Source organism: Gemmobacter aquaticus (assembly GCF_007859075.1).
GTDB lineage: Bacteria > Pseudomonadota > Alphaproteobacteria > Rhodobacterales > Rhodobacteraceae > Gemmobacter > Gemmobacter aquaticus.
Window position 1 is genome coordinate 994,199 of record NZ_VOAK01000011.1, and the last position, 113,973, is coordinate 1,108,171.

The window sequence follows — 113,973 nt, forward strand, 5'->3', positions numbered from 1 at the left end:
AAGGGGTCGCTGCGATAGCCAAAGCCCGAGGTCAGGCGGTAGGCGCCTGACGGGATCGGGTTCGAGAAGGGCGATTTCACTGCGGCCAGCCGGTACATGTTCATCCGGTCAAAGCCCTCGAGAATGGCATTGGCGCGAATCTCGTCCGGGGTCGGGGCTGTGCCTTTGGTCGAGATGATCGGCGTCAGCGGGCCACCTTGGCCGGAATAGCCGCGCCGGACCTGTTTCAACAGATCATCGGGCGACATGCCGGCCTCGCGGAACATCTTGTCCAGCGGCTCCATCGACACGGTGACGGCCTCTTCAAGGCGGGCAAAGATCGCGTCGTTGCGCAGTTCCAGCTCTTCCTTGGATCGGAGCACTTCGGCCATGTCCTCACGGGTTTCGTCGGCGAGCTTGACCATCTCGTCGCGTTCGCGGGCAGCCTGACCCAGGGCCGAGGACATGATTTCCAGCGTGGCGACGGTATCTTTCACGCGGCTGACCTCGGTCGCGGCGGTCGTCGTATTGGCATTTGCGGCCAGCGCGCGCGCCTCGTCGCGTTCCTTGATCGTGCGGCGCAGCGTGTTCTGAATCACGTCGATGCCGGTCTCCAGCTCCTTGCGACGATCTTCCGAGGCCAAAAGCCGTGTCTGCATCCGGCTGACCTCGTCCAGAGCGAGATTGAAGCGCTCCTGCGCGCGCACGGCTTCATCCGCGCGGAGGTCGCGGTCGCTGGAGAGCGAGATCAGACGCTCTTCGAACAGCGCCTGCTGCACGCGGGCCTGATCGCGGTCCGAGCCTGCGGAAAGCCCTGCCATCAGCAGGATCGACGACGCAAGGAAGGTCCAGGTGATCAGGGCCCCGCCACCGACGAGCAGAAGAAGCTGGGTTGCCGGACGCAGCCTGACAAAGCGCGTGGCATGTTCCGACTTCAGGAACAGGCGCTGTTCCGGCAGATAGCGTTCCAGCGTCGTGTGGATCCGATAGGCGAGGCGTGTGAGCAAGAGGCGGTCTTCCCTTCTGTCTGCCGCATCCGGCGGACGTCAGTCGACCGCCCCGGCATCGCGGCCTGCACATGGCAGAAGCCTGATGGGGACGTGATTAATGGCCACGGCGGGGCGGCTGCAACTGTTTTGGGCACAACCGGTGTGCGAATGGGCGGTTCCCATGCGGCATTCGGCAACATCCTGCCGATCAGGCGTCGGCCTGGGCCTCTTGTCCATCGGCGAGCGGCCAATAGAAATCGGGGGGAATCCCGGCCTCGGCACGCTTCTCCTCGTTGAACGGAGGCTTCAGGGCGCCGTGGAAGTAGCGGCGGACCAGATCATGGAACACGTCCTTGGGATCCAGCCCGTCGCGCCCGCAGAGCCAGTTGAACCACTTTGAGCCATAGGCGACATGGCCCACTTCCTCGGCATAGATCACCTCAAGCGCCTTAACCGCGCCATCCTCGCCCGCTTTGCGGAAGATCTCGATCATGCCGGGCGTCACATCCAGGCCGCGCGCCTCAAGCACCATGGGCACGACGGCAAGCCTGCCGAACAGATCGTCCACGGTGTCGGATGCGGCCCGCCACATGCCAGCATGCGCGGGCAGGGCGCCGTAGTGGCTGCCCATGGATTCGAGGCAATCGCAGATCAGGTTGAAGTGGCGCGACTCTTCGGCCGCGGCCTTGACCCAGTCGTCATAGAAGCCGGGTGGCATGGGAATATGCCCAAAGCGCGCGATGATGTCCCAGTGAAGATCTACGGCATTCAGTTCGATATGGGCCACCGCGTGCAGAAGTGCTGCGCGCCCGGCCGGGCTGCCGGGGCGGCGACGCGGCACATCGCGGGGCGGCAAGAGTTCGGGCTTTGCGGGGCGCGCTGGATGGTCGGGCGGGAAGGCGGTTCCCACAGGAAGCGCTGCACCCGACGCGCGTGCGGCAAACCACGTTTCGGCATGCTGGCGCGAGATTTCGCACTTCGCGCGCCCATCGGCGGTGGACAGCACCTCCACCGCCATGTCTGTGAGGGTCCGTGCCGTCATGCGGACTTCGCGGCCTCAAGCACTTCGGCTGCGTGATCGGCCACCTTGACCTTGCGCCAGATACGCGCGATCCGGCCCTCGGCGTCGATCAGAAAGGTCGAGCGGTCGATCCCCATGTAGGTCTTGCCGTACATGCTTTTCTCGACCCACACCCCATAGTCCTCGCAAGTGGTGCCGTGCTCGTCCGAGGCAAGCATGATGCCAAGCGCATGCTTCTTCACGAACTTGTCGTGCTTTGCGACGCTATCCTTGGAAATGCCGATCACGACGGCGCCTGCTGCATCAAATTCCTGCGCGCGGGCAGTGAAATCCAGCGCCTCGGTCGTGCAGCCGGGTGTATCATCCTTGGGGTAGAAATAGAGCACCACCTTTTGGCCGCGAAGTGCAGAGAGGCTGACCTCGCCGCCGCCATCGCGGGGCAGGGTAAAGTCGGGGGCGGGTTGTCCTTCGCCGATCATGCGCGGCTCCTTGCCAAAAGTGTGAATGTCCTTTGGGTTTTAGTTGCCTTCATGGACAGTTAAAGGCAAGGCGGGAAAAAAGGTCGCAGGGCAAATGGACGGGACTTCGGAGGATAGGCTGCTGGCCGACGGGCAGGGCGACAACGCCCCGGCCCCGGCACAGGATAGTCCTGCCTCCGCTCGCCGTCCGAAGCGCCGGGTTCGGCACCATGTGGTGCGGGTCTCGATCTGGATGTTCGCAGCACTCGCGGTGCTGGCGCTTGCGGCCGGCTTCACGATTCTGGCTCTGACGGGAAAACCCGTTGCATTACCCGCCTGGGCGGTGAATGAGGCTGAGCAGCGCCTGAATGCCCGCATCACGGTGCCCGAGATGCGCCTGTCGCTGGGCAAGGTCGAGGTGATGGTCGACCGCGACTGGATTCCGCGCCTTCGGCTTGAGGATATCCGCATCACGCGCGGCCTCGGTACCACTGTATTGCGGCTGCCCGAAGCGCGGGTTGCCTTCGATGCGGGCTCGATGCTGCGCGGAGCGATCCGGCCATCATCGGTGGTGCTGTCGGGGGCGGCTGTCCGGTTGCGGCGCGATACCGACGGGCGTTTCGATCTGGATTTCGGCGCCGGTGCGCCAATGCGTGACCTTGGCGCCTTTCCCGAGGTGCTGGACCGGCTGGACCAAGTCTTTGAAGCGCCGGTTCTGGCCGCGCTGCGCGAGGTTCAGGTCGAGGCGCTGTCGCTGACGCTGGATGATCGTCGTGCCGGACGCCAGTGGCAGATCGGGGACGGGCAGTTGACGGTGCTGAACACCACCGACGAGGTCAGGTCGCAACTGACCTTTACCCTTGCCAGCCCTGAGCGTGCCCCGGCACATGCACTGCTCTCGATTGCCACACGTAAGGATTCGTCCGGCGCCCGCCTGCGCGCGACGGTCGAGGCGGTTGAGGCGCGCGATCTGGCCGCGCAGGCTCCAACGCTTGGGTTCCTTAGCGCGGTTGATGCGCCGATTTCGGGCAAGGTGATCACCGGGCTCGCCCCTGACGGACGTCTTGTCACATTGGAAGGTGAACTGGCGGTGGCTGCCGGTGCGCTTCATCCCTCGCCAGAGGCACGGCCCATCGCCTTCCAAGGTGCGCGTCTTTCCTTTGTGTCGGACCCCAAGGCCGAGCGGGTCCGGCTGGACGCATTTGAGGTGGAAAGCAGCACGCTGCGTCTGCGCGCCACGGGACATATCGATGTGCCCGGGGTGACGGGCGGCCGGCCCGAGGCCTATCTGGCGCAGATCGCGATTTCCGAGGTGATGGTTGATCCCGAAGGCCTGTTCACCCAGCCGGTGACGTTTGGCGAAGGGGCCATCGACCTGCGGCTGCGACTTGATCCGTTCCGGCTGGATTTGGGTCAGTTCACGCTGATCGACGACGGTCGGGTGCTCTCGGCAAGCGGCAGCGCCACCGCCGATGCACGCGGTTGGCGCGTCGCGGGCGATATCGCGCTGGACGCGATCCGGCATGACCGGCTGATGGCGCTTTGGCCGGTGTCGGCGGTCGCCAAGACCCGGAAATGGCTGGTCGAGAACGTGCAGGAAGGTCTGCTGCGTAATGTGCGCATGGCGATCCGCGCCGAACAGGGGCAAGAGCCGCAGCTTTCGCTCGGCTATGACTTTGTGCAGGGCGATGTGCGGTTCCTCAAGACCCTGCCGCCGATCCGCAAGGGATCAGGCTATGCGACGCTTGAGGATTTCACCTATACCATGGTGCTGGACGAGGGGCAGATCACGCCCCCGCTTGGCGGCACGATCGACATGGCGGGTTCTGTGTTCTCGGTGCTGGATATCCGCCACAAACCTGCGCAGGCCGAGATCCGACTGCATACGGATTCAACGCTGACGGCGGCGCTGTCCCTACTCGATGAAGAGCCCTTCCGCTTTCTGACCAAAGCGGGTCGCCCGGTCGAGATCGGTGAGGGCAAGGCCAGGCTCAACGCGCTGTTGCGGCTGCCGCTTGTCAAGAAGGTCAAGCCCGAGGATGTCAGCTTTGATGTTCAGGGCAGGCTTCAGGATGTTCGATCCGATGTTCTGGTTGAAGGGCGCACACTGACATCCGACGCGCTTGCGATTTCCGCCACGCCGCGCGGGCTGGAGCTGAGAGGGGCCGGCAAGATCGGGGAAGTTCCGTTCGACGCGACTTATCGTTTGCCCTTTGGCAAGGAAGCCGGTGGTAAATCGGAGGTCGAGGGACAAGTGGAGATTTCACCCCGAACGATTGAAGAGTTCCGCATCGGTTTGCCAAAGGGCGCGGTGTCGGGCAGCGGATGGGGTGATTTCCGGATCGACATGCAGAAAGGCAGCCCCGCGCGGCTGTCGCTTACATCGAAACTGACGGGCATTGCGCTGTCGCTGCCCGAGATCGGCTGGTCAAAACCGGCCGGCGGAAGTGGCACGCTTGACGTCAAGGCCACGCTGGGCAAACCCGCTTCGGTCGAGGCGCTACGGCTGTCTGGTGCGGGGCTTGATGCCGAGGGGAAGGTGTCGCTGAACGGAGGCGGCGATCTGGATCGGTTGACGCTGTCCCAAGTGCGGATCGGCAAGTGGTTCGACGGACCCGTCACGCTGGTCGGGCGCGGGAAGGGCAGTTCCCCGGCGATCGAGGTGACGGGCGGCAGGCTGGACCTGCGCAACCTGCCCGAGTTCGGATCGGGCAAGGGCGGCAAGGACGGAGGCACACCGATCACGGCGCGGCTCGACCGGGTACAGGTGACCGAAACCATCGCGCTGCATGGACTGACGGGTGAGTTCTCGACGGCGGGCGGGTTCAAGGGCAGCTTTTCTGCGCGACTGAACGGGGCGGCGGCCTTGCGCGGTGGCGTGGCGCCGGTCAAGACCGGAACGGCAATCCGCATCACATCCGACGACGCGGGCGGTGTGCTGGCGGCCTCTGGCATCTTCAGCACTGCGCGCGGCGGCGCACTTGATCTGCAACTGATGCCGCAGGGCCCGAAGGGCGTCTACGAGGGGATCGCAACCGCCCGCAACTTCCGTGTGCGCGATGCCCCGGTGCTTGCGGAGCTGCTCTCGGCCATTTCGGTCGTGGGCATCCTTGAGCAGCTGAACGGCGAGGGGCTCGTCTTCAGTTCGGGCGAGGCCGCCTTCCGGCTCAGCCCGGCGGGCGTCGAGGTCAGGCGCGGCTCGGCCGTGGGGCTGTCGATGGGCGTGTCGATGGCGGGAACCTTCGATTCCCGCACGAAGGCACTGAATATGCAGGGCGTCATCTCGCCCATCTATCTGCTGAACGGGATCGGGGCGATCCTGACCCGGCAGGGGGAGGGCGTGTTCGGTTTCAACTATCGCATCACCGGGACCTCGACAAAGCCTTCGGTTTCGGTCAATCCGCTCTCGCTTTTGACGCCGGGCATGTTCCGCGAAATCTTCCGCCGCCCGATTCCGCAACTGGAGAGCCAACCTTGAAGCTGTCGGACTTTGACTTCCACCTGCCCGAAGAGCTGATCGCGACGCGGCCCGCGCGCCCGCGGTCGGCGGCGCGGCTGTTGGTCGCCGAAGGTGCTGCGATCCGCGACCGCCGCGTCACCGACCTTGTCGATGAGTTGCGCCCCGGTGACCGGCTGGTGCTGAACAACACCAAGGTCATCCCGGCCCGTCTGACGGGCGAGCGCTGGCGCGACAGCGGGCAGGGCAGGGTGTCGGCCCGGATCGAGGTGACGTTGCTTGAGCCTACGCCGGCCGGTGACTGGAGGGCACTGGCCAAGCCCTTGCGCAAGGTAGCGGCCGGCGAGGTCATCCGCTTTTCTGACACGCTTTCGGCCGAAGCGGTGGGCAAATCCGAAGCTGAGCTTGTCTTGCGCTTCAACCTTGGGGGCGACGATTTCGACGCGGCCCTTGCGGCTGCAGGGCAAATGCCGCTGCCGCCCTATATCGCCGCAAAGCGCGCGCCCGATGCGCAGGACCTTGATGACTACCAAACCGTCTTTGCGCGGCATTCTGGCGCCGTGGCCGCGCCGACCGCCAGCCTGCATTTCGACGCCCCCCTGCTAGAGGCCCTGCGTGCGCGGGGTGTTCAGTTTACCGAAGTTACGCTGCATGTGGGCGCGGGTACCTTCCTGCCAGTGAAGGTCGAGGACGTCACGACCCACCGGATGCACGCCGAATGGGGCGAGGTGACCGCAGCGGCGGCTGATGCGATCAATGCGACCAAGGCCGCAGGTGGACGGGTCATTCCGGTTGGCACCACGGCCCTGCGTTTGCTGGAAAGTGCCGCGCGCGACGGGCAATTGCACCCGTGGCGCGGCACGACCGACATCTTCATCTATCCCGGCTTCCGCTTTCAGATCGCGGATGCGCTGATGACCAATTTTCACCTGCCGAAATCCACGCTGCTGATGCTGGTATCGGCGCTGATGGGGCGGGACCGGATGCTGAAGGTCTATGATCACGCGATCCGGCAGGGCTACCGGTTCTTTTCTTACGGCGACGCCTCGCTTCTGGTTCCTTGATCGCCGCCAGATGTCGCTTTCGCCCAAGCAGGCGAGGCGACCCCTGCTAAATTGTCCTAGTTTGTCGGAGTTCGCGCGTGCTGAAGGTCATCGCCTCTACCTGGCCCCTGTTGATGGGGGTGATGCTGCTGATGGTCGGCAACGGCATGCAGGGCTCGCTTCTGGGTATCCGGGGCGCGATAGAGGGCTTCCGCACGGTCGAGATCTCCATCGTGATCTCGTCCTACTTCGTGGGGTTCCTTGCGGGCTCGCTGATGGTGCCGGGCATGATCCGCAGGGTGGGGCATGTGCGGGTGTTCTCGGCGCTCGGCTCGGTGATCTCGGCCGGGCTTGTGCTTTATCCGGTCGCGCCGGAGTGGTTTCTGTGGTCGGTCCTGCGCGTGGTGATCGGGTTTAGCTTTTGCGGCGTCTACATCACGGCGGAAAGCTGGCTAAACCAGTTGTCGACGAACGAGACACGCGGGCAGGCGCTGTCAGCCTATATGATCGTGCAGATGATCGGCATCATCACGGCGCAGTTCCTGCTGAACGTGGCCAATCCCGACGGCTTCGTTCTGTTCGTGATCCCGTCGGTGCTGGTGAGCCTCGCGTTTATCCCGATCCTTCTGACCGACATCCCCACGCCGAAGTTCGAATCCACGAAACGGCTGGGGTTCCGGGCGCTGTGGCGCATCTCACCGTTGGGCTGCGTGGGCATGCTGCTGACCGGTGGCGTTTTCGCGGCGATGTTCGGCATGGCCTCGGTCTGGGGGGCACAGGTCGGCCTGTCAGTGCGGCAGATCTCGATCTTCGTTGGCGCGATGTATGTGGGGGGCTTGCTTCTGCAGTACCCGATCGGCTGGCTGTCTGACCGCAATGACCGGCGCCGGCTGATCCTGTGGCTTTCGGCCTTTGCAGGGGTGGTGATGCTGCTGGCGGGGCTGGTAGACCTGCCCTTTGCGCTGAATCTGGCTGTGGCCATGGTGCTGGGTGGCATCACGAACCCGCTCTACTCGCTGTTGATTGCCTATACCAACGACTTTCTGGCGCGGGACGAGATGGCGGCGGCATCGTCGGGCATGCTGTTCCTGAACGGGCTCGGCGCCATCGTGGGGCCGCTTGTGACAGGCTGGATCATGACCCAGATCGGGCCAGGCGGTTTCTTTCTGTTCATCGCCGCGAATTTCGCGGGGCTTGCGGCTTATGCCCTGTGGCGGATGTCACGGCGTGCGGCACCGGGCGTCAGCGGCAATTTCGCGACCGTGGCCCCCACGGCATCGGCCGTTGCCGTCGGTGCTGTGATGGAGGAGGCCGATACCGGCGCGCCGATCCCGCCTGCCGCGAAACCGCAGAGCGCCTCGCACTGAACGCAGGCTTGCGGGGCGGCGGAAACCCTGCCACCCTTGCCTGGTCTGCAGGGGGGTAGCGCATGTCAGATCCGGTCGAGGTGCTTGACTACTGGCTTGATGCTGTTGGGCCAGAGGGCTGGTACGCTGGCGGCGTAGAACTGGACGATGAAATCCGAACGCTGTGGGCCGATCTATGGAATGCGGCGCGCGAGGGCGGCTTGGACCATTGGGTCGATGGGGCCGCCGGAACGCTGGCCTATATCATTCTCTGCGATCAGTTCCCGCGCAACATGTGGCGGGGCGAGGCAAAGGCCTTTGCGACTGATCCGCTTGCGCTTGCGGCGGCCCGCAAGGCACTGGCGCATGGCTGGGACCTGCGCGCGCCCGAACCCGAGCGACAGTTCTTTTACATGCCCTTTGAACACAGCGAGGACCCTGAGGATCAGGTCCTCGCGGTAGAGTTGATGGAAGACCGTCTTCCGGCAGACCCGGAACTGGCGCTGCACGCCCGCGCGCATCAGGCGATCATCGCGCGGTTTGGCCGCTTTCCCTATCGCAATGATGCCCTTGGTCGGCACTCGACCACCGAGGAGACATTGTTCATGCGCGAGGGTGGATATGCTTCAATAGTGAAGGACCTTCGAGCGGCGGCGACGAAATAGCTATGCATTGAATGCATGGGCCCATGATTTTCGCTGCATTGCTTGGGCTTTTCAATTAGTTTAATGGCAAACTACTTTTCCAGAGGAGGGGAAACATGGCTGCCAGAAACTTCGACGTGATCGTGATCGGTGCCGGCCCGGGTGGCTATGTGGCGGCGATACGCGCCGCGCAACTGGGCAAGAACGTCGCGATTGTCGAGCGGGAACATCTGGGCGGCATCTGCCTGAACTGGGGCTGCATCCCGACCAAGGCGCTGCTGCGTTCGGCCGAAGTGTTTCACCTGATGCACCGCGCCAAGGAATTCGGCCTGAAGGCTGACGGCATCGGCTACGATCTCGATGCGGTCGTCGCCCGGTCGCGTGGGGTCGCCAAGCAGCTTTCGGGTGGCATCGGCCATCTGATGAAGAAGAACAAGGTGACTGTGTTCATGGGGGCGGCGACGCTTCCCGCCAAGGGCAAGGTCTCGGTCAAGACCGACAAGGGTGTGGAAGAGCTGACCGCGCCGGCGATCATCCTGGCAACCGGCGCCCGTGCGCGGGAACTGCCGGGGCTTGAAGCCGACGGCGACCTGGTCTGGACCTACAAGCATGCGCTGCAGCCCAAACGCATGCCGAAGAAACTGCTGGTCATCGGATCGGGCGCTATCGGAATCGAGTTTGCCAGCTTCTTCAATACGCTGGGTGCCGATGTCACCGTCTGCGAGGTGATGGACCGCGTCCTGCCGGTGGAAGATGCCGAGATCAGCGCCTTTGCGAAGAAGGCCTTCGTCAAGCAGGGCATGAAGATTCTTGAAAAGACCACGGTCAAGAAGCTGGACCGTAAACCGGGTGTTGGCGTCACCGCGCATCTGGAATCGAACGGCAAGACCGAAACAGCCGAGTTTGACACCGTGATTTCGGCCGTTGGTATCGTCGGCAATGTCGAGAACCTTGGGCTTGAGGCGCTTGGCGTGAAGATCGACCGCACCCATGTGGTGACGGACGAATACTGCCGCACCGGAATTGAGGGGCTCTATGCGATCGGCGACATCGCGGGTGCTCCGTGGCTTGCCCACAAGGCCAGCCATGAAGGCGTCATGGTGGCTGAGCTGATCGCGGGCCTCCATCCCCATGCCATCAAACCGAACTCGATCGCCGGCTGCACCTATTGCCATCCCCAGGTTGCAAGCGTCGGTCTGACCGAAGCCAAGGCGAAAGAGTCCGGCTATACCATCAAGGTCGGCCGCTTCCCGTTCATCGGTAATGGCAAGGCCATCGCCCTGGGCGAGCCCGAGGGCTTGATCAAGACGGTCTTCGACGCAAAGACCGGAGAGCTTTTAGGCGCACATATGGTGGGTGCCGAGGTGACGGAGCTGATCCAGGGCTATGTCGTTGGCCGCAGCCTCGAGACGACCGAGGAAGACCTGATGAACACCGTCTTCCCGCACCCCACGCTGAGCGAGATGATGCACGAGGCCGTGCTCGACGCCTATGGCCGCGCGCTGCATTTCTGACCGGGCAGGGGGCTGCCGCCCCGTCTTGGCGTCCGTCGTTTCAGATATCTGAGACAGGAAAGAGGCTCGCACTTGCGGGCCTCTTTTCGTTTGTCAGATCTTTTCGGTCTTGCCGCCGCCAGCAAGCCAGTCGCCAAAGCCGCCGAGGTTATAGACCTCGGTATAACCCAACCCCAGAAGGACCTCGGCCGCGCGCCCGGATCTGCCACCCGCTGCGCAGTAGAGGCAGATGGGACGGTCGAGCGTCACGCCCTCTGGCACCTCACCCATGCCCGGCTTCATGCGTATCGGCACTGTGGCCAGCGGGACATGCACCGCACCGCGCGCCTTGCCGCTTGTTTTCAACTCGGACAGCTCACGCACATCGAGGATCGTCAACTCGCCACGCTCGGCGCGGGCGACAGCCTCGGCCGGGGCAATGCGCTTTACCTTGGGACTGGCAGGACGGAGGAAAGAGAACATCGGGCACCTCATTTGATTTATATATTCAGATAGATGAATGTAGCTAATTTGCAAGCGCATTGTCGGTTTTGGGCCGGACCCGGCAAAAAACCGCGGGATGCATCATGTTGTTCATCTAATGTTCACGTTTTTGGATTGGAGACTCGGTCCGGATGCCCTACATCTTGGCCGACCTGCAGGTTAGTCGGCTGGGGGCCCTTGATGGCAGAACAGAAGTTCATCGAAGTACGTGGCGCGCGTGAGCACAACCTCAAGGGTGTGGATCTCGACATTCCGCGTGACCAACTGGTGGTCATCACTGGGCTTTCGGGGTCGGGCAAGTCGAGCCTCGCCTTCGATACGATCTATGCCGAGGGTCAGCGCCGCTACGTTGAAAGCCTGTCCGCCTATGCGCGCCAGTTCCTCGACATGATGGGCAAACCCGATGTCGATCATATCTCGGGCCTGAGCCCGGCGATCTCTATCGAGCAGAAAACCACGTCAAAGAACCCGCGTTCGACCGTCGGCACGGTGACCGAGATCTATGACTATCTGCGCCTCTTGTTCGCGCGGGTGGGTACGCCCTACAGCCCTGCCACCGGCCTGCCGATCGAGGCGATGCAAGTTCAGGACATGGTCGATGCCGTCCTCGCGATGGAAGAGGGGACCCGCGCTTATCTGCTGGCCCCGATCGTGCGCGACCGCAAAGGGGAATACCGCAAGGAGTTTCTTGAACTGCGCAAGCAGGGCTTCCAGCGCGTAAAGGTCGACGGTCAGTTCTACGACCTCGACGAGCCGCCGACGCTGGACAAGAAGTTCCGGCACGATATCGACGTCGTTGTGGACCGCCTTGTCGTGCGCGGCGATATCGCCACCCGGCTGGCCGACAGCTTCCGCACGGCGCTGGATTTGGCCAGCGGCATCGCGGTAATCGAGACTGCCCCGGCCGAGGGGGAGCCCGAACGCAAGACGTTCTCGGAAAATTTTGCCTGCCCGGTTTCCGGGTTCACCATACCCGAAATCGAACCGCGCCTATTTTCCTTCAACGCGCCCTTGGGGGCCTGTCCCGCTTGTGACGGTCTTGGGGTGGAGCTGTTCTTTGACGAGCGGCTGGTGGTGCCAGACCAGAATCTGACGTTGGCGCAGGGGGCCATCGCGCCGTGGTCAAAGTCGAAAAGCCCTTACTTCCTGCAGACGATCGAGGCCATCGCCACCCATTACGGCTTTGATAAACGCAAGAAGTGGAAGGACTTGCCCGACAAGGCGCGTGAAGTCTTTCTGCGCGGATCAGGCGGTGAGGAGATCCAGTTCCGCTATGACGAGGGTGGGCGAGTCTACCAGGTTAGCCGTGTCTTTGAAGGCGTCATTCCGAACATGGAACGGCGATACCGCGAGACCGACAGCGCCTGGAGCCGCGAAGAGATGGAGCGGTATCAGAACAACCGCCCGTGCCATGTCTGCTCGGGCTATAGGTTGAAACCCGAGGCGCTGGCCGTCAAGATTGCGGGACTGCATGTCGGCCAGGTGGTCGAGATGTCGATCAAAGAGGCCTTCGCCTGGATCGAGACAGTGCCGGCCAGCCTGACGAACCAGAAGAACGAGATTGCGCGCGCGATCCTTAAGGAAATCCGCGAACGTCTTGGTTTTCTTGTGAATGTCGGCCTGGACTACCTGACTCTCTCGCGCAGTGCGGGCACACTTTCCGGGGGCGAGAGCCAGCGAATCCGTCTGGCAAGCCAGATCGGATCTGGCCTGACCGGCGTTCTTTATGTGCTGGATGAACCCAGCATCGGCCTTCACCAGCGCGACAACGACCGGTTGTTGGGTACGCTCAAAGGGCTACGCGATCAGGGCAACACAGTGCTTGTGGTCGAGCATGACGAAGATGCAATTCGCGAGGCGGACTACGTCTTTGACATGGGCCCCGGCGCAGGGGTCCATGGCGGGCAGGTCGTCGCACGCGGAACGCCCCAAGAGATCGCCACCGACCCGGCAAGTCTGACGGGACAGTATCTGTCAGGGAAGCGCGAGATCGCGGTGCCGAAGACCCGCCGCGAGGGGAGCGGAAAAAAGCTTACTGTCGTAAAGGCTTCTGGCAACAACCTGAAAGACGTGACCGCCGATTTCCCGCTGGGCAAATTCGTCTGCGTGACCGGAGTTTCCGGCGGTGGAAAATCAACCCTGACCATCGAGACCCTGTTCAAGACGGCGGCCAGCCGCCTGAATGGCGCGCATGAAACGCCGGCACCCTGCGAAACGATCAAGGGGTTTGAGCATCTCGACAAGGTGATCGATATCGACCAGCGCCCGATCGGGCGCACGCCGCGCTCCAATCCGGCGACTTACACCGGCGCCTTCACCCCGATCCGCGACTGGTTTGCGGGTCTGCCCGAAGCAAAAGCGCGCGGCTATCAGCCCGGACGTTTCAGCTTTAACGTCAAGGGTGGTCGGTGCGAGGCCTGTCAGGGGGACGGTGTCATCAAGATCGAGATGCACTTCCTGCCCGACGTCTATGTCACCTGCGAGACCTGCAAGGGGCATCGCTACAATCGTGAAACACTGGAAATAAAATTCAAGAACAAGAGCATAGCTGATGTTCTTGAGATGACCTGCGAAGATGCGCGCGAGTTCTTTGCGGCGGTCCCGGCCATCCGCGACAAGATGGAGGCGCTGTGCCAGGTGGGCCTTGGCTATATCAAGGTCGGTCAACAAGCGACGACCCTGTCCGGTGGCGAGGCGCAGCGGGTGAAGCTGTCAAAAGAGCTAAGCCGCCGCGCCACGGGTCGCACGCTCTATATCCTCGATGAGCCGACCACGGGCCTGCACTTCGAAGATGTGCGCAAGCTTCTGGAAGTGCTGCATGAACTGGTCGATCAGGGCAACACGGTCGTCGTGATCGAGCACAACCTCGACGTCATCAAGACCGCCGACTGGATCATCGATATCGGGCCAGAGGGCGGCGACGGTGGAGGCCGGATCGTGGCCACCGGCACGCCCGAGGACGTCGCGGATATCGAGGCGAGCCACACCGGCCGCTATCTGCGCCCGATGCTGAAGTCGCGCCGCGTGGCCGCTGAATGAGCGAAGGCTAGTTCAGCAGCCGGTCAAGCAGGCCCACAAGCGCCATGACTTCCAGCGTTTGTGGGTCAACCCGATAGACGAAGCCGTTGTCGACGTAGTAGGTGCCATCGGGCAGGCGATAGCGCCACGGGTCACGCAGATAATCCGCATCACGCGGCAGATACTCGCCCCGCCGATAGCGATAGTAGTCATGATCGTCGTAGTCGGCGTAATTGACCTGCTTCTTGGCCTGACCTGGCGGTACACATGGCGGGTTCTTCTTGGCAAGTCCGGGCGGGCAACCGCGCAGGTTGTACGGCTGTGACCAATCACGGTTCTTCCAGTCGTTTCCCTTGTTCTTTCCGTGGCCTTTGCCCTTGCCGTCGGCAAGCACAGGTGCGGCCGCAAACGCCAAGGCGAGGGCCAGCACCGCTATGTTTCTGGAGCGAGGCATCGTTTTCCCCCTGAAGCTGCTACCCGGTCATTTTACCAGATGCAGCGGCAGCCGCACGGGCAAAGCCTTTTCACCGGCGGTGGTTCGCCGATCAGATCACCCTTTGCGCGGGCAGGTGCTCATCCCGATGATCGAATAGAGCGGGCACGTAGAAAACAGCCCGGTCAGCAGCGGCACAACGCCAATCAGCTTGGCCCAGTGCCAGAATCCGGTTCCCTGATCGATGAAAAACCAGAGCAAAAGAGCTGCGCCGATGGCGATGCGCAGGATGCGGTCAATACCGCCGACATTTGTGGTCATGGCAATCTCCGATGTTACATATTCGCATTATTATATGTTTTTGTGATGGTGTCACGCGATGCCTTGTCGCAGTGTCCTGCGGCTGTCAGAAGGTCAGCTCATCCGACCCAAGCGGGGCGAGCAGCGCCTCAACCTCGGCGTTGGTCACGGCTGATGCGTCCGCGTGGCGCCAGCGCGGGTGGCGGTCCTTGTCGATGACCATCGCGCGGATGCCCTCCAGAAGGTCGGTCGATTGCTGTGCGCGGTAAGTGACGCGGTACTCTTGCCCGAGTGCCTCTCGCAGGGTCGGATCTGGGCCGAGCCGGTGCAGCAGCTCAAGCGTGGTTGCCGCGCCGAGAGGCGACACTTTCGCCAAAGCGGCGATCGAAGATTGCGAGAATGCGCCCGGATCCGACTGAAGGCTTGCGACAACAAGGGAAAGATCCCGGCTGGCGAAGTGACGGTCGACGAGGGGTTGCAAGGCTGGCAGCGTGGCAGGCAGCGGGCAGGGGCGCGCGGCGGAAAGGATGGGGTCAGTCACGCCGGAAGAGCAGAGAGCATCCATCAGGGCTGGCCATTCTGCCTCGGGCACGAAATGGTCAGCGAAGCCCGCATAGATCGCATCCGCCGGTGCCATCCGTGTACCGGTCGTGCCAAGCCATGCCCCCATGCGCCCCGGCGCACGCGCAAGCAGCGCCGAGCCGCCGACGTCCGGCACCATGCCGATCGCGCATTCGGGCATGGCGACCTGGGCGCTTTCTCCGACTATCCGGTGCGACGCATGGCAGGCCACGCCCACACCACCCCCCATGCAGAAACCATGGATCAGGGATACAACGGGTTTTGGATAGGCGCCGATCCGGGCATTCATCCGGTACTCTTCGGCCCAAAATCGTTGCGCAAATGCGAAATTGTCCGCGCATGCGGCTGCGTAAACCTCGGCAATATCCCCGCCCGCGCAGAAGGCACGCGGGCCTTCGGCATCGATGATGACAACGCGAACGCCAGGATCATTGGCCCATGCGATCAGCGCATCGTCAAGCGCGCGCATCATGCCGTAGCTGAGCGCATTGAGCGCCTTTGGGCGTGTCAGTGTGATGCGCCCGGCATTTCGGTCGATCCTGATATGAATGTCCTGAGGCATCTGTCTTATGCGCGAGCGATCCATCTTCAAGGGAAGGCCACGCCCTTTTCTGGCTGAAATGAACAGATGTTTATTTTTGGCATGTCGCGGCCAAAGGCAAGCCTTGGCCGCGAATGGGTGTCAGATGCGGAAGGGAAAGTCCCGCCGCCTTGAATTAATCCAGCGCTTTGAAGTTGAGCGCCGCACCGTCCTTGATGCCCGAGAACCAGCGGGCGGTCACGGTCTTGGTCTTGGTGTAGAAGCGGAAGGCGTCGGGGCCATACTGGTTCAGGTCGCCAAAGGCCGACTTCTTCCAGCCGCCGAAGGTGTAATAGGACAGCGGCACCGGGATCGGGAAGTTGATGCCCACCATGCCGACATTGACCCGGCTGGCAAAGTCGCGGGCGGTATCGCCATCGGCGGTAAAGATCGCCGTGCCGTTGCCGTATTCGTTGTCGATCACTAGCTTCAGCGCCTCTTCGTAGCTGTCGGCACGCACGGTCGAGAGAACCGGGCCGAAGATCTCTTGCTTGTAGATTTCCATGTCGGGGGTCACGTTGTCAAACAGCGTGGCGCCCACGAAGAAGCCGTTCTCGTAACCCTGGATCTTCAGGTTCCGACCATCCACAACCAGCTTCGCGCCCTGTTGGATCCCTGAGTCGATCAGGCCCAGGATGCGCTGCTGCGAGGCCTTGGTGATCACGGGCCCGAAGTCGACGTCATTGCCCGCAGTGTAGGGGCCAACTTTCAGTTTCTCGATCCGCGGCACCAGCTTTTCGATCAGTGCATCGGCGGTTTTCTGGCCGACCGGCACTGCCACCGAAATCGCCATGCAGCGCTCGCCCGCAGCCCCATAGCCCGCACCGATCAGCGCGTCGGCCGCCTTGTCGAGGTCGGCGTCGGGCATGATCAGCATGTGGTTCTTGGCGCCGCCAAAGCACTGGGCGCGCTTGCCGTTGGTTGCCGCGCGGCCATAGATGTACTGCGCGATCGGGGTTGACCCGACGAAGCCCACAGCCTGGATGGTCGGGTTGTCGAGAATGCCGTCCACAACCTCTTTGTCGCCGTTGACCACCTGCAGCACGCCGTCCGGCAGGCCAGCCTCTTGCGCCAGTTGAGCCAGCATGATCGAGGTGGAGGGGCAGCGTTCCGACGGCTTCAGTATCATGGCATTGCCAGCCGACAGCGCCGGGCCCATTTTCCACAGCGGAATCATCGCCGGGAAGTTGAAGGGCGTAATGCCTGCAACCACGCCAAGCGGCTGGCGCATCGAGTAAAGGTCGATGCCCGGACCTGCGCTGTCGGTATATTCACCTTTCAGCTGCGAGGGCAGCCCCATGCAAACCTCGATCACCTCAAGCCCACGCTGCACATCGCCGCGCGCGTCGGGCAGGGTCTTGCCGTGCTCCACGCTGACCAGTTCGGCCAGCTTGTCCATATTGGCGTTGATCAGCGCGCCAAAGGCCATCATCACGCGGGCGCGGCGCTGCGGGTTGGTGGCGCCCCAGACGAGCTGTGCCTTTTCAGCTTCGGCAATCGCATAAGCCAGCTCGTCCTGGTTGGCGAGCGCGACATGCGCCTGCACTTCGCCGGTGGCCGGGTTGTACACTTCGGCAAAGCGGCCCGATTTCCCGGGAACCAGCTTGCCGTTGATCCAGTGACCGATCTCTTTCATGGAATCCTCCCGAATTGACTGGCCGGACAATAGCCTTGCAATTTCGCCAGAAACAGCGGCAAGATTCCAAAATCGTTTTGCATTTTTGCATGGCCGCATGGACTGGGATGATCTGAAGCTGTTCCTCGCCGTCGCTCGCGCCGAGAGCCTTTCCGGCGCCGGCAAAGCGTTGCGGCTTGACCCTGCGACAATCGGGCGCAGGATCGCCCGGTTGGAGCACGACCTTGGCGCGCGGCTCTTTGCCAAAAGCCCGCAAGGCTATGCACTGACCGAAGAGGGCGCGCGCATCCTGGCCCATGCCGAGCGCGCGGAGCTTGCCGTGACCGGTGCCGCCGAAGAGCTGCGAGGCCGCGATCAGGGGCTGACAGGGCAGATCCGTATCGGTGCGCCGGATGGCTGTGCGAACTATCTTCTGCCGCAGGTTCTCGCCCGGATATGTGACGCCAATCCGGGCTTGGAGGTTCAGATCGTCGCGCTGCCGCGGGTTTTCAACCTGTCCAAGCGCGAGGCCGATATGGCGATTGCCGTCTCACGGCCTGTCACGGGGCGGATGACCGTGCAAAAGCTGGTGGATTATCACCTGAGCCTTGCCGCATCTGCCAATTATCTGGCGCGCAGCCCGGCGATCGGCAGCCTTGCCGACCTCTCGCAGCACCGGATCGTCGGGTATATCCCCGACATGATCTTCGACAAGGAACTGGATTACCTGAGCCAGCTTGGGGTGGACCATGCGGCCCTCGCGTCAAACTCGGTTTCCGTGCAGTTGAACTGGCTTCGGCACGGGGCCGGCGTGGGGGTTGTGCACGATTTCGCACGTCCCGCCGCGCCCGAGCTTCGACGCATCCTGCCAGAGGTCCGGCTGGAGCGCGCTTTCTGGTTGATCCGCCATGCCGATGACGGCCGGGTTCTGCGTCTCAATCGTTTTGCGGATATTCTGGGGCAGGAGCTTCGCAAAGAAGTGGGGCGACTGGAAGCTGCCGCTTGACAGAAAATTGCGCAGGCGCAAGGCTTTCCACATCGAACTGAGGAGGAACCCATGCACGTTGCGCAGATTCTGAAGGTCAAACCCGAAACGACGGTCATTACCGTTGTACCCGGGACCAGCGTGGCAGAGGTGGCACATGTCCTCTCGATGCGCCGCATCGGTGCGGTCATCGTCTCCCCAGATGGCAAGCGCGTGTCCGGCATCGTGTCTGAACGCGATATCGTGCGCGAACTGGGCAAGCGCGGGCCGACCTGCCTTGGTGACGCCGTCGATACGCTGATGACCGAAAAGATCATCAGCTGCACCGTCTCGGACAGCACCCATGACGTGCTGCAGAAGATGACCGATGGTCGCTTCCGCCACATGCCCGTGATGGAGGGCGACACGATGATCGGCCTTATCTCTATCGGTGACGTCGTGAAGGCCCGCCTGATGGAGCTTTCGGCCGAGAAGGACGCGCTTGAGGGCATGATCAAGGGCTTCTGATCCGCCATGCTGCAGCGCGGCGCTTTGCACTTGCAAAACGCCGCGCAATATTGTTGCGTGCGCGCAGGGCTTATTGGGGGGCGGCATGCGTATCGGACTCTATCCGGGAACGTTCGATCCAATCACATTGGGTCACGTTGATATCATCGAACGCGCCTTGCCCCTGGTTGATCGCCTGGTGATCGGCGTGGCGATCAACCGTGACAAGGGCCCGCTGTTCTCACTGGAAGAGCGGGTGGCTATGGTGCAGGCGGAGTGCGATGTCATCAGCGCCAAGAACGGCGGTGCCGAGATTGTCGTTCATCCGTTCGAAAACCTGCTGATCGATTGTGCCCGCGATGTCGGAGCAGGGGTGATTATCCGCGGTCTGCGTGCGGTTGCGGACTTTGAATACGAATTCCAGATGGTCGGCATGAACCGCGCGCTGGACTCCAGTATCGAGACCGTCTTCCTGATGGCAGACGCGCGGCGTCAGGCCATTGCATCGAAGCTGGTGAAAGAGATCGCGCGGCTTGGCGGCGATGTGTCGAAGTTCGTCAAGCCTTCGGTGCAGGACGCCCTTCTCAAGAAGTATCGTTGAAGGGCGGCCGCCCGGGTCGGGCCGCCCCTCGTGCCCCTGCTGCTTCCCCTTGATCGCCGCGGGCTATTGCGGCGCTCAGGCGCGGCCGTAGACCGCGTCAAAGGCGATGCGCTCGGCGTCGCCACGATAGATATCCAGATCCAGCGCCACATCGAGCGGCATGCGCGCGATCTCGTCCCGCGTCTTCAGGTACTGCGCACGCTTGCTGCGCGCTTCCTTGATGCGATTGAACAGGCTCGTCATTTTCTTTCCTTCCACATTCCGTGGTCATCTTGGACGGACCGTATGCCCGTCACCCGACAAACATGGGGCGGGGTGATTGCGCTAACAACCCAGTGTCTGGAAAGCCTGATATGCACCTGTTGCATGTCTTAGAGCCAAGAAGAAAGGGCGCCAGATGGCGCCCCTTGCTGATTTCAAACGGAAATCTGTGGATTAGATCAACTTGCCCATCGCAACAGCCGTATCAGCCATGCGGTTTGAGAAGCCCCATTCATTGTCATACCAGGACAGGATCGACACGAATGTACCGTCCATGACCTTGGTCTGGTCCATGTGGAAGACGCTGGAATGCGGGTCGTGGTTGAAGTCAGAAGAGACGTTCTTGAACTTGGTAAAGCCCAGAATACCCTTCAACGGACCATTGGCTGCAGCCTCGATGGCGCCGTTCACCTCTTCGACCGAGGTGGCGCGCTTGGCGATGAACTTGAGATCGACGACAGACACGTTGGGCGTGGGCACGCGGATGGCGAAACCATCGAGCTTGCCCTTCAGCTCCGGCAGAACCAGACCCACAGCCTTGGCCGCACCGGTCGAGGTCGGGATCATCGACAGTGCCGCAGCGCGGGCGCGGTAAAGGTCCTTGTGCATCGTATCCAGCGTCGGCTGGTCGCCGGTGTACGAGTGGATGGTCGTCATCATCCCTTTCTCGATGCCGATGGCGTCATGGAGCACCTTGGCCACCGGGCTCAGGCAGTTGGTCGTGCAGGACGCGTTTGACACAACCAGATCGTCCTTGGTCAGCGTGTGGTGGTTCACGCCGTAAACGATGGTCTTGTCAGCGCCGTCACCGGGGGCAGAGATCAGGACGCGCTTCGAGCCGTTCTCAAGATGCGCGGCGCATTTTTCCTTGCTGGTGAAGATGCCGGTGCATTCCATCACCACATCCACATCGCCCCAAGGCAGTTCCGCAGGATTACGCAGCGCAGTCACGCGGATCGGCCCACGGCCGACATCAATCCAGTCGGCACCGGTCGTTACCTCTACCGGAAAGCGGCCATGCACCGAATCGAAGCGCAGCAGATGCGCGTTGGTCTCCACTGGTCCAAGGTCGTTGATGGCGACCACCTCGATATCGGTCCGGCCCGATTCAATGATCCCGCGCAGCACGTTGCGCCCGATCCGACCGAAGCCGTTGATTGCCACTTTTACCGTCATATCCGCCTCCTGTGCCATGCACCTGTGCCGCCGGCGACTCGTGCCGCCGATGCTAGCGCTAACATCAATGCTGCGACGCAAGATGCAACTGATTTCCGCGCCGTCAACGCCAGAATATCAGATATTCGGTCAGATCGATGATTCGGCGAGACAAAAACACAAGGACCTCTCCGCCGTTGGCAAAGAGGTCCAGCGCGACAAGCGCGCAAATGAACAGCCCGAGAGCTATCAGAAAGCGGTCGGCCACGACCCCTCCCGTTACTGGAGGAGCCGCCCCATCGCGCCAGCCACATCAGCCATGCGGCAAGAGAAGCCCCATTCGTTATCGTACCAGGCCAGCACGCGGACGGTGCGGCCACCGACCACCTTGGTCTGGTCAGGGGCGAAGATAGACGAATGATTGGTATGATTGAAGTCGATCGACACCTTGGGTTCGGGATCATAGGCCAGAACCATGCCCATGTAGCCGGCGGCGGCCTCGCGCACGATCTCGTTCACGTCGTGAACGGTCACGTCCTTCGATGCCACAAAGGTCAGGTCCACGGCCGAGACATTGGGGGTGGGAACGCGGATGGCCGAACCGTCAAGCTTGCCCTTCAGTTCCGGCAGAACCTCGCCAATCGCTTTGGCCGCACCGGTCGAGGTGGGGATCATCGCCATGGCCGCGGCACGTGCGCGGTACAGGTCCTTGTGGCGGCGGTCGAGCGTGGGCTGGTCGCCGGTATAGCTGTGGATCGTCGTCATGATGCCGGATTCGATGCCGATCGCATCGTTCAGTACCTTTGCCAGCGGGGCGAGGCAGTTGGTGGTGCAGGAGCCGTTCGAGACGACCAGATGATCAAGCTGCAACTGGCGGTGGTTCACACCGTACACCACGGTCTTGTCAGCGTTCTTGGCGGGTGCCGACACCAGCACGCGCTTGGCCCCGCGACCGAGGTGAACAGCGGCCTTGTCGCGATCATTGAACTTGCCGGTGCATTCCAGCACGACGTCCACGCCTTCCCAGTCAAGCTCATCGGGGTTGTAGGTCGACATCACCCGGATCGGGCCGCGACCCAGATCCAGCGAGTTGCCGTCAACCTTGACCACGCCGGGGAAGCGACCATGCACGCTGTCGTACTTCAGCAGATGGGCGTTCGTTTCAATCGGGCCGGTCGCGTTGATCGCCACCACCTGCACATCATTGCGCGCCGATTCCGCGATATGGGCCAGCGTGCAGCGGCCGATCCGGCCAAAGCCATTGATGCCGACGGTGATGGTCATGTGTATCCCTTCCGTTGATTCAGCCCGCGTTTGGGGGGCTATAGACCGGCGCTTCGCGGCGGCAAAGTAGAAAATGGTTATATTTTCAGTATGTTAGCGCAAACTTGCAGTGTTTTCGCTAACAGGGCGGCTGCATTGTGCATCTTTCCGCCGCAGCGCAGCTTCGCTAGTCTCTTCACGAACGCGAAACGGGAGAGATGGTATGAGCGGTTTGCTCGCGCTGCTGGATGATGTGGCTGCAATTGCAAAGGTTGCGGCAGCCTCGATTGACGACGTGGCGGCGGCGGCTGCCAAGGCCGGTTCCAAGGCCGCAGGCGTCGTGATCGACGATGCGGCGGTGACGCCCAAATATGTCCATGGCTTTTCGGCAGAGCGGGAGCTGCCGATCATCGGACGCATCGCGCTTGGCTCGCTCAAGAACAAGTTGCTGGTGCTTCTGCCCGGCCTTCTGGCGCTCAGCTACTTTGCGCCATGGGTGATCACGCCACTTCTGATGCTGGGCGGTGCCTATCTGTGTTTTGAGGGGGCAGAGAAGGTCGTCCATGCGCTGGCGCCGCATGCAGATCACGCCGTCGAAGAGGATTTTGACACCAAGGACCCTGCGCATCTGGAAGAGGAAAAGATCGCCGGCGCCATCAAGACCGACTTCATCCTGTCGGCCGAGATCATGACCATCGCGCTGGCCGCCATTCCCGAAAGCTCACTGTGGATGGAGGCGATCACCCTTGCCGTCGTCGGCGCGCTGATCACTGGCGCGGTCTATGGCGCGGTCGCGCTGATCGTAAAGATGGATGACGTGGGCCTGCACATGGCCAAGGGCCGGACGGGTGCAGGGCGGGCCATCGGGCGCGGTCTGGTGATCGGGATGCCGAAACTGATGTCGTTCCTCTCAACCGTCGGGACGCTGGCCATGCTGTGGGTCGGCGGCAACATCGTGGTGCACGGGATGCATGTGCTGGGCGCGCATGAGCCCTACAATACCATCCATCACCTGGCCGAGCTTGCCGCCCATGCCGTGCCCGAGGGGGTAGCGGGTATCGTGGGCTGGCTGGTCACGGCAATCTGCGACGGCATCCTTGGCCTGATCCTGGGCGTGATCCTGATCCCGGTCGCCACGCGCGTGATTGGCCCGCTGATCGCTGCTGTGACCGGCAAGAAGGGCGAGGCGCATTGAGGGCGCGCGCAAGGTTTTGTGCAAGCCATAGCGCGCCACCTGCTGCGCGCCTTTTGAGTGCATAGAACGTTAGCTTGGCAATAGACTGAGGGGAGGTCGCTCTGACCTGCCCTTAGTGTTCCTCGTTACAGCCAAGAACTCTATCAATGCGAAGAAGTACAGGAATGCCACGGTTCCTATTCATTGCACCTGGTTCGACAAAGTCCTGAAACTTGTACCGCCCGCCACGGTAGGTGATTGCGTATCTGCACCCCTCAACCAAGGCATCCACAATTGCTTCGCGCTTTCCGTCTGTATTTGACCAGGAACTTTCCGGAAATTTGAACGGGCCATAGTCGGTCAACACAACTCCGCAGAAACCGTCTGTTAGAGTAGCGGGAGCGGCGCTTCGCCCCTTAAACAACCCCGTGCGGCAGGATCTTGGCACATCCAGTTTATCTAAAACCGTGACCTCGAGGGATCTTGCTGGCAGGCATGTTCCACTTGAAGCACATTTCATACCGATATTGGTCGCACTGAAAATTACCAATCCAATAAGGAAAGTTGATTTCTTGATTCCGGCCATACTTGTACTCTTCGTCGATCGACAATCAGGTTTGGGACTGCACAATGTCTAAGACAAATTGAGGGCGCATCAACGAAAAAAAGCCGCGCTTTTGCGCGGCTTTTTTATTCAACCATAGGTAGTTCTTACAGCAGCGCTTTTGCGCGCTCCACAGTGGCCTCGGCGGTGATGCCGAACTCTTTGTAGAGCCGATCCGCCGGGGCCGAGGCGCCGAAGCTGGTCATGCCGACAAAGGCGGCCTTCTGCTCTTTGCCGCGTTCACCCAGAAGCCAGCGATCCCAGCCCTGACGCACGCCCGCCTCGATGCCGATGCGGACCGTGCCTGCCGGCAGCACTTTCTTGCGATAGGCCTCGTCCTGCGCCGCGAACAGCTCCATGCAGGGCATGGAGACGACGCGGGTGCCGATGCCCTCGGCCTCCAGCATCTCGCGTGCCTTCATGGCGATCTCCACCTCCGACCCGGTCGCGATCAGGATGACCTGACGCTTGCCCGTTGCCTCGGCCAGAACATAGGCGCCGCGGGCGCTGAGGTTCTGGTTGGAATGCGTGGTGCGCACCGGGGCAAGGTTCTGACGGCTGAGCGCCAGCACCGAAGGCGTGGTCTTGGTGGACAGGGCCAGTTCCCAGGCCTCGGCCACTTCGACCAGATCGGCTGGGCGGAAGACCCAGGTGTTGGGGGTAGCGCGGCTGATCGCCAGATGTTCGACCGGCTGGTGGGTCGGGCCGTCCTCGCCCAGGCCGATCGAGTCATGCGTCATCACATAGACGACCGGCACCTGCATCAGGGCCGACAGGCGCATCGAAGGGCGGGCATAGTCGGTGAAGCACATGAAGGTGCCGCCATAGGGGCGCACGCCGCCATGCAGCACCATGCCGTTCATCGCCGCCGCCATGCCATGCTCACGGATCCCGTAATAGACGTAGCGCCCCTTGCGGTTTGCCGGGTCAAAGGTACCCAGATCGGCGGTCTTGGTGTTGTTCGACCCGGTAAGGTCGGCCGAGCCGCCAATGGTTTCCTGCACCACCGGGTTCAGCGCGGCCAGCACCAGCTCTGATGCCGAGCGCGTTGCGAGCTTTTTGGGTGTCTCGACGGCGGCCTTCTTCACGTTGCGCACGGCGCTGGTGATCTTGGGCGAGGGGTCGCCTGCAAAGATGCGCTTGAACTCGGCCTGTTTGCCGGCGGGCAGGGTGGCCAGACGGCTTTCCCACTCGCGACGCGTGGCGATGCCGCGGGCGCCGATGGCCTCCCACGCGGCTTTCACATCGGCGGGGATCTCGAACGGGCCGTGATCCCAGCCATACACGGCGCGGGTGTCGGCGATCAGCTGTTTGTCGGTCAGCGCGCCATGGCCCTTGGAGGTGTCCTGCGCCGACGACCCAAGCGCGATATGGGTCTTGCAGGCGATCATTGCCGGGCGGGGCGATGCCTTGGCCGCAGTGATCGCCGCGTCGATTGCAACGGGGTCATGGCCGTCGCATTCGAACACGTCCCAACCGCTGGCCGCGAAGCGGGCCTTCTGGTCGGTGACATCCGAGAGTTCAACCTTGCCGTCGATGGTGATGCCGTTGTTGTCCCACATCACGATCAGGCGCGACAGTTGGTGTTTGCCGGCAAGCGCGATCGCTTCCTGGCTTACGCCCTCCATCAGGCAGCCGTCACCGGCGATGACATAGGTGTAATGGTCCATCACCTTGGCGCCCCAACGGGCGCGCAGCGATTCCTCGGCCATGGCAAAGCCCACGGAATTGGCGATGCCCTGACCCAGCGGTCCCGTGGTGGTCTCAACGCCTTCCAGATGGCCGTATTCCGGGTGGCCTGCGGTGCGTGCGCCCCATTGGCGGAAGTTCTTCAGCTCGTCCAGCGTGGCCTGTTTGTAGCCCGTCAGGTGCAGCAGGCTGTAGATCAGCATCGAGCCGTGGCCTGCTGACAGGATGAACCGGTCGCGGTTCGGCCACAGCGGCGCCGAGGGGTCAAAGTTCAGGTGCTTTTCAAACAGGACCGTTGCCACATCGGCCATGCCCATCGGCATGCCGGAATGGCCGGAGTTTGCGGCAGCCACCGCATCAAGCGTAAGCACGCGGATGGCGCAGGCTTTCTTCCAGTGGTCGGGGTGCTGGGCGCGCAGGCTGGCGATATCCAAGTGGGCATTCCTTTGACAAGTCGGGCTCTCGGCACGTCTCCTAGCAGCACGACGGACAATATCCAAGCATGCCGGGCCGGTTCGGGGGGTGAAAAACCGCTCCAGGGGGCGCAATCCCGCAGCAGTTTGGGCTAAGATCGGAAAAACCGGCTAAGGCACGATTCGACAGGCGCGTGCCGGCACCGGTTCGGAATGGAAGTCAGAAGGCAGGACGCATGAGCGAATTGGCAGAGCTGGAGCGCAGGATCACCGAGGCATTGGCCCGGATCGATGCGGGAATCACCCGCCTTGCAGAGGGGGCCACGCAGCCCGCATCCGCAGCGCTGCAAGAGGCGCTCGAGGCCGAGCGCGCGACGAACGCACAGCTGGCAGAGCGACTGAAGGCCCTGCGCGCCCGTGAGACTCGCGGCGAGATCCCGGCGCTGGAGGCCAAGATCGCCGATCTGACGCGGCAGCTTGACGAGCAGGGGCTGGAGCTTCACCGCATGCGCAAGTCAACCATCCAGCTGCGCGAGGCGCTGCGCGCGATCACCGAACAGACCGCAGGCAGTGTCGAGGGTAATGTGATCAACAAGGCCATGCTCGCCGAGCTTGAGGCGCTGCGCGCGGAACGGTCGTCCGAAGCGCAGGAAATGGCCGAGTTGCTGGCCGAGCTTCTGCCGATCATCGAAGGGGAAAAGACCGATGCCTGAGATCGATATCACCATTGGCGGGCGGTCATTCGCCGTGGCCTGCCAGCCGGGCGAAGAGCATTTCCTGCGCACGGCCGCCCAGATGCTGGATGCCGAGGCCGCGCCCATCGTCACGCAGATGGGGCGTCTGCCAGAGGCGCGTCTGTTGCTGATGGCAGGGCTGATGCTGGCCGATCGCACCGCCGGGATCGAGGACGAACTGCGGGTCCTCAAGGCGCGGCTGGCGGAACTCGATGCCCAAGGCCAGCCCGCGCCCGTCCGCATCGAGGTGCCGGTGATCCCGCCGCAGGTTGAAGAGACAATGGCCGCCCTTGCAGCGCGGGCCGAGGCGCTGGCGGCGCGGCTCGACGGCGAGGCGTGATTGCCGCTGCCTGAAACGTCAAAGGCCGGGCAGGGTGCCCGGCCTTTTCGTTTTCAGCGCGACCCGTCTCAGGCGTTGGCTTCGCGGATCTTGTCGGCGGCTTCCTTGTTATAGGCGATCCCGCTCTTCTCCAGAAGCTGATCCAGCTCACCCGAAAGCGTCATCTCGGTCACGATGTCGCAACCGCCGATGAACTCGCCCTTTACATAAAGCTGCGGAATCGTCGGCCAGTCGGAATAGTCTTTGATCCCCTGACGGATGTCGGCATCGGCCAGAACATTCACATCGGCATATTCAATGCCCATGTAGTTCAGGATGCCCGCAACGCGCGAGGAAAACCCGCACTGCGGCATCATCTTGGTGCCTTTCATGAAAAGCACAACGTCATTGGTGGTTACTGTTTCGCGGATCTGATCCTGCGCGCTCATTGCTTCTGGTCCTTCCTGCCATGTGCGGCATGGAACCTCGCCGCATAGGTTTCATCGTCCTTGACAGGGGCTACATGGGTCTGAAGCCCGTCTCTGTCCCAAATTTCGGTCACGGGCCGTTCGCCCAAGGCCGCGTTGCGCTTCATATCGCCCTTGAAGGCGTCGATATCAATGGCCTCTGTTCCGATCGCGCGCGCATTGGGCCGGGCTGCCGCAAAACGCGCGGCCAAGGGGCGCGACTTTCCGCGCCCAAACACCTGCCCCAGCCAGATCAAGACGACGATGCCGACCAGAACAACCAGAAGCCACAGTTTCGGCGTCACCCCTTACTCCGGTGCCTTGGTGGTCAGTGCCAGCGCATGCAACTCGCCATGCGCCCCGTCCATCTTGCCTTTCAGGCTGGCATAGACGGCGCGCTGTTGCTGCACCCGGTTCATACCCTTGAAGCTTGCGTCAATCACCTCGGCCGCCCAGTGATTGCCGTCTCCGGCAAGGTCGGTAATGGTGATCTTCGCGTTCGGGAAGCTCTCCCGGATCAGCGCCTCGATATCCTTGCCTTCCATGGGCATCGGTTGTCTCCTGTCTTGTCACCCAAATCTAGGACGACGACAGACCAGCCGCAAGGCAGCGCGACAGGTTCTGCCCACAGTTGTCATGCAATCCCTGGCGGACAGGCCAATGGCCGGTGGGGGAATACCCCCCACCGAGAGCACCCTCAGCCTTCGATCGCCGCAGCGAAGGCACCGCGATAGAGCGTCGAGAGCGCCTCAAGCGGCGCCGTAGCCGAGCCGAGCGTCACGCTGCTGCCACCGAAACGGCCGACGCGGGTGATTGCGACGCCTGCAGCGATTGCCGCCGCTTCCAGCGCGCGGGCACCGTCTTCGGATGCAGCAACCAGATAGCGGGCCTGATCCTCGCCAAACAGCGTCGGGATGTCGCCGGCATCAAGCGCGACGCCCAGACCGGCACCTTCGGCCATCTCGAACGCCGCAAGCGCCAGACCACCGTCCCCGAGGTCCGTCGCGGCACGCACAGATTTGCGATTGGCGCGCAGGAAGTCGCCGTTGCGCTTTTCGGCTTCAAGATCAACCTGCGGGGCATCGCCCGCCTCGATCCCGAAGGCCTCGGCCAGCAGGGCCGATTGGCCAAGGTGCCCGAAGGTCTCACCGATGACCAGCGCCACATCACCATCCACGGGCTGACCCGCGATCAGGTCATCAAAGCTGGCAAGGATGCCCACCGCGCCGATGGTCGGCGTCGGCAGGATGGCCGAGCCATCGGTCTCGTTGTAGAGCGAGACGTTGCCCGAAACGATCGGCATGTCCAGCGCGGCAACGGCTGCGCCGATGCCTTTGATCGCGCCGACGAACTGGCCCATGATCTCGGGCTTTTCGGGGTTGCCGAAGTTCAGGTTGTCGGTCGTGGCAAGCGGCAGCGCGCCAACGGCCGTCAGGTTGCGATAGGCTTCGGCCACGGCCTGCTTACCGCCCTCAAACGGGTTCGCCTTTACATAGCGCGGAGTTACGTCGCTGGTGAAGGCCAGCGCTTTGCCGGTGCCATGCACGCGGACGACACCCGCTGCCATGCCGGGGCGAACGACCGTATCGGCGCCGACCTGGCTGTCATACTGTTCCCACACCCAAGACTTGTGCGCATAGGACGGGCTGCCGATCAGGGCGCGCAGCGCATCGATTGCGCCGATGGCGGGAACCTCGCCCAGTTGTGCCGGGGCAGGAGTTTCCATCCAGGGGCGGTCGTATTCCGGAGCGTTCGACGACAGCTTCGATAGTGGCAGATCGGCTTTCACCTCATTGCCAAGCAGGATCAGAAAGCGATCCTCGGGGATCGTTTCGCCGACGATGGCGAAATCCAGATCCCATTTCTCAAAGATCGCCCGCGCCTCAGCCTCTTTTTCGGGCTTCAGCACCATGAGCATCCGCTCCTGGCTTTCCGAGAGCATCATCTCGTAGGCCGTCATATGCGCCTCGCGCTGTGGCACGGCATCGAGGTTGAGCCGGATACCCAGACCGCCCTTGTCGCCCATTTCCACGGCCGAGCAGGTCAGACCCGCAGCGCCCATGTCCTGGATCGAGATCACGGCGCCCGATCCCATTAGCTCGAGGCTGGCTTCCAGCAGGCGCTTTTCGGTGAAGGGGTCGCCGACTTGCACGGTAGGGCGTTTTTCCTCGATCGAGTCGTCGAACTCGGCCGAGGCCATGGTCGCGCCGCCGACGCCATCGCGCCCGGTTTTCGCGCCCAGATAGACGACCGGCATGCCGACGCCGCTGGCGACCGAATAGAAGATCTTGTCGCTGTCGGCGATGCCCGCCGCGAAGGCGTTCACCAGACAGTTGCCGTTATAGCTGCGATGAAAGCGTACCTCGCCGCCGACGGTCGGCACGCCAAAGGCGTTGCCATAGGCGCCGATCCCCTCGACCACACCTTTGACCAGATGCGCGGTTTTGGGGTGAGACGGCACGCCGAAAGACAGCGCATTCATCGCCGCGATGGGGCGCGCGCCCATGGTGAAAACGTCACGCAGGATACCGCCCACGCCGGTTGCCGCACCCTGATGGGGCTCGATGTACGAGGGGTGGTTGTGGCTTTCCATCTTGAAGATGACGGCCTGACCATCGCCGATATCGACCACGCCCGCATTCTCGCCCGGGCCGCAAATCACCTGCGGGCCGGTGGTCGGCAGTGTGCGCAGCCATTTCTTCGACGACTTGTACGAGCAGTGCTCGTTCCACATGGCCGAAAAGATGCCAAGCTCGGTAAATGTGGGTTCACGCCCGATGATGTCGAGGATGCGCTGATACTCGTCGGGCTTGAGGCCATGCGATGCGATCAGCTCGGGGGTGATTGCGGGTTCGGTCATGGCTTCCCTCGTCTCTCTGGCCAGCATGCCGCCTCATATGGCAATCGGCGGGGCCATGAAAGATGTGGCGCGGCCTTTGTGGGCAGTTTTTCTTGTGGGTATGCGCGGATTTCGGGCTTTGCCCGTCGGTCTATGCCACCAGCTTGCTTAGGTGCCTGAGTCGCGCAGCTGTGCTGCAAGCTGCGCCTCGATTGCGGGCAAAGTGGTTTCTGCGCTGCCGCATCGCTAGGCGCGAAAAGAAAATTCGATCAAAACCAAAAAAAAGGCCGAGCAGAAGCTCGGCCCAAGTCCAACAGGGAGGTATAAAGGAAGCAGGAGAATTCTCAACCACCGCCTTCGAGGACGGATGTAGGCGCGTGGGCGATTCAGTGCAAGGGAATACCTGCTGCACCTGCAGCATGCCCGCCATGCGTGCGGCGCATGGCTATTTCGCTGCGAAGTTTTCCTCCCGCCCAATTGGTGTGCGGCAACGAAAAAAGGTGGCGCTTTGGCCACCTTCTTCGTCAGTGCTTCCCATCGTTCAGATGAGGTCAGGTCGTATGGGTCTTGCGGAACTCAGAGATCTCTTCCGTCACGAAATCGCGGAAGGCGGCAACGCGTTTTGAATGCCGCAACTCCTCGGGGTAGGCCAGAAACACCGGAACCTCGTTCGATTCGACTTCCGGAAGCACGCGGACGAGGTGCGGAAAGTCTTCGGTGATGTAGTCGGGCATGACGCCGATGCCGACATGGTTCAGCACACCTTGCAACACGCCGAAATAGTTGTTCACGGTCAGCGTCGAGGGGATGTCGTGGCTCAGAAGCTGCGCGACAAGCAGCGCGCCGGCCGCGACCTGCGGTGTGCCCGCATGCTGGCAGATCAGGCGATGGGCGCTGAAATCCTCCATCGTCTCGGGCGTGCCATGTTCTGCGAGGTATTCGGGTGACGCATAGAGCCGCATCTTGATGTTCATCAGGCGGCGACGGATCAGATCGGCCTGGCTCGGCTCTTTCATCCGGATTGCGACATCGGCCTCGCGCATGGGCAGGTCAAGCACGCGCTCTTCCAGCATCATGTCGATCTTCAGGGCCGGATACTTGCGGTAAAGCTTGGCCAGTCGCGGTGCGAGCCAGAGCGTGCCGAAGCCCGTCGTCGTCGTGACGCGAAGCTCGCCGAACACTTCATCCTCACTGTCGCGGATGCGCGCTGCAGTGGCGTCCAGCCGTTTGACCATCGCGGTTGTCGCATCAAACAGCAACTCACCCTGCTCTGTCAGAATCAGCCCGCGTGCATGCCGGTGAAACAGCGTGACGTTCAGGCTTTCTTCAAGCGCGCGGATCTGTCGCGATACGGCAGACTGGCTCAGATGCAGGGTGTCGCCTGCATGGGTCAGGCTGCCCGCATCCGCCACCGCGTGAAATATTCTGAGCTTGTCCCAATCCATCCCGCAACTCTCGACCTTTTTTCTACCGCTAACATTTCCGACCCTACATAGTAACGAGAATGCGCGAGTAAATGCCCAAGTGTCGCAAATTTCCCGCTTTGTAGGTCAGCAATTTTGACCTAATATGGACATATGTTCGTTTTGCAAGGGGAGGTGCACGATGAGCAGGCAAGATGTGATCCGTCAGGGCGTTTCGCTGGCGGACAGATATGACCTGAACAAATCGCCGGTCCTGCTGAACGGAACTCAGGCTCTGGTGCGTCTGATGCTGATGCAAAAGGCGCGTGATCGGGCGGCAGGGCTGAACACGGCAGGCTATTGCTCGGGCTATCGCGGTTCTCCGCTTGGCAATGTGGACATGACGATGGCGCGGGCGCAAACCGCGCTTCAGGCCGCCGATATCCTGTTCCAGCCGGGATTGAACGAGGATCTGGCCGCCACGGCTATCTGGGGCACTCAGCAGGCAGAGTTGCGGGGCGAGGGGCGCTTTGATGGCGTATTCGCGCTCTGGTATGGCAAGGGGCCGGGCGTAGACCGGTCGGGCGATGTGATGCGCCATGCCAATATGGCGGGAACCAGCCGTTTCGGCGGGGTCCTGATGGCCATGGGCGATGACCATACCGGCGAAAGCTCATCAGTGCTGCACCAGTCGGACTGGGCGATGGTCGACGCCTACATGCCGGTTGTCAGCCCGGCAGGCGTGCAAGAGGTGCTGGATTACGGCCTCTATGGCTGGGCCATGAGCCGCTATTCAGGCCTCTGGGTTGGTCTCAAGACGATGAAGGACACGGTCGAGGCCACAGCGGTGGTGGACGGCAACCCGCACCGACTGTCGTTTGTGACGCCGGATTTTGTCATGCCGCCGGGCGGGCTGAACATCCGTCTGGGTGACACCCCGGTCGCGCAGGAAGCGCGCATGATCGACTACAAACGGTTCGCGGCCGAGGCGTTTTCGCATGCGAACAAGATGGACAAGCGGATCTGGGGCAGACCAGGGGCCAAGATCGGCTTTGTTGCGGCGGGCAAGAACTGGCTCGACCTCACCCACGCGCTCAGCCTGCTTGGCATCGACGCGCGCGAGGCGGATCGACTGGGACTGACAACCTACAAGGTGGGCCAGACCTTCCCGCTGGACATGAAGGGGTTTCATGATTGGGCCGAAGGGCTGGAGGCCATCGTCGTCGTCGAGGAAAAGCGAAAGCTGATCGAGGTGCAGGTCAAGGAGGCGATCTTTGACGATCGCCGTGGCCGGCGTGTTCTGGGCTGGCACCACGACCGTACACATGCAGAACTGTTCCCCACCCGTCATGCGTTGGACCCGCTGCATATCGCCGAAAAGATCGGCGGAATCCTCATCGAAGAAGGGCGCGGAACCGAGGCGGTAAAAGCCGGTCTCGCCCGCATCTCTGATGCACTGCGCGCCGATAACGCCCGCGATCTTGCGGCGCGGCTGCCCTATTTCTGCTCGGGTTGCCCGCACAACACCTCGACCCGGCTGCCCGAAGGTGCGCGCGCTTATGCCGGGATCGGCTGTCACTATATGGTGCAGTGGATGGACCGCGAGACCAGCGGCTTTACCCAGATGGGGGGCGAGGGCGCGAACTGGATGGGCGAGGCGCCATTTTCGAAACGTCCCCATGTGTTTCAGAACCTGGGCGATGGCACCTATAACCACTCGGGCGTTCAGGCGATCCGTGCGGCTTTGGCAGCGGGCACCAACATCACCTACAAGATCCTGTTCAACGATGCCGTCGCCATGACCGGAGGGCAGACGAACGAAGGTGGACTGACTGCCGACCGCATCGCGCGCGAGGTGCTCGCCATGGGTGTTCCACGGGTTGCCCTTGTCCACGACCCGAAAGAGGGGCTGGACCTGTCGAAGTTCCCTGCCGAGGTCACGCGCCATACGCGGGATGAGCTTCAGACCGTTCAGCAGGATCTGAGCCGCAGCAAGGGCGTCTCTGTCCTGATTTACGTGCAGACTTGTGCGGCAGAAAAGCGTCGTCGGCGCAAAAAGGGTGCGTTCCCCGACATCGACCGCCGTGTCTTCATCAATACCGATGTCTGCGAAGGATGCGGCGATTGCGGGGTGCAGTCGAACTGCGTCTCGATCGTGCCGGTGGAAACGGAACTTGGCCGCAAGCGTGCGATCGACCAATCGTCCTGCAACAAGGATTTCAGTTGTCTCAAGGGCTTCTGCCCGTCTTTTGTCACGCTCGAAGGTGCAAAGCCCCGCAAGGCCGAGGGGCTGGCACTCGACTTGCCAGCGTTGCCTGATCCGGTTTTGCCGATGATCCGGGGGACACATAACACTGTCATCACCGGTGTCGGCGGAACGGGTGTCGTGACCATCGGTGCGGTATTGGCGATGGCAGCCCATCTCGACGGCAAGGGCGTCGGCATGATGGAGATGGCGGGCCTTGCGCAAAAAGGGGGCGCGGTTCATATTCACTGCAGGATTGCCGAGCAACCATCTGATATATCAGCCATTCGTGTCGCGGTTGGAGAGGCCGATGCCGTGATCGGCGGAGATCTCGTGGTGACGGCCGGGGCGAAGACCATTGGCCTCATGACCTCGGGCCGCACGCAGGCTGTGGTGAACGACCACGAAATCGTCACCGGAGAGTTCACGCGGAATACCGAATTTCGTATCCCGTCCAGTGATTTGCGGATCGCGCTTCAAGCACGTCTGCGTGATGGGGTGCATTTCCTAGATGCGTCGGAATTCGCAAGGGTCGCGCTTGGGGACTCGATCTTCTCCAACATGGTGCTTCTGGGCATGGCGTGGCAGGCTGGTCTTGTTCCACTGTCGGAAGCCGCGATCCGCGAGGCGGTGCGCCTGAACGGGGCCGGGGTCGAGGCGAACCTGCGCGCCTTTGATCTGGGACGTTGGGCGCAGCATGATCCGGCCGCTGCACGGGCGCTGATGGTGCCCAAGGTTGCAGCACCGGTTGATCCCATCGCGTTCCGGGTCGACCATCTGCGGAAGTGGCAGGACGATGCGCTGGCAGAGCGTTACTTGCAGCGTGTGAAATCGGTGCCCGAGGCGCTGCGTCTGCCGGTCGCCAAAGGGTACCACAAGCTGCTGGCCTACAAGGATGAATACGAGGTCGCGAGGTTGCACCTGCAAACCGTTGAAAAAGCGCAGGAACAGCTTTCTGGCGAATTTCGCCCCGTCTTCCACCTCGCGCCCCCCATCCTCGGTGGTACCGGCCCCGATGGTCGGCCGAAGAAGCGAGAGTTCGGGCCGTGGATGTTGCCTATCTTCCGACTGCTGGCCCGGATGAAATGGCTGCGCGGCACCGCGCTCGATCCCTTCGCGCGGCATCCGGAACGCAAGATGGAGCGGGCGTTGATCGCGCAGTATGAGGCCGACCTTGAGACGCTGCTGCCGCTGCTTTCGCCCGCAACCGAAAGCGCGTTGAAGGAACTGGCCGAGCTTCCCTTGACGATCCGTGGCTATGGCCCGGTGAAAGAGGCCAATGCGGCCAAGGCTGCGAAACGTCGGGATGAGCTGATTGCCATCATCCGGGCTGGCGGTGCGGCCCCGCGACTGGCCGCTTGACGCGCGAATGGCCGGTGGATTTCCCCGGCCATTGCCCTTAAGTGCATTGGGTAAGTTGGCCCGTGGCAAACGACTCGGGCCCGACACCCGAAAACAGGGGGCAGGCATGGCGGTTGGCGTTTTCGATTCTGGTCTGGGCGGTCTGACCGTGCTGGATGCCGTGGCGCGCAGGTTGCCGGATGTGCCCTTTGTCTATTTCGGGGACAATGCCCATGCGCCTTACGGTGTGCGCACGCATGACGACATCTTCAACCTGACTTGTGCTGCGACCGAACGGTTGTGGGCGGAGGGCTGTGATCTGGTGATCCTGGCCTGCAATACCGCCAGTGCCGCGGCGCTTAAACGCATGCAGGAATCCTGGGTACCCCGGGACAAGCGGGTGCTTGGCGTCTTTGTCCCGTTGATCGAGGCATTGACCGAGCGGCAATGGGGAGACAACAGCCCGCCGCGCGAAGTGGCGGTCAAGCATGTGGCGCTGTTTGCAACGCCCGCGACCGTGGCGAGCCGTGCATTCCAGCGGGAACTTGCGTTCCGGGCGATCGGAGTTGACGTCGAGGCGCAGCCCTGTGGCGGGGTGGTTGATGCGATCGAGCAGGGGGACGAGATCCTCGCCGAGGCCCTGGTGAAGTCGCATGTAGAGGCGCTGAAGCGGCGGATGCCGCATCCGCAGGCCGCAATCCTTGGCTGCACGCACTATCCGCTGATGCAGGATGCCTTCCAGCAGGCGCTTGGGGCTGAGGTCAAGGTCTTCAGCCAGGCCAATCTCGTGGCCGAAAGCCTTGCCGACTATCTGACGCGCCATCCCGAGTTCATCGGGCCCGGCAAGACCTCAAAGTTCCTGACGACGGGTGATCCGGCCAGCGTTTCATCCAAAGCCACGCAGTTCTTGCGACGCAAGATCGCATTCGAAGCTGCCTGATACGTCAATTCCATCTCGGAACATGCTGAAATGAAGAAGAAAATCGCAATCCTTGGCGCGTCTGGTTACACCGGTGCCGAACTCGTCCGCTTGATCGCTACCCACCCGCACATGGAGATCGTGGCCCTGTCAGGAGATCGCAAGGCGGGCATGGAGATGGCATCGGTCTTTCCGTTCCTGCGTCATCTGAACCTGCCCAAGCTTTGCAAGATCGAAGAGATCGATTTTGCCCGCGTTGATCTGGCGTTTTGCGCACTGCCGCATGCAACCTCGCAAGCGGTGATCAAGGAACTGCCGCGTGATCTGCGGATCGTGGACCTCTCGGCGGACTTCCGGCTGCGTGACGTGGCCGAGTATGAAAAGTGGTATGGGCAACCCCATGCTGCGCCAGAGTTGCAGGCAGAGGCGGTTTATGGCCTCACCGAATTCTACCGTGAGGATATCCGCGTCGCACGTCTGGTCGCCGGAACCGGGTGCAATGCGGCAACAGGCCAGTTCGCCTTGCGCCCGCTGATAGAGGCGGGCGTCATCGACCTCGACGATATTATGATGGACCTCAAATGCGGGGTTTCGGGGGCCGGGCGGTCGCTGAAAGAGAATCTTCTGCATGCCGAATTATCCGAGGGCACGCACGCCTATTCGGCCGGCGGCAAGCATCGCCACCTTGGCGAGTTCGATCAGGAATTCTCCAAGATCGCCGGTCGCCCGGTGCTTGTGCAGTTCACCCCGCATCTGGCACCGATGAACCGCGGCATCCTGGCGTCGATCTATGTCAAGGGCGATGCGGAAACAGTCTGGTCGACGCTGGAAAGCCGCTATGCGCTTGAGCCGTTCATCGAGGTGCTACCTTTCGGCGCACTCCCCTCGACAAGGGATGTGCGCGGGTCCAACTTCTGTCATATCGGCGTCGTCGGGGACCGTATTCCGGGCCGGACGCTTGTGGTGGCGACGCTGGACAACCTGTGCAAGGGAAGCTCCGGTCAGGCGATCCAGAACGCCAACCTCATGCTGGGACTTGAGGAGACGGACGGCCTGATGCTGGCGCCCGTTTTCCCGTAACAATCTGGTTGCCAGTGGCGCCGATGCGCCACCAGCCAGCCGGAGGGGATGATGAAGGGACTGAAAAAGACACGCCGCATCCAGATCATCGCTCTCGCCTTTGTGGCGCTGGCGGGTGCCACGGCGCTGATCGGCTATGCGATGCGCGACGGGATCAACTTTTTCCGGGCGCCCGCACAGGTCGTCAGCGAACCTCCGGCCGAGGGTGAGGTGTTCCGTCTGGGCGGGCTTGTCGAAGAGGGCTCGATCGTGCGCGGGCAGGGTGAGACGATCACCTTCCGCGTGACCGATGGCGCGGAAAGCATCCCGGTCGCCTTCACCGGTGTCTTGCCCGACCTCTTCTCCGAGGGGCAGGGCATGGTCGGCACCGGCCAGATGGTCGGCGGCACCTTCCAGGCGACGGAAATCCTCGCCAAGCATGACGAGACCTATATGCCGAAAGAGGTGATGGACGCGCTGAAAGAGCAGGGCGTCTATCAGGACCCGAAGGCGCCGTCAGACTCGTGACCGCGCGCTGGTTTTCCGGCTGATTAACCGCCCTCGCACAGCCTGTTCCCGCAACTTGGGGACAGGCCATGCAGAACATCCGCGACATCGCAGCCGAAATCGTCGCCCGTGAGGGCGGCTATGTGAATGACCCGGACGATCCGGGTGGCGCCACCAAATACGGCGTGACCATCGGTACGCTCCGACGTCTGGGAATGGATCTGGACGGCGACCGGCAGATCACATCCGCCGATGTGCGGCGCCTAAGCAAGGCGCAGGCGATAGAGATATTCTTGCGCGACTATTACCATGCACCGGGGATCGACTGCCTGCCGGCCATCCTGCAACCGTCTGTTTTTGACATGCAGGTGAACGCGGGCGCCAATGCGGTGAAAATCCTGCAGCGACTTCTGACACAGCTCGGTTGGCCACTGACCGATGACGGGGCGATCGGCCCGAAAACCCTGGCAGTGGCGCATGCGGCGGCTGCGGCGATGCCGGATGGTCTGGCGGATGCCTATGGGATGGCGCGCCGTGGCTATTACTACGCCCTTGGCGATACCCATCCCCGCCTGCGCAAGTTCTGCCGCAGGCAGGACGGTGGAAAGGGTGGCTGGATCACGCGGGCCGAGGCTTTCATTGCCCCTGACCTTCATCTGTCTGCGGCAGAGCACCGCGAAAGGACCGCCAAATGGGCATGAACCTTCTGGGGCTGTCGCATGACGCCGCGCGACTTCGGCGCATCGCCGCGATCCTGAGAGACGGCATGGGCGAGGGCGACGCCCCGATCCCTGCGGTGGTTGAGCTGCTGAACCGCGCGTTGCGACCTGTCACCGTCCTCTCGGTGTTGGCGCTGGTGGCGCTGGCTTTTGTTGACCCTGCTCGTTACGCGGCCGGGGTTGCCGCGTTGACTGCGACACCCCCGGCAATCTGGGCGCTGTGTGTGCTGGTTCTTGCTTTGCATTTCCTTGTCCCTGCCGTTCACAGGCCCGCCCGAACTTGACCCGCCTTCCGGCCTCTGGCATGTGCGGAGGCAATGGAAGGACGGACGAGATGAACCTTTTCACCGAACTGCGCAGCCTTGTGATCGCAGAGCTTGAGGCCATGACCGCGGCAGGCGCCTTGCCTGCCGGTCTGGACATGTCTGCCGTCGCGGTTGAGCCGCCGCGCGATCCGGCGCATGGCGATATGGCGACCAATGCGGCCATGGTACTGGCCAAGCCCGCCGGCAAGCAGCCGCGCGCTATTGCCGAGGACCTGGCCGCGCGTCTGTCCGGTGATCCGCGTATTGCGAGCGCCGAGGTGGCAGGGCCGGGGTTCCTGAACCTGCGTCTGCAACCCGTCGTCTGGCAGGGCCTGGTCAAGGCCATCCTGACCACCGGTACCAGCTATGGCAGTTCGGCCATCGGCATGGGCCATAAGGTCAACGTGGAGTTCGTCTCGGCCAACCCCACCGGCCCGATGCATGTGGGCCATGTGCGCGGGGCCGTGGTTGGGGATGCGCTGTCCAACCTGCTTGCCTTTGCAGGCTGGGACGTGACGCGCGAGTATTACATCAACGACGGCGGCGCGCAGGTTGACGTGCTCGCCCGCTCGGCCTTTGAACGCTATCGCGAGGCCAACGGGCTTGAGCCCGAAATTCGCGAAGGGCTTTACCCCGGCGATTACCTGATCCCGGTGGGCGAGGCGCTGAAAGAGAAATATGGCACCAGCCTGCTCGATCAGCCCGAGTCCGTCTGGCTGACCGATGTGCGCGACTTTGCCACCGCCCGGATGATGGAGATGATCCGCGAGGATCTGGCTGCGCTTGGCGTTCGGATGGACGTCTATTCCAGCGAAAAGGCGCTCTACGGCACTGGTGAGATCGAGGCCGCGATCGACACCCTGCGGGGCATGGACCTGATTTACGAAGGCGTGCTGGAGCCGCCAAAAGGCAAGACGCCCGAGGATTGGGAGCCGCGTGAGCAGACGTTGTTCCGCTCGACCGCGCATGGCGATGATGTGGACCGTCCGGTGAAGAAATCCGACGGATCCTGGACCTATTTCGCGCCGGATATCGCCTATCACTACAACAAGGTGCGGCGTGGGTTCGATCAGCTGATCGATATCTTCGGCGCCGATCACGGCGGCTATGTCAAGCGGATGAAGGCTGCGGTTTCGGCGCTGTCGGGGGGGCGTGTGCCGCTCGACATCAAGCTGATCCAGCTGGTGAAGCTTTACAAGAACGGCGAGCCCTTCAAGATGTCCAAGCGGGCTGGCACCTTTGTCACGCTGCGCGACGTGGTCGAAGAGGTGGGCGCCGACGTGACCCGCTTTGTGATGCTGACCCGCAAGAACGACATGGCGCTGGACTTCGACTTCGACAAGGTGCTCGAACAGTCGAAGGACAACCCGGTCTTCTACGTGCAATACGCCAATGCCCGGATCAATTCTGTCCTGCGCAAGGCGCGCGAGGCCGGGGTTGCGGTGGACGACGCCACACTTTCCGCCGCCAATCTTGCCCTTCTGGCGCATCCGGCAGAGCTGGCGCTGATCGCAAAGCTCGCCGAATGGCCGCGACTGGTGGAGATTGCCGCGCGCGGGAACGAGCCGCATCGCGTGGCTTTCTACCTTTATGAACTGGCATCAGACCTGCATGGACTGTGGAATCGCGGCAACGATGAGCCCGGCCTGCGCTTCATTCAGGACGATCCTGCTGTTTCTCAGGCGAAAATCGCCCTAGCACGTGCCGCCGGCGTTGTGATTTGCGCCGGTCTTGCTATCTTGGGCGTGACCCCGGTCGAGGAAATGCGCTGAACGATGGCGCCCCGCCGGGAGATGCAGGCAGATCGGGCGGATGCCACGGCACCCGTTTCCGGGGGGCAGGATATGGCAGATGTGAATTTTGATGAATTCACCCGTGCGCGGCAGTCCGGGCAGCGACCCGGCCAGCGACAAGCCGCACCCGCGCGCGGGCGAAGCATGACCAACCTTGTCGGCGCGATTGCTTCAGTCGCGCTACTGGGCGGGGCTGTGTTCTGGGGCTATCAGATAGCTGAACGCAAGGTGAATGGCATCCCGGTCCTGAAGGCCGAGGCCGGGCCGATGCGCGTTGCCCCAGACAATCCGGGCGGCGAAGTGACGGAGCATCAGGGGCTTTCGGTCAATGATGTGGCGGCGATTGGTATCGCGACTCCGCTGCCGGATGAGATTGTGCTCGCGCCGCGTCCTGCCGAGCTTGCTGTCGAGGATTTGCCCGGCCTTGCCCCGGACCCCCCCGCGGCCCTTGTTCCGCCGCAGGTTGACACGCCGCCCGCGCAGCCCTTGACCGTCGGGCGCGCGGCCGCTGATCCGGCGCAGGGCGCAATTGCACCCGCGGCACCGGTTGCCACCGTCACGGCTCAGGCCATAGCGATGGCAGAAGAATTGGCCCAAGGCGCCGCGCCGCTGAGTGACCTCGGCATCGAGGGCGCCCTGAGCGAGGCTATGGCGGATGCGCCGGTTGTGCCCGGTGGCCTTGGCAAGTCGCTGGTCCCGCAGCGTCGCCCGGCAGCGATTGCCGCGCGTGCGCCGCAAGTCCCAGTGATTTCCCAACCTGCCGCCCAGCTTGCGCCAGAGGCCTTGCCGACGGGTGCCCGCGTCGTTCAATTCGGGGTTTTCGATTCCGCCGAGGCAGCGGACGCCCGTTGGAATGCCCTGTCCTCGAACTATGGCGAGTTGATGGTGGGCAAACTGCGCGTCATTCAAACCGCCGAAAGCGGTGGGCGCACCTTCTATCGCCTGCGCGCCGCGGGTTTTGCCGATGAAGCCGATGCCCGCCGGTTCTGCTCGGCCCTCTCCGCAGAAGGGACCGAGTGCATTCCGGTTGAGATCCGCTGATGGGGGCGCGGGGAGCAACGATCCTCGGATGCGCGGGGCTGACGCTTGGCGCCGACGAGGCCCAGTTCTATCGTGAGGCCGATCCCTTCGGCTTCATCCTGTTCGCCCGCAACATCGAGACACCTGAACAGGTCAGGCGCCTGACCGGCGATCTGCGCGCGGCCGTAGGTTGGGATGCGCCGATCTTCATCGACCAGGAAGGGGGGCGTGTTCAACGGATGCGCGCCCCTCATTGGTCCGAATGGATGCCGCCGCTTGACGCCGTTCGTCAGGCAGGCGGGCAGGCAGCACGGATGATGTGGATCAGGGCACGCCTGATTGCGGCAGAACTGCGCGATGTCGGGATCGATGGCAACTGCGCGCCGTGTCTCGACATTGCGACCGCCGAGACGCATCCCTTCCTGCTGAACCGCTGCTACGGTGAGGACGTGGAGACGGTCGTCGCCATGGGCCGGGCGACTGCCCAGGGGCATCTTGCCGGTGGTGTCCTGCCGGTGATGAAGCATATGCCCGGGCATGGGCGTGCCAGCGCCGACACCCATCACGATCTTCCGACGGTCAAGGTTGATGCGGCGACGCTGCAAGCGACGGATTTCGCAGCGTTTCGTGCGCTGAATGACCTGCCGCTGGCCATGACGGCGCATATCGTCTTTGCGGCCTATGACAGTGAACCGGCAACCTGTTCCGCCCGGATGATGCAAGTCATGCGCCAGGACATCGGCTTTGGTGGTCTGATCATGTCGGACGACCTGAACATGCAGGCGCTCGCCGGAACCTTGGCTGAGCGGACTGCCCGCGCGATTGCAGCGGGGTGTGACGTGGCGCTGCACTGCAAGGGGGATCTGGCCGAGATGATGGCCGTTGTACCTGCGGCAGGGCGCATGACCCCTTCGGCTGAGAGGCGGGCCGAGGCCGCGCTTGCGGCACGACAAGAGCCTGAGGCAGCCGACCTCGGGGCGCTGCGCGCCGAGCATGATGCATTGCTGGGGATGGTGAATGTCTGATCGGGACTGGGTCTCAGATCAGAAGGATCAAAGCGTCAGCGAACGCATCGCCGCCGAAGCCCTGATTGTCGATGTTGACGGGTTTGAGGGGCCGCTTGATCTTCTGTTGACCCTGTCGCGCACGCAGAAGGTTGACCTGCGCCGGATCTCGGTGCTGCAACTGGCCGAGCAGTATCTGCTTTTCGTGAACAAGGCCAAGGCCTTGCGCATCGAACTTGCCGCAGATTATCTGGTGATGGCCGCATGGCTTGCCTATCTCAAATCGCGCCTGCTGCTGCCCCCGGATCCCTCTGACGAAGGTCCCTCGGCCGAGGATCTCGCCGCGCACCTTGCGTTCCAGCTGGAGCGCCTTCAGGCCATGCGAGAGGCGGCGGCTCGCCTGATGGCCCGCGACCAGAAGGGGCGCGATTTCTTTGCCCGCGGTTTGCCCGAAGAGGTGCAGCGCTCGCGCAAGGTGGTCTACTCGGCCTCGCTGATAGACCTGATGCGCGCCTATGCCCGTATCCGGACCAAGGACGAATTCCGTCCCTTCGTGATGGATCGGCATGACGTCTACACCATGGAGCAGGCGCTTGACCGGATGCGCGGCCTGCTCGGCTATGCGGGCGAATGGTCTGACCTTGAAAGCTGGATGCCCGAGGGGTGGGACCGGGCGCCAATGCGTCGGCGGTCATCAATGGCAGCCCATTTCGCCGCAATCCTTGAAATGGCCAAGCGGGGCCAGATCCAGATCCGGCAGGGCGAGACCTTCGCCCCGATCCAGATCCGCCGGAAGGAGGGGGAATGACCGAGCCGCAAGAGCAAAGCCTGTTCGACGCCCCGCCGATTGCGGAACAGGAGCGCATGGTTGAGGCGATTCTCTTTGCATCAACGGAACCGCTGAGCGTGGCCGATCTGGCCCGCCGCATGCCCCATGGCTGTGATCCGGCCGAGGCCATCGCCTATTTGCGCCGCCGCTATGAGGGGCGCGGGGTCCGTCTGGTGCGGGTGGGTGACGCCTGGGCCTTTCGCACCGCGCCCGATCTGGGCCACCTGATGCAGAAAGAGGTGGTCGAGAACCGCAAACTCTCGCGCGCGGCGATCGAGACCCTAGCAATCATCGCCTATCATCAGCCGGTAACCCGCGCCGAGATCGAAGAGATCAGGGGCGTCGCCGTCAGCCGCGGTACGATCGATCAGTTGATCGAGATGGAGTGGATCCGTTTCGGCCGTCGTCGCATGACGCCAGGACGCCCGGTTACCTTCGTCGTCACCGAGATCTTCCTTGACCACTTCGGTCTGGAATCCGCCCGCGATCTTCCCGGCCTTAAAGACCTGCGCGCTGCCGGTCTGCTGGACAATCGACCGCTTCCGGGTGCCGCGCTCTCGTCTGACGAGGACGAGGACCAAACCGGCCAGTCTGAACTGTTTGAAGACTAGACGCTGTCAGCTGCGGAAATGTTTGGCCAGCTTCAAGCCCTGACCCTGATAGTTGGAGGCAATCCCGGCGCCGTAAAGTGTCTCGGGGCGTTCGGCCATGTGTTCATAGACCAGACGGCCCACGACCTGTCCATGTTCCAGCACAAAGGGCGCCTCGTGGCATCGCACCTCAAGCACACCGCGTGAGCCATTGCCGCCTGCGGCCGAATGGCCGAATCCCGGATCGAAGAATCCCGCGTAATGCACACGAAACTCGCCGACCATCGCCAGATAGGGCGCCATCTCGGCGGCATAGTCGGGCGGGATCGTGACCGATTCCCGGCTGACAAGGATGTAGAAGGCGCCGGGGTCGAGGATGATGCGGCCCTCGCGGGTGCGGATCTCTTCCCAGAAGTCAGCCGCCGGGTAGTATCCGATGCGATCCAGATCGATCACCCCGGTATGCGGCTTGGCGCGATAGCCGACAAGATCGCCGGCCTCAGGGCGCAGATCGACCGAGAAGCCCAAGCCCTCGGAAATCACGGCCTCACCATCCACCAGATGTTCGGCGGCATGCAGGCGCGCCAGGGCCGCATCGTCAAGCACGGCCTGGCCATTGCGGAAGCGGATCTGGTTCAGCCGCTGGCCGGCGCGGGCCAGAACCGAGAAGCTGCGAGGGCAGACCTCGGCGTAGAGCGGCCCCTCATAACCCTCGGCGATGCGGTCAAACTCAACCCCGCCGTCGGTGATCGTGCGCGTCAACAGATCGAGCCGCCCGGTGGAGCTTTTGGCATTGGCCACCGCTGTGACACCCTTGGGCAGGCGAAGCCGCTCCATCAGCGGAATCACATAGACGCAGCCTTTTTCGAGAACGGCGCCCTCGGTCAGGTCCATGCGATGCATTTCGAATTCTGCGATGCGGTCGGCGACGCTGCGCCCGGCGCCAGCAAGGAAGGATGCCCGAACCCGGTAAGCCACTGTTCCCAGACGCAGATCAAGGCTTGCGGGTTGAATCTGACCCGGCTGAAGTGCCGGATCGGCGGCAATCATACCATCGGCGATCAAACGGCGCAGGGCCTGTGCGGGCAGAACTCCGGTCGTCATCTCGCGCCTCTCAGCTGAAAAGAAAAGGGCCCGCGCCTTGTTGCCAAGGGCGGGCCTTTTCGGTTGGTCGGGCCGGTGAGATTCGAACTCACGACCTTCCGCCCCCCAGACGGACGCGCTAACCAGGCTGCGCCACGGCCCGACTGCGCGGATACATAACGATAATTCCGGCGGGGGCAAGCGGCAAAACGCATCTTCGCGAATTATCCGCGCCGCGACGATTGCGTGGCTGCCAGACGATCGTGCAGGGCCATGATCCGGGGTTTCAGTGCGCGCAGTCGCTGCAGGTCGGCGTCAGAGAATTCCTTCAGCGGCGCGCGGAACAGCGTGGGCAACCAGGGTGCAGCAGGCTCGACCGAAGGTGCCGGCGCCTCAGTCTGTTCGGGCGCAACTGGCGTTGCTTCGGTCGAGGACGGGTCATCTTCCAGTAGGACCACGTCCTCGGCGGTCGACCATCCGAAGTCAAAACTCGTTTGGTGCGCCGCCGTATCGATGCGCGATTCCGTCGTCAAAATGATGGCCTCAGAGGTTTCCTCCGGTGAAACGTCCGGCGCCGCCTCGTTTTCGTCGCCATCATCTGGGACATCAGTCACAAGCTCTGCGCGCTCGGGCTGGGCCAACCAGTCGGTCAGTGCAACCACATTGTCAGGGATGGTGGGATGGGGCGTCTCTATAACCACCTCAGTTGCGGGCTCAGCAAGCTCATCCGCCGGCGCCAGCGTCGCGGACGCCATGCCCGAAACGGCCTTGATCCCCTGATCGCGCAGAATCTGTTGCACGCCGCGGATCGTCATGCCGTCATCATGCAGCAGCTTTCGTATGCCACCCAGCAGGGCCACATCCGAAGGCCGGTAATACCGGCGCCCGCCAGCACGTTTGACCGGCTTGATCTGCGAAAAGCGCGTCTCCCAGAACCGCAGCACATGTGCCGGTGTCTCCAAAAGCTCAGCGACTTCGCTGATCGTTCGGAAGGCCTCGGGAGATTTGTCCATCTGTCAGCGTCCGTTCAGCGGTGCGCCCCGTTGGCCACGCGATCCTTCATCAGATGCGACGGCCGGAAGGTCAGCACCCGGCGCGGGCTGATTGGAACCTCATCGCCGGTTTTCGGGTTTCGGCCGATGCGGGCCGATTTGTCACGCACCGAAAAGGTGCCAAAGGACGAGATCTTGACCATCTCGCCAGACACCAGCGCGTCTGAAATATGCTGCAGCACGGACTCGACCAGATCGGCCGATTCATTGCGCGAAAGCCCAACCTCTCGGAAGACGGCTTCGCTCAGGTCCATGCGCGTTAGGGTCTTGTCGCTCATCATTCCCCCCCGGGTTTTCCAGAAGATTGATGGCTTTGGGTTTTCGAGTCAATATCAACCACTTGCGCGCAGCAGTTCAGACGCGATCAAGGCGACAAATTGCGCAAGTTAAAGGCCTACCAGCGCAGAACGACTGATCCCCAGGCAAGACCGCCGCCAATCGCCTCGGTGACCAAAAGATCGCCGGGCTTGATCTGACCGCGTTCGACACCAACAGACAGCGCGAGCGGAATCGAGGCGGCGGAGGTATTGCCATGGTCCTGAACGGTTACGATCACCCGATCCATTGGCACCTGCATACGCTTCGCAGTTCCCTCGATGATGCGGATATTGGCCTGATGGGGCACAATCCAGTCCACATCCTCACCCGAGAGACCGATCTTGTCGAGCGCGGCATGCGCGGTTTGGGCCAGCTTCTCGACGGCATGGCGGAACACTTCCTTGCCTTGCATCCGTAGATAGCCGGTTGTCCCTGTCGAGACGCCGCCATCGACATAGAGGATGTCCTTGTGGCGCCCGTCCGAATTGAGATCACAAGACAGGATGCCACGGTCCTGTGCGCTGCCGTCGCCTTCCTGCGCCTCAAGGATCACTGCGCCCGCGCCGTCACCAAAGAGAACGCAAGTGGATCGGTCAGACCAGTCCATAAGGCGTGAGAACGTTTCCGCACCGATCACCAGAACCCGCTTTGCCTGACCCGAGACGATCAGCGCATTTGCATTTGTCAGGGCGAAAACAAAGCCCGCGCACACGGCCTGCACGTCATAGGCAAAACCACGTGTCATGCCTAGACGGGCCTGAACCATGGTCGCGGCAGAAGGAAATGTCAGATCGGCAGTCGACGTTGCCAGCACGATCGCGTCGATATCATCGGGCGACAAACCCGCTGCAGATATCGCCGCCTCGGCGGCACGGGTCGCCATATCGGACGTCGTCTGTCCCTCGGCCGCAAAATGCCTGCGTTCGATTCCGGACCGGCTTTTGATCCATTCATCCGAGGTCTCGATGGTCTGCTCGAACTCGGCGTTCGGCACCACACGCTCGGGCAGATAATGCCCCACACCTACGACGACGGCGCGAATTGTCATTTTTGTTCACCGCTCTCCTGCTCCGGCGCATCCTGCCCCGCGGCTTCGGCGGATGCAAGCCGGGCGGCGAGCCGATCATTGAAGCCCGAGCGCGCAAGCTGTGCTGCAAGGCGAATTGCCGCTGAAACGCCGGTCTCGTCTGCCGATCCGTGAGATTTCACGACGGTTCCGTTCAACCCGAGGAACACACCGCCATTAACGCGCCGCGGGTCGATCCGCTTTTGCAACCGCTTCAGCGAGCCGAGTGCCAGAAGTGCCGCGAACCTGGACAAAAGGCTTGCCGAGAACGCCTCGCGCAGCAGCTCAGAGACAAGCTTTGCCGTGCCTTCGCCGGTCTTCAGGGCGATATTGCCGGTGAAGCCGTCGGTGACAATCACATCAACGCGGCTGGAAGGAATGTCGCCACCTTCGACAAAGCCCACAAATTCGAAACCAGCCGCGTCTTGCGCGGCGGTCATGCGGTCATGGGCGATCTTCAGCTCGGCCCGGCCCTTGTGCTCTTCCGTGCCCACGTTCAGCAGGCCGACGCGCGGGCGGGCGAGATCGAGACCATTGCGGGCATAGGCCGCGCCCATGGTCGCGTATTGGAGCAGGTCTTCGGGCTCTGCCTTGATGTCGGCGCCCACGTCCAGCATGACGTTGAAACCACCCGGATTACGCGAGGGCCAGAGGCAGGCAATGGCAGGGCGGTTCACGCCCGGCAGCTTGCGCAGGCGGATCATCGCGACGGCCATCAGCGCGCCGGTATTGCCGCAGCTGACCGCGACCTTCGCCTCACCTTGCTTGACGCTTTCGATCGCTGACCACATCGACGTTCCGTCGCCATGGCGCATGACCTGGCTTGGTTTGTCAGACATCGTCACGACGCGGGGGGCGTGGCGGATCTGGACGCGCGCAGCGACCTCCCCGTGGCGATCAACCATCGGGCGTAGCACGGTTTCGTCGCCGTGCAGGATAAAGTCGATATTCGGGTCGCGCCGGGCAGAGGCGACAAGACCGGCAACTACTGCTGCCGGCCCACGATCCCCGCCCATGGCGTCAACTGAAACGACGGTGCGCGCAGCGCCCTGGTCCGGAATTGAGGTTCCGTTCGACATCTCTTGTCAACAGGGCAGGGATGCGGCTTACGCCGCGTCCTCGTCCACGTCGACTTCTTTGCTGACCGCGACGACTTCGCGCGAGTCGTAGTGGCCGCAGGCGCCGCAAACGTGGTGCGGGCGCTTCAGCTCGCCGCAGTTCGGGCATTCTGCCGGGTTGCCGGCCACAAGGGCGTCATGCGAACGACGCATGTTGCGACGCGAACGGGTGACTCGGTTCTGAGGGACAGCCATGTCTCAACCTCGGGTAAGTTGGGGGGCAAGCCCCTGTTATTTCTTTGGTAACCGCCGATTCCGCATATGCGGCGACCGCTGGTTCCACGGTGTTTGCGAGGCGCGGAACATACTGGGATTCTGGCCGGGCGCAAGTGTTTTCTGCACGTTGCGGGCCATCCGGGGGATTCCGTTACTCGCCGTCCTTATGGGGTAGGCCGAGCTTTTCCGCAAGGCTTGCCAGACCGGAAAACGGCCGAAGGTCCTCGTCCCGCAATGGCTGAACGCCGGGCGCGGCATGGACGGTCTCGCCAAGTTCCACACCTTCGGCACGCGGATAAGGCGGAAGCGCAAGCGCCAGAGCCTCGGTCGCGACGAATCCGGCGTCGATCACATCGGGCAGGGGTTCGATCCGGTCATCCTCGGGGATTTCGGATTCGTCGGCCTCGGGCAATTCCATGTCGGCGATATATCGCCGCTCGACCCGTTCTTCGATGCGGGTCCGAACTGGAGCCAGCGTCACGATGCAGGGCTGCTCTACAACCGCCGTCAGGGTGCCATCGAGATCCCAATCGTGGCGCCCATGCGGGCGCAGCTCGCCCTTGAAACGCAGGTCCGTGACCGCAGTGATTCCCAGAACGGTCGCCAGCGCCGAAAGCGCGGTCGCATCGGGTTTCAGGTCAAATCGTGTGGGTTTTCGCGCGGCCAGTGCAGCGACGCGCAGAGGGTGGGAAAGGGGTAGGTCGGGGCCGGTCATCTGCATCTCTCCGCTTGGGCGGCAAGGCCGGGATGCGTTCCTTCGCTTGAACAGCGGCCCGTCCTTCTGTAAGCCGGTGCCTGTGCTTGGCCGCAAGGCCCGGGCATGTCTGGTATTCGGATTAGGTTGGGGCGGCCGCAAAGGCAAGACCCGCCGGTCGCAAGCGGGGAAGAACATGGCGGCAGCAGGGTTCGGGCGGTTCGGGCGGCGCATGGCGACCTGGCTCGCAGGGGCAGTTTGTGCCGTTGCGATCGCGGCATGCTCGCCGGTCTATCGCGACCATGGCTACGCGCCCAGCGATAAGGACCTTGCCCAGATCACCGTCGGCGTCGATACCCGCGAAACCGTGGCTGAAAAGCTGGGACGCCCCACTGCCTCGGGCCTGTTGAACGATCAGGGCTGGTATTTCGTTCAAAGCCGCTGGCGCCATTACGGCGCGCGCGCACCGCAAGAGATCGACCGCCAGGTCGTCGCGATCAGCTTCACGGAGGCTGGCAAGGTCAGCAACGTCGAACGGTTCGGGCTTGAAGAGGGGCGCGTCGTCACGTTGTCGCGGCGTGTGACCGAGACGAACGTGCATGGCGTGGGCTTCCTGCAGCAGCTGTTCGGCAACGTCGGTCGCCTGCGCGCCAGCGACATCGTCGACTGACGGTCACGCAGGCGTCGCAGCCGGCTGCTACAATGGACATAGGGCGCGTGAGCTGTTGTCGCGCCCGATCCGTGGACAGGAGGCCGAGGTGGAATCGCTGCATCGTGGACGCTACCGCGCCAGACTTGCCGGATCGGCCGAGGATGTTGCGCGCGCCCAAGCCCTGCGCCACCTGTGTTTTCATCGACGCGCCGGATCCGATGCCGATGACTTCGACAGCACTTGCCTGCATGTGCTGGTCGAAGATCGGGAAAGCGGCGATCTGGTCTGTTGCTACCGTCTGATGGTTCTGGCCGAGGGGGAGGCGATCGGGCGCAGCTATTCAGCACAGTACTATGATCTGTCTCAGCTTGTGCAGTTTCGCGGCCCGCTGGTCGAAATGGGACGCTTTTGCGTGGCCCCGGGCCAGCCGGATCCCGACATCCTGCGCCTTGCCTGGGGGATGATGACCCGCATTGTTGACGGCCATGGCGCGCGCCTTCTTTTCGGCTGTGCATCCTTTGCCGGAACCGACGCTGACGCCCATGCCGAGGCGTTCAGCCTTCTGCGCCAGTCACACCTCGCGCCGCGCAGGTGGCTTCCCAGGGTCAAGGCACCGCGCGTCTTTCGCTTTGCGCAGGCGCTTGCCGCACGCCCGGCCGATGCGCGGCGGGGGTTTCTGGCGATGCCCCCTTTGCTGCGGACCTATCTGGGCATGGGCGGTTGGGTTTCGGACCATGCGGTGATCGATGAGGCGATGAACACGCTTCACGTCTTCACCGGGGTTGAGGTCAGCGCCATCCCCGAAGCCCGCGCGCGGGCGCTGCGCAACGTGGCGCAAGGCGCGTAGGCGCCCTCTGCGGCTTGACCTTGGTCGCGCGCCTCGGTAGCTGCGGACCATGGCACGCGCACCCCTTCTCCAGCTCTCTGGCATCTCGCTCACTTTCGGTGGAAACCCCTTGTTCGAGGGGTTGGATCTGGTCGTCCAGCCGGGCGACCGGGTGGCCCTTGTGGGGCGCAACGGCTCGGGTAAATCCACGCTGATGAAGATCATGGCGGGGTTGGTCGAGCCTGACGCCGGCAGCCGTGTCGTGCCGCCGGGGGTGACTGTCGGCTATATGGAGCAGGACCCCGACATTTCAGGATTCGCCACGCTTGGCGACTATGCTGCCTCGGCGCTGCCGGTGGATGAGGCCTATAAGGTCGATGTCGTGGCCGAAGGGCTGAAGTTCGACCCGACCACCCCCGTGACCTCGGCCTCGGGCGGTGAGCGCCGCCGCGCGGCGCTTGCCAAGCTGATGGCAGAGGCGCCCGAGCTCATGCTGCTCGACGAGCCGACCAACCACCTCGATATCCAGGCGATCCAGTGGCTGGAGTGCGAGCTTTCGGAAACCCGCACCGCCTTTGTCCTGATCAGCCACGACCGCGCATTCCTACGGGCGCTGTCGCGTGCAACGCTATGGGTGGACCGGGGCGAGGTGCGGCGGCGCGAGGCTGGTTTCGACGGGTTTGAAGAGTGGCGCGAGCAAATCTGGGCCGAAGAGGACGACGCCCGCCACAAGCTGGAACGCAAGATCAAGCACGAGGCGAAATGGGCGGTCGAGGGTATCAGCGCCCGCCGCAAGCGCAACATGGGCCGTGTCCGTGCCTTGCAGGACCTGCGCGCGCAACGCGCCGCGATGATCCGTCGCCAGGGCACCGCCGCGATGGAGATCGACAGCGGCCAGACCTCGGGCAAGAAGGTGATCGAAGCACAGGGCCTGACCAAGGCCTATGGCGACAAGGAGATCATCCGGAACTTTGACCTGCGCGTGCTGCGCGGCGACCGGGTGGCCTTTGTCGGGCCGAACGGAATCGGCAAGACCACGCTTCTGAAGATGCTGACCGGGCAGGAAACACCCGACGCAGGCACCGTAACGCTTGGCACGAATCTGCAAATCGCGGTCTTTGACCAGACGCGCGCACGGCTCGACCCGGAGGCGAGCCTGTGGGAAAATCTGACGGGCGATCCGCTGATGGCGGTATCCGGTGCGTCGGATCAGGTGATGGTGCGTGGCACGCCCAAGCATGTGGTGGCCTACCTCAAGGACTTTCTATTCAATGAGGCGCAGGCGCGCGCGCCTGTCAAATCGCTCTCAGGGGGCGAGAAGGCGCGGCTGTTGCTGGCCAAGCTGATGGCTCAGGAATCAAACCTGCTGATCCTCGACGAGCCGACAAACGATCTGGATGTGGAAACGCTGGATCTGTTGCAAGATCTTCTGGGCGAATATGACGGCACGGTTCTTCTGGTCAGCCACGACCGGGATTTCATCGACCGGGTCGCCACGACGACAATTGCGCTTGAGGGGCAGGGGCGTGCCACGGTCTATGCCGGGGGATGGACGGACTATCTGGCGCAGCGCCCACAGGAAGTCGAAGCGCCTGCCGCAAAGCCGGCCACAAGCAAGACCCCAGTTGAGCCGAAGAAACCAGAGCCCAAAAAGGCCAATGGCCTGTCGTTTACAGAACGCAAGCGACTGGATGCGCTGCCCGATGTCATCGACAAGCTGGAGCGTGAGATTGCCAAGCTTGGCGAATTGCTGGCCACGCCCGATCTGTTCACGACTGAACCCGTCAAGTTCCGCAAGGCAACTGAGATGATGGCCGAGCGCCAGACCTCACTGGCCGAAGCCGAAGAGGAATGGCTGCTGCTTTCAGAACGCGACGCGTGAAGGAACGGCCACGATCAGTGGCCGAACTCTTCGATGGAGCCGTCCTCGTAGACGACATGGGCAATCTTCAGCTCGGCGCTGGATTTGCGCTCGGCGATGGCGTGGAGCGTCTTGATGGTGGCCCGGTCATTCACCTCGAGTACGATCGAACGATGCTGGCCCGGCGCGATGGCCAGAATGCATGAGACCGGCAGCGAAACGTGCTGACGCACGCCAGGCCCCCGAAGGGTGATCCGCCCTGCCAATTCGACAATACGGTCGAGGGCAAATGAGGCGACCTTCAGCACAACCATGACCGGTGCGGTTTGGTCGGCAAGGGTGCCGCGGTCGAGCGCATCAATGCGCCAGTCGACAAGATCAATAACAGGGTCATCAAATGCCGACGCAGGCAGCGACGACAACAGGGAAACAAGTCGTACGGGTACACGATCGGAACGCATTGGCTATCTCGCAAATTCATGGGGTGGCAGCCCCGTTTCTTCAATCACGACTTCCGGGTTTTGCGTGCGGTGAACTCTACTTCTGGGCTGGTGACGGGGGCTGAGACGGACTCGACCTGCGCAATTCCGAAGGTTTCGGTGCAGCAGCTGCAGCGGAACCACTCCTGGCCGTCCAGATCACCGTCTTCCGGCAGATAGGCGTCGATGCGCTGCTGCCCGCGACCATGCAAGAAGCACACCGGACACAGCGCATGCGCGACGCCGTTGGTGTAGGCCAGCGGCACAAAACGCAGGGCATGACGCAGACCGACCAACTCGCACAGCTGCTCTTGTAGATGGGCTGCAATGAACTCGGCGCGCGAGTTCCAGTTCGCAGCCTTGCGTGCAAGAACTGCTTCTGCCCTGAAGGCATCGTGTTGAATGACGCAGGTCGCCCCACGCAACCGGCTGATGTTTCCCATGATCCGAACCCCCAGATTCTGCGTTAATCTGGCGGGCAAAAGGGGCGTGACCGTGGCAGAGACGGGGCAGGGATCTGACCCTTCTGTGCACTCTCTGGTCTTTTTTCAACGTGGCTTTGGCCAATCCCTCCCGGGGTCGGCCAATTGTTTGGCAGGGGGAAACGAACGCGGCGCCCGCCATGATCAGGCCGATGTTCGCGCGCCCGACCTTTGCCACGATTCGAGACGGGCGCCCCCCTTGCAGCGACGCGGCGCATGCGATAGGCAGTCGCACAGGGGCCGTTAGCTCAGTTGGTAGAGCGTCTCGTTTACACCGAGAATGTCGGCGGTTCGAGTCCGTCACGGCCCACCATTCTCCATAGCAGACCGCATCCAACGGGATCAGCCGCCGGTGACCACGGCGTCAGGGATCTCGAATCTTTCCGCCCCAATGCGCACGAACCACAGGTCTGCTTCGCGCCGAACCTTGAGCTCCTTATTCGAATCGGCAGCACTGGGCTTTCCTTCGGCAAAGGAGATCAGCCGCTGCCCACCATCCGGGAAGGCGACAAAGACATCAGCCGAACCCAACCCGCGCCGTTGCACGCCAAAGGCGCAGGGCATCGCGGGCTGACCCTGATGATGGGCGCAGGGAACGAGCCCCGTCGCATCGAAGGGTTTGCCGTTGGGCGCAACAGGGGTGGCGACGCCGGGGAAGGGCTGGGCGGTGTCCGAGGGCGGGGCTGCCTCGCGCAGGTAGTTGCCGCGCACCCAGCCAACCAGACCGCGCGCATCGGAAGCGACTTTGCACCAGCGCTGTTCGTCAACGCGGGCGCAGCCCTGATTGCGCACCACCTCGCCCATCGCAAGATGCCCGCGAATCCGCTCGCTGGTACCTGGACCGTTCCGCACGTTCAACGTGTCGCCGGGTGTCAGGTTGGTGACCTCCCAGAAGTCCGGCCCTCCGGCCAGTCCGTCGGCAAAGTCGTTCACGGCCTTGGGAACGGGGGTGACAGCATGATCGGCCGGGACCGAAATCTTGAGCTTGAACTTGGCAACCTCGTCGCGTCTGGCGGCGCTGCGCATCATGTAGACGTCAATCCGGTAATCGCCGCTGACCGGAAGCGTGCCTTCGAACCGTTCGCCGCTGATCGAGCCTATGAACATCGCCTCGTTCGCGCCGGGCGCGGTCACGTTGAAATAGGCCGCACCGTTGGGCGAGCTCATCTCGACCTTCAGGGTCTGACCGGCACTCGCACCAACCAGAAAGCTTGCGCCGTCATAGCCTTTGATCTTGTCCGACACTTCAGCATGGTCCGATCCGCCCGCAAACTGGATGCGGCGGGTGGTGTCGGCGTTGGCCATGCCGGCCAGCCCAAGGGCGAGGGCCATGACAGCCAGGGCCCTGGCAGGGCGTTGAATTAGGGCGTGAAACATGCTGGCTCTCCGCGGTAGCGTGATTTGCACGAGTGGCCCCGCGCCGCGCGTGGCTCGCGGCGTCGGGGAGATTCGTGTCGAAGCATACATTTGCCTGGTGTAGCCCGGCTATCCGATGTGCGCAGAACTGCGTTCAGCCCGCAAACAAAAGGGCAGACTCGTGCCGCTTGAGGCTGGGACGCGCAGCGGGATAGGCCGAGGGGATCTGATCTTCGGCAAGCCCCGGAAACAGCGACAGAAGTTCCGCGCGTGCTTCTTCGGCTAGACCGGCCAGCGATTGATCGCCCGGTTGGAAGCTTTCCGACCAGCACCCGTCAACCATGACGATCTGATGCGTGGCGCACATGAAGTGGATGTAGGTGACAGGGCCACGCTCCTCCACCGTGATGCCCGGACGGCCGACCAGATGCAGCGCCGGCACCAGGACTTCGGTTTCACCGAAAAGCACATCGGCGCGCGGGCCGCTGAAAAGCACCCGGTGCTGTGGAGAGACCACCATGTCGCGCGCAGGAACGCCGTGCCCCAGTGCGCCGGCTGAGATGCGCACGGGGCGGAAGCGCGGCTCGACCAGAAGGGCCAATTCGTTCAGCGTTTGTCTGCCGGTCCAGACGATCGGTTGAAAGCCTGAGTCGCGGGTCAGCACGCGGTCACCCACGCACAGATCCTCGACCGCGACCAGACCGCGGTCGGTTGTTGCCAATGATCCGGGCGTAAAACAGGTTATGATCCGCTCGATATCGGTGAACGTCATTGTGCCGATGACGTTCCCGTTGCTGTCGAGGAACTGGATCGTTCCCGACTTGGGATCGTTCGGGTCGTAGATGACGTTCGTGCCGGAGAACCCCCAAGCCGTCAGGTCCAGCGTATCGGTCTCGCTGCTACCGCCATCGATGTTGCCACCGATGGTGAAACCGGGTACCGCGCTGTTGTTGGCGATGATGATTGTATCGTTGCCCGCGCCGCCCTGAACATTGTCAGAGCCATAGCCGGTGGTCAGGGTGTCGTTGCCATCGCCACCCGACAATGTGTCGTTGCCGGCATCCCCGATAAGCGCGTCATTCCCCGTGCCACCGGCAAGCGAGTCGTTGCCGGCGCCGCCATAAAGAACGTCGTCATTGGCATCGCCATTCAAGGTGTCGCTGTCGGCGCCACCATAGAGCGTATCGTTGCCATCGCCCCCTGAGAGGACGTCGTTGCCAGCGTCACCGCTGATCGAGTCCGCCCCCGTACCTCCGCTGACCGAGTCGTTGCCCGTGCCACCCTGTATGGTGTCGTCCCCGGCATCACCGGTGATGGTGTCTGCAGCAGCGCCACCGTAGATCGCGTCGTTGCCATCACCACCCGCAATGGTGTCATTGTCGGTGCCAGTAAACGTATCGCCCGGCCGGTCGCCATAGATGGTGTCGTTGCCCGTGCCGCCATACAGAACGTCACCACCGCCGCGGCCTTCCACGTAGTCGTCGCCGGCTCCGGCGTCGATGATGTTGGTATAGACGTCGCTGCCGGTTGTGGACGAGTCGTCAAAGCCGACCAGCGTGTCGTTGAAGGCAGATCCGAGGATTGCATCGATGCCGCCTGCGTTGACGTCACCATTCGCGTCACCGCCGGAAAATGAGTTTGTCGTCAGGTTGACTGACACCGCAGCAGAGGAATCGCGATAGTCGAGGTAGTCCAGACCTGCGCCACCGGCGAGCGTGTCGCTGCCAGCGCCGCCATTCAGCGTATCGCTACCGTCACCGCCTTCAAGTCTGTCATTGCCAGTGCCGCCGCTGAGATAGTCGTTACCGGCCCCACCATAGAGCGAGTCGTCGCCGCCCCCACCAAAGGCAAAGTCGTCTCCGGCTTCAGCATTGATGACATCGGCGTTGTTGTTGGTGTTGTTGGTGAGATAGGGGGCGCCGTAGAGAACGTCGTTACCTGCGGTGCCGTCTACGGTGCTGGGGCCGTTACCGCCGAAGGTTGCATCAAATACGCTGCTTGATATCCCCGTCGTCACGGAGGGCGAGCCAGTTAGCGTCGAAGACGTGACGAAATATATGCGGCCGTCGCTCGCCAGAACGAAATTCCCGGTGATACCGCCGGTGACAGTGCCAGGGCCGATGGTCTTTACGTCTGTAAAGCTGGTCAGCGAAGTTCCGACCGAGTTACCACTGTTGATGACGCCCGAAGTCGATATCGTAACAAAATAACCGCTCGGCATACGACAAACACTCCCTGAGCCTGAGGCAGGCAAACACGCACAACCACAAGGCTTTGTGATCTCGATTCGCGAATGTGCTACATCCGGAATCTTTGACCAACCATTTAACAGTGTCCTCTTAACGTGTCTTTGCCGGGAACCTCCAGACGCATTCATTCAGCGAAAGGTGTGGTTGCAATTCATCGCTTTTGCGCGCAGGTGCGGCATTGCGGGGCGTTACCGGTATCTCATGTGCCTTGGTGCGCACATGCAGGCTGCGCTGGCGCAGGATGCGCCGAATCTCCAACTCGCCTATGTTCGATCCAACGAACAGGAGGCCGTGATGAGCTGGAACCCCATTCTTGACCCCTCGATACCCATCGGGGACGCCGTTGATGCCATCGATACCGTGATCGTCGCGCGGGCGCGTGATCTGGGTGGGTTCGAGGTGCGGCGTGCCTTGCCCTCGGCCCGGCGGCAGATGGTGGGGCCCTTCATCTTCTTCGATCAGATGGGGCCGGCAGAGTTTCTGACGGGGCAGGGCATTGACGTGCGCCCGCACCCGCACATCGGGCTTGCGACCGTGACCTATCTGGTCAAGGGCCGCATGCATCATCGCGACAGCCTCGGAACCGACCGCTGGATCGAACCCGGCGCCGTGAACCTGATGACGGCCGGAATCGGAATCACCCACTCTGAACGCACCGATGGTGAAATGCGCGCGATGCCCCATGCCCTCTTCGGGCTGCAAAGCTGGCTGGCGCTGCCAAAGTCGCATGAGGACACGCCCGCCGATTTTCGCCATGTGCCAAAAGACGATTTGCCCGAACTGGAAGGCGAGGGAAAACAACTGCGCCTGATCCTCGGCAAGGCCTGGGGGGCGGAAGCGCCGGTGCCGCTGGCATCCGAGGCATTCTATGCCGACGCGGTTCTGGCGCCCGGCGCAGCACTTCCCTTGCCGGACAACCATGAGGATCGTGGCGTGTATGTGCTGGAGGGCGAGGTGTCGCAGGCCGGAACAAGCTATGAGGCGGGACAGATGCTGATCTTCCGACCCGGCGATTCCGTCAGCGTCAAGGCAGGCCCTGCGGGCGCGCGCATCATGATTCTGGGCGGGGCCACCATGGATGGGCCACGCTTTATCTGGTGGAATTTCGTAGCATCGTCGCGTGAAAGGATTGAGGCCGCAAAGGAGGCGTGGCGGGCCGGTGACTGGGCGCATGGCCGGTTCAGCCTGCCGCCGGGCGATGACAAGGAATTCATCCCTGCGCCTGAAAAGTGAGGTTTTTCATATCTTTGACGGTTTTTGCAAAAATCGTCACCGATCCGCTTGACGCCGCACGCGCGGCCCCGTAATAACCGCCCCACATCCGGGCACTGGCCCGGGCGGCATGCGGTGGTAGCTCAGTCGGTTAGAGTACCGGCCTGTCACGCCGGGGGTCGCGGGTTCGAGCCCCGTCCACCGCGCCACCGCCCGCCAGTGCCCCGGATGTGTGATCGCGCGGTGGTAGCTCAGTCGGTTAGAGTACCGGCCTGTCACGCCGGGGGTCGCGGGTTCGAGCCCCGTCCACCGCGCCAGTCACACCAGCGAAAACGCCGGGCCCTCGGGTCCGGCGTTTTGCTTTTGCGGGCGCGTTGTCCCGCGGCATACGAGGAGATTTCGCGCATGTTGCAGGCGTGGGTGATGCTGGCTCTGTCCGGCGCGCTGATGGCCACCGCCGCCAGCGCCGAAGTCCGACGCGAATCCGTCACATTGGCCGGGCGGCAAGTGACCTTGCACCTGCACAGCTTCCTGACAGAAGATGAACGCACCACGTTGCAACTGGTGATGACGAACGCGCAGGCCTTGGCCGTTCTTGCGCCCGCAGGGGCCTCTGCCAAAGATTACACTGCGCTGGCGCTCTCTCCTGACGAAGGGTTCATCCGTGAAGGTGCCCCCGTAAACTCGGCACAGGCGCTGTCGGGTTTGGCTGACCCCACCACTGCGCGCAGCGCGGCCGAGGCCGAATGCAACCGCCGGCGTGCAAAAGGGGCTGCGGCTTGTGTTACAGTACTGGAAGTGGGGCCCGCAGGCTGACCGCTCGTTGTCCCAAAGAAGGGGGCGGCAAAATGGCCTCTTTTCGATATACGATTTGACCAATATCAAGGCCGCCGCAGGAGCCACCTTATATCCGGTGGCCACCACGGCACCCCGCCGAAAGCCAGGGAGACGGAAGATGGACTACGACAAGGCCCTCGACAGCGCGATCCAGCGGCTGCACGAGGAAGGGCGGTACCGCACCTTCATCGATATCGAGCGCCGCAAGGGCCACTTCCCCAACGCGGTCTGGCGCAAGCCCGACGGGACCGAAAAGAACATCGCCGTCTGGTGCGGAAACGACTACCTTGGCATGGGGCAGCACCCGGTCGTTCTTGCCGCGATGCATGAAGCGCTGGATGCGACCGGCGCCGGATCGGGCGGCACGCGCAACATCTCGGGTACCACGCTTTACCACAAGCGGCTTGAGGCCGAGATTGCCGACCTGCACGGAAAAGAGGCGGCACTGGTCTTCAGCAGCGCCTATGTGGCGAATGATGCAACGCTCTCGACCCTGCCGAAGTTGTTTCCCGGCCTGATCATCTATTCCGACGAGCTGAACCACGCCTCGATGATCGAGGGGATCCGCCGCAACGGCGGGGCGAAGCGCGTGTTCCGCCACAATGACGTGGCGCATCTGCGCGAGTTGATTGCCGCTGACGATCCCGCCGCGCCCAAGTTGATCGCGTTTGAATCGATCTATTCGATGGACGGCGACTTTGGCCCGATCAAGGAACTGTGTGATCTGGCTGAAGAAGTGGGCGCACTGACCTACCTCGACGAGGTTCATGCGGTGGGCATGTATGGCCCGCGCGGCGCCGGTGTGGCCGAGCGCGACGGGCAGATGGCGCGTGTCGACATCATCAACGCCACACTCGGCAAGGCGTTCGGCGTGTTCGGTGGCTATATCGCGGCCTCGGCCCGGATGGTTGACGCGATCCGGTCCTATGCGCCGGGATTCATCTTCACGACCTCGCTTCCGCCAGTCGTTGCAGCGGGTGCTGCGGCCTCTATCGCCTTCCTGAAGACTGCCGAAGGGCAGAAACTGCGCGACGCACAGCAGTTGCACGCCCGCATCCTGAAAATGCGCCTGCGCGGGCTGGGATTGCCGATCATCGATCACGGCAGCCACATCGTTCCGGTGCATGTGGGCAACCCGATTCACTGCAAGATGCTGTCCGACATGCTGCTGGAACAGTTCGGGATCTACGTGCAGCCGATCAATTTCCCCACGGTTCCGCGCGGAACCGAACGTTTGCGCTTCACCCCGTCGCCCGTACACGATTCACTACAAATTGAGGCAGTTGTGAAGGCGATGGACCAATTGTGGCGTCACTGTGCGCTGAATCGCGCCGAACTGACCGCGTAACGCGCTTCTGCGTGTGCAAAAGCCACTTGCCCTATGTTAGGTTAAGCGCAATTAGGGCGTGGTGAGTCGTGAAAATTTCGACTCACAAACGCGCGATCGGGACGGGCAAGCAGGACGGGGCAGGGCGCATGATCTGGCGCAGGACGCAACCTTCTACGGTTGAGGTCGATAAACCAAAGGGCTTTGATGGCTTCGAGCTTCGCCTCGGGGATGTCATGCGCGGCGAGCGTGCCACGCTTGGCAAGTCGCTGCTTGACGTCCAGCGCGAGCTGAAGATCAAGGCGACCTACATTGCCGCCATCGAGAACTGTGACGTTTCAGCCTTTGAAAGTCAGGGATTCGTGGCCGGGTACGTCCGGTCCTATGCGCGTTATCTGGGCATGGACCCTGACGAATCGTTCCGTCGGTTCTGCAAAGAGGCAAACTTCGAGGTCGCGCACGGCATGTCCGCTGCTGCAGCCCCGGCGACGATTACCGCTGCACGCGCCCGTGCGGGCGCACAGGATCTGCGCGATCCGCTGGCCAATCCGAATGCGCTGTTTCTGCCGCGCAGTGAAAGCTGGATCAGTCGGGTCGAACCCGGAGCAATCGGTTCGGTTCTGGTGCTGGTCGCCCTGATCGGCGCACTGGGCTACGGTGGCTGGTCTGTTCTGCGTGAAGTGCAGCGCGTGCAGCTTGCCCCCGTTGACGAGGCGCCGACCGTGGTTGCCGATATTGACCCGCTCGACGGCGTGCAGACGCTGGCGCCGGTCAACCGCATAAGCCCGCCCGATCCGCAGAAGCTTGCCGCGCATGATCCGGCACCGCAGCCGGGCAGCCCGGAACTTCTGAACCGCATGCGCCGCCCAGAGGCGCTTGAAGTGCCGGTGATGGTTTCGCGCGATGGACCGATCGCCTCGATCGATCCGCGCCAGACCGGCGCGCTTGCCAGTGCCGCCTCGGCGGCGACACTCGCCGCGACGCCGGCCGTAGCTGAAGGCGCCGCAACGCCGAGCGATCAGGTGCAGGTCGTGGCGGATGCCAAGCCGGGGGTCGAACTGCTGGCGGTGCGTCCGTCCTGGGTGCGCGTGTCCTCGGCCGATGGAACGGTGCTGTTTGAAAAGATCCTCGATGCCGGCGAGCGTTATGTCGTGCCGCCGCTTCAAGAGGCGCCGCTGCTGCGTTCGGGTAATTCTGGCTCGGTTTACTTCCTGGTCAATGGCCAGACCTATGGCCCTGCGGCACCCGGTCCGCAGGTCGTGAAGAACATCGCCCTGACGGAAGAGGCGCTGACCCAGAAATACGCCGTTGCAAAGATCGACGATGATGCCGATCTTGCGCGCATCGTGAATGTGGCCGAGGCGTCGGTTCCGGAAGCACCGGTCGAAGGTCAGTAAACGCGGCGAAGTGATGTGAAACGGCCCCGGCGGCATTGCCCCGGGGCCGTTCCGCTTTTATGTAGTCGCGCAAGGCCAGCACCGAAAGGTTGATCCCATGTCGCACAATCCCATCCGTCCGTGGCGCAACATCGACCGTCGGAAGTCGCGTCAGATCCGCGTGGGCAAGGTTCTGGTGGGCGGGGACGCGCCGATCTCGGTTCAGACGATGACGAACACGATCACGTCTGACGCCAAGGCAACCATCGAGCAGATCCAGCGCTGCGCCGTCGCCGGCGCCGATATCGTCCGGGTTTCGACCCCGGATGTGGAAAGCACCCGCGCGTTGCGCGAGATTGTCGCCGAAAGCCCGGTTCCGATCGTGGCCGATATCCATTTCCACTACAAACGTGCCATCGAGGCGGCCGAAGCGGGCGCGGCCTGTCTGCGCATCAATCCCGGCAATATCGGTGATGCCAAGCGCGTGGCCGAGGTGGTACGCGCAGCCAAGGATCACGGCTGCTCGATCCGGATCGGGGTGAACGCAGGCAGCCTCGAAAAGCACCTGCTGGAGAAGTACGGCGAGCCGTGCCCCGAAGCGATGGTGGAGTCGGGCCTTGATCACATCAAGCTGTTGCAGGACAACGACTTTCACGAATTCAAGATCAGCGTGAAGGCAAGCGACGTCTTTCTGGCCGCCGCAGCCTATCAGCAGCTTGCCGATGCGACGGATGCGCCGATCCACCTAGGCATCACCGAGGCGGGCGGCCTGGTGTCCGGCACAGTGAAATCCGCCATCGGGCTCGGCAACCTGTTGTGGATGGGCATTGGTGACACGATCCGTGTCTCACTTTCCGCCGATCCGGTGGAAGAGGTGAAGGTTGGGTATGAAATCCTCAAGTCGCTTGGCCTGCGCCATCGTGGCGTGACGATCATCTCATGCCCCTCCTGCGCGCGTCAGGGCTTCGATGTGATCAAGACCGTCTCCGCGCTTGAGGAACGGCTGGCGCATGTCACCACCTCCATGAGCCTCTCGATCATCGGCTGTGTCGTGAACGGGCCGGGCGAGGCGCTGATGACGGATATTGGCTTTACGGGGGGCGGCGCTGGTAATGGGATGGTGTATCTTGCCGGCAAACAAAGCCACCGCATGGGGAACGACCAGATGATCGACCACATCGTCGAACTGGTCGAGAAGAAAGCCGCCGAGATCGAGGCGCAATCGAAAGAGGCGGCCGAGTAAACCCGGCCGCCGGAAGCGTCAACCCTTGGCGCGCTCTGCCGCCACGATCTGGCGCATCCCGTCCAGCGGCACATAGCCGCGCAGCATGGTTCCGTCGATGACAAAGCTGGGGGTGCCGTTGATCTGCATGGCGGTGCCAAGCTCATGGTTGGCCGCGATGATCTGCTCAACTTCAGGCGCGTCCATCTTGGCCGTGATGGACGCAGCATCAAGCCCCAGCTTCTTTGCAAGCGCACCAAGGCTGTCGGCCGTCACGTCACCACGCAGGTTATAGAGCGCGTCATGGACTTGCTTGTAGGCCTCATCGCCTGCAACCAGACGGGTCGCGATGGCGAATTTGGAAGCCAGCAGCGATTCCTCACCCAGAATCGGGAACTCTTTCACGACAAAGCGGATATTGCCGTCCGACTTCACCAGCTCTTCGACCTCGCCATAGGCCTTGCGGCAATAGCCACAGCGGTAGTCAAGGAACTCGACCACCGTGATATCGCCTTCGGGGTTGCCGCCAACCCAAGAGTTTGAATCCTCGAAAATCGCAGTCGCATTGGCCTTGATCAGGTCCCCGTCATTCTCCGCCGCAGCCTGCTGCTGGCGGGCTTCCAGAACCTCGATCGCCTCCATGATCACTTCGGGATTGTCCAGAAGGTAGCTGCGAACTTCGTCCCGAAGGGCGGTGCGCTCAGCCTCCGTCAGCTTGGACAGGTCAAAGGCCTGCGCGGGCAGCCCTAGGCTAAGGGCCAGCGCAGAGGCGGCGATCAGGTGGCGGGTCATGCAATTCTCCATCGGGGCGAGGGGGGCATAACGGACCTCAGGGCCCCGACTTGACGCGCACGCCCCGCCGGGCCAGTGTCTGCGCGACTTTACGGGGGCAAGCATGCAGGTTTCAAGTCGGGCTCTGGTCGATCCCTTCATTGTGATGGATGTGATGGAAAAGGCGCGCGCTCTTGAAGCCGCGGGCCGCAGCATCATCCATATGGAGGTGGGACAGCCCGGAACGCCCGCGCCGAAAGGTGCGCTCAAGGCGCTGGCGCGGCAGATGGAAGAGGGGCCGCTTGGATATACCGTGGCGCTTGGCCTGCCCGAATTGCGCGCAGGGATCGCGGCGCTTTACCGGCGTTGGTATGGCGTGGACCTCAATCCTGACCGTGTTGTGGTCACCGCCGGTTCATCGGCCGCGTTTCTCTTGTCGTTCACCACGCTTTTTGATGCGGGTGACCGGGTGGGTCTGGGCGAGCCCGGATACCCCAGCTACCGGCAGATCCTCAAGGCGTTGAGCCTGCAAGCGGTGGGTATACCCGCCTCGGTCGACAATCGGCTGCAACCGGCGCCCGCAGATCTGGAAGGGCATGACCTGCACGGCATGATCGTCGCAAGCCCCGGCAACCCTTCGGGCACGATGCTATCTCATGATGCGCTGGCCGCGCTGATCAACCATTGCGCCGGACGGGGCATCAAGTTCATCTCGGACGAGATCTATCACGGGCTGCACTACGCCGACCGCGCCACCAGCGCGCTGGAGATCAGCGACGATGTGCATGTGATCAACAGCTTCTCCAAATACTTCAGCATGACCGGCTGGCGCATCGGTTGGATGGTGGTGCCCGAGGATCAAATCCGCGTGGTGGAACGTCTGGCGCAAAACATGTTCATCTGTCCGCCCCATGCGAGCCAGGTAGCGGCACTGGCCGCGCTGGACTGCATTGATGAGCTGGAGGCAAACCGCGCCGTCTATGCCCGGAACCGGCAGATGATGCTGGAGGAATTGCCCAAGGCCGGGTTCACCCGGATCGCACCGCCCGACGGGGCGTTCTACGTTTATGCCGATGTCAGCGATCTGACCCAGGACAGCCTGAAATTCGCGGCAGAAATCCTTGAACAGGCGGGGGTTGCGGTGACACCGGGCCTCGACTTCGATCCTCGGCGCGGCGCGCAGACCTTGCGCTTTTCCTATGCGCGATCCAGCGAGGATATCGCCGAAGGGTTGCATCGGCTGAAGACCTATATGGCGCGGCGGGGATGACGGAATGTTGAACCTTATCAGATGGTTCTCCCTCGCGGCTATCGCGATCCTGATGCTGGCTGGCGGCGCCGTGGCGCAGGCCCCTACAGGTGAGCTGTCCGCACTTGCCCGGCTGGAGCCGGCCCGCTCATCGATGCAGGTCACCGAGACCGGCCTTACACTGACACTGGGGATCAGCCAGCCTGTGCCATGGCGCGCCCGCCTTCTGGATAATCCGCCGCGTCTGGTTGTCGATTTTCGCGAGGTCGACTGGCGCGGGATAGAAGGTGTGCGGCGGGAAGGTGTGGCCGATCTGCGAGCAGGGATCTTCCGTCCCGGCTGGTCGCGACTTGTGGCCGAGTTGCGTCGCCCGATGGTGATCGAACGTGCGGGCATGTCCACTGACGGGGCGACGACAGTCGAGGTGGCACTGCGTCCCGCCTCGGCGCAAGAGTTTTCCTCCAAGGCGTCGGTCCCTGAACCGCCGGGCTGGACCCTGCCCAAACCTGCCGCCATTTCGGGCGGGAATCCTTCAGATGATGGCCGCTTTGTCGTTGTGCTCGACCCCGGCCATGGGGGGATCGATCCGGGGGCCGAGACAGAGGGGCTGAAAGAGGCCGAACTGGTCCTGACTTTTGCGCGCGAGTTGAAGGACCTTCTGATGCGCGATGGCAGCATCGAGGTGTTCATGACGCGCGAGGAAGATGCCTTTGTCCCGCTCGAAACCCGGATCACGGTCAGCCGGGCCGCGGCGGCGGATGTTTTCATATCCCTGCACGCCGATGCGCTGGCCGAGGGGGAGGCTGTGGGCGCGACGGTCTACACGCTTTCCGACGAGGCCTCGGATGCCGCGGCACAGGCACTGGCCGAACGCCATGACCGGGCCGACCTTCTGGCCGGTGTTGATCTGTCAGAGCAGGATGACATGGTCGCGCGCGTCCTGATGGACATGGCGCGCACTGAAACCGCCCCGCGCGCGGACAAACTGGCCGATGCGCTGGTCACCTCGATCAACGCGGCCGGCCTTCGGATGCACCGCCACCCGCATCAGACAGCGGGCTTTTCGGTGCTCAAGTCGCCCGACACCCCGTCGGTGCTGCTGGAACTGGGGTTCATGTCCTCCGAGAAAGACCTTGAACGGTTGCAGGACACCGAATGGCGCAGCAAGATGGCAGCGGCCGTGCGCGACGGTCTGGTTGCCTGGGCACGCGATGATGCGGCCCGTCGTGGGCTGAAATAGTGGGCGCGAACCGGCGGGAAAGCGCCCGCAGGCGCGTGGTTGTGTTTTGACCTTGGGCTGGCTTGCTCCTATATGGGGGCCTTGGGCGCATCAGGGGACAAAGCGTGTTTCGGTTCATCGGGTCATTCTTCGGGGCCATCTTCACATTGGTGACCCTGGGGTTGCTGTTCGCCGCGCTGACTGTTGGCGGCGTCTTCTGGATGTATTCGCGCGACCTGCCAAGCCATGAGAGCCTGACGCAATACCGCCCGCCGGTCATTAGCCGCATCTATGATGGCGAAGGCCGGATGATCGACGAATTTGCCGAAGAGCGTCGGCTGTTCGTGGCGATCGAGGATATCCCCGACGTGGTGAAGCACGCCTTCATCAGCGCCGAGGACAAGAACTTCTACACCCACGCGGGCTTTGATGTGATGGGCATGGCCTCGGCCGTGAAGGATGCGATGGCCGGCAGTCGCCTGCGCGGCGCCTCGACGATCCCGCAGCAGGTGGCCAAGAACTTCCTTCTGTCCGGCGACCGGACGGCCGAGCGCAAGATCAAGGAACTGATCCTGTCCACCCGTCTGGTTCAGGCGCTGCCCAAGGACCGCATTCTTGAACTGTATCTGAACGAAATTTACCTCGGCCAGAACAGCTATGGGGTGGCCGCTGCGGCGCTGACCTATTTCAACAAGCCGCTGACCGAACTTTCCCCGCATGAGGCGGCAACCCTTGCCTCCATGCCGCGTGAGCCTGCGCGCTCGCACCCGGTGCGAGATCACGACAAGGTTCTCGCACGCCGGAACGCCGTGCTGCGCGAGATGTGGCAGAACGGCTATCTGGATGAGGCCACTTACAAGGCCGAAAGCGCGCTGCCGCTGCAATCGGTGCAGAACGGCGACTATCCGGCCTTCCGCACCACCTTGCCGCCGCGCGACTACTTTACCGATGAAATCCGCCGCCAGCTTTCGGGCAGCTTCGGCGAGAAAGAGTTCTTCTCGGGCGGTCTGGCCGTGCGAGCCACGGTTGACCCCGAATTGCAGGCGGCAGCGGCTGTGGCCCTGCGTCAGGGGCTTGAGCGGTATGACCGCAACCAGGGCATCTGGCGTGGCACGCGTAAGACCATTCCCGCAGATCAGCTGGGCAGCGAGGCCACCTGGCGCGAGGCGCTCTCCAAGGTCGAGGTGCCGCGCGACATCGAAGGCTGGCACCCGGCTGTCGTCCTCTCACTCGGCGAAAGCTCGGCCCGCATTGGCATCGAGGGCGTAGAAGAAGATGAGGACGGGCACTTCATTCCGGCCGAGGACGTAACTTGGGCGCGCAAGCGCCTTGCAGACGGCAAACTTGGCAAGAAGGCAAACGCCGCGTCCGACCTGGTCGAGGTCGGAGACGTGGTTCTGGTGCGCGCCGTGACCAAGGATGAGGATGGAAGCTTCGTGCGCTGGTCGCTGCGTCAGGTGCCGGAAGTGCAGGGCGCCTTCATGGCGATGGACGTCTATTCGGGCCGCGTGCTGGCCATGCAGGGCGGCTTCTCCTATCAGGACTCGGTTTTCAACCGCGCGACACAGGCGACACGTCAGCCGGGCTCCAGCTTCAAGCCCTTTGTCTATGCCGCAGCGCTCGATTCAGGCTTCTCGCCTGCGACGATCGTGGTCGACGCGCCGATCGAGTTGAACACGCCGCAGGGCCTGTGGCGGCCGAAGAACGCCTCGAACAAGTTCTATGGCCCCACGCCGCTGCGCACCGGGATCGAGCAGTCGCGGAACCTGATGACCGTCCGTATCGCGCAGGAGATCGGCATGGACGTGGTTGCGGGCTATGCCGAACGCTTTGGCGTCTATGACCGGATGCAGGCCTTCCTGTCGAACTCGCTGGGCAGCCAGGAGACGACGCTGTTCAAGATGGTTGCCGCCTATTCGATGTTCGCCAACGGGGGCGAGCGGGTGGAGCCCACGCTGGTCGACCGTGTGCAGGACCGTTACGGGAAGTCGGTGTACAAGCATGATCCGCGCAAATGCGTGGAATGCGATGCCGCGATCCTGCCTGCAGGGACCGCACCGCGCATCACCTCGACGCGCGATCAGGTCATCAATCCTGTGACCGCCTATCAGATCACCTCTATGATGGAGGGCGTGGTGCTGCGCGGCACGGCGCAGGGCATCAACCTGCCGGTGCCCGTTGCGGGCAAGACCGGGACCACCAACGATGCCAAGGACGTCTGGTTCATTGGCTATACCTCAAACATCGCGGCTGGCTGCTACATTGGTTACGACAACCCGCGCACACTGGGTGGCAAGGCTTCGGGCGGCGGTCTCTGCGGCCCTGTGTTCGAGACTTTCATGCGCACCGCCATCAAGAAGTACGGCGGGGCCGAGTTCCGCGTGCCGCCGGGCGGCTACTTCGCCAAGATCGACCGCTTTACCGGCGTGCGCCTGCCCGAAGATGCCACGGGTCCCAACGTCATCTCTGAATACTTCCGTGAAGGTCAGGATTCGGCGTTTGACGGGCTGCTTGTGGACGGCGGCTTTGGCATGGGAGAGAACCTGCCATTGTTCACCGTGGGCGAAACCGATGGTGGATCGGCAGTCACCACCTCGACCGGCCAGACCAAAGTCATCCCCAAGAAGGCCGATTTCGGTACCGTTTCCTCGGGCGGGCTATACTGACACCCCCGGCGTTGTGCATCCCGTGCCGGCCGCTCCCTTGTCGGGCGGCGCGGCTCGGGGTATGAACCCGCGCCGGACCAGATCAATTGACTGAAAGCAGAACGAATGCGCGCTGAAACCCAGAACCAAGCCGATGCCATCCGCAAGTCGCTGGCCCTTCTGGCGCAGCGTATGGATTACGAGACGGCCCCGCATCGGCTTGAAGAATTCAACGCCATGATCGAGGACCCGAATCTGTGGAACGACCCTGCAAAGGCGCAAAAGCTGATGCGCGAGCGTCAGATGCTGATGGACGCGGTGGGCACCTACAAGATGATCGCCTCGGGTCTGAATGACAATATCGAGCTGATCGAACTGGGCGAGGCAGAAGGCGACGACGAGGTGGTGGCCGAGGCCGAAGCCGCAATCAAGGCCCTGGTGGAAACCGCGCGCGAGAAAGAGCTTGAAGCGCTTCTGGACGGTGAGGCCGACGGCAACGACACCTTCCTCGAGATCAACGCCGGCGCCGGCGGCACCGAAAGCTGCGACTGGGCCAGCATGCTGGCGCGGATGTACACCCGCTGGGCGGAGAAGAAGGGCTACAAGGTCGAACTGCAGTCGATCTCGGAAGGGGAAGAGGCGGGCATCAAGTCGGTCGCCTACAAGATCAGCGGCCCCAACGCCTATGGGTGGCTCAAGTCGGAATCGGGTGTGCATCGTCTGGTGCGGATCTCGCCCTACGACAGCGCGGCGCGGCGGCATACGTCGTTCTCGTCGGTCTGGGTCTATCCGGTGGTCGACGACAATATCGAGATCGAGGTCCTGCCGAACGAGATCCGCATCGACACCTATCGTTCGTCCGGTGCAGGCGGTCAGCACGTGAACACCACCGATTCGGCCGTGCGGATCACCCACCTTGCCACCGGAATCGTGGTCACCAGTTCGGAAAAGTCGCAGCACCAGAACCGGGACATCGCCATGAAGGCGCTGAAATCGCGGCTCTACCAGATGGAGCTCGACAAGCGGAACGCGGCGATCAACGCGGCGCATGAAGCCAAGGGCGACGCAGGTTGGGGCAACCAGATCCGCTCTTACGTGCTGCAGCCCTACCAGATGGTGAAGGACCTGCGCACCGGGGTCGAGACATCGGACACCGATGGCGTTCTGAACGGGGATCTGGACCGGTTCATGCAGGCGACGCTGGCGATGGATGTGGCAGGCAAGAGCCGCGCCGAAGCCACCGCCGAGGATTGATCGCGACAGGTTCAGCGCGGCGCCCCGAACAGTTGGCGTGCGCGATGGGCAATATGGGGGCAGTTTGCCCCCATTTTCATGTCTGTCAGGCACTTCGCACTCAAGGCAGGCACCACAAACGAAAACGGGGGCCACTGGCCCCCGCTTCTTGTTCCGATCCTGCGAAGGTCAGCCCTTCAGGATGCTGCGCCCAGCAAACTCGGCGATCTCGCCCAGCATTTCCTCAATACGGATCAGCTGGTTGTACTTCGCGAGCCGGTCCGAGCGGGCCAGCGAGCCGGTCTTGATCTGGCCGCAGTTGGTGGCCACGGCGAGGTCGGCGATGGTCGCATCCTCGGTCTCGCCCGAACGGTGCGACATGACGTTGGTATAGCGCGCGCGATGCGCCATATCGACAGCCTGCAGCGTTTCGGTCAGCGAGCCGATCTGGTTCACCTTGACGAGCATCGAGTTCGCAACGCCCTTCTGGATGCCTTCGGCAAGGCGGCGCGGGTTGGTCACGAACAGATCGTCGCCCACCAGTTGCACCTTGTTCCCCAGACGGTCGGTCAGCAGCTTCCAGCCGTCCCAGTCATCTTCGGCGCAGCCATCCTCGATCGAGATGATCGGATAGTCGCCGCAGAGCTTGGCGAGATATTCCACATTTTCGGCCGAGGTGAGCGAGAGGCCTTCGCCCTTCATCTCATACTTGCCGCCTTTGAAGTATTCGGTCGAGGCGCAGTCGAGCGCGAGGTAGATATCCTCGCCCGGCTTGTAGCCAGCTTTCTCGATGGCCTTCAGGATGAAGTCCAGCGCCGCGCGGGTCGACGACAGGTTCGGCGCAAAGCCGCCCTCATCGCCGATGCCGGTGGAAAGTCCCGCCGCCGACAGCTCTTTCTTCAGGGTGTGGAACACTTCGGAGCCCATCCGAACAGCCTCGCGGATGTTCGATGCCGCAACCGGCATGATCATGAATTCCTGAATGTCGATCGGGTTGTCGGCGTGCTCACCGCCGTTGATGATGTTCATCATCGGAACCGGCAGAACGCGGGCAGCGGTGCCACCGACATAGCGGTAGAGCGGCTGGCCAGTGTATTCGGCGGCAGCCTTGGCCACGGCGAGCGAGACGCCAAGAATGGCGTTGGCACCAAGGCGGCCCTTGTTCGGCGTGCCGTCCATTTCGATCATGGTGCGGTCGATGCCGACCTGCTCGGTCGCGTCGAACCCGATCAGTTCTTCGGCGATCTCACCATTCACGGCGGCCACGGCCTCAAGCACGCCCTTGCCCATGTAGCGGGATTTGTCGCCGTCGCGGCGCTCAACGGCCTCATGCGCGCCGGTCGATGCGCCCGAGGGAACTGCTGCGCGGCCCATGGCGCCGCTTTCCAGCGTCACGTCCACCTCGATAGTGGGATTGCCGCGGCTGTCGAGGATTTCGCGCGCGTGGATGTCGATGATCGTGCTCATGGATTCCTCCGGGGGAACGGGTGCTCTCGGGGGTGTCTTTATCCTGCGTCATCCGATGTGGGAAGGGCGCGTTTGCGCAAACGCTCACGCGCGAAGGTGTAAAGGCCCGAACCGATGATCAAAGCAGCACCCGCAAAGGTCACCGCATCGGGGCGTTCGCGGAAGACGACCATGCCGATGACCATCGCGAAGACGAGGCGCGAATAGCGGAAGGGCGTGATGACCGAGATCTCGCCGAGGCGCATCGCCTGAGTGATCGCCCAGTAAGCGGTGATCCCGAAAAGAAGCGCGCCGCCGATGTAGCCCGTTTGCGCGAGGGTGGGCATACGGGCGCCGCCCGTCACCGCAAGCATGAGCGCGCCCAGCACCGCCACCGAAAGAAAGCCCCAGGCCGAAACCTGCATGGTCGAGATGGTGCCGGGTATCTTGCGCGTCGCGAGATCGCGCACCGACAGGCCAAAGACGGCCAGCACCGACCAAAGGGATGCGAGGGCAAAACCCTCAAATCCCGGTCGGATGATCATCAGGACGCCGATGAAGCCCAGAGAAATGGCCGTCCAGCGCCGCCAGCCGACCTGCTCGCCCAGGAAAAGCGCCGCACCCAGGGTCACAGCCAGCGGCGCCGCCTGAAAGATCGCCGTCGCGGTTGTCAGCGGCGTCAGGGCCAGTGCCGTCACGAAGCCAAGGGTTCCGACCATCTCGCCCAGATTACGCCAGATCAGGGCAGGGTGAAGGAAGTCGCGATCAAAGAACGCCTTGCCCTCGCGTTTGGCCATCAGGGCAAAGACCGGTGTGCCGACGACGCCAAGCATCAGAAGAATCTGCCCGGTGGGCAAGCCGGCGGCTGCCCATTTGATGAACATATCCTCGATCGCGAATCCGCCCATGGAGGCGATCATCAACAGGATGCCCCGAAGGTTGTCGCGTGGTTCGTGCATGGCGGATCCGGTGGTTTGGGGCAGGCAGCGTGGCGCCACCAAGGCCTTGGCCCCTGATTGGGGCGACTGGACCTCTCTAGTCCATCGGGCAGGCAAGTGAAAGTCGCCACAGATCTGGGGCCGGAGAATCGGCTGCGAAACCTGGGATGGCATATGAGGCACGGCCCCGACGCGATGCAGGCGAGGAAGAATCGGTTCATGTTCCGTGGCAGGAAAGTTATCCACAGCCTTGGAGATGCGGCTGATTTTGCCCACGGCCGGCTGAAATCTTGCGAAAGAAGAGGGTTCGAGAGAAGGCAGACCGCACCCTGTTGCGGGTTTTCCACCGGTCATCCACAGGGGTGGTCACAGGGGGGCTGAATCGGGCGCAGGCGCCATGAGTAGTGTCCCGCTTCACCGTCAACACACAATATATGGTTGCGCGACAAATTTTCTGATTGATGCGCGCCAGAATTTCCGACACCTTGTCATCGCGATGTCGTGAACCACCAGATTTAGTGGCGGGCACGGGAGGCAGACCTACCCTTTCTGATTGCCCCGCTGGGATTCCGGGGCAACCCGACGGTCGTTCCGTCGGGACGGGCGCGTGTCTGTCTGGCATCAGGCGGTTGAAACAACACCTGCGCGAATGCGCGGTAACAGCGGGACGACGGGGCAGATGAAGATCGAGCGCAAGTTCACGACGGAAACGACCGGCGCCTATGGCGCGATGGCTTTTACAACCACCACTTCCGAAATTCGCAATCCTGATGGCAAGGTCGTGTTCCGCAACGACGCCGTCGAGGTGCCCGAAGGCTGGAGCCAGGTGGCCTCTGACGTGCTGGCGCAAAAATACTTCCGCAAGGCTGGCGTCCCCGCCGCACTGAAGCGCGTGCGCGAGAAGGGCGTTCCCGAATTCCTGTGGCGCTCGGTCGCGGATGACGAGGCGCTGGCCGCGCTGCCGCAGGATCAACGGATCGTGGGCGAAACCTCGGCAAAGCAGGTGTTCGACCGTCTGGCTGGTGCCTGGGCCTATTGGGGCTGGAAGGGTGGCTACTTCACCACCGAGGCCGATGCTCGCGCCTATTACGACGAGATGCGCTATATGCTGGCCCGCCAGATGGCTGCGCCGAACAGCCCGCAATGGTTCAACACCGGTCTGCACTGGGCCTATGGCATCGACGGTCCGGGGCAGGGCCACTTCTACGTCGATTACCGCACTGGAAAGCTGACTCAGTCGGACAGCGCCTATGAACACCCGCAGCCGCATGCCTGCTTCATCCAGTCGGTCAAGGACGATCTGGTGAACGAAGGCGGTATCATGGACCTGTGGGTACGTGAGGCGCGTCTCTTCAAATACGGATCTGGCACCGGTACCAACTTCTCCAGCCTGCGCGGCGAAGGCGAGAAGCTGTCGGGAGGCGGCAAGTCCTCGGGGCTGATGGGCTTCCTCAAGATCGGTGACCGTGCCGCGGGTGCGATCAAGTCGGGCGGCACGACGCGGCGCGCGGCCAAGATGGTGATCTGCGACATGGATCACCCGGATGTCGAACAGTTCATCAACTGGAAGGTCATCGAGGAACAGAAGGTGGCCTCGCTGGTCGCCGGGTCAAAAATGCACGAGGTGCATCTGAACGCGATCTTTGCCGCGATCCGCACCTGGGATGGCAGCGCCGTCGATGCGGCGGATGCCACCAAGAACGACGCGCTGAAAACCGCGATCCGCGCCGCCAAAAAGGCGATGATCCCCGAGACCTATATCAACCGCGTGCTGCAATACGCGCGGCAGGGCTTCGATTCGATCGAGTTTCCGACCTACGATACCGACTGGGATTCAGAGGCCTATATCTCTGTCTCGGGCCAGAACTCCAACAACTCGGTCCGCGTGACGGATGCCTTCCTGACGGCGGTGAAAGATGATGCTGACTGGGCACTGATCCGCCGGACTGATGGCAAGGTCGCCAAGACCATCAAGGCGCGTGATCTGTGGGATCAGGTGGGCCATGCCGCCTGGGCCTGTGCCGATCCGGGCATCCAGTTCCACGATACGGTCAACGCCTGGCACACCTGCCCTGAGGATGGGCCGATCCGTGGGTCGAACCCCTGCTCGGAATACATGTTCCTCGACGATACCGCCTGCAACCTGGCGTCGATGAACCTGCTGACCTTCTTCCACAATGGTCGCTTTGACGCCGAGGCCTATGTCCATGCCACGCGGCTCTGGACCGTGACGCTGGAAATCAGCGTGATGATGGCGCAGTTCCCGTCGAAAGAGATCGCGCAGCTTTCGTATGACTTCCGCACGCTCGGTTTGGGCTATGCCAATATCGGCGGCCTGCTGATGAACATGGGGCTGGGCTACGACAGCGACGAGGGCCGCGCGATGTGCGGTGCGCTGACCGCGCTGATGACTGGCGTGACCTATGCCACCTCGGCCGAGATGGCGGGCGAACTGGGCGCGTTTTCTGGGTACCAACGCAACGCGCAGCATATGCTGCGGGTGATCCGCAACCATCGCCGCGCGGCTTATGGCCATGCCGAGGGCTATGAAAGCGTGAACGTCGCGCCGGTGCCGCTGGATGCGGCCAACTGCCCGCAGCCGGAACTGGTCGCGCTTGCAAAATCCGCCTGGGATGACGCGCTGAGCCTGGGCGAGGCCAACGGCTATCGCAATGCACAGACCACGGTGATCGCGCCCACCGGCACCATCGGTCTGGTGATGGATTGCGACACGACCGGCATCGAGCCTGACTTCGCGCTGGTCAAGTTCAAGAAGCTGGCCGGCGGTGGCTACTTCAAGATCATCAACCAGTCGGTTCCGGCGGCGCTTGAAAAGCTGGGCTATTCCTCGGGCCAGATTGCCGAGATTGTGGCCTATGCCGTAGGCCACGGCACACTGGGCAATTGCCCCGGCATCAACCACACCGCGCTGATCGGCCACGGCTTTGGCCCGCGTGAGATCGAGAAGATCGAGGCGGCGCTTCCCTCGGCCTTCGACATCCGCTTTGTCTTCAACCAGTGGACGCTGGGCGAGGACTTCTGCAAGCTGACGCTGGGCATCCCGGCAGACAAGCTGGCTGATCCGACCTTTGACCTTCTGCGCCATCTGGGCTTCACCAAGTCGCAGGTCGAGGCTGCCAATGACCACGTTTGCGGCACGATGACGCTGGAGGGCGCCCCCTTCCTGAAGGCCGAACACCTGTCGGTCTTTGACTGCGCCAACCCCTGCGGCAAGAAGGGCACCCGGTATCTGAGCGTGAACAGCCACATCACCATGATGGCTGCGGCGCAAAGCTTCATCTCGGGCGCGATCTCCAAGACGATCAACATGCCGAACTCGGCCACGATCGAAGAAACGCTGGCCGCCTATGAGCTGTCGCACAGCCTCGGCATCAAGGCGAATGCGCTTTATCGCGACGGATCGAAACTGTCGCAGCCGCTTGCCGCCGCACTGGTTGAGGATGACGAAGAGGCTGAAGAGGTGCTGCTGAACGGCTCGCAGCAAGAAAAGGCCGTGACGCTGGCCGAGAAGATCATCGAGAAGGTGATCGTCAAGGAAATCGTCCGCAGCCACCGCGAAAAGCTGCCAGAGCGCCGCAAGGGCTACACCCAGAAGGCGGTTGTGGGTGGCCACAAGGTCTATCTGCGGACCGGCGAGTACAAGGACGGCACGCTGGGCGAGATCTTCATCGACATGCACAAGGAAGGCGCGGGCTTCCGGGCGATGATGAACAACTTCGCCATCGCGGTGTCGGTTGGCCTGCAATATGGCGTGCCGCTAGAAGAGTTCGTCGACGCCTTCACCTTCACCAAGTTCGAACCTGCCGGCATGGTGCAGGGCAACGACTCGATCAAGAACGCGACCTCGATCCTCGACTATGTGTTCCGCGAACTGGCGGTCAGCTATCTGGACCGTACCGATCTTGCCCATGTCGCCCCGAAAGGCGCGAGCTTTGACGAGCTGGGCGGCGGTGTGAGCGAGGGGCGCCGCGAAAGCAACGTCGAGCAAGTCAGCGAAAGCGCTGCGTCGAAGTCGCTGGAAGTGCTGCGCCAGATCTCTTCGACCGGCTATCTGCGCAAGCGGCTGCCGCAAGAGCTTGTCGTGCTGCAGGGTGGGATGGGTGCGATGGGGGCGACCGCGCTTTCGGGCGACGCCTCGGCGCTGACCATGCTCTTGCCCGATGCGGGTCTTGCGACCGGCACCATGGGCAGCTCGACTGCGCTTTCGACGGGGTCGGTGTCGATGGACGCGCGCACCAAGGCCAAGATGCAGGGCTACGAGGGCGAGGCCTGCGGCGAATGCGGCAACTACACACTCGTCCGCAACGGCACCTGCATGAAGTGCAACACCTGCGGCGGAACGAGCGGGTGTAGCTGAGGCGGTGGTGCTCTGATAACAGTAAAACGGGGCTCGTCGAGATCGGCGAGCCCCGTTTTCGTTGTGGGTTAGATGCACAAACGGTTGTCGGGTCCCGGTCTATTCGCCCCTCTGCGCGCGCCACTGCGCCCAGTCCTCAGGGGTGTCGAGGTCGGTGAGCGCGGCTTGGCCGGGCAGGGGCACCAGATGCAGCCGTCCGGCATGCGCCGCAAGGATCGGTTGCGCGCCTCTGTCGCCTGACAGGTTTTGCAGAAGGGGTACAAGGTCTGCAGGAAAGATCACCGGATGTCCGGGCGTCGTGCCCGATGCGCCGCGCAGGATCATGTCCGGATGGGCCCGGTGCTCCCCGACCATCTCCACGATCATCTGCGTGCTGATCTCTGGCATGTCTGCGGGCAGGATCATGACTGCGCCCTGCCACCCGGCCGCGCCTGCGCGGATCGATGCAGCCATTCCCGTTGCAGCGTCAGGGACGATGACAACTTGCACGGGACTGTCACGCAGCGCCGCGTGACGGTCCGGGCGGTCGGGGGGCAGCGCCACGCGAACGGGCAAACCAGTCGCCAGTGCCGCCTGCGCGATACGCGCCAGTTGCGGCTGGTCGTCGATCCGTTCCAGCAGCTTGTCAGCGCCGCGCATCCGCGATGATGCGCCGCCCGCCAGTATCAGGATCATCAGCGCGTCTTGCATCGCAGTCTCCGAACGCAAAAGGCGCCCCGCAGGGCGCCCTTCATCTTACTTCTCGGGGATCAGGCCACGCGGACTGAACCGCAGCACCAGAAGCAGGATCACACCCATGGTCAGAAGCCGCATATGCTGGGCGCTGTCCACCAGATGCGCCTTCAGCGGCCCGTCGGCCATCCCGGCCGTGATGCCCGACATCACGGTCGGTCCCAACGTCTCGACGATCAGCCAGAGCCAGCCGATGAGCAACGAGCCCAGAACGGCACCCCAGTTGTTGCCCGACCCGCCGATGATGACCATCACCCAGATCAGGAAGGTAAATCGCAGCGGTTGATAGGTGCCGGGGTTCAGGATCCCGTCCATCGAGGTGAGAATTGCCCCCGCAACCCCCGCCAGTGCCGAGCCGAGGATGAACACCTGCAGATGGCGCCGCGTCACATCCTTGCCCATGGCGCGGGCTGCGTCCTCATTGTCGCGGATCGCCCGCATCATCCGGCCCCATGGGCTGTTCAAGGCGCGCTCCGACAGCCAGATGATACCCGCAAGGACCGCAAGGATCATTGCCATGTAGGTCAGCTTCACAAGGATCGACGAGCCGGTGACCGGATCGAAGCCAAGCGAGTTCGCAAGATTCAGGAAGGTCGGGTTCGCCTGCAGGTCCACCTCAAACGGGACAGGCCAGGGGCGCTGCTGGACGTTCATCATCTTGACGCCACGAGCGAGCCAGTCTTCGTTCTTCATCACGGCGACGATGATCTCGGCGATACCGAGTGTCGCAATGGCGAGATAGTCCGAACGCAGGCCGAGCGCGGTCTTGCCGATCCCCCAGGCCGCGAGCGCCGCCAACAGACCACCAAGCGGCCATGCCAGCAGAACGGGCAGCCCGAGGCCGCCGAGGTTGCCCGAGACGGACGGGTTGACCGCCTCGACCGCCGTCACCGCAGGATCAAAGACCATGCGAAAGATCACGAAGCCCGCAAGCAGCACCAGCGTCAGTGCAAGGGCACGGTTGCGCCCCGGCACCATCCGTTTCCAGAGGGTGATGCCCGCCGCAAGGGTCGCAAGACCGATGCCAAGACCTGCGAGAATTCCTGTGCCGCCAGCAGCCCAGGCCTCACGCACCGGGGGCGTGGCCACCAGCGCGACAGAGAGGCCCCCAAGGGCCGCAAAGCCCATGATCCCGGTGTTGAAAAGGCCCGCATATCCCCACTGGATGTTCACGCCCAGGGCCATGATGGCCGAAACGAGCGCGAAGTTCAGGATGAACAGCGCCTGGTTCCACGAAATCAGCAGCCCGGTTGCCAGATACAGCACCGCGACGCCGAGGAAGAGTTTTGCATTCTTCGACATCAGAAGGATTTCCCCTTGAAGAGGCCGGTCGGCATGAACAGCAGAACCAGGATCAGAATGGCGAAGCTGACCGCGAACTTGTAGTCGGTCGCCATCAGTTGCAGCAAGCCGTCGGGCGCGAGGCTTTCAGGCAGCACATAGGTCACGACCTTTTTCCACGCATAGGTCAGGACGACCTCGGAAAAGGCGATGACGAACCCGCCCGCGATGGCGCCCAGCGGGCTGCCAAGGCCGCCCACAATCGCCGCGGCGAAAATCGGCAGCAGCAACTGGAAATAGGTGAAGGGGCGGAAGCTCTTGTCCAGCCCGTAAAGAACCCCGGCAATCGTCGCAAGTGCAGCGGCCAGGATCCAGGTGACCTGCACCACGCGGTCAGGGTTGATGCCCGACAGCAACGCAAGATCCTCGTTGTCGGAAAACGCGCGCATGGATTTTCCGGTCCGCGTCTTTTGCAGGAACCAGAAGAGCGCGGCCACTACGACAAAGGCGGTGATCACCGTCACGGCCTGCGTGCCCTTGATCGCCAGCCCCTCGGCAAGGCCGGTTGCAGACTTGAACTCACCCGCCGAGATCAGGAAGCGCCCGCCATCGGCAAAGTTCTGGTCATCCACCCCGATGATCAGGCGCACGATGCCGTTCATCACGAACATCACGCCCATCGACACGATGACAAGGATGGTGGGAGAGGCCTTCTGTCGGCGGTAGAACTGATAGACCGCCTTGTCGGTGGCAAGCACGAGCGCCGCCGTGGCGGCAATCCCGAAGGGCAGGGCCAGAAGCGCGGTCGGCAGGATGCCCGCCGTGATGCCAATCGACTGGAACCACCAGGTCACAAGGATGGTGACCATGGTGCCAAAGGCCATCGTGTCACCATGCGCGAAGTTGGAGAACCTCAGGATCCCGTAGATCAACGTCACGCCAAGCGCGCCAAGCGCAAGCTGCGCGCCATAGGTAAGGCCCGGTATGAAGACGAAGTTGAGGAAGGCCACAAGGGCGTTGAGAATATCCATAGCCTCAGCCCCCCAGGAACGAACGGCGCACTTCGGGGTCGGCCATCAGGGCCTTGCCGGTGTCGGTGAAACGGTTGGCGCCCTGCACAAGGACATAGCCCTTGTCTGCGATTTCCAGCGCCTGACGGGCATTCTGTTCGACCATCAGGATGGAAATGCCGGTGCGGGCGATTTCGATGATCCGATCAAAAAGTTCGTCCATCACGATGGGCGAAACACCGGCCGTGGGTTCGTCCAGCATCAGAACCTTGGGGCGGGTCATCAGCGCGCGCCCAACGGCGACCTGCTGGCGTTGGCCGCCCGAAAGCTCGCCCGCCGGCTGGTTGCGCTTGGTCTTGAGGATCGGAAACAGGTCGAACACCTGCGCCACGGTATCGGCAAAATCATCGGTGCGGATGAAGGCGCCCATTTCAAGGTTCTCCTCGACCGTCATCGAGGGGAAAATGTTGTGGGTTTGCGGCACAAAGCCCATGCCCTTGGCGACGCGCGCCTGCGGGGTCAGCGCGGTGATATCCTCGCCATCCAGCCGCACATGGCCCTCGCGCAGCTTGAGCATGCCAAATACCGCCTTCATCGCGGTCGATTTTCCGGCTCCATTGGGGCCGACGATGACGGCGATCTCGCCCTTTTCAACGGCGATGGTGCAGCTGTGCAAGATATCCGCACCGCCATAGCCGCCGGTCATCGCCTCACCGATCAGGAAGGGTTCAGCCATGGGCGGCTTCCTCCTTGATCTTGTTCTTCAGACCGGTGCCCAGATAGGCCTCGATCACCCGTTCATCGTTCTTCACTTCGTCAACCGTGCCCTGTGCCAGCACCTTGCCCTCGGCCATGCAGATGACCGGGTCGCAGATGCGGGCGATGAAATCCATGTCGTGTTCGATCACGCAGAAGGTGTAGCCGCGTTCCTTGTTCAGGCGCAGGATCGCATCGCCGATCGTGTTCAGAAGGGTGCGGTTCACACCGGCGCCGACCTCGTCCAGGAACACGATCTTGGCATCGACCATCATGGTGCGGCCAAGCTCGACCAGTTTCTTCTGCCCGCCCGAGATCTGCCCGGCCTTCAGGTCGGCGATATGGCTGATGGTCAGAAACTCCAACACCTCGTCGGCCTTGGCGCGGATCGCCGCCTCTTCACGCGCGACGCGGCCCCGGTTGAACCAGGCGTTCCACAGCGTCTCGCCCGATTGCATCGCGGGCACCATCATCAGGTTTTCCCGCACGGTCATCGAGCCGAATTCATGCGCGATCTGGAAGGTGCGCAGCAGACCCTTGGCGAAAAGCTCATGCGGCGGCAGGCCGGTCACGTCCTCGCCATCCATGACCACACGCCCCGAAGTCGGCGGCAGGCGGCCGGCGATCACGTTGAACAGCGTCGATTTTCCCGCGCCGTTCGGACCGATCAGCCCGGTGATAGAGCCCTTGCGAATTTCCAGCGTTGCACCGTCAACGGCGCGGAAACCGCCGAAGTGCCGGTGCAGGTTTTCAACACGGATCATCCATGTCCCCCAATCCCAGGCGCACTGGCCGGGGTTAGCCCCGATCGCAGCATTTTGCCTGAAGGCTTATGTAAGGCAAAGGCCCGGGCAGACAGCCCGGGCCAAAGCCGATTGTTTCAGGCCGGGCCGATCAGCGGTATTTTACCGTCTCCAGCTTGCCGTCCTTGACCTCGTACTCACGGAAGTTGCCAGCGCTTTCACCAGCGCCGATCATCTCCACCGCGGTCGCGCCGACATAGTCGATGTCGGTTCCAGCGGCAATCAGTTCCAGCGCCTTGGCAAGCTCGCCGGGGAAGACCTGCTCGCCCGGTGCATTGGCCACGTCCATGACCTTGGCAGACCAGTCCTTGCCGCCGGTGGAGTTGGCAGCGGCCATCGACAGCAGCATGAGCGCAGCCGCGTCATAGCTTTCGCCAGAATAGGCGGTCGATCCGTCAAAGCCTGCGGCCTTGGCGATTTCCAGGAACTTGGCGTTGCCGGGGCTGTCGGTGCCGGGGACCGAGCCGTACGAGCCGTTCAGCGGCTCGCCGATGGCATCGGCAAGGCTTTGGCCATACATGCCGTCCGGCAGGAAGAAGGTCGAGAAGGCACCGGAATCGACTGCACCCTGGATCATGCCCTTGCCGCCCTGGTCGACGTAGCCCGCAACCACGAGTACTTCGCCACCGGCCGAGGCCAGAGCGCCGACTTCGGCCGAATAGTCAGCCTTGCCGTCTTCGTGCGGGGCTGCCAGCGTGACCTTGCCGCCTTTGGCTGCGAAGGCTGCAGCGAAGGCGTCAGCCATGCCCTTGCCATAGTCGTTGTTGGTATAGGTCACCGCGACTTCCTTGGCGCCACGCTCCGACAGGATGTCAGCCATGATCTCACCCTGACGCGCGTCCGACGGCGCGGTACGGAAGAACAGGCCGTCATCTTCAGCGGTCGAGAGTGCGGGCGAGGTGGCCGAGGGCGAGATCATGCCCACGCCATTCGGGCGCGCAACGTTTTGCAGAACCGCGCCGGTCACGCCCGAGCAGTCGCCGCCGACGATGCCGGCAACCTTTTCAGAGGTCACAAGACGCTCGGCCGCAGATTGTGCTGCGGCGGCGTCAACGCAGGTGGTGTCGCCGCGCACCGGGGTCACGGTCGAGCCGCCCATGAACTTGCCCGAATCCGAAACTTCCTTGATGGCCAGTTCGGCGCCCGCGGCCATGTTCGGCACGGTGGTTTCCAGCGGGCCGGTGAAGCCGAGCAGAACCCCGACCTTCACGTCCTCGGCCTGGGCCGCACCGGCGACCAGAGCAGTGGCTGCGGTGGCAAGCAGCAGTCTTTTCATTGGTTTTCTCCCATGTCGGATCAATCTCCTGCCGGCAGGCTAGACTGCGATTGATCAAAAGAAAAGCGCACTTTTCCGCCAGTTCTGACGTGACGCATGGGCAATCTGACGAAGACGTGTTTGGCGCAGCGCAGATTGATCCTAGATCAAAATCAGGCATTCAACCGGGGGTGGACCACCATGCGCCTTGCTTCCATTGCCATGCTGTCGTTCGGTCTACTGCCGATCTGCGCCGCCAATGCAGAGGTTGTGAACACCGATGCAGGCCCCATGCAGCTCACCGCTGTCGCCGAGGGATTCGATGAACCCTGGGCAATCGGCTTTCTGCCCGATGGCGGCATCCTTGTGACAGAGCGCACAGGTGCGTTATGGCTGATCCGGGAAAGCCAACGGACCGCGGTCACCGGTCTGCCCGAGGTTTTCGCGCAAGGGCAGGGCGGGCTCTTGGACGTCATGGTCCCCCGCGACTTCGCAACCAGTCGCGAAATCTGGCTAAGTTATGCGCGCCCCGCCCGTCGAGGCGGGGCCACAGCACTTGGCCGGGGCATCTTGTCAGAGGACGGCGCCCGGATCGACGACTTCAGAACGGTCTTTACAGCCGAAGGCTATACCGGCGGGCGTCACTTCGGCTCTCGCATCGTCGAGGCGAGCGATGGCACCATCTACCTGACCACCGGTGACCGTGGAACCGGCCCAAAGGGAACACAGGCGCAGAACGCGGCCCTTGCCGCGGGCAAGGTAATTCACCTGAACCGGGACGGAAGCCCCGCCTCGCGCATCGAGGGCTGGATGGCGGGCGTCCACAGCCTCGGCCACCGCAACATACAGGGCGCGGCGCTGGACCGTGACGGCAGCCTGCTGGCGGTCGAGCATGGCGCCAAGGGCGGGGATGAGTTGAACCGGATCGCCCAAGGCCGGAACTACGGCTGGCCGGTTATCAGCTACGGCGTGAACTACAACGGCCGCAGGATTGGTGAAGGGCAGACCAAGCCGGGACTGGAGCAGCCCCTGCATTATTGGGACCCTTCGATCGCGCCCTCGGGCCTGATGGTCTATTCCGGTGCGCTGGTGCCGGACTGGGCGGGGGATATCTTCACCGGCAGCCTCAACAGCGACTTCATCAGCCGCCTCGACCCCGACAGGCCAACCGGAACGGGCTTTGCCGAAGAGCGTATCGCCTCTGACGCCACCGCCCGTGTGCGCGATATCGTCGAGGGTCCGGATGGCGCGATCTGGTTTCTTTCGGTGAATGAGGGCACGCTTTTCCGCATGGCCCCTTAGGAAATGGCCTTGGCAGCCGCGGGCGGCGGATCAGACCGCCAGCCGCTGCCCTGTGCCCGGCACCATGCCCTGCGTCCCGCGTTCGCGGTAGGGCGTGGTGTTGTAGTGGCTGCGATAACATTTGGAGAAATGCGAGGGTGACGCGAAGCCGCAGGCCAGCGCCACGTTGATCACGCTCATATCCGTCTGCATCAGCAGATTGCGGGCCTTCTGCAGGCGCAACTCCATGTAATAGCGCTTGGGGCTCCGGTTCAGATAGCGCCGGAACAGGCGCTCCAGCTGCCGGGTGGACATGCCCACGTCATCAGCCAGATCAGCCGGTGAGACCGGATCCTCGATCGCGCTTTCCATCATCTGGATGACCTGCGCCAGCTTGGGATGGCGCACGCCAATCCGGGTCGGGATCGACAGGCGCTGCGTGTCCTGATCGGTGCGGATGGAGTTGTAGACCAGCTGGTCAGCCACGGTATTGGCCAGATCCTCGCCATGGTCGGCGGCGACGATCTTCAGCATCAGATCGATTGAGGCCGTGCCCCCCGCACTTGTCAGACGGTTGCCGTCGATCACAAAAACCGACTTCGTCAGCTTCACCTCTTCGAATTCCTCAACAAAGCCATCCTGGTTCTCCCAGTGGATCGTAGCCTTGCGGCCATCCAGAAGCCCGGCTTTGGCCAGCGCATAGGCCCCGGTGCAAAGCCCGCCCATGACAACACCGCGCCGCGCCTCGCGCCGCAGCCAGGAAATAATGGTGCGCGACGTCGCGCGTGGCACGTCGATGCCGCCGCAAACCAGAACGGTGTCTTCGCGGTCGATGTCGTCCAACCCCATATCCAGCTTGAACGCAGCGCCATTCGAGCAGACGGCGACGGCGCCACCCTCACCAGCCAACCGCCAGCTATAGAGCTCCCGCCCCGCCACGCGATTGGCGATGCGAAGGGGTTCGATCGCGCCTGCAAACGAGATCATCGTAAAGCGGTCGAGCAACAGAAAGACAAACCGGCGGGGGCCGATGTCCTTGGCAATGGCGGTGGCTTTGCGCGGAAGGGCAGTCATGTGCGACCTGCTTGTGTCGGTTTCGGCGCATCTACGCAGGATTTGACCGTTCATTCAAGGGGGCGCGGACCTGTCCCCCATTGCTTTTCCCGTCCAAAGCCGTATAGCGCATTCGCTACCGCTAACGGACGGAGGATTGCCATGACCAAATCCTGGTCAAAATCGGACTGGCGCGCCAAACCGCGGGTTCAGATGCCGGATTATCCGGATCAGGCCGCGCTGAACGCTGTCGAGGCCCAGCTGGCGAAATATCCCCCGCTCGTTTTTGCGGGCGAGGCGCGCAGACTGAAGAAACAGCTGGCCGCGGCGGCGGAAGGCAAGGCCTTCCTGCTGCAGGGCGGCGACTGCGCCGAGAGCTTTGCCGAATTCAGCGCCGACAACATCCGCGACACGTTCCGCGTGATGCTGCAGATGGCCGTGGTCCTGACCTACGGCGCGAAAGTGCCGGTCATCAAGGTTGGCCGCATGGCTGGCCAGTTCGCCAAGCCGCGCTCGGCCCCGACCGAGGTGATCGGCGGCGTCGAATACCCCAGCTACCGTGGCGACATCATCAACGGCTTCGATGCCACGATCGAGGCGCGCTTGCCCGATCCGCAGCGCATGCTGCAAGCCTACACGCAGGCCGCAGCCTCGCTGAACCTGCTGCGCGCGTTCTCAACCGGGGGCTTCGCCGACATCCACCGCGTCCATAGCTGGACGCTGGGCTTTGCCGAACATGACAAGGCCGAACGCTATCGTGAACTGTCGAACCGCATCTCCGATGCGCTCGACTTCATGAATGCGGCCGGGGTGAACTCGGACACCGCGAATGAGTTGTCGCGGGTCGATTTCTACACCAGCCACGAAGCGCTGCTGCTGGAATATGAAGAGGCGCTTTGCCGCGTCGATTCGATCACCGGACAGAACGTCGCCGGTTCCGGCCACATGATCTGGATCGGCGACCGCACCCGTCAGCCTGACGGCGCGCATGTCGAATTCTGCCGCGGCGTGCTGAACCCGATCGGCCTGAAATGCGGCCCCACGACGACGGCCGACGACCTCAAGGTGCTGCTCGAAAAGCTGAACCCGCAGAACGAGGCTGGCCGCCTGACGCTGATCGCGCGCTTCGGCGCGGGCAAGGTGGGCGAGAACCTCCCGCGCCTGATCAAGGCCGTGCAGGAAGAAGGCGCCAATGTCGTCTGGTCCTGCGATCCGATGCATGGCAACACGATCAAATCCTCGACCGGTTACAAGACCCGGCCGTTCGACAGCGTTCTGCGTGAAGTGCGCGAGTTCTTTGCGATCCACAAGGCCGAAGGCACCGTTCCGGGTGGCGTGCATTTCGAGATGACCGGCAAGGACGTCACCGAATGCACCGGCGGCCTGCGTGCCGTGACGGATGAGGATCTGTCAGATCGCTATCACACCGCCTGCGATCCGCGCCTGAACGCCTCTCAATCCCTGGAACTCGCGTTCCTTGTGGCAGAAGAGCTGACCGCCATGCGCGAGGATCGCCGCCGCGTCGAGATGTAATCTGACGATTGCTTGCATGAAAATTCGGGGTGGGCTGTCCGGCGGTCCACCCCTTCTTCTTTTCTCAAATATCCTCAGGGGGTGAATGGGCCGCATGGCCCAGAGGGGGCGCGAGCGCCCCCTTACCCAGTCGACCGCCGCAGGCAACGGTTGCAAGACCGGCGCAGGCGCGTCAGAACTCTGCCGTCAACGCCGGAGAACCAAATGCTGCGTGAAGGTGTCCAGTCCATGCTGGCGGCGGTGCCGCTGCCAATGATGTTGATCGGAAATGATCTTCGCATCGACGCGCTGAACGATCCGGGGCTCAAACTGTTCGGACCGGCATCGCTTGGCCGGCACTACAACCTGACGCTGCGCCAACCACAGCTGGTCGAGGCGATCGAGGCGGTCAGCGCGGGCGGGCCGAAGCGCAGCCTGCGCGTTACGCTTTCGCAAGGAAATCACGAAACCGCCTTCGATATCTCGGTCGCGCCGGTGCCGGGGATGGGGATGCTCTGCTGTTTCGTCGACGTGACCGAACTGGAACTGGTGGGACAGCAACGCCGTGATTTCGTGGCAAACGTCAGCCACGAGTTGCGCACACCGTTGACCGCACTTCTGGGCTTCATCGAAACACTGCAAGGCCCTGCCAAGCACGACCCCGTGGCGCGCGAGCGTTTCCTTGGGATCATGGAGCGTGAGGCAGGCCGCATGGCGCGTCTGGTGCGTGACCTTCTGTCGCTCAGCCGCGTGGAATCGGAAGAGCGCCGCCGCCCGTCGGGGCGGGTCGATCTGGGCGGGCTGGTGCGCATGACCATCGCGACGCTGAAACCTGTGGCCACGGATGCCGCGGTGACGATAGAGTTGATCGGTGCCAATGTGCCGACCCCTGTGCCGGGCGACAGCGATCAACTGACGCAGGTCTTTCACAACCTGATCGAGAACGCGATCAAGTACGGTGGCAGCGGCAAGCAGGTCACTGTCAGCATCCGGGCTCTGGACGATGCACCGGGCCTGCGTGGTCGCGCGGTCGAGGTCTCGGTCCAGGATCGGGGTGATGGCATCGAGGCCGTGCATTTGCCGCGCCTGACCGAGCGCTTCTACCGCGTTGACACGCACCGTTCCCGCGAAAAGGGTGGGACCGGGCTAGGTCTTGCCATCGTCAAACACATCATCAACCGCCATCGCGGGCGGCTGAGGATCGAAAGCGAGATCGGCAAGGGCAGCATCTTCTCGGTGGTCCTGCCGGTCGAGTGATCAAAGCCGCGCGATGCGTTCTGTCAGCAGCGCGTAGAAACCTTCGGCATCCAGATCGCCGATGAACAGCGCATTGGCCGGACGGCTCGTCACGCCCCACCAATCGGCAACGGTCATGCCCAGCGTCAATTCCGACTGCGTCTCGACCTCCACATTGATGTGGCGACCGGTAAAAAGGTCAGGCCGGATCAGATAGGCGATCACACAGGGGTCATGCAACGGCGCGCCTTCTGACCCATACTTCTGCATGTCGAAGCGTTCAAAGAAATCGGTCCACTCGGCGACCATTCGTCCCGGTTCGGTCCCAAGGTTGCGGAACGCCTCGATCCTTGCGCGGGTGGTCAGCGCCTTATGCGTGACATCCAGCGGCATGACGACGATCGGAACGCCGGATTTAAATACGATATCAGCGGCTTCCGGGTCGACGTAAATGTTGAACTCTGCAGCCGGGGTGATGTTGCCGACCTCAAAGTACGCGCCGCCCATCAGCACGATCTGCTGCACGCAAGAGATGATGTCCGGCGCGCGCTCAAAGGCGGTGGCAATATTGGTCAGCGGCCCCAGAGGGCACAGGGTTACGGTATGTGCGGGATGTGAGCGCAGCGTCTCGATGATGAAATCAACGCCGTGCTGGGCTTGCAGCGGCATGATCGGGTCAGCCAGTTGCGGGCCGTCGAGACCTGTCTTGCCATGCACATGCTCGGCCGTCACCAGTTTGCGTTTCAGGGGGCGGTCGCAGCCTGCAAAGACGCGGGTGTCGGGCTTTCCAGCCAGTTCGCAGATGATGCGCGCGTTCTTCTCGGTCAGCGGCAGCGGGACGTTTCCGGCAACTGCGGTGATGCCCAACACGGTCACATCCTCGGGGCTCGCCAGGGCCAGCAGAATCGCAACGGCGTCGTCCTGTCCGGGGTCAGTGTCGATGATGATCTTGCGGGGCGCATGTGCCATGGGCGTGTCCTGACGTGTTTGAGCGGTCATCTTGCACGGCCATTTTATGCGTGCCGATCTGTGCGCGACACCCCCGTCGCAATCGACCAATGCAATGGGGCGAAACGAAAAACGCCGCCCAGGTTGGGGCGGCGTCTGCTTCCTGTGGTCGCGGCCTTGATCAACCGTCGAAGTTGATCGTTTCCATGATCTTCAACGCATCCGCGCGATGGCCCGACACTTCGGAAAGCGGCAGTGCGTCGGGGGTAAAGGTACCCCAGCTTGCCACCAACTCCGAAACCGGAACGCCGGGCTTCACGGGGAATTCGTGGTTGGTTTCAGCATAGATGCGCTGCGCCTCATCCGACGACAGCCACTCCATCAGCTTGAGCGCGGCATCCTTGTTCGGCGCCGATTTGGTCATCGCAACGCCCGAGATATTCATGTGGGTGCCACCGTTCTCAAAGGTCGGGAATACGATGCGGACCGATTCTGCCCATGCTTTCTGCTCGGGGTCGTTCAGCATCTGACCCATGTAGTAGGTGTTGCCGATCGCGATGTCGCATTCACCAGCCCAGATCGCCTTCACCTGATCGCGGTCGCCGCCGTCAGGCTTGCGGGCGAGGTTCGCTTTCAGACCCTCGGCCCAGGTGGTTGCCGCGTCAACGCCGTGATGGGCAATGACTGCCGAGAGCAGGGCTACGTTATAGTCGTTGGTGCCCGAACGAGTGCAGATCTTGCCCTTCCACTTGGGATCGGCGAGGTCTTCATAGGTCGTCACGGCACCATCGGCCACGCGCTCTTTGTGGGCATAGACGATGCGGGCGCGGGCGGTCAGGCCGAACCACTGGTCGGCGCTGTCACGGAAGGCCTCGGGGATATTGGCATCAAGGACGTCGGACTGAACGGGTTGAACCACGCCAGCATCGACGATCTGCTTCAGCCGGGCGATATCCACGGTCAGAACGATATCGGCTGGTGAACGGTCACCCTCGGCCTGAAGACGCTCGGCCATGCCCTTGTCGACGAAAGCAATGTTCGTCGTGATGCCGGTTTCCTTGGTGAAGGCGTCCAGAAGCGGCTGGATCAGCTCGGGCTGGCGGTGTGAATAGATGTTCACTTCCTCAGCTACGGCGGGCAGGGCGGTGCTGCAAAGTGCGGCGGCGAGAAGGGCGCGGTTCATTGTTGACCTCTTTCGTCGGTTATCCGCGCCCTTTAATCCGACTTTTTTACTTCGGTCAATCATTGAGTGAAGTAGTCGGGAAATTTACGTCGCCACCCCGGCCTTTTCCTCGGCCTTGGCGCGGTTCCAGAGGGCGTCCATTTCCGCAAGATCGCTGTCCTCGGGCTTGCGACCTGTCTCGGCCAGCCAATCCTCGATCCGGGCAAAGCGGCGGGTAAATTTGGCATTGGCCGCGCGCAAGGCGGCCTCGGGGTCGATCTTCAGGTGGCGCGCGAGATTCGCCATCACAAATAGCAGATCGCCGAATTCCTCGAACCGCTCCTCCTCGGTCAGCGAGGTATGCGCCTCCACCAGCTCGCGCGCCTCCTCGGCGATCTTGTCGATGACCTCATCGGTCGAAGGCCAGTCGAATCCCACCCGCGCCGCACGCTTCTGCAACTTGACCGCACGGGTCAGGCCGGGCAGGGCCATGGCCACACCATCCAGCGTGCGGGCATTGCCACGCTCGGCCGCCTTTACGCGCTCCCAGTCCAGCGTCTGTTGATCGGCGCTCTTGTCGCGGCTTTCTTCGCCGAAGACATGCGGGTGCCGGGCAACCATCTTGTCCGAAATCGCACGCACCACATCCTCGAACCGGAAAAGTCCCATATCTTCGGCCATTTGCGCATGAAAGACCGATTGGAACAGCAGGTCTCCAAGCTCGCCCTTCAGCTCGTCCCAAGCCTCGCGTTCAATGGCATCGGCCACTTCATGCGCCTCTTCCAATGTGTAGGGCGCGATGGTTGCGAAGGTCTGTTCGATGTCCCAAGGGCAGCCGTCCGGCGCCCTGAGACGCGCCATGATCTCCAGTAGCCGGGGCATGCCTTCCGTTACGTCATGCACAAGGGCGTCGCTTTCGGAACGGGGCAGTGGACGTTGAGGCATTGCGGCAACCTTCATTTTGCGCTTCCTTCCGGGCTTAGACCCGAAGCCCCCGCAAGGAAAGCCCCGAGGAGCCCGCCCATGCCCGTTCTGAACCGCATCGCCGATATGGCCGACGAGATGAAGGGCTGGCGCCGCCATCTGCACCAATACCCCGAGCTGGAGTTCGACTGTCACGAAACCGCCGCCTTCATCGAGGCACGTCTGCGCGAGATGGGCGTGGACGAGATCCACCCTGCCATCGCGCGCAGCGGGATCGTCGGGATCATCAACGGGCAAGGAGAAGGCCCGACGATTGGTCTGCGGGCCGATATGGACGCCCTCGCAATCGTCGAGGCGACGGGAACGGATTACGCCTCGAAAGTGCCGGGAAAGATGCATGCCTGTGGTCATGACGGCCATGTCACCATGCTGCTTGGGGCGGCCAAATATCTGTGCGAGACCCGTCGGTTTTCCGGCCGGGTTGCGCTGCTGTTCCAACCTGCCGAGGAAGAGGGCGGCGGCGGCCAGGTCATGGTGCAGGAAGGCGTCATGGACCGGTTCGACATCACCGAGGTCTATGGCATCCACAACGCCCCCGGCGTCCCTTTTGGCCATTTCCAGACCAATCCCGGCGCGCTGATGGCCTCGGTCGATACCGCCATCGTCACACTGACTGGCAAAGGTGGCCACGGCGCCACCCCGCATGAATGCATTGACCCGGTTGTGGCCGTGGTTGCCATGGTGCAGGCGGTGCAGACCATCATCCCGCGCAACGTCTATGCCCTGGACGAGGCGGTGATCTCGGTTACGCAGATCCACACCGGCACGGCCTCGAACATCATCCCGGAAGAGGCGATGTTTTGCGCCACGATCCGCTGCTTCAACCCCGAGGTGCGCAACCTTCTGAAACGCCGCGTCTACGAGATCGTCGAGGGGCACGCGCTCGCCTTCAACGTCAAGGCGAAGATCGACTATGACTGGGGCTATCCCGCGACGATAAACCACCCCGATCAGACGGAATTCGCCACTCAGGTCGCAGCGGAAATCTCGGGCGCGAATGCGGTGAATGGCAGCGCCCCCCGCGAGATGGGCTCCGAGGATTTCAGCTATATGCTTGAGGCACGACCCGGCTCTTACCTGTTCCTCGGCACCGGCCCCGGCGCGGGCCTGCATCACCCGGCCTATGATTTCAACGACGAGATCTCTCCGGTGGGGGCCAGTTTCTTTGCCCGCCTCGTGGAGCGCGCTCTGCCGATCGCGGGCAAGTAAGGGAGGCGGCGATGCGCCGTCCGATCACCTCGACGCATCGCCTCGTGGCCGCGCGCAGAAGTCCGGGGCGGGACCTTTCGCTGGCGACGGTTCTTGCAGCCGTCGCCGGGGCCGCCAATGCGGGCGGGTTTTTCGCGCTCGGCGCCTATACCTCGCATATGACGGGCTATCTGTCGCAGCTTGCGGATAACCTGGTGCTGTGGAACCTGCGCGTGGCCGGAACCAGCATCCTTGCGATTGCGGCCTTTGTATCGGGCGCGGCCTTTAGCGCCATTCTGGTCAACTGGGCACGCGCGCATGACAAGCGCCAGCAATTCGCCCTTCCCCTGGCGGTGCAGGGGGTGTTCCTGCTGTGCTTTTCTGGTGGCGGGATGTTCTCGTCCGAGGCTGGGCGGCTATTCTCGCTGTGGTGTCTGTGCTTCATCATGGGGATGCAGAACGCGACCATCACCAAGATTTCCGGCGCGCGCATCCGTACCACCCATGCAACGGGGATGATTACCGATATCGGAATCGAGATCGGCCGGGCAATCTTTGGCCGGTTGATGCCGGGGCGGCGGGTCGATACCGATCGCTTCAAGCTACGCATTCTGGGGCAACTCGTCGGCGCCTTTGTCATCGGCGGCGTGGTCGGTGCCTTTGGCTATGGCCGCTTCGGTTTTGTCTTCTCGGTTCCGCTCGGACTGATCTTGCTGACCATGTCGCTGCCGACATTGGCTCTCTGGCGCGAGCACGGCAGCAGACCCGATGACATTTGATCAAACCATTTGACAAAACTGCCCCAATCGGCATTTTTGCGCCATCCGGATCCGGCGCGTCTCCGAAGCCCAGAATGACGACCGCTTTTCACCCGAGGAGCGTTCCATGGCCCTTGAAGATGCCAAGAACGAGATCGACGCCGCATTCACCCGCAAGGGCGCATCGCGCGGCTATGCTTTTGAAAACGCCTTTGCCGGCGCCACGTCCTTCCTGCGGCGGACCTATACAAAGGACCTGACCGGGGTCGACCTTGCGATAACCGGCGTGCCCTTCGATCAGGCCGTCACCCATCGCACCGGCACCCGCTTTGGCCCGCGCGCCATCCGCGAGGCGAGCACGCTGCAGCCCTATGACCCGCCACATGGCTGGGGCACGGATCCGCTGGTCGATCTGAATGTCGTGGATTACGGCGATCTGGCTTTCGACTATGCGAAGACCGCCGACTTCCCTGACCGTCTGACCTCTCATATCCGAACGATCCTCACTGCGGGGGCGGGGTCGGTTACCCTGGGGGGCGATCACTACATCACTTTCCCGATCCTCAAGGCCTATGCCGAAAAATTCGGACCGATGAGCGTGATCCACTTCGACGCCCATTCTGACCTGTGGGAAGATGACGATCTGACCCGGATCGACCACGGCACCATGATGTACAAGGCGGTCAAGACCGGCCTCGTCGATCCCAAACGCTCGGTCCAGATTGGCATCCGCACCTTCTGCGAGGACTACCTTGGCATGAACGTCATTGACGCCCGCGAATGTCACGAGATTGGCATCGCCCGCATCGTTGAAAAGGCCAAGGCCATCGTCGGCGACAACCCTGTCTACCTGACCTTTGACATCGACGCGCTCGACCCTGCCTTCGCACCGGGCACCGGCACGCCGGTCTGGGGCGGCCTCGCCTCGTGGCAGGCCTCGGCGATCCTGCGCGACCTTGCCGGGATCAACATCGTCGGCGGCGACGTGGTTGAGGTCTCGCCCCCCTATGACACGACGGGCGCCACCGCCATTGCGGGTGCCCATGTCGCGCATGAGATCATCTGCCTGTACCACTGGGCCAAGACCCGCCGCTGACCGATCATTCTGGCGAGGCTACCTCGCATTGGGCATGGGGGACCCGAAGTCCCCCATCGCTGCCGCCCCTTGACCCCGCCGGGCCATCGCGCCAAACCGCTGTCATGGTTCCCTTCGACAAACTCGATCAGATCACCCGGCGTTTCGAATACCTCGAGGCGAAGCTCGCCGAAGGCGCTCCTCCGGCAGAGATTGCCGCGCTTTCGCGCGAGTATTCCGACCTCAAGCCGGTTGCCGCCGAGATTGCCGCCTATCGCCAGTCGCTTGATGATCTGACAGAGGCCGAGGCGATGCTTTCGGACCCCGACATGAAGGCTCTGGCCGAGGAGGAAATCCCCGTCCTGCGCGCCCGCATCCCCGAGATGGAGCAGGCCCTTCGCATCGCACTCCTGCCCAAGGATGCCGCTGACGCGCGCCCCGCGATTCTCGAGATCCGCCCCGGAACCGGGGGCGAGGAGGCGGCGCTGTTCGCAGGCGACCTTGCGCGCATGTATCAACGCTATGCCGAACGGATGGGCTGGCGGTTCGAGGTGCTTGAACAGCAACTGTCGGATCTGGGTGGCATCAAGGAGTTCACCGCCCATGTGCAGGGCGAGGGGGTCTTTGCGCGCCTGAAGTATGAAGCCGGCACCCACCGTGTGCAGCGCGTGCCCGAGACCGAGGCCGGCGGCCGCATCCATACCTCTGCCGCGACCGTCGCCGTCCTGCCCGAGGCCGAGGAAGTGGATATCGACATCCCCGCCGCTGACATCCGCATCGACACCATGCGCAGCAGCGGGGCAGGTGGCCAGCACGTCAACACTACCGACTCGGCCGTGCGGATCACCCACATCCCGACCGGGATCATCGTCACTTCCTCCGAGAAGTCACAGCACCAGAACCGCGCGATTGCCATGCAGGTTCTGCGCGCCCGCCTGTTCGAGATGGAGCGCGACCGCGCCGCCTCGGCCCGTGCGGCCGACCGCAAGGCGCAAGTGGGCTCAGGCGACCGCAGCGAGCGTATCCGCACCTACAACTTTCCCCAGGGGCGCATGACCGATCACCGCATCAACCTGACGCTCTATGCGCTGCCGCAGATCATACAGGGCGACCTGACCGAAGTGATCGATGCCTTGATTGCCCATGATCAAGCCTCCAAATTGGCCGAGATGGAGGGATGACGGCCCCCCGCACCATCGCCGATGCGTTTCGCGCAACCAGCACGATCCTTGCGTCGGCCGGGGTGCCTGAACCCGCCAAGGACGCGCGGTTGCTTTTGTCACATGCTGTTGGCCTGTCGTCAGACCGGTTGATCATGGCCATGCAGGAGCCTCTGCCAGACAGCGCCGAGCCCCGGCTCGCATCGATGGTCGAGGCACGTTGCAAGCGTCAGCCAATCAGCCAGATCATCGGCCAGCGGCAGTTCTGGGGCCGCGACTTCCGCGTGACCCCGGACGTGCTCGACCCCAGGCCCGAAACCGAGGTGCTGATCGCCGCCGCTCTCTCTGCGCCTTTCACGCGTGTTCTGGATCTTGGCACAGGTTCCGGCGCGATATTGGTGACCCTGCTCTCCGAACGCCCATCCGCGCAGGGCGTGGCAACGGATCTTTCCCCCGCCGCGCTGGCCGTCGCGCAAGATAACGCCGTGCGCCTTGGTGTCGCGGAACGCGCCTCTTTTCTACCCGGAAGCTGGTTTGATCCGGTGCAGGGAATGTTTGATCTGATCGTGTCGAACCCGCCCTACATCGCGGCGGACGAGATTCCCGCCCTTTCACCCGAAGTGTTGAACTGGGAGCCGCATATGGCGTTGACGCCGGGCGGGGACGGGCTTGATGCCTATCGCGCCATCACTGCCGGTGCGCCGCACTACCTGCGACCGAACGGGCGCCTCTTGATGGAGATCGGCCCGACCCAAGGGGCCGCGGTCGCAAGTCTCTGCCATGCGGCCGGACTGACATCGCCCAGCATCCTGCAGGATATGGATGGACGCGATCGCGTGGTCTCGGCAGTTTTGGCGGTTTGACTCTTTGCCTGCGGGCAACAGGTGCGGAAAATCGCCCAAAATGTACCGGTCACAGGGTAACAGCCCCAGAATCCGCTTGTCTTGCCGGCCGTCACATGATTACTCGGTTTTAGCAGTCGGGCGGATATAGCTCTCGCCGTCTGCGGTCTAGCCGAGACAGGTTGGCAACGAACATCGGGCCCTGCGGCCCCCTGATCCGCCACGCTGGTCACGGTGAAACCCGGTTCACCATATCCGGATCAAAGGACAAGATGAGATCCTCGAAATCCCGTTCGCGTTCGAAATCGAACCGCCCGCGCTCGATCGGTAATATTATCAACCGTGTCTTCGACAGCTCGGGCCCTGAAGGCAAGGTCCGTGGCACGCCGCAACAGATCATCGAGAAGTATCTGATCCTCGCGCGCGATGCCCAGCTTTCGAACGACCGCGTTGCGGCCGAGAATTTTCTGCAGCACGCAGAGCATTACACGCGTCTTCTGAGTGAGGCCCAGCGAGAGCTTGCGGCCGAGCAGGAGGCACGCCAGCAACATTTCCAGCAGAACGGCCAGCAGCAGTTCCGCGACCGTGGCAATGACGCGCCTCGGCCCGATCCGCGCGACGCGCGCGAGGATCGCGAAGTCGGCGTTGGCGATCAGCCCGATCTGGGCGATACGGTGATCTTCCCCGGCAAGGAAGAAGAGAGCCATCTGGTCGAAACGCCAGAGATGGCGCCACGTGACGCGCAACCCCGTCGTGAAGGCGAAGCCCGCCCGCCGAGGGAGCCGCGCGATCGTCGCGATTTCCGTGGCCAGCGTCCGCCGCGCGAGAACCGCCCGCCTCGCACCGAGGCCGAGGTTCAGCCGCAGCCCGCGCGCGTCGAGGTGGCCGAACAGACAGCCGCGCCTGCTGCCGCGCCCGCAAGCGAGGCCCCTGCAGCGGTGGCGGCGCCCGAGGGCGATGCACCTGCCAAGCCGCGCCGCGCCGCTGCGCCGCGCAAACCGCGTGCCGAAAAGCCAAAGACAGATCCGGTCGATCCAAAACCGGAAGCAGCAGAATGAACGCGGGGCCCGATGGGCCCCGTTTTCATTTCACGATCTGCCGGGCAAGTGCGCAGAACTGTTCAAGCGAGATTTCTTCCGCCCGGGCCGTGGGCTCGATGCCGGCGGCCAGCAAGTGCGCTTCCACATCCGGACCCAGTCCCTTCAGTGACGACCGCAGCATCTTGCGGCGTTGGTTGAAGGCCATGGCCGTGATGCGTGACAAGACCTTGCCATCAGCCGGATAGCGCGGCTCGGCTAGCCGGGTCAGATGGACCACAGCGGAATGAACCTTTGGGGCAGGGGTAAATGCCTCGGGCGGCAGATGCATGACGATGCGGGCGTCGCAGCGCCATTGCGCAAGCAGCGCGAGGCGGCCGTAGTGATCGGTTCTTGGTCGCGCCACGATCCGCTCGGCAACCTCTTTCTGGAACATCAGCGTCAGGCTTTCCCAGAACGGCGGCCAGTTGTCGGGCGTCAGCCAACGGATCAGAAGCTCGGTCCCCACGTTGTAGGGCAGGTTTGCAACGATCCGGATCGGCGGCGTCAGATGCGCCAGAACGTCAACCTCAAGCGCATCCCCGTGGATGACCTGCAGCTTGCCGGGATAGGCGGCCTCGATCTCGGCCAATGCGGGCAGACAGCGCGCATCCTTTTCAATGGCCAGAACCCGCCGCGCGCCTTCAGCCAGAAGACCACGCGTCAACCCACCCGGGCCCGGCCCAACCTCCAGCACGTCGCAACCGGACAAATCGCCTGCCTGACGCGCGATCTTTGCAGTCAGGTTGAGATCCAGCAGGAAATTCTGCCCCAACTGCTTTTTCGCCACCAGATCGTGCGCGCGGATCACCTCACGCAGGGGCGGCAGTCCGTCGATCGTCGCCATGTGGAACGGCTCCTGTTCTTCACGCTGGTCCAAGTACCTTACAGCTGTGCGGGTGTGTGCTCTCCGCCACTACGGTTGGCGTACCCGCGCCTCTGCCATGTGATGCGCCATGCGCAGGGCTGCAACAAGGCTTGAGGGCTCGGCGATGCCCTTGCCCGCAATATCGAGCGCCGTGCCATGATCCGGCGATGTCCGCACGAAGGGCAGGCCCAGCGTCACGTTCACACCGCCGTCAAAATCGATCGTCTTGATCGGGATCAGCGCCTGATCGTGATACATGCAGATCGCGACATCATAGGTGGCGCGGGCGCGCGGGTGAAACATCGTGTCCGCCGGCAACGGACCGCGGATCGCCATGCCCTCAGATGCGAGCTTCGCGACAACAGGCGCGATGACGCGGGCATCCTCGGTTCCCATCGCGCCGCCTTCGCCCGCATGTGGGTTCAGCCCGGACACGGCGATCCGGGGCCGGGTCAGGCCAAAGTCGCGACGCAGGCCAGCCTCGGTGATCCGGATCGTGGCCTCTAGCCCCTCAGCGGTGAGTTGGCGGGGCACTTCGCTGATCGGGATGTGGATCGTTGCCGGCACGACACGCAACTCGGGCGCGGCAAGCATCATCACCACCTGCTCGACACGGGCCAGAAAGGCCAGAAACTCGGTATGTCCCGGAAAGCCGAAGCCCGCGCCGTCCTTCAGCACCTTCTTGTTGATCGGAGAGGTGCAGATTGCCGCGACCTCGTTTTTCAACACCATGTCCACGGCGCGGGCGATGACCTCAACCACGCCACGCGCGTTGGCATAGGTGATCTTTCCGGGGGTTGCCGGTGCCGCAAAGGGATGCGCCAGAACCGGCAGCTCGTTGGCCGGGACTGCCATGGCCTCGGCCGGGCGATGGATCAGCCGATGCGCGGTGTGCGGGGGCAGGTGGCGGGGGTCACCCATCCAGAAGAACGGTACCTCGGCCCCAAGGATCTGGCGCGCCTTCACGGCAATTTCCGGCCCGATCCCTGCGGGCTCGCCGCAGGTCAGGGCGATGGGAAGGGAGCCCATGGTTACGGTGTCCGGATGATCGCGTTCGCCCGCAGGGTGGCCAGATACTGTTCAGCCATACGGTCAATCTTCACGTTCGCCAGCCGGTTGCGGATGTTCTCGCGCTCGATCGGCGGATCCGTGACCGGGGACCGCGTGCAGACCATCAGCACCTCGCGCGCACCACCCACATCGCGCACGACCATCTCGTTACGATCAAGCCGCGACAGCAGCAGGCCCACATCCGACGGGATCTGATCCATCGTCTGTTTGATGATCGAAAGCTGATCCTCCGGCAGGCCGGGGACGAGGCCGAAAAGGTCCTGACAGGTCTGTGCCTGGGTCTGGACTGTCGCAATCGCCGTATCGGATTCAGCCGAAATGGGCAGGCGCAGGCGCGCATATTCCACCTGCACGGGCAGCGTGGAGGTCTGCGGCCCTTCAACCACACTGCGGAGCTGGAAGAGGGCGACCCCGCCGGGGATCATCATCGGCGGCGAGACCTGTCCGGGTGCAAGCGGCAGCAGCAGGCCCGAGATCTGCGGGGGCAGGTTGGCAAGGGGCAGCGGATCGACGCGTCCACCGCGTTCGCGTGAGGGGGCAGCCGAATACTGTTCGACAGCCGCCGCAAATGACGCCTCACCGGTGACCGAACGACGGATGTCATTGGCCAGCGCCAGTGCCTTTTCTTCTTCCCCCGGATTCGCCGGGATGATCAGTTCTGCAATAGAGACGACCAGCGCCGCCTTTTTCGTCTCTGCCTCGAGCGCACGATCAATCTCTTCATCCGAGACCTTGGCCTTGCCGGTAAAGCGGCCGCGCACAATCTCGCGCCAGACCACCCCAGCCTCGACGAAATCGCGGAACGTCTCGGGGGCGACACCCGCTTTGCCGAGTTGTTCGAGGAACTGCTCGGCCGTCATGTTCGCGCGCTGCGCGAATTCTTCCATGCCCTTCTGGACATTTTCTTCCGTGGCGGTGACGCCAAAGCGGGCCGCCTCTTGCACCCGCAGGCGGTCAGCGATCAGATCGTCCAATGCCTGCTTTTCCAGATCGCCGGGCGCGCGCATCAGGCGCATGAACAACAGCCGCTGCTGGAACTCATACTCGGTCACAGCGCTGTCATTGATGATGATGCGGGGCGCAAACAGGTTCTGCTGTGCTGCCGCCGGGATCGCCTGCGCGGAAAGTGCGATCAGGCTGGCGGTAAGCAGGGGCAGGAGACGGGTCATCTTCGGGCAGTCTTTCCGTTGCGGCGCAGGGCCTTTGATATTCTGGCGCGGGTTCACGGCGTCAGCTCCGGCATGCCCGCGCGGGGCCGGCCTTGGCGCTGCCGCCAAAACCCAGAAGGTCCACCGAAAAGCCGATATCGGTGGTCGGGCTCACACTAGTCGAGGTCGTGAACCGGCGCGAGAGGGAAAGATCCATGCGTAGACACTCGTTGCGGAATTCGACCCCGATGGCCGCGCGGTTTGCGCGATCAGCCTCGACGTCATAGCGGGTCGAGGCCATCCCCGTCCAGTTTGGCGACAGAGCATAGCGGGCGTCAAAGTAAAGCTCCTGCGTATCGGTCGGCCGGTTCTCGGCTTCATCGGCCTGAACCCAGACATACGAGGACGACAGCCCATACTTCTCGCGGTCGATATCGAGCCGCATTTCGGCCTTGGTCAGCTCCATCTCGGAATCGACGAGTGCCCGACCGGTCGCAGAAAGGCCCTGTGGCAGGGTGATCTGCCCGCTCAGCAGCCAGTTTGAGTTGATGCCATCGAGGCCCGAGGCCGTGGTGAACTGCCCCTCGTCCTCGGTTCGGTAGACACGACCGGCGGCCATCGAGAGGCTCCATCCAGTCGGGTCGAACCGTGTCCAGACCATCCCGAGGTTCAGCCGTTTGCCTTCTTCACGCGCGTCATTGCCGGAAAACCGGCTAAGCGAGAACAGGTTGCCCTCGTCGAATTCGACCAGAGCACTGTCCTCATTTGGGATGTCGCCGTCCTCTGACGGTGCCAGCACGACCTGCACCACCGGCTCGATCACATGCGAGGCGCCGTCGGCGGTTGATCCGGTCCAGGGCCAGCGCAGCTCGGCCGCGACCGCGCCGGACAGCCGGGTCTGGTTGCCCTCGTAGATGATGTCCTGCTGGATCGAATAGATGTCCGCATTTCCCTCGGCAAAGAGAGATCCCACCACACCGGGTCCAAAGATCCAGTTTCGCCGCCAGTCAGCCCTGATCGTGATGCGCGCCATGTCGCGCCCCTCGGGCTGACCGTTGTCGTAGAAGGGAGATGTCGAGGTCCGCTCATGGGCGTGCGATTGCAGTCGCAAGCCCGCCTCGCCACCCAGCGGGCCGCCAGAGAAGCGCCGGTGCCATGTGAAATCGCCAATCAGCGTGGGCAGGGTCGCGTTGTCCTCAAGCTCGCCGCCGACGTCCCGGATCGAATAGTAGTGCACGATCCGGCCCGAGATGTACTCGTTGCGCCGGGTGCGGCTGATCTCGAGCCGGCTGTCGATCCGGTCGGTATCAGAGATGTCATAGTCCAGCAGATACCCCGGATCGCTGACCGTCATGCCATTGAAGGCCAGCAGGAAGTCATCGGGCAGACGGAACTCACCCATGGCCTGCAGATAGCCGCGCTGCTCATCGGGCAGGATTTCATCGTAGGACAGGGCGCCGTTCAGCTCGACCCACCCGCTCTGGAACGCCTCACGGTAGCGAAGGTCCAGCGTGCGGCCGTTCTTGGTGGACAGGAACGGGGCCAGCGTGATGTCCCTGCTGGGCCCCAGAGGGATGAAGTAGGGCAGCGTGATGCCCGCCCCGAGCTGCGAATTATTCCGGAAGTCGGGCGCCAGAAAGCCCCGCGCGCGTTGCAGCGTCGGGTCCGGCAGGCGCAACCGGGGCAGCCAGGCCACGGGAACGCCAACAAACCGCAGTTGCGCGTCGTCGAACCACAGCTGTTGGGCGACCTGATCGTGCACCACCCGACTTGCGCGCACCTCCCACAGCGGCGTGGGGGCGACGGTGCAGACCTGGCACGACGAGGCAACCGTATCCGTCAACTCGGTGTACCGCCCCTGTGTGCGAAACATCTGTCGCGCAGCGATCTGCATCTGACGATCCAGCACCACCCGTGCAGAGGTCAGAAGTCCCTCGGACAGATCGGTCGAAAGCTCTGCCGCGTCGGCAGTGACGATATTGCCCTTGGCATCGACCACCGTCAGCGGTCCGGTAATGCTGAGGTGATCAGCGTCGCGATCATAGGTCACTGCCTTGGCGCGCACGATTTGTCCCCGATAGCGCATTTCGACCCCGCCTTCGGCCTGAAGCACGGAATCGCCGGTGACCATGACCCGGTCGGCCTGCAAGGTCGCCAGATCCTGCGCGTTGACCGGCAGGGCAGTCAGCGCCAGAAGCGCGAGAAGTGGTAGCCTGCGCATCAGCCGTCCTCCAGATGCAGCAGAAGGCCAAGCGCAAAGAGCGTGGCAGCAAGCGGGGGTGCCCAGGCGGCGACCATGACCGGAACCTGTCCGGTTTCGCCAAGGACCTGACCAAAGTTGCGCAGGAAAAAGATCCCAAAGCCGCAGAGCAGCGCGATCAGCACGTTCAGCCCGGTGCGGCCAAAGCGGATGTGCCGCATGGTGAACCCGGCCGCAATCAGGACCATCGCACTCATCAACAACGGTAGCGCCAGTTGCATCTGGAACCAGACCTGATGGCTGCGCGCGGCGAAACCGGCACGCTCCAGGCTCTGAATGTAGCGCGGAAGTTCCCACACCGGGATGGCAGAGGGGCGGCCGAAACTGTCGCGGATCGCGGCAGCCGTCAGGTCAGAGGCAATGCTGGTCCGTTCAAGCGTGCGCGCCCCCACCTCGGGGTTCTGCTGGTCAAGCGGCCAGATCTTTACCGTTTCAAGATCCCATGCGCCGGGAACAAGGCGCGCGGTCTCGGCCTCTACACGTTCACGCGGAAGGCCGTTTTCGTCGAAGCTCAGAAAGGTCACGCCAAAGAGGACAGTGCCGTCGCCATTGGCGCGAACGGCGTGGACGACGGTCTGCAACCCGTCGCCACCCTGACGCAGCCATAGCCCGCTTTCCGACACCGACAGCACCCGCTCGGCCCCCTGTGCATACCCCGCATAGCGCGTTTCATACGCCTTGGAGGTGGCAGCAGCCAGCGGGTTCAGCACGGCAACCGCAAGTGAGCCGATCAGCAGTGAGACGATGACGGGCGCAAGCAGGAACCTGAGCCCCGACCGCCCGGCCGCGCGCACGACGACGAGTTCGGACGAGCGCGAAAAGCCCAGAAACATCGCAATCGCCGAAAGGATCATGATCAGCGGCAGGATATTGTAGAGGCTGTCCGGCACATTCAGCGCCGAAAGCTCGGCCGCCTGCAACAGACCAACGCCATGCTTCGAGAGGCGGCGCAACTGATCAAGCATGTCGATCAGCATCAGGATGCCAAAGAAGATCCCGGCAACCCGCAGGAACATCCAGGCAAAGCGGCGCGCGACGTAAAGGCTGAGCGTCATGTCGCGGCCCCCGGCGTCTGGCGAGGCAGGCGTCTTGGACGCTGAGAGAGCCACAAGAGCAGGGCCGCGATCCCGACGCCGACGACCGGCGCGACATAGACAAGCGGCCAGGAGGTGTCGCTACGCAGGCTCGCCCCCGATGCCCAGGTGTGGATCATCTGCACCACGATCAGCAGCAGGACAGAAACCCCCATCTGGCGCCAGAGCCCGAACCGCGAAAAGCCGCCCAGCAGAAGGGCCGAAAAGCCGAGTAGCGCGGCCGCTGTGGCAAGGAACGGCATGGCAAAGCGCGTGTGCCCCTCGGACAGAAGCGCGGCCCGATTCTCGCCGGTTTCGCGCAGCAATGCGGGCGTCGCGGAAAGAAGCTCTGCCGTCGACAACTCGTCGATACTGCGACCGGGAAGCGAGCCGCTGTCGATCAGCGCCGACAGGTCATAGGTCAGATCGCTGAACCGTGTCACCGACAGGCGCCCGACCCGCGTCAGGTCCTGTACCATGCCGTCGAACATGATCAGTTTGGGCGCATCCGGCCCGCCATCGGTACCCCCGCGCGAGAGAAGGGCGCGACTGGCGGTGTAGATACGCCGCACATCAGGATTGCGCTCATCCGAGATGAAGACGTCCTCAAGCTCACCACGGTCGGTCACCTCGGCAATGTAGAGGGTGATCCCGTCGGTCGGGTGCATGAACTTGCCGTCGGTCAGGTAGCGGGCGGTGACATTCTCTGAAATCTCTGCCGAGCGCGTTGCAAGCAGGGACCGGCTGGCCGGCACGAGGAAATGCATCAGCGCCATCATCATCAGCGCGACACAAAGACCAAAGATCAGGACAGGGCGCGCCAGGCGGAACGATGAAAACCCGGTGGCCTGCATGACAACCAGCTCACTGTCGCCCATCAGGCGGTTGACAGTATAAACCGTCGCTGCAAAGGCCGATATCGGCAAGACCAGCCGGATGACATTCGGCAGGGTCAGCAGAGAAAACTCAAGGAAAACCAATGCGGTCTGGCCATCGCTGATCAGCTCGTCGAACAGGCCTACCGCCCGGTTCACCCAGTAGATCGCCACCAGAACCAGAGAGAAGAACCCGAACAGCGCAAGCAATTGCGACAGCAGATATCTGTCGAATCTCGACACGCCGACCTCTTATCCCTTCCGATGCTTCACGCCCGACGGCTGGACGCTATCGCAATTCGCAGGCGGGGAAAACTGCTATCTGGTCAAGCGGCGGTGCAGCCGTTAGCCTCCCGGCGAAAGCCCGCCAAAGCGGGCACGCAAACAGCCGGAGGTTCGCATGTCCCATCCCGTTCCGATCCAGTTCCAGCCCGTCGATGCCGAGGGCCTCGCCGGGGTCGTGGGGCGCATCGCGGTCATCGTCGACGAGGCCGGCAAGCCCGGACCGGCGGCACGACGGCTGGACAAGCTGATGCGCGGCGCGCTGGCGCGGTTTCTGGGCTCGGACGCCTTTGGCAAGCTGAAATCCGGCGAAAGTGCCGATCTGGGCTGGCCCGCCGGTCTTGCGGCCGAGGCGGTGCAGGTCGTCAAGCTTGACCGCAAGGCCGATGCGGTGCAGGCCCGCAAGGCCGGGGCGGCCATCGGCAAGGCGCTGTCGAAAGCAGGGACGCTTGTGATTGCCGAGAACGTCAAGCTCGCGGCAGAGCTGTCGTTCGGTCTTGCGCTGCGCGCCTACGACTTTTCCCCGCACAAGACGGGTGACAAGACGGTTCCCGGCCCCGTGACGCTGATGGTGACGAACCCAGAAGCAACGGCCGCCGATGCCGCACCGCTTGCCGCATTGGCCGAGGGCGTCTTCTTCACCCGCGATCTGGTGAATGAGCCCGCGAACGTGCTGACCACCTATGATTTCGCCGCGCGTCTTGCCGCGATGCAGGAGATCGGCCTGGATGTCGAGATCCTTGAGGAGGAAGAGCTGACCAAGCTCGGCATGGGCGCGCTTCTGGGCGTGGGGCAGGGGTCCGAGAGCCCGTCCAAGGTCGTCGTCATGCAATGGAACGGCGGCAAGAAGGGTGAGGCACCGCTTGCGCTGATCGGCAAGGGCGTGGTTTTCGATACCGGTGGCATCTCTCTCAAGCCCGCAGCCGGGATGGAAGAGATGACGATGGACATGGGCGGGGCGGGCACCGTGGCGGGTGTGATGCGCACGCTCGCCCTGCGCAAGGCAAAAGCCAATGTCGTGGGTCTGGTCGGACTGGTCGAGAATATGCCCTCGGGCCGCGCGCAAAGGCCCGGCGATGTGGTGCGCACCATGAAGGGTGACACGGTCGAGGTGATCAACACCGATGCCGAAGGCCGCCTCGTTCTGGCCGATGTGATGTGGTATGCGCAGAACCGGTTCAAACCGGCAGGCATAATCGATCTTGCCACGCTGACCGGCGCCATCATCATCGCGCTCGGCCACGAGAATACCGGCGTCTTTTCCAATGACGATGCGTTCTGCGAGCAATTCATGCGCGCGGCCCGCGCCGAGGGCGAAGGCGCGTGGCGGATGCCCATGGGCGAGGCCTATGATGCCAAGCTGAAGTCCCGCGTGGCAGACATGATGAACGTGGGCGGGCGCGAGGGCGGCTCGATCACCGCCGCGCAGTTCCTTCTGCGCTTCGTGCAGGACGGAATGCCGTGGATCCACCTCGATATCGCGGGCACGGCGGCGCTGAAGGCTGACAGCACGCTGAGCCCAAAGGGCGCGACCGGCTGGGGCGTGATCTCGCTTGACCGTATGATCCGCGACCGGTTCGAGAGCTGATCGCAACAGGCGATGCCAGTTCTCTTTTACCACATCACCCGGTCCTCGGTGGAAGAGACCGCGCGCGCCTTGATGGAGCGCGCGCTCCAGCAGGGCTGGCGTGTCATGGTACGCGGCACGGACCCGCAATCTCTGGACCGGTTGGACCAATGGCTGTGGCTGAACCCTGAGGACGGGTTTCTGCCGCACGGCCTTTCGGGCGGCCCGCAGGATGCCGACCAGCCGGTGCTTCTGGGCACCGGCGCGATCGCCAATAACGCAAAGGCGCTGATGCTCATCGACGGTGCCACTGCCGATGCCGTCGAGGCGTCGGCACTTGAACGGGTCTGGGTGCTGTTTGACGGCAATGACGACAGCGCCCTCGCCACCGCCCGCAACCACTGGAAGGCTGTCGTGGCTTCGGGGCAGGCGGCGCAATACTGGTCGGAAGAGGGCGGCCGTTGGGAGAAGAAGGCCGAGAAACTGCCCGACAGCGCCTAGCGCAGGGTCAGGATCATCCGGTCGCCATCGATCTCGAGCCGCCAGTGGCGCAGGAAATCCATGCCGAGCAGCGAGACCTGCATTGCGCCATCGGTCACATAAGCGGGCAGGCGGCTATCAGAGACCTCGCCCAGCCGAACATCCGAGAGCGTCACGCGGGCAATGCGGACGATGCCATTGGCGGTGCTCGCCTCTCCGATCCAGCTGAGCCCGTCGGTACGGATACCAAGCCGCTTGGCATCATCGGCACTGAGCACGACATTCGACGCACCGGTATCGACCAGAAAACGGACCTTCGTGCCCTGGACGAGCAGCGTCAGATAAAAGTGCCCGTCGCCTGACCGGCGAACCTCGATCCGGTCTCCTTCGGCGTTCTGGAAGGGCAGTATCTGCGGGCGGATGTCAGACCACAGGCCATAACCCGCGATGAGACCCACAAAGATCATGCCCCAGGCTGCGGCCATGCGGAGCCCACGCCCGATGCTGCCCCGGAATTCAACCAGCATCCAGCCACTGATTGCCACCAGAAGCACCAACAGATAGACCAGACGCGGGAACATATCTTCCGACATTCCCAAGAGCTAGGCATTGCCCCGGCGCCGCGCAAGGAAAACCGCGCCCCATATTGCGCGATCACGGGCTTGCAATCCGCCAGGGCAGGCTGTAAGGGACGCGCACTTCACAGGCGAGGCTTGGGCCCTCGGGGGAGAAATCCCTGAACGGTCCGCCGGTTGGGAGAGATCCCTCAAGGCTTCGCCGAGGCGCAAACCGGAAAAGGATATGGACATGGCGCTCCCCGAATTCTCCATGCGTCAGCTGCTTGAAGCTGGCGTTCACTACGGCCACCAGACCGCTCGCTGGAATCCCCGCATGGCGGAGTACATCTACGGCGACCGTAACGGCATTCACATTCTCGACCTGACGCAGACTGTTCCGATGCTGGATCAGGCGCTGAAAGTCGTGCGCGACACCGTCGCCAAGGGCGGCCGCATCCTGTTCGTCGGCACCAAGCGTCAGGCCCAGAAGCCGATCGCCGAAGCCGCCGAGAAATGCGCGCAGTACTACATGAACCACCGCTGGCTCGGTGGCACGCTGACCAACTGGAAAACCGTTTCCCAGTCGATTCAGCGTCTGAAGCAGTTCGACGAACTGCTGGCTTCGGGCGCCGAAGGCCTGACCAAGAAAGAACGCCTGAACATGGAACGCGAGCAGGCCAAGCTTCAGGCCTCGCTGGGCGGCATCCGTGAAATGGGCGGCGTGCCGGATCTGCTGTTCGTGATCGACGTGGGCAAGGAAGACCTCGCCCTGCTGGAAGCCAAGAAGCTTGGCATCCCGGTCGTCGGCATCGTCGACACCAACTGCTCGCCCAAGGGCGTGGACTACGTGATCCCGGGCAACGACGACGCGGCCCGCGCCATCGCGCTTTACTGCGACCTCGTGGCTCGCGCCGCTCTGGACGGCATGTCGGCGCAGCTTGGCGCCGCTGGTGTTGACCTCGGCGCGCTGGAAGAGGCTCCCGCAGAGGAAGCTGCTTCCGAGGCCTGATCGCACGGCAGGCCCCTTCGGGCCCCGTCGCAAATGCGTTACCCGGCGGGCGTAGAGCCTGCCGGGATCATCCGTTCTGGGAGAAGAAACATGACAATCACCGCAGCTATGGTGAAGGAACTGCGCGAGTCGACCGGCGCAGGCATGATGGACGCCAAAAAGGCGCTGACCGAAGTGAATGGCGACATGGAAGCCGCCGTTGACTGGCTGCGCACCAAGGGCCTCGCAAAAGCCGCCAAGAAGGCTGATCGCGTTGCCGCCGAAGGTCTGGTCGGTGTGGCCGTGGCCGGTGGCAAAGGCGTCGCCGTCGAAGTGAACTCGGAAACCGACTTTGTCGGCAAGAACGCCGATTTCCAGAATCTGGTGCGTGACATCACCAAGGTCGCACTTGGCGTGGGCGATGTTGCCGCGCTGAAGGGCGCTTCGGTGAACGGCAAGACCGTTGAGGCTGCGCTGACCGACGCCATCGCCACCATCGGCGAAAACATGACCCTGCGTCGCATGGCCTCGGTCGAGGGTGACTCGGTTGCGGCCTACATTCACACCGCCGCTGCCGATGGTCTGGGCCGCATTGGCGTGCTGGTCGCGCTGAAAGGTGCCGACAACGGCATCGGCAAGCAGATCGCCATGCACATCGCCGCTACCGCACCGGTTTCGCTGTCGGAATCCGACATGGACCCGACCGTGGTTGAGCGTGAGCTGGCTGTGCAGACCGCCAAGGCGCTGGAAGAAAACGCCGCCTCGGCCAAGCCCAAGCCTGAAGCCGTGATCCAGAACAACATCATCCCGGGCCGGATGAAGAAGTTCTTCGAGGAATCGACGCTGCTGAACCAGAAATTCGTCATCAACCCCGACATCACCGTGGCCCAGGCTGCGAAAGATGCGGGTGTCGAGGTCGTCGGCTTTGTCCGCATGGCTGTTGGCGAAGGCATCGAGAAAGAGAAAGAGGATTTCGCCGCAGAAGTGGCCAAGGCCCTGCAGGGCTGAAACCTGGCGAGCATGTTGCAGAAAGGCGGCCTTCGGGCCGCCTTTTTCGTGTCCGGGTGTCGGGCGTGGGGCAGGGCTCTGAAAAAAGAACGGTGCAGTGGGGGATCACTGCACCGTTCAATGGTTTACGTGCATCCCGAGGAATAAGGATGCGACCATGTGCACCAAGGAGAGCGAGGGAAATTCTCGATCACTTGATCCGAACCCTTACGGGTGAGATCCGTCAGAATGGACGAACCGGAGGATGTTCCAAGCCGAAGCCACCACAGGAACAGCGGCAGATTCCCAGAAAAGTTGACGTAAGGGAAGTCAGGTTTTCCTTACCGTTGCGCAACATCCGGAAGAAAGATCTGATGCAGCAACGTGCCTTTGGCAACAGCTTGCGCGGTCGTTTCCACGTTTAACGCAGCGCGCGCAAGCCGCAAGTGCTTTTCAACCATTGCGTTCGAGATTCCCATCAGCATCGCAATATCTTGTGTGGTTTTGCCCTCGGCCACCCACTCCAACGCCTCACGCTGGCGCGCAGAAAGCGTGCGACGCCGGGCCGCATGTGGCAGATGACAGATGCGCAGATGCAGCATCTGCGCCACGGCCTCTATCCCGTCGCCGACGCGCGCGAGGATGGCATCCACACCATCGTGGTCAATGCCCGGATCGGCGGCAAGGCCCAATGCGCCCTTGGCCCGGGTCGTTGCATCGTGGAAGCTGAAAGTCAGGCCCGCACGCAAACCCCATTGGGAATTCTGGCGCACAGCGCTGACCTCGGTCGGGGTCAGTTCATCGCGCAGCAGCTTTTCTTCAACCCAACGCCAGGTGCAATGACCCTCATTGTCGACAGCCCAGCGATAGAGTGCGGTGCGGGCATAAAACCCACCACGGAAATAAAAGTTGCTGTAACCAGCCGGAAAGCTGGTGAGGTAGATCGCATCATCCGGGTCGCCAATAGATCCGGCGACGCGAAATCGGGTAAGACCATAATTGGCACGCGAAAAGCCGTGCGAAGCAAAGTAGCCAACGGCCAGCTCCCACACTGTGCTGACACTGGTTTCACGCGCAATCCGGTTCAGCAACTGCAGAACATCAGACATCAAACTACCCGTAAATGCTTGTAGGCAAATATTCCTGCGCGCTTAAAAGATCGTAAGCAGGCCGCCCAATTGCTATCGTCATAACGGTGTTACACGCCGCAGTCGAGTGGCTGCAGGAGTTTACGCGACATTGGGGCAGGGGGATGCGGGCAGGCGCCGCAAAAAGCAGAGAATCTGCCGAGCTATATGCCCGGCAAACATCCAAATCCTAAGCCGTATGGCTGTTCAGGCGCCGCTTTCAGCGAATCGCAGCTTCCGCGGCCGCGCGAATGGCCCGGATATTGTCGCCATAGGCTTGCGGTGCACTGACCGAGCCGCCCTTGAAGACGGCCGAACCCGCAACCAGCACATCGGCGCCCGCGGCGGCGACCAGCGGCGCGGTTTCAGTCGTCACGCCGCCGTCGATCTCAATGTGGATCGGGCGATCCCCGATCATGGCGCGCAGCGACTGCACCTTGGCAATTTGCGAATTGATGAACTTTTGCCCGCCAAATCCTGGGTTTACGGTCATCACGCACACCAGATCGACCATGTCGAGAAGATGCCCGACGGCATCAAGCCCGGTGCCGGGATTGAGCGCAAGGCCCGCCTTGATCCCATGCGCACGGATCGCCTGCAATGTGCGGTGGATATGCGGACCGGCCTCGAGATGCGCGGTCAGGACGTCGGCTCCGGATTGCGCGAACGCGTCGATATAGCTATCCACCGGCGCTATCATCAGGTGCACGTCCATGACGCCCTTGATGTGCTTGCGGATCGCCGCGCAAGTACTTGGCCCGAAAGTGATGTTCGGAACGAAATGGCCATCCATCACATCGACATGAACCCAATCTGCGCCTTGAGCCTCGATCGCATCACACTCGGCTCCGAAGTTGGCGAAATCTGCCGACAGGATCGACGGGGCAATCTTGATCGCGCGTGAGAATGACATGCTGGCCTCTGGAAGCGGATGTGACGACGGCTGTTTGCACGATGGGACCGCCAGGTTGCAAGGGTTGTCGCAAGGCTACGCGACGAAAGCCAAGGGTTTTCGCGATTATATTACATAATATTGATTATGCGTTAATTATGCGCGCGCTGGCGGGGCGCCACCTGCTCGCCGATCGTCAGATCTGACCCAGACCTGGCCATTCAGGCAACCTGACCCGCAGCCCATCCAGAAGACCATGCCCACTGGAAATTATATCCACCAAGCCAGCCGGTTACGTCGACCACCTCACCCACAAAGAAAAGACCCGGCACATCCTTTGCCTGCATCGTGCGCGCATCCAGCGCATCGGTCGAGACGCCACCCAACGTCACTTCGGCCGTCCGATATCCTTCGCTGCCTACAGGTGTGATTGGATAGCCATGAACCAACGCCGCAAGCTTATCGAGGCGCGCGTTATTCTGATCTGCGAGGTTTCCAGTCAGAGTGCTGACCGTTTCAAGATGGCGCGCCAGTTTCTCGGGCACAAACCGCGCAAGGGCCGTGCGCAACTGCACCCGCCCCGCATCCTGCCGCGCCTCCCGCAGCCCTTGGGCTACATCTACCCCACGCGCCAGATCGAGGTTCAGCGTATCGCCCTCGCGCCAGTAAGAGCTGATCTGCAGGATTGCCGGCCCTGATATGCCACGATGGGTGAAAAGGATCGCCTCGTCAAACCCAACGGGCCCCAGGCTCGCGCGTCCCTCGACAGAGGTCCCGGAGAGCGGCTTCAGCGGCTCCAGCACCTGTTCGGCCAGCGTGAGCGGCACAAGACCCGGTCTCGTTTCGACAAGCGGAAGGCCAAAGCTTTCAGCCACCCGGTAGCCAAAGCCCGTGGCTCCCATTTTCGGGATCGACTTGCCCCCCGTCGCTACAATGACCGAAGCTGCGGAAACTATCCCGCGCGACGTTTCGATCTGGAACCCATTTCTGCGCCGAATGGAGCCAATTTCTGTTTCAAGCCAGATCGTTACACCGAATTCCGCAAGTTCCCTCAGAAGCATCGAGAGGATCTCACGCGATGATCCGTTGCAGAAGAGCTGCCCCAGAGTCTTTTCATGCCATTTGATCCCGGCCGCATCCACCCGTGCGATGAAATCCCACTGGGTGAATCGCTTTAACGCAGAGAGCGCGAACCGCGGGTTCTGCGACAAAAAGCACTCGGGCCGGATATGCAGGTTTGTGAAGTTGCACCGCCCCCCGCCTGATATGCGAATCTTCTCGCCCGCTGCTTTGGCATGGTCGATCAGCAGCACGCGGCGCCCGCGGCGGCCTGCCTCGATCGCGGCCATCATACCGGCTGCGCCGGCCCCGAGAATTGCAACATCCACTTGCATCATGCGCCCTTCCTAGCCGTCCCAGCCAGCACCAGCCAGCACAGATTGTGTGAAAAACGCACTTGCAGCCGCCCGGAGCATTGGCTAATTACCGCCGCACGGTTGGGGCGTCGCCAAGTGGTAAGGCAGCGGTTTTTGGTACCGCCATACCTAGGTTCGAATCCTAGCGCCCCAGCCAAATCATCCATACAGATCAAGACACTGTCGCCACATCCGTTGGCAGTAAGCACCACGTGCTGTGCCACGTCCGTTTTTGGTTTGGGGAATTTTGGCGGGCCCAGAAGGACTCGAACCCTCAACCTGCCGATTAGAAGTCGGCTGCTCTATCCAGTTGAGCTATGAGCCCGCTGCCGCTCTTTTGCGACAAGCTGCGGGCCTAGGCAAGGCTCAAGGTCATGAAAAAGCTGTTGGGATCGTCATGGTACCCCTCGAATGGTGGGCATTGGACGAAACCCGCAGCGGCATAGAGCGCTCGGGCTGGCGTAAAGACATCCTCGACCCCAGTCTCAAGGCTCAGGCGCGTGTAGCCTCGCGCGCGCGCTTGCGCCATCAGATGATCAAGCAGCACCCGTGCCAGACCGCGTCCGCGCGCCTCGGCAACGATATGCATCGACTTCAGTTCGGCATGATCAGCATCGATCTTCTTGACCGCCCCCATGCCCAGCACCGCAGCCCCTTCGCGCAGCGTGAAAAAATCGATGCCCGGCGCTGCGAGTTCCGATGGATCCAGCGCGTGAACACTTTCGGGCGGAGACGACGCCCACATCAGATCAAGGTGGCGGCGCAACAGTGGCAGCACTT

At 62.8% G+C, this 113,973-nt stretch carries 103 protein-coding genes and 6 tRNA genes (2 of these 109 only partly in view); 53 read left to right on the top strand and 56 right to left on the bottom strand.

The annotated features are described in order from the left end of the window. The 3 genes from FQU74_RS07035 to bcp form a co-directional block, all read right to left on the bottom strand. On the bottom strand, window positions 1–986 hold the 5' portion of the coding sequence (locus FQU74_RS07035) for a M23 family metallopeptidase (protein ID WP_146285695.1). 337 nt of this gene lie to the left of the window's left edge; the window shows 986 of its 1,323 coding nt (coding positions 1–986); the start codon lies at window positions 984–986; its stop codon lies off the left edge, out of view. Between the two features lie 190 nt (window positions 987–1,176). Next, window positions 1,177–2,010: a ferritin-like domain-containing protein gene (locus FQU74_RS07040; protein ID WP_146285696.1), complete on the bottom strand. Its 834-nt coding sequence runs from the start codon at window positions 2,008–2,010 to the stop codon at window positions 1,177–1,179. Continuing rightward, window positions 2,007–2,468 (bottom strand): thioredoxin-dependent thiol peroxidase, encoded by a 462-nt coding sequence (gene bcp / locus FQU74_RS07045; protein ID WP_146285697.1) that lies wholly within the window; start codon window positions 2,466–2,468, stop codon window positions 2,007–2,009. Before bcp ends, FQU74_RS07040 begins: the two co-directional genes overlap by 4 nt. Window positions 2,469–2,562: 94 nt before the next feature. On the opposite strand from bcp, the gene FQU74_RS07050 reads away from it, so the two are divergent. The 5 genes from FQU74_RS07050 (at window position 2,563) to lpdA (ending at window position 10,451) form a co-directional block, all read left to right on the top strand. Further along, window positions 2,563–5,925: a YhdP family protein gene (locus FQU74_RS07050; RefSeq protein WP_229704304.1), complete on the top strand. Its 3,363-nt coding sequence runs from the start codon at window positions 2,563–2,565 to the stop codon at window positions 5,923–5,925. Next, window positions 5,922–6,968, top strand: a complete 1,047-nt coding sequence (gene queA / locus FQU74_RS07055; RefSeq protein WP_146285698.1) for a tRNA preQ1(34) S-adenosylmethionine ribosyltransferase-isomerase QueA — start codon at window positions 5,922–5,924, stop codon at window positions 6,966–6,968. Before FQU74_RS07050 ends, queA begins: the two co-directional genes overlap by 4 nt. Window positions 6,969–7,045: 77 nt before the next feature. After that, a complete protein-coding gene (locus tag FQU74_RS07060; protein WP_146285699.1) occupies window positions 7,046–8,314 on the top strand; it encodes an MFS transporter in 1,269 nt (422 codons plus the stop codon). A gap of 62 nt (window positions 8,315–8,376) precedes the next feature. Next, window positions 8,377–8,958: a DUF924 family protein gene (locus FQU74_RS07065; RefSeq protein ID WP_146285700.1), complete on the top strand. Its 582-nt coding sequence runs from the start codon at window positions 8,377–8,379 to the stop codon at window positions 8,956–8,958. Window positions 8,959–9,053: 95 nt separating this feature from the next. Further along, window positions 9,054–10,451 (top strand): dihydrolipoyl dehydrogenase, encoded by a 1,398-nt coding sequence (gene lpdA, locus FQU74_RS07070; protein ID WP_146285701.1) that lies wholly within the window; start codon window positions 9,054–9,056, stop codon window positions 10,449–10,451. 93 nt (window positions 10,452–10,544) lie between these two features. Here lpdA and FQU74_RS07075 read toward each other — a convergent pair whose 3' ends face one another. Further along, the gene (locus FQU74_RS07075) at window positions 10,545–10,913 is read right to left on the bottom strand and encodes a rhodanese-like domain-containing protein (RefSeq protein WP_146285702.1); all 369 of its coding nucleotides are present in this window, start codon (window positions 10,911–10,913) and stop codon (window positions 10,545–10,547) included. A 201-nt stretch (window positions 10,914–11,114) separates the two neighbouring features. Here FQU74_RS07075 and uvrA point away from each other — a divergent pair, with 201 nt between their 5' ends. Continuing rightward, window positions 11,115–13,973 carry an excinuclease ABC subunit UvrA gene (uvrA, locus tag FQU74_RS07080; RefSeq protein WP_146285703.1) on the top strand — a complete coding sequence of 953 codons (2,859 nt, stop codon included), beginning with the start codon at window positions 11,115–11,117 and terminating at the stop codon, window positions 13,971–13,973. Between the two features lie 7 nt (window positions 13,974–13,980). Here uvrA and FQU74_RS07085 read toward each other — a convergent pair whose 3' ends face one another. From FQU74_RS07085 to FQU74_RS07100, 4 genes are all read right to left on the bottom strand, one after another. Continuing rightward, complete coding sequence (locus tag FQU74_RS07085) at window positions 13,981–14,406, bottom strand: hypothetical protein (RefSeq protein ID WP_229704303.1); 426 nt, start codon at window positions 14,404–14,406, stop codon at window positions 13,981–13,983. Between the two features lie 96 nt (window positions 14,407–14,502). Further along, window positions 14,503–14,706, bottom strand: coding sequence for a YgaP family membrane protein (locus FQU74_RS07090; RefSeq protein WP_146285704.1), 204 nt, complete (start codon window positions 14,704–14,706; stop codon window positions 14,503–14,505). 85 nt (window positions 14,707–14,791) lie between these two features. Then, window positions 14,792–15,829 (bottom strand): enoyl-CoA hydratase/isomerase family protein, encoded by a 1,038-nt coding sequence (locus FQU74_RS07095; RefSeq protein ID WP_146285705.1) that lies wholly within the window; start codon window positions 15,827–15,829, stop codon window positions 14,792–14,794. Between the two features lie 154 nt (window positions 15,830–15,983). Next, entirely contained in the window at window positions 15,984–17,483 is a 1,500-nt protein-coding gene (locus FQU74_RS07100) for a CoA-acylating methylmalonate-semialdehyde dehydrogenase (RefSeq protein ID WP_146285706.1), read from the bottom strand. Window positions 17,484–17,580: 97 nt separating this feature from the next. Here FQU74_RS07100 and FQU74_RS07105 point away from each other — a divergent pair, with 97 nt between their 5' ends. The 3 genes from FQU74_RS07105 (at window position 17,581) to coaD (ending at window position 19,534) form a co-directional block, all read left to right on the top strand. Next, on the top strand, window positions 17,581–18,468 hold the full coding sequence (locus FQU74_RS07105) for a LysR family transcriptional regulator (RefSeq protein WP_146285707.1): 888 nt from the start codon (window positions 17,581–17,583) through the stop codon (window positions 18,466–18,468). 51 nt (window positions 18,469–18,519) lie between these two features. Then, a complete protein-coding gene (locus FQU74_RS07110) occupies window positions 18,520–18,954 on the top strand; it encodes a CBS domain-containing protein (protein ID WP_146285708.1) in 435 nt (144 codons plus the stop codon). Between the two features lie 85 nt (window positions 18,955–19,039). Next, window positions 19,040–19,534, top strand: coding sequence for a pantetheine-phosphate adenylyltransferase (coaD, locus tag FQU74_RS07115; protein WP_146285709.1), 495 nt, complete (start codon window positions 19,040–19,042; stop codon window positions 19,532–19,534). Between the two features lie 75 nt (window positions 19,535–19,609). On the opposite strand, the gene FQU74_RS19405 is transcribed toward coaD, so the two are convergent. The 4 genes from FQU74_RS19405 to gap (FQU74_RS07125) all read right to left on the bottom strand — a co-directional run bounded on the left by FQU74_RS19405 (window position 19,610) and on the right by gap (FQU74_RS07125) (window position 22,234). After that, complete coding sequence (locus tag FQU74_RS19405; RefSeq protein ID WP_170246200.1) at window positions 19,610–19,777, bottom strand: hypothetical protein; 168 nt, start codon at window positions 19,775–19,777, stop codon at window positions 19,610–19,612. A 192-nt stretch (window positions 19,778–19,969) separates the two neighbouring features. Beyond that, complete coding sequence (gap, locus tag FQU74_RS07120; RefSeq protein WP_146285710.1) at window positions 19,970–20,971, bottom strand: type I glyceraldehyde-3-phosphate dehydrogenase; 1,002 nt, start codon at window positions 20,969–20,971, stop codon at window positions 19,970–19,972. A 103-nt stretch (window positions 20,972–21,074) separates the two neighbouring features. Further along, on the bottom strand, window positions 21,075–21,218 hold the full coding sequence (locus FQU74_RS19410) for a hypothetical protein (RefSeq protein WP_170246201.1): 144 nt from the start codon (window positions 21,216–21,218) through the stop codon (window positions 21,075–21,077). 11 nt (window positions 21,219–21,229) lie between these two features. Continuing rightward, window positions 21,230–22,234: a type I glyceraldehyde-3-phosphate dehydrogenase gene (gene gap, locus FQU74_RS07125; protein WP_146285711.1), complete on the bottom strand. Its 1,005-nt coding sequence runs from the start codon at window positions 22,232–22,234 to the stop codon at window positions 21,230–21,232. Window positions 22,235–22,436: 202 nt separating this feature from the next. Between gap (FQU74_RS07125) and FQU74_RS07130 the strand changes: the two genes are divergently transcribed. Next, window positions 22,437–23,408 carry a DUF808 domain-containing protein gene (locus tag FQU74_RS07130; RefSeq protein WP_146285712.1) on the top strand — a complete coding sequence of 324 codons (972 nt, stop codon included), beginning with the start codon at window positions 22,437–22,439 and terminating at the stop codon, window positions 23,406–23,408. 112 nt (window positions 23,409–23,520) lie between these two features. Here FQU74_RS07130 and FQU74_RS07135 read toward each other — a convergent pair whose 3' ends face one another. Both FQU74_RS07135 and tkt read right to left on the bottom strand, forming a co-directional pair. Beyond that, a complete protein-coding gene (locus tag FQU74_RS07135) occupies window positions 23,521–23,973 on the bottom strand; it encodes a hypothetical protein (protein ID WP_146285713.1) in 453 nt (150 codons plus the stop codon). 125 nt (window positions 23,974–24,098) lie between these two features. Then, complete coding sequence (gene tkt, locus FQU74_RS07140) at window positions 24,099–26,114, bottom strand: transketolase (RefSeq protein WP_146285714.1); 2,016 nt, start codon at window positions 26,112–26,114, stop codon at window positions 24,099–24,101. A 215-nt stretch (window positions 26,115–26,329) separates the two neighbouring features. Between tkt and FQU74_RS07145 the strand changes: the two genes are divergently transcribed. Both FQU74_RS07145 and FQU74_RS07150 read left to right on the top strand, forming a co-directional pair. Next, on the top strand, window positions 26,330–26,806 hold the full coding sequence (locus tag FQU74_RS07145; RefSeq protein ID WP_146285715.1) for a hypothetical protein: 477 nt from the start codon (window positions 26,330–26,332) through the stop codon (window positions 26,804–26,806). Then, a complete protein-coding gene (locus FQU74_RS07150) occupies window positions 26,799–27,167 on the top strand; it encodes a cell division protein ZapA (protein ID WP_146285716.1) in 369 nt (122 codons plus the stop codon). The genes FQU74_RS07145 and FQU74_RS07150 overlap by 8 nt, the downstream gene beginning before the upstream one ends. A gap of 68 nt (window positions 27,168–27,235) precedes the next feature. On the opposite strand, the gene grxD is transcribed toward FQU74_RS07150, so the two are convergent. The 5 genes from grxD to FQU74_RS07175 all read right to left on the bottom strand — a co-directional run bounded on the left by grxD (window position 27,236) and on the right by FQU74_RS07175 (window position 31,897). Next, the gene (gene grxD, locus FQU74_RS07155) at window positions 27,236–27,595 is read right to left on the bottom strand and encodes a Grx4 family monothiol glutaredoxin (protein WP_146285717.1); all 360 of its coding nucleotides are present in this window, start codon (window positions 27,593–27,595) and stop codon (window positions 27,236–27,238) included. Beyond that, the gene (locus FQU74_RS07160) at window positions 27,592–27,918 is read right to left on the bottom strand and encodes a hypothetical protein (protein WP_146285718.1); all 327 of its coding nucleotides are present in this window, start codon (window positions 27,916–27,918) and stop codon (window positions 27,592–27,594) included. Before FQU74_RS07160 ends, grxD begins: the two co-directional genes overlap by 4 nt. A gap of 3 nt (window positions 27,919–27,921) precedes the next feature. Then, entirely contained in the window at window positions 27,922–28,164 is a 243-nt protein-coding gene (locus tag FQU74_RS07165; protein WP_146285719.1) for a BolA/IbaG family iron-sulfur metabolism protein, read from the bottom strand. Between the two features lie 146 nt (window positions 28,165–28,310). Then, entirely contained in the window at window positions 28,311–30,473 is a 2,163-nt protein-coding gene (gene purL / locus FQU74_RS07170; protein WP_146285720.1) for a phosphoribosylformylglycinamidine synthase subunit PurL, read from the bottom strand. 530 nt (window positions 30,474–31,003) lie between these two features. Further along, window positions 31,004–31,897 carry a LysR family transcriptional regulator gene (locus FQU74_RS07175; protein ID WP_146285721.1) on the bottom strand — a complete coding sequence of 298 codons (894 nt, stop codon included), beginning with the start codon at window positions 31,895–31,897 and terminating at the stop codon, window positions 31,004–31,006. 175 nt (window positions 31,898–32,072) lie between these two features. On the opposite strand from FQU74_RS07175, the gene FQU74_RS07180 reads away from it, so the two are divergent. The 11 genes from FQU74_RS07180 (at window position 32,073) to scpB (ending at window position 44,207) form a co-directional block, all read left to right on the top strand. Further along, complete coding sequence (locus tag FQU74_RS07180) at window positions 32,073–35,462, top strand: indolepyruvate ferredoxin oxidoreductase family protein (protein WP_170246225.1); 3,390 nt, start codon at window positions 32,073–32,075, stop codon at window positions 35,460–35,462. Between the two features lie 106 nt (window positions 35,463–35,568). Beyond that, the gene (locus tag FQU74_RS07185) at window positions 35,569–36,381 is read left to right on the top strand and encodes a glutamate racemase (RefSeq protein WP_146285723.1); all 813 of its coding nucleotides are present in this window, start codon (window positions 35,569–35,571) and stop codon (window positions 36,379–36,381) included. Between the two features lie 30 nt (window positions 36,382–36,411). Next, complete coding sequence (gene argC, locus FQU74_RS07190; RefSeq protein ID WP_146285724.1) at window positions 36,412–37,440, top strand: N-acetyl-gamma-glutamyl-phosphate reductase; 1,029 nt, start codon at window positions 36,412–36,414, stop codon at window positions 37,438–37,440. Window positions 37,441–37,491: 51 nt separating this feature from the next. Further along, window positions 37,492–37,947, top strand: coding sequence for a cytochrome c maturation protein CcmE (gene ccmE / locus FQU74_RS07195; protein ID WP_146285725.1), 456 nt, complete (start codon window positions 37,492–37,494; stop codon window positions 37,945–37,947). Between the two features lie 68 nt (window positions 37,948–38,015). Then, complete coding sequence (locus FQU74_RS07200; protein WP_146285726.1) at window positions 38,016–38,627, top strand: holin-associated N-acetylmuramidase; 612 nt, start codon at window positions 38,016–38,018, stop codon at window positions 38,625–38,627. Then, entirely contained in the window at window positions 38,618–38,929 is a 312-nt protein-coding gene (locus FQU74_RS07205; RefSeq protein WP_146285727.1) for a hypothetical protein, read from the top strand. Before FQU74_RS07200 ends, FQU74_RS07205 begins: the two co-directional genes overlap by 10 nt. A gap of 50 nt (window positions 38,930–38,979) precedes the next feature. Then, window positions 38,980–40,722 carry an arginine--tRNA ligase gene (gene argS / locus FQU74_RS07210; RefSeq protein ID WP_146285728.1) on the top strand — a complete coding sequence of 581 codons (1,743 nt, stop codon included), beginning with the start codon at window positions 38,980–38,982 and terminating at the stop codon, window positions 40,720–40,722. 72 nt (window positions 40,723–40,794) lie between these two features. Then, complete coding sequence (locus FQU74_RS07215; RefSeq protein WP_146285729.1) at window positions 40,795–41,784, top strand: SPOR domain-containing protein; 990 nt, start codon at window positions 40,795–40,797, stop codon at window positions 41,782–41,784. Further along, window positions 41,784–42,788, top strand: coding sequence for a beta-N-acetylhexosaminidase (gene nagZ, locus FQU74_RS07220; protein WP_146285730.1), 1,005 nt, complete (start codon window positions 41,784–41,786; stop codon window positions 42,786–42,788). The genes FQU74_RS07215 and nagZ overlap by 1 nt, the downstream gene beginning before the upstream one ends. Next, window positions 42,781–43,575, top strand: a complete 795-nt coding sequence (locus FQU74_RS07225) for a segregation and condensation protein A (protein ID WP_146285731.1) — start codon at window positions 42,781–42,783, stop codon at window positions 43,573–43,575. The genes nagZ and FQU74_RS07225 overlap by 8 nt, the downstream gene beginning before the upstream one ends. Continuing rightward, a complete protein-coding gene (scpB, locus tag FQU74_RS07230; protein ID WP_146285732.1) occupies window positions 43,572–44,207 on the top strand; it encodes an SMC-Scp complex subunit ScpB in 636 nt (211 codons plus the stop codon). Before FQU74_RS07225 ends, scpB begins: the two co-directional genes overlap by 4 nt. Before the next feature lie 6 nt (window positions 44,208–44,213). On the opposite strand, the gene FQU74_RS07235 is transcribed toward scpB, so the two are convergent. From FQU74_RS07235 to FQU74_RS07270, 8 genes are all read right to left on the bottom strand, one after another. Next, window positions 44,214–45,290, bottom strand: coding sequence for a 2'-deoxycytidine 5'-triphosphate deaminase (locus FQU74_RS07235; protein WP_146285733.1), 1,077 nt, complete (start codon window positions 45,288–45,290; stop codon window positions 44,214–44,216). Between the two features lie 64 nt (window positions 45,291–45,354). Then, window positions 45,355–45,432: transfer RNA gene (locus tag FQU74_RS07240), tRNA-Pro, on the bottom strand. A gap of 61 nt (window positions 45,433–45,493) precedes the next feature. Then, window positions 45,494–46,282 (bottom strand): MerR family transcriptional regulator, encoded by a 789-nt coding sequence (locus FQU74_RS07245; protein WP_146285734.1) that lies wholly within the window; start codon window positions 46,280–46,282, stop codon window positions 45,494–45,496. 14 nt (window positions 46,283–46,296) lie between these two features. After that, window positions 46,297–46,599: an integration host factor subunit alpha gene (ihfA, locus tag FQU74_RS07250; RefSeq protein ID WP_146285735.1), complete on the bottom strand. Its 303-nt coding sequence runs from the start codon at window positions 46,597–46,599 to the stop codon at window positions 46,297–46,299. Between the two features lie 116 nt (window positions 46,600–46,715). Then, window positions 46,716–47,687 carry a beta-ketoacyl-ACP synthase III gene (locus tag FQU74_RS07255; RefSeq protein ID WP_146285736.1) on the bottom strand — a complete coding sequence of 324 codons (972 nt, stop codon included), beginning with the start codon at window positions 47,685–47,687 and terminating at the stop codon, window positions 46,716–46,718. Continuing rightward, window positions 47,684–48,784 carry a phosphate acyltransferase PlsX gene (gene plsX, locus FQU74_RS07260; protein WP_146285737.1) on the bottom strand — a complete coding sequence of 367 codons (1,101 nt, stop codon included), beginning with the start codon at window positions 48,782–48,784 and terminating at the stop codon, window positions 47,684–47,686. Before plsX ends, FQU74_RS07255 begins: the two co-directional genes overlap by 4 nt. 27 nt (window positions 48,785–48,811) lie before the next feature. Then, the gene (gene rpmF / locus FQU74_RS07265; protein WP_146285738.1) at window positions 48,812–49,018 is read right to left on the bottom strand and encodes a 50S ribosomal protein L32; all 207 of its coding nucleotides are present in this window, start codon (window positions 49,016–49,018) and stop codon (window positions 48,812–48,814) included. 172 nt (window positions 49,019–49,190) lie between these two features. After that, complete coding sequence (locus FQU74_RS07270; RefSeq protein WP_146285739.1) at window positions 49,191–49,760, bottom strand: YceD family protein; 570 nt, start codon at window positions 49,758–49,760, stop codon at window positions 49,191–49,193. 169 nt (window positions 49,761–49,929) lie between these two features. On the opposite strand from FQU74_RS07270, the gene FQU74_RS07275 reads away from it, so the two are divergent. The 3 genes from FQU74_RS07275 to FQU74_RS07285 all read left to right on the top strand — a co-directional run bounded on the left by FQU74_RS07275 (window position 49,930) and on the right by FQU74_RS07285 (window position 53,093). Next, window positions 49,930–50,403, top strand: coding sequence for an outer membrane protein assembly factor BamE (locus FQU74_RS07275; RefSeq protein ID WP_146285740.1), 474 nt, complete (start codon window positions 49,930–49,932; stop codon window positions 50,401–50,403). 88 nt (window positions 50,404–50,491) lie between these two features. Beyond that, on the top strand, window positions 50,492–51,232 hold the full coding sequence (locus FQU74_RS07280; protein ID WP_188781558.1) for a GNAT family N-acetyltransferase: 741 nt from the start codon (window positions 50,492–50,494) through the stop codon (window positions 51,230–51,232). Window positions 51,233–51,281: 49 nt separating this feature from the next. Further along, window positions 51,282–53,093, top strand: coding sequence for an ABC-F family ATP-binding cassette domain-containing protein (locus FQU74_RS07285; RefSeq protein ID WP_146285742.1), 1,812 nt, complete (start codon window positions 51,282–51,284; stop codon window positions 53,091–53,093). 14 nt (window positions 53,094–53,107) lie between these two features. Here the strand turns inward: FQU74_RS07285 and FQU74_RS07290 are convergent, their stop codons facing one another. Then, complete coding sequence (locus FQU74_RS07290; protein ID WP_146285743.1) at window positions 53,108–53,533, bottom strand: hypothetical protein; 426 nt, start codon at window positions 53,531–53,533, stop codon at window positions 53,108–53,110. Between the two features lie 44 nt (window positions 53,534–53,577). Further along, window positions 53,578–53,994, bottom strand: a complete 417-nt coding sequence (locus FQU74_RS07295) for a hypothetical protein (RefSeq protein ID WP_146285744.1) — start codon at window positions 53,992–53,994, stop codon at window positions 53,578–53,580. Window positions 53,995–54,270: 276 nt separating this feature from the next. On the opposite strand from FQU74_RS07295, the gene FQU74_RS07300 reads away from it, so the two are divergent. Further along, window positions 54,271–54,346: transfer RNA gene (locus FQU74_RS07300), tRNA-Val, on the top strand. A gap of 29 nt (window positions 54,347–54,375) precedes the next feature. Here FQU74_RS07300 and FQU74_RS07305 read toward each other — a convergent pair. Continuing rightward, window positions 54,376–55,365, bottom strand: a complete 990-nt coding sequence (locus FQU74_RS07305) for an SH3 domain-containing protein (protein ID WP_158635551.1) — start codon at window positions 55,363–55,365, stop codon at window positions 54,376–54,378. Between the two features lie 178 nt (window positions 55,366–55,543). Beyond that, window positions 55,544–57,610 (bottom strand): Hint domain-containing protein, encoded by a 2,067-nt coding sequence (locus tag FQU74_RS07310; protein WP_158635552.1) that lies wholly within the window; start codon window positions 57,608–57,610, stop codon window positions 55,544–55,546. 322 nt (window positions 57,611–57,932) lie between these two features. Between FQU74_RS07310 and FQU74_RS07315 the strand changes: the two genes are divergently transcribed. The 7 genes from FQU74_RS07315 to ispG all read left to right on the top strand — a co-directional run bounded on the left by FQU74_RS07315 (window position 57,933) and on the right by ispG (window position 63,633). Further along, complete coding sequence (locus FQU74_RS07315) at window positions 57,933–58,871, top strand: pirin family protein (RefSeq protein ID WP_146285747.1); 939 nt, start codon at window positions 57,933–57,935, stop codon at window positions 58,869–58,871. Between the two features lie 111 nt (window positions 58,872–58,982). Then, window positions 58,983–59,059: transfer RNA gene (locus FQU74_RS07320), tRNA-Asp, on the top strand. 31 nt (window positions 59,060–59,090) lie between these two features. Further along, window positions 59,091–59,167: transfer RNA gene (locus FQU74_RS07325), tRNA-Asp, on the top strand. 88 nt (window positions 59,168–59,255) lie between these two features. Beyond that, window positions 59,256–59,666 carry a hypothetical protein gene (locus FQU74_RS07330; RefSeq protein ID WP_146285748.1) on the top strand — a complete coding sequence of 137 codons (411 nt, stop codon included), beginning with the start codon at window positions 59,256–59,258 and terminating at the stop codon, window positions 59,664–59,666. A 139-nt stretch (window positions 59,667–59,805) separates the two neighbouring features. Then, a complete protein-coding gene (hemA, locus tag FQU74_RS07335) occupies window positions 59,806–61,035 on the top strand; it encodes a 5-aminolevulinate synthase (protein WP_146285749.1) in 1,230 nt (409 codons plus the stop codon). A 128-nt stretch (window positions 61,036–61,163) separates the two neighbouring features. Continuing rightward, window positions 61,164–62,411: a helix-turn-helix domain-containing protein gene (locus FQU74_RS07340; RefSeq protein ID WP_146286236.1), complete on the top strand. Its 1,248-nt coding sequence runs from the start codon at window positions 61,164–61,166 to the stop codon at window positions 62,409–62,411. 97 nt (window positions 62,412–62,508) lie between these two features. Then, window positions 62,509–63,633 carry a flavodoxin-dependent (E)-4-hydroxy-3-methylbut-2-enyl-diphosphate synthase gene (gene ispG, locus FQU74_RS07345; RefSeq protein WP_146285750.1) on the top strand — a complete coding sequence of 375 codons (1,125 nt, stop codon included), beginning with the start codon at window positions 62,509–62,511 and terminating at the stop codon, window positions 63,631–63,633. Between the two features lie 18 nt (window positions 63,634–63,651). On the opposite strand, the gene FQU74_RS07350 is transcribed toward ispG, so the two are convergent. Beyond that, window positions 63,652–64,404, bottom strand: a complete 753-nt coding sequence (locus tag FQU74_RS07350; RefSeq protein WP_146285751.1) for a DsbA family protein — start codon at window positions 64,402–64,404, stop codon at window positions 63,652–63,654. Window positions 64,405–64,507: 103 nt separating this feature from the next. On the opposite strand from FQU74_RS07350, the gene FQU74_RS07355 reads away from it, so the two are divergent. The 4 genes from FQU74_RS07355 to prfB all read left to right on the top strand — a co-directional run bounded on the left by FQU74_RS07355 (window position 64,508) and on the right by prfB (window position 70,750). Continuing rightward, on the top strand, window positions 64,508–65,653 hold the full coding sequence (locus tag FQU74_RS07355; RefSeq protein WP_146285752.1) for a pyridoxal phosphate-dependent aminotransferase: 1,146 nt from the start codon (window positions 64,508–64,510) through the stop codon (window positions 65,651–65,653). A 4-nt stretch (window positions 65,654–65,657) separates the two neighbouring features. Continuing rightward, window positions 65,658–66,872, top strand: coding sequence for an N-acetylmuramoyl-L-alanine amidase (locus FQU74_RS07360; protein WP_146285753.1), 1,215 nt, complete (start codon window positions 65,658–65,660; stop codon window positions 66,870–66,872). Window positions 66,873–66,976: 104 nt separating this feature from the next. Further along, window positions 66,977–69,517, top strand: coding sequence for a penicillin-binding protein 1A (locus tag FQU74_RS07365; protein ID WP_146285754.1), 2,541 nt, complete (start codon window positions 66,977–66,979; stop codon window positions 69,515–69,517). A 105-nt stretch (window positions 69,518–69,622) separates the two neighbouring features. Further along, window positions 69,623–70,750, top strand: coding sequence for a peptide chain release factor 2 (gene prfB / locus FQU74_RS07370; RefSeq protein WP_146285755.1), 1,128 nt, complete (start codon window positions 69,623–69,625; stop codon window positions 70,748–70,750). 168 nt (window positions 70,751–70,918) lie between these two features. On the opposite strand, the gene eno is transcribed toward prfB, so the two are convergent. Both eno and FQU74_RS07380 read right to left on the bottom strand, forming a co-directional pair. Further along, complete coding sequence (gene eno / locus FQU74_RS07375; RefSeq protein ID WP_146285756.1) at window positions 70,919–72,196, bottom strand: phosphopyruvate hydratase; 1,278 nt, start codon at window positions 72,194–72,196, stop codon at window positions 70,919–70,921. A 38-nt stretch (window positions 72,197–72,234) separates the two neighbouring features. Beyond that, window positions 72,235–73,134 carry a DMT family transporter gene (locus FQU74_RS07380; RefSeq protein WP_146285757.1) on the bottom strand — a complete coding sequence of 300 codons (900 nt, stop codon included), beginning with the start codon at window positions 73,132–73,134 and terminating at the stop codon, window positions 72,235–72,237. A gap of 658 nt (window positions 73,135–73,792) precedes the next feature. On the opposite strand from FQU74_RS07380, the gene FQU74_RS07385 reads away from it, so the two are divergent. Next, on the top strand, window positions 73,793–77,491 hold the full coding sequence (locus FQU74_RS07385; RefSeq protein ID WP_146286237.1) for a vitamin B12-dependent ribonucleotide reductase: 3,699 nt from the start codon (window positions 73,793–73,795) through the stop codon (window positions 77,489–77,491). 99 nt (window positions 77,492–77,590) lie between these two features. Here the strand turns inward: FQU74_RS07385 and FQU74_RS07390 are convergent, their stop codons facing one another. The 6 genes from FQU74_RS07390 to FQU74_RS07415 form a co-directional block, all read right to left on the bottom strand. Next, window positions 77,591–78,181, bottom strand: a complete 591-nt coding sequence (locus FQU74_RS07390; protein WP_146285758.1) for a nucleotidyltransferase family protein — start codon at window positions 78,179–78,181, stop codon at window positions 77,591–77,593. 45 nt (window positions 78,182–78,226) lie between these two features. After that, window positions 78,227–79,525, bottom strand: a complete 1,299-nt coding sequence (locus FQU74_RS07395; RefSeq protein WP_146285759.1) for a branched-chain amino acid ABC transporter permease — start codon at window positions 79,523–79,525, stop codon at window positions 78,227–78,229. Then, on the bottom strand, window positions 79,525–80,535 hold the full coding sequence (locus FQU74_RS07400) for a branched-chain amino acid ABC transporter permease (protein WP_146285760.1): 1,011 nt from the start codon (window positions 80,533–80,535) through the stop codon (window positions 79,525–79,527). The genes FQU74_RS07395 and FQU74_RS07400 overlap by 1 nt, the downstream gene beginning before the upstream one ends. A gap of 4 nt (window positions 80,536–80,539) precedes the next feature. Further along, a complete protein-coding gene (locus FQU74_RS07405) occupies window positions 80,540–81,250 on the bottom strand; it encodes an ABC transporter ATP-binding protein (RefSeq protein WP_146285761.1) in 711 nt (236 codons plus the stop codon). Next, window positions 81,243–82,034 (bottom strand): ABC transporter ATP-binding protein, encoded by a 792-nt coding sequence (locus tag FQU74_RS07410; RefSeq protein WP_146285762.1) that lies wholly within the window; start codon window positions 82,032–82,034, stop codon window positions 81,243–81,245. Before FQU74_RS07410 ends, FQU74_RS07405 begins: the two co-directional genes overlap by 8 nt. Window positions 82,035–82,164: 130 nt before the next feature. Beyond that, window positions 82,165–83,349 (bottom strand): ABC transporter substrate-binding protein, encoded by a 1,185-nt coding sequence (locus FQU74_RS07415; RefSeq protein WP_146285763.1) that lies wholly within the window; start codon window positions 83,347–83,349, stop codon window positions 82,165–82,167. A gap of 180 nt (window positions 83,350–83,529) precedes the next feature. Here FQU74_RS07415 and FQU74_RS07420 point away from each other — a divergent pair, with 180 nt between their 5' ends. After that, complete coding sequence (locus FQU74_RS07420; protein ID WP_146285764.1) at window positions 83,530–84,630, top strand: PQQ-dependent sugar dehydrogenase; 1,101 nt, start codon at window positions 83,530–83,532, stop codon at window positions 84,628–84,630. A 30-nt stretch (window positions 84,631–84,660) separates the two neighbouring features. On the opposite strand, the gene FQU74_RS07425 is transcribed toward FQU74_RS07420, so the two are convergent. Then, entirely contained in the window at window positions 84,661–85,683 is a 1,023-nt protein-coding gene (locus FQU74_RS07425) for a GlxA family transcriptional regulator (protein WP_146285765.1), read from the bottom strand. Window positions 85,684–85,824: 141 nt separating this feature from the next. Here FQU74_RS07425 and FQU74_RS07430 point away from each other — a divergent pair, with 141 nt between their 5' ends. Continuing rightward, window positions 85,825–87,195 (top strand): class II 3-deoxy-7-phosphoheptulonate synthase, encoded by a 1,371-nt coding sequence (locus tag FQU74_RS07430; RefSeq protein WP_146285766.1) that lies wholly within the window; start codon window positions 85,825–85,827, stop codon window positions 87,193–87,195. Window positions 87,196–87,399: 204 nt separating this feature from the next. Next, entirely contained in the window at window positions 87,400–88,431 is a 1,032-nt protein-coding gene (locus FQU74_RS07435) for an ATP-binding protein (protein ID WP_146285767.1), read from the top strand. Here the strand turns inward: FQU74_RS07435 and FQU74_RS07440 are convergent, their stop codons facing one another. The 3 genes from FQU74_RS07440 to mazG all read right to left on the bottom strand — a co-directional run bounded on the left by FQU74_RS07440 (window position 88,432) and on the right by mazG (window position 91,402). Further along, window positions 88,432–89,379 (bottom strand): nucleoside hydrolase, encoded by a 948-nt coding sequence (locus FQU74_RS07440; protein ID WP_146285768.1) that lies wholly within the window; start codon window positions 89,377–89,379, stop codon window positions 88,432–88,434. Between the two features lie 160 nt (window positions 89,380–89,539). Beyond that, window positions 89,540–90,541: a Fe(3+) ABC transporter substrate-binding protein gene (locus tag FQU74_RS07445; RefSeq protein ID WP_146285769.1), complete on the bottom strand. Its 1,002-nt coding sequence runs from the start codon at window positions 90,539–90,541 to the stop codon at window positions 89,540–89,542. An 84-nt stretch (window positions 90,542–90,625) separates the two neighbouring features. Beyond that, window positions 90,626–91,402 (bottom strand): nucleoside triphosphate pyrophosphohydrolase, encoded by a 777-nt coding sequence (mazG, locus tag FQU74_RS07450; protein WP_229704343.1) that lies wholly within the window; start codon window positions 91,400–91,402, stop codon window positions 90,626–90,628. A gap of 141 nt (window positions 91,403–91,543) precedes the next feature. Here mazG and FQU74_RS07455 point away from each other — a divergent pair, with 141 nt between their 5' ends. From FQU74_RS07455 to FQU74_RS07480, 6 genes are all read left to right on the top strand, one after another. Next, window positions 91,544–92,713, top strand: coding sequence for a M20 aminoacylase family protein (locus tag FQU74_RS07455; protein ID WP_146285770.1), 1,170 nt, complete (start codon window positions 91,544–91,546; stop codon window positions 92,711–92,713). Window positions 92,714–92,724: 11 nt separating this feature from the next. Further along, the gene (locus tag FQU74_RS07460; RefSeq protein ID WP_146285771.1) at window positions 92,725–93,471 is read left to right on the top strand and encodes a YoaK family protein; all 747 of its coding nucleotides are present in this window, start codon (window positions 92,725–92,727) and stop codon (window positions 93,469–93,471) included. A 106-nt stretch (window positions 93,472–93,577) separates the two neighbouring features. After that, on the top strand, window positions 93,578–94,546 hold the full coding sequence (gene speB / locus FQU74_RS07465) for an agmatinase (protein WP_146285772.1): 969 nt from the start codon (window positions 93,578–93,580) through the stop codon (window positions 94,544–94,546). A 104-nt stretch (window positions 94,547–94,650) separates the two neighbouring features. Then, window positions 94,651–95,706, top strand: a complete 1,056-nt coding sequence (gene prfA, locus FQU74_RS07470; protein ID WP_146285773.1) for a peptide chain release factor 1 — start codon at window positions 94,651–94,653, stop codon at window positions 95,704–95,706. Then, a complete protein-coding gene (prmC, locus tag FQU74_RS07475) occupies window positions 95,703–96,548 on the top strand; it encodes a peptide chain release factor N(5)-glutamine methyltransferase (RefSeq protein WP_146285774.1) in 846 nt (281 codons plus the stop codon). Before prfA ends, prmC begins: the two co-directional genes overlap by 4 nt. 251 nt (window positions 96,549–96,799) lie before the next feature. Beyond that, the gene (locus FQU74_RS07480) at window positions 96,800–97,585 is read left to right on the top strand and encodes a DUF4167 domain-containing protein (RefSeq protein ID WP_146285775.1); all 786 of its coding nucleotides are present in this window, start codon (window positions 96,800–96,802) and stop codon (window positions 97,583–97,585) included. A gap of 25 nt (window positions 97,586–97,610) precedes the next feature. Here FQU74_RS07480 and rsmA read toward each other — a convergent pair whose 3' ends face one another. The 6 genes from rsmA to lptF all read right to left on the bottom strand — a co-directional run bounded on the left by rsmA (window position 97,611) and on the right by lptF (window position 105,141). After that, window positions 97,611–98,450 (bottom strand): 16S rRNA (adenine(1518)-N(6)/adenine(1519)-N(6))-dimethyltransferase RsmA, encoded by an 840-nt coding sequence (gene rsmA, locus FQU74_RS07485; protein WP_146285776.1) that lies wholly within the window; start codon window positions 98,448–98,450, stop codon window positions 97,611–97,613. Window positions 98,451–98,519: 69 nt separating this feature from the next. After that, a complete protein-coding gene (gene pdxA / locus FQU74_RS07490) occupies window positions 98,520–99,500 on the bottom strand; it encodes a 4-hydroxythreonine-4-phosphate dehydrogenase PdxA (protein WP_146285777.1) in 981 nt (326 codons plus the stop codon). A 2-nt stretch (window positions 99,501–99,502) separates the two neighbouring features. Beyond that, a complete protein-coding gene (locus FQU74_RS07495; protein WP_146285778.1) occupies window positions 99,503–100,711 on the bottom strand; it encodes a peptidylprolyl isomerase in 1,209 nt (402 codons plus the stop codon). 61 nt (window positions 100,712–100,772) lie between these two features. Continuing rightward, window positions 100,773–102,911: an LPS-assembly protein LptD gene (locus tag FQU74_RS07500; protein WP_146285779.1), complete on the bottom strand. Its 2,139-nt coding sequence runs from the start codon at window positions 102,909–102,911 to the stop codon at window positions 100,773–100,775. After that, window positions 102,911–104,005 (bottom strand): LPS export ABC transporter permease LptG, encoded by a 1,095-nt coding sequence (lptG, locus tag FQU74_RS07505; RefSeq protein ID WP_146285780.1) that lies wholly within the window; start codon window positions 104,003–104,005, stop codon window positions 102,911–102,913. The genes FQU74_RS07500 and lptG overlap by 1 nt, the downstream gene beginning before the upstream one ends. Then, complete coding sequence (gene lptF, locus FQU74_RS07510) at window positions 104,002–105,141, bottom strand: LPS export ABC transporter permease LptF (RefSeq protein WP_146285781.1); 1,140 nt, start codon at window positions 105,139–105,141, stop codon at window positions 104,002–104,004. Before lptF ends, lptG begins: the two co-directional genes overlap by 4 nt. Window positions 105,142–105,298: 157 nt before the next feature. On the opposite strand from lptF, the gene FQU74_RS07515 reads away from it, so the two are divergent. Continuing rightward, the gene (locus tag FQU74_RS07515; protein ID WP_146285782.1) at window positions 105,299–106,768 is read left to right on the top strand and encodes a leucyl aminopeptidase; all 1,470 of its coding nucleotides are present in this window, start codon (window positions 105,299–105,301) and stop codon (window positions 106,766–106,768) included. A 12-nt stretch (window positions 106,769–106,780) separates the two neighbouring features. Next, a complete protein-coding gene (locus FQU74_RS07520) occupies window positions 106,781–107,248 on the top strand; it encodes a DNA polymerase III subunit chi (protein ID WP_146285783.1) in 468 nt (155 codons plus the stop codon). On the opposite strand, the gene FQU74_RS07525 is transcribed toward FQU74_RS07520, so the two are convergent. Further along, window positions 107,245–107,820 carry a retropepsin-like aspartic protease family protein gene (locus tag FQU74_RS07525; RefSeq protein WP_146285784.1) on the bottom strand — a complete coding sequence of 192 codons (576 nt, stop codon included), beginning with the start codon at window positions 107,818–107,820 and terminating at the stop codon, window positions 107,245–107,247. The two genes, FQU74_RS07520 and FQU74_RS07525, sit on opposite strands and share 4 nt — an antisense overlap. A gap of 208 nt (window positions 107,821–108,028) precedes the next feature. On the opposite strand from FQU74_RS07525, the gene rpsB reads away from it, so the two are divergent. Beyond that, window positions 108,029–108,793 carry a 30S ribosomal protein S2 gene (gene rpsB, locus FQU74_RS07530; RefSeq protein WP_146285785.1) on the top strand — a complete coding sequence of 255 codons (765 nt, stop codon included), beginning with the start codon at window positions 108,029–108,031 and terminating at the stop codon, window positions 108,791–108,793. 90 nt (window positions 108,794–108,883) lie between these two features. Then, a complete protein-coding gene (gene tsf, locus FQU74_RS07535; RefSeq protein ID WP_146285786.1) occupies window positions 108,884–109,780 on the top strand; it encodes a translation elongation factor Ts in 897 nt (298 codons plus the stop codon). A gap of 320 nt (window positions 109,781–110,100) precedes the next feature. On the opposite strand, the gene FQU74_RS07540 is transcribed toward tsf, so the two are convergent. The 3 genes from FQU74_RS07540 to FQU74_RS07550 form a co-directional block, all read right to left on the bottom strand. Continuing rightward, window positions 110,101–110,868 carry a helix-turn-helix transcriptional regulator gene (locus FQU74_RS07540; RefSeq protein ID WP_146285787.1) on the bottom strand — a complete coding sequence of 256 codons (768 nt, stop codon included), beginning with the start codon at window positions 110,866–110,868 and terminating at the stop codon, window positions 110,101–110,103. A gap of 238 nt (window positions 110,869–111,106) precedes the next feature. Then, window positions 111,107–111,799, bottom strand: a complete 693-nt coding sequence (gene rpe / locus FQU74_RS07545) for a ribulose-phosphate 3-epimerase (protein WP_146285788.1) — start codon at window positions 111,797–111,799, stop codon at window positions 111,107–111,109. A 200-nt stretch (window positions 111,800–111,999) separates the two neighbouring features. Next, window positions 112,000–113,175: a BaiN/RdsA family NAD(P)/FAD-dependent oxidoreductase gene (locus FQU74_RS07550; RefSeq protein ID WP_146285789.1), complete on the bottom strand. Its 1,176-nt coding sequence runs from the start codon at window positions 113,173–113,175 to the stop codon at window positions 112,000–112,002. A 100-nt stretch (window positions 113,176–113,275) separates the two neighbouring features. Between FQU74_RS07550 and FQU74_RS07555 the strand changes: the two genes are divergently transcribed. Continuing rightward, a tRNA-Gln gene (locus FQU74_RS07555) sits at window positions 113,276–113,350 on the top strand. 91 nt (window positions 113,351–113,441) lie between these two features. On the opposite strand, the gene FQU74_RS07560 is transcribed toward FQU74_RS07555, so the two are convergent. Continuing rightward, window positions 113,442–113,518: transfer RNA gene (locus FQU74_RS07560), tRNA-Arg, on the bottom strand. 30 nt (window positions 113,519–113,548) lie between these two features. After that, window positions 113,549–113,973, bottom strand: partial view of a GNAT family N-acetyltransferase gene (locus FQU74_RS07565; RefSeq protein ID WP_146285790.1) — the 3' portion only. The gene runs 40 nt beyond the window's last position; 425 of the gene's 465 nt are visible here — the last part of the coding sequence; the start codon falls outside the window, past its right edge; the stop codon is at window positions 113,549–113,551.

Coding starts and splice junctions, on each gene's coding strand:
- FQU74_RS07040 (WP_146285696.1), bottom strand. CDS start 2,010: ATGACGGCACGGACCCTCACAGACATGGCGGTGGAGGTGCTGTCCACC.
- bcp (WP_146285697.1), bottom strand. CDS start 2,468: ATGATCGGCGAAGGACAACCCGCCCCCGACTTTACCCTGCCCCGCGAT.
- FQU74_RS07050 (WP_229704304.1), top strand. CDS start 2,563: ATGGACGGGACTTCGGAGGATAGGCTGCTGGCCGACGGGCAGGGCGAC.
- FQU74_RS07065 (WP_146285700.1), top strand. CDS start 8,377: ATGTCAGATCCGGTCGAGGTGCTTGACTACTGGCTTGATGCTGTTGGG.
- lpdA (WP_146285701.1), top strand. CDS start 9,054: ATGGCTGCCAGAAACTTCGACGTGATCGTGATCGGTGCCGGCCCGGGT.
- FQU74_RS07075 (WP_146285702.1), bottom strand. CDS start 10,913: ATGTTCTCTTTCCTCCGTCCTGCCAGTCCCAAGGTAAAGCGCATTGCC.
- uvrA (WP_146285703.1), top strand. CDS start 11,115: ATGGCAGAACAGAAGTTCATCGAAGTACGTGGCGCGCGTGAGCACAAC.
- FQU74_RS07085 (WP_229704303.1), bottom strand. CDS start 14,406: ATGCCTCGCTCCAGAAACATAGCGGTGCTGGCCCTCGCCTTGGCGTTT.
- FQU74_RS07090 (WP_146285704.1), bottom strand. CDS start 14,706: ATGACCACAAATGTCGGCGGTATTGACCGCATCCTGCGCATCGCCATC.
- FQU74_RS07095 (WP_146285705.1), bottom strand. CDS start 15,829: ATGCCTCAGGACATTCATATCAGGATCGACCGAAATGCCGGGCGCATC.
- FQU74_RS07100 (WP_146285706.1), bottom strand. CDS start 17,483: ATGAAAGAGATCGGTCACTGGATCAACGGCAAGCTGGTTCCCGGGAAA.
- FQU74_RS07105 (WP_146285707.1), top strand. CDS start 17,581: ATGGACTGGGATGATCTGAAGCTGTTCCTCGCCGTCGCTCGCGCCGAG.
- FQU74_RS07110 (WP_146285708.1), top strand. CDS start 18,520: ATGCACGTTGCGCAGATTCTGAAGGTCAAACCCGAAACGACGGTCATT.
- coaD (WP_146285709.1), top strand. CDS start 19,040: ATGCGTATCGGACTCTATCCGGGAACGTTCGATCCAATCACATTGGGT.
- FQU74_RS19405 (WP_170246200.1), bottom strand. CDS start 19,777: ATGACGAGCCTGTTCAATCGCATCAAGGAAGCGCGCAGCAAGCGTGCG.
- gap (WP_146285710.1), bottom strand. CDS start 20,971: ATGACGGTAAAAGTGGCAATCAACGGCTTCGGTCGGATCGGGCGCAAC.
- gap (WP_146285711.1), bottom strand. CDS start 22,234: ATGACCATCACCGTCGGCATCAATGGCTTTGGCCGGATCGGCCGCTGC.
- FQU74_RS07130 (WP_146285712.1), top strand. CDS start 22,437: ATGAGCGGTTTGCTCGCGCTGCTGGATGATGTGGCTGCAATTGCAAAG.
- FQU74_RS07135 (WP_146285713.1), bottom strand. CDS start 23,973: ATGGCCGGAATCAAGAAATCAACTTTCCTTATTGGATTGGTAATTTTC.
- FQU74_RS07145 (WP_146285715.1), top strand. CDS start 26,330: ATGAGCGAATTGGCAGAGCTGGAGCGCAGGATCACCGAGGCATTGGCC.
- FQU74_RS07150 (WP_146285716.1), top strand. CDS start 26,799: ATGCCTGAGATCGATATCACCATTGGCGGGCGGTCATTCGCCGTGGCC.
- grxD (WP_146285717.1), bottom strand. CDS start 27,595: ATGAGCGCGCAGGATCAGATCCGCGAAACAGTAACCACCAATGACGTT.
- FQU74_RS07165 (WP_146285719.1), bottom strand. CDS start 28,164: ATGCCCATGGAAGGCAAGGATATCGAGGCGCTGATCCGGGAGAGCTTC.
- purL (WP_146285720.1), bottom strand. CDS start 30,473: ATGACCGAACCCGCAATCACCCCCGAGCTGATCGCATCGCATGGCCTC.
- FQU74_RS07175 (WP_146285721.1), bottom strand. CDS start 31,897: ATGGATTGGGACAAGCTCAGAATATTTCACGCGGTGGCGGATGCGGGC.
- FQU74_RS07185 (WP_146285723.1), top strand. CDS start 35,569: ATGGCGGTTGGCGTTTTCGATTCTGGTCTGGGCGGTCTGACCGTGCTG.
- argC (WP_146285724.1), top strand. CDS start 36,412: ATGAAGAAGAAAATCGCAATCCTTGGCGCGTCTGGTTACACCGGTGCC.
- ccmE (WP_146285725.1), top strand. CDS start 37,492: ATGAAGGGACTGAAAAAGACACGCCGCATCCAGATCATCGCTCTCGCC.
- FQU74_RS07200 (WP_146285726.1), top strand. CDS start 38,016: ATGCAGAACATCCGCGACATCGCAGCCGAAATCGTCGCCCGTGAGGGC.
- FQU74_RS07205 (WP_146285727.1), top strand. CDS start 38,618: ATGGGCATGAACCTTCTGGGGCTGTCGCATGACGCCGCGCGACTTCGG.
- argS (WP_146285728.1), top strand. CDS start 38,980: ATGAACCTTTTCACCGAACTGCGCAGCCTTGTGATCGCAGAGCTTGAG.
- FQU74_RS07215 (WP_146285729.1), top strand. CDS start 40,795: ATGGCAGATGTGAATTTTGATGAATTCACCCGTGCGCGGCAGTCCGGG.
- nagZ (WP_146285730.1), top strand. CDS start 41,784: ATGGGGGCGCGGGGAGCAACGATCCTCGGATGCGCGGGGCTGACGCTT.
- FQU74_RS07225 (WP_146285731.1), top strand. CDS start 42,781: ATGTCTGATCGGGACTGGGTCTCAGATCAGAAGGATCAAAGCGTCAGC.
- scpB (WP_146285732.1), top strand. CDS start 43,572: ATGACCGAGCCGCAAGAGCAAAGCCTGTTCGACGCCCCGCCGATTGCG.
- FQU74_RS07235 (WP_146285733.1), bottom strand. CDS start 45,290: ATGACGACCGGAGTTCTGCCCGCACAGGCCCTGCGCCGTTTGATCGCC.
- FQU74_RS07245 (WP_146285734.1), bottom strand. CDS start 46,282: ATGGACAAATCTCCCGAGGCCTTCCGAACGATCAGCGAAGTCGCTGAG.
- ihfA (WP_146285735.1), bottom strand. CDS start 46,599: ATGAGCGACAAGACCCTAACGCGCATGGACCTGAGCGAAGCCGTCTTC.
- FQU74_RS07255 (WP_146285736.1), bottom strand. CDS start 47,687: ATGACAATTCGCGCCGTCGTCGTAGGTGTGGGGCATTATCTGCCCGAG.
- plsX (WP_146285737.1), bottom strand. CDS start 48,784: ATGTCGAACGGAACCTCAATTCCGGACCAGGGCGCTGCGCGCACCGTC.
- rpmF (WP_146285738.1), bottom strand. CDS start 49,018: ATGGCTGTCCCTCAGAACCGAGTCACCCGTTCGCGTCGCAACATGCGT.
- FQU74_RS07270 (WP_146285739.1), bottom strand. CDS start 49,760: ATGCAGATGACCGGCCCCGACCTACCCCTTTCCCACCCTCTGCGCGTC.
- FQU74_RS07275 (WP_146285740.1), top strand. CDS start 49,930: ATGGCGGCAGCAGGGTTCGGGCGGTTCGGGCGGCGCATGGCGACCTGG.
- FQU74_RS07285 (WP_146285742.1), top strand. CDS start 51,282: ATGGCACGCGCACCCCTTCTCCAGCTCTCTGGCATCTCGCTCACTTTC.
- FQU74_RS07290 (WP_146285743.1), bottom strand. CDS start 53,533: ATGCGTTCCGATCGTGTACCCGTACGACTTGTTTCCCTGTTGTCGTCG.
- FQU74_RS07295 (WP_146285744.1), bottom strand. CDS start 53,994: ATGGGAAACATCAGCCGGTTGCGTGGGGCGACCTGCGTCATTCAACAC.
- FQU74_RS07305 (WP_158635551.1), bottom strand. CDS start 55,365: ATGGCCCTCGCCCTTGGGCTGGCCGGCATGGCCAACGCCGACACCACC.
- FQU74_RS07310 (WP_158635552.1), bottom strand. CDS start 57,610: ATGCCGAGCGGTTATTTTGTTACGATATCGACTTCGGGCGTCATCAAC.
- FQU74_RS07315 (WP_146285747.1), top strand. CDS start 57,933: ATGAGCTGGAACCCCATTCTTGACCCCTCGATACCCATCGGGGACGCC.
- FQU74_RS07330 (WP_146285748.1), top strand. CDS start 59,256: ATGTTGCAGGCGTGGGTGATGCTGGCTCTGTCCGGCGCGCTGATGGCC.
- hemA (WP_146285749.1), top strand. CDS start 59,806: ATGGACTACGACAAGGCCCTCGACAGCGCGATCCAGCGGCTGCACGAG.
- FQU74_RS07340 (WP_146286236.1), top strand. CDS start 61,164: ATGATCTGGCGCAGGACGCAACCTTCTACGGTTGAGGTCGATAAACCA.
- ispG (WP_146285750.1), top strand. CDS start 62,509: ATGTCGCACAATCCCATCCGTCCGTGGCGCAACATCGACCGTCGGAAG.
- FQU74_RS07350 (WP_146285751.1), bottom strand. CDS start 64,404: ATGACCCGCCACCTGATCGCCGCCTCTGCGCTGGCCCTTAGCCTAGGG.
- FQU74_RS07355 (WP_146285752.1), top strand. CDS start 64,508: ATGCAGGTTTCAAGTCGGGCTCTGGTCGATCCCTTCATTGTGATGGAT.
- FQU74_RS07360 (WP_146285753.1), top strand. CDS start 65,658: ATGTTGAACCTTATCAGATGGTTCTCCCTCGCGGCTATCGCGATCCTG.
- prfB (WP_146285755.1), top strand. CDS start 69,623: ATGCGCGCTGAAACCCAGAACCAAGCCGATGCCATCCGCAAGTCGCTG.
- eno (WP_146285756.1), bottom strand. CDS start 72,196: ATGAGCACGATCATCGACATCCACGCGCGCGAAATCCTCGACAGCCGC.
- FQU74_RS07380 (WP_146285757.1), bottom strand. CDS start 73,134: ATGCACGAACCACGCGACAACCTTCGGGGCATCCTGTTGATGATCGCC.
- FQU74_RS07385 (WP_146286237.1), top strand. CDS start 73,793: ATGAAGATCGAGCGCAAGTTCACGACGGAAACGACCGGCGCCTATGGC.
- FQU74_RS07390 (WP_146285758.1), bottom strand. CDS start 78,181: ATGCAAGACGCGCTGATGATCCTGATACTGGCGGGCGGCGCATCATCG.
- FQU74_RS07395 (WP_146285759.1), bottom strand. CDS start 79,525: ATGTCGAAGAATGCAAAACTCTTCCTCGGCGTCGCGGTGCTGTATCTG.
- FQU74_RS07400 (WP_146285760.1), bottom strand. CDS start 80,535: ATGGATATTCTCAACGCCCTTGTGGCCTTCCTCAACTTCGTCTTCATA.
- FQU74_RS07405 (WP_146285761.1), bottom strand. CDS start 81,250: ATGGCTGAACCCTTCCTGATCGGTGAGGCGATGACCGGCGGCTATGGC.
- FQU74_RS07410 (WP_146285762.1), bottom strand. CDS start 82,034: ATGATCCGTGTTGAAAACCTGCACCGGCACTTCGGCGGTTTCCGCGCC.
- FQU74_RS07415 (WP_146285763.1), bottom strand. CDS start 83,349: ATGAAAAGACTGCTGCTTGCCACCGCAGCCACTGCTCTGGTCGCCGGT.
- FQU74_RS07420 (WP_146285764.1), top strand. CDS start 83,530: ATGCGCCTTGCTTCCATTGCCATGCTGTCGTTCGGTCTACTGCCGATC.
- FQU74_RS07425 (WP_146285765.1), bottom strand. CDS start 85,683: ATGACTGCCCTTCCGCGCAAAGCCACCGCCATTGCCAAGGACATCGGC.
- FQU74_RS07430 (WP_146285766.1), top strand. CDS start 85,825: ATGACCAAATCCTGGTCAAAATCGGACTGGCGCGCCAAACCGCGGGTT.
- FQU74_RS07435 (WP_146285767.1), top strand. CDS start 87,400: ATGCTGCGTGAAGGTGTCCAGTCCATGCTGGCGGCGGTGCCGCTGCCA.
- FQU74_RS07440 (WP_146285768.1), bottom strand. CDS start 89,379: ATGGCACATGCGCCCCGCAAGATCATCATCGACACTGACCCCGGACAG.
- FQU74_RS07445 (WP_146285769.1), bottom strand. CDS start 90,541: ATGAACCGCGCCCTTCTCGCCGCCGCACTTTGCAGCACCGCCCTGCCC.
- mazG (WP_229704343.1), bottom strand. CDS start 91,402: ATGCCCCGGCTACTGGAGATCATGGCGCGTCTCAGGGCGCCGGACGGC.
- FQU74_RS07455 (WP_146285770.1), top strand. CDS start 91,544: ATGCCCGTTCTGAACCGCATCGCCGATATGGCCGACGAGATGAAGGGC.
- FQU74_RS07460 (WP_146285771.1), top strand. CDS start 92,725: ATGCGCCGTCCGATCACCTCGACGCATCGCCTCGTGGCCGCGCGCAGA.
- speB (WP_146285772.1), top strand. CDS start 93,578: ATGGCCCTTGAAGATGCCAAGAACGAGATCGACGCCGCATTCACCCGC.
- prfA (WP_146285773.1), top strand. CDS start 94,651: ATGGTTCCCTTCGACAAACTCGATCAGATCACCCGGCGTTTCGAATAC.
- prmC (WP_146285774.1), top strand. CDS start 95,703: ATGACGGCCCCCCGCACCATCGCCGATGCGTTTCGCGCAACCAGCACG.
- FQU74_RS07480 (WP_146285775.1), top strand. CDS start 96,800: ATGAGATCCTCGAAATCCCGTTCGCGTTCGAAATCGAACCGCCCGCGC.
- rsmA (WP_146285776.1), bottom strand. CDS start 98,450: ATGGCGACGATCGACGGACTGCCGCCCCTGCGTGAGGTGATCCGCGCG.
- pdxA (WP_146285777.1), bottom strand. CDS start 99,500: ATGGGCTCCCTTCCCATCGCCCTGACCTGCGGCGAGCCCGCAGGGATC.
- FQU74_RS07495 (WP_146285778.1), bottom strand. CDS start 100,711: ATGACCCGTCTCCTGCCCCTGCTTACCGCCAGCCTGATCGCACTTTCC.
- FQU74_RS07500 (WP_146285779.1), bottom strand. CDS start 102,911: ATGCGCAGGCTACCACTTCTCGCGCTTCTGGCGCTGACTGCCCTGCCG.
- lptG (WP_146285780.1), bottom strand. CDS start 104,005: ATGACGCTCAGCCTTTACGTCGCGCGCCGCTTTGCCTGGATGTTCCTG.
- FQU74_RS07515 (WP_146285782.1), top strand. CDS start 105,299: ATGTCCCATCCCGTTCCGATCCAGTTCCAGCCCGTCGATGCCGAGGGC.
- FQU74_RS07520 (WP_146285783.1), top strand. CDS start 106,781: ATGCCAGTTCTCTTTTACCACATCACCCGGTCCTCGGTGGAAGAGACC.
- FQU74_RS07525 (WP_146285784.1), bottom strand. CDS start 107,820: ATGTCGGAAGATATGTTCCCGCGTCTGGTCTATCTGTTGGTGCTTCTG.
- rpsB (WP_146285785.1), top strand. CDS start 108,029: ATGGACATGGCGCTCCCCGAATTCTCCATGCGTCAGCTGCTTGAAGCT.
- tsf (WP_146285786.1), top strand. CDS start 108,884: ATGACAATCACCGCAGCTATGGTGAAGGAACTGCGCGAGTCGACCGGC.
- FQU74_RS07540 (WP_146285787.1), bottom strand. CDS start 110,868: ATGTCTGATGTTCTGCAGTTGCTGAACCGGATTGCGCGTGAAACCAGT.
- rpe (WP_146285788.1), bottom strand. CDS start 111,799: ATGTCATTCTCACGCGCGATCAAGATTGCCCCGTCGATCCTGTCGGCA.
- FQU74_RS07550 (WP_146285789.1), bottom strand. CDS start 113,175: ATGATGCAAGTGGATGTTGCAATTCTCGGGGCCGGCGCAGCCGGTATG.